Consider the following 112094-nt stretch of genomic DNA (forward strand, 5'->3'; position numbering starts at 1 on the left):
GTCGATCTGCACCACTTTCGTGAGGTTAACGATCGCTTCGGGATCCGGATTGCTGATCGCCTGCTGAGCCAGGTGGCCAAGCGACTACAGCAATTGGTTCCGCCGCGAACCTTGCTCTGCCGGGTGGCTGCCGATGACTTCTGTCTGTTACTCCCCGATTTCAACGAGCCGTTGCAGGAGTGGAACCAGCATCTGCAGCAGCAGTTGATGGAGTACTATCAGGTGGAAGAGCATCGTATCCAGATCCCGGTGTTTCTGGGGCTGGCTCAGGGTCGGGCAAGCGATGCCGAGCGGTTGCTCAGCCATGCTGAAGCGGCGCTGGCGCAGGGCAAGCGGCAGCAGCAGTACTGCACTCTGTTTGATCCGGCGCTGCACGCCCGGCTCAAGCGGCGTCAACTGATCGCCGCCCAGTTACCGCTCGCCATCAAGTCATCCCAGCTGGTTGCCGTCTACCAACCCATTATCAGCAGCACAACCCATCAGCTTTGTGGTGCAGAATTGCTTTGCCGCTGGCCGCATCCTGAACTTGGCATGATCTCGCCGGAAGAATTTATTCCACTGGCCGAAGAGATGGGGATCATCGGCCAACTTGGTCAACTGATGCTGGAGTTGGGGTGTGCTCAGTTGGCCCAGTGGCAAACCGATCAGCCGGATATGGTACTCTCCATCAACCTTTCGCCGTTGCAGTTTCGTGATCCGGCGCTCTGCAAGCAGGTGCAGGGCTGCATTGCCCGTCATGGTCTGAATGCAGGCCAGCTGGAGCTGGAGATCACTGAAGGAGTCTTGATGGAGAATGCCGATGAGATCGAGACCAACCTGGATAACCTGATCGCCGCCGGTTTTCAACTGGCCATCGATGATTTCGGTACCGGGTATTGCTCGCTGGCCTATCTGCCAAGGCTCAAGGTCGCCACGCTCAAGCTGGATCGCAGCTTCACCCAGGGGTTGGTCAGCAACAGTGCCACCACCGCCATCGTGAGATCGGTCATCGGACTTGGCCATGAGCTGGGGATCTGCATTACTGCAGAAGGGGTGGAAACCGTCGAGCAACAGTTGTGGCTGACCCAGGCGGGGTGTGATCGGCTACAGGGTTATCTGTTCAGCCCCCCGTTGCCGCCCGAGCAGTTTGCCGCCAGTTATTTGTGACAGTCTGCAATAACAGAGAGGCCACCCGCAGGTGGCCTCTCTGTTTGTGGCAGGGATCAATCCTGAAAGTAGGTGCCCCAGCCATCGTAGTCCACCCCGTATTTTTCCAGGATGGGCAGCATCTTTTCGATATCGGCAACGATGGCTTCGACATCCAGCTTGCACTCGATGGTGGCATCGAAGCAGAAGATGGTGGCGCCGTCATCCAGTTCCATCTCTTCGGCATCGGTCACTTCAAAACCGGCCTTGAACAGGTCAACCGCTGCTTTTTCCAGACGGTCGAAATCCTGGCAGGCGAAGTGGTGCTCGATGTCGTAATCCGCATCGGGATTGCTGCCATCGGCCAGCAGTTCGTTGACGATCTCGGTGGTCTCTTCACGCCACTCTTGCATATTCAGACTCATGTTGCCTCCAGGCGGTATCATTGCGGCAAAGCATACTCGCAGAGTGGATTCGGCTCAATGTGGCAAAGCTATAGAGGCCGTGATTTCCCGCAGTTTGGTGATCATTCATATATGAGACGGGTCACGGTTAGGCAGATTTCTGCTCCGAAACGGCTAATAACCGTTCATTGCGTTCAGTTGTTGAGCGAACGTGCTTTTTATCGTGCCATCATGGTTGACACCCTGCGCTGGAAAGGGTTTAATGCGCGCCGTTGCCCAGATAGCTCAGTCGGTAGAGCAGGGGATTGAAAATCCCCGTGTCGGCGGTTCGATTCCGTCTCTGGGCACCACAATTCCTCCTTAGTTCAGTCGGTAGAACGGCGGACTGTTAATCCGTATGTCACTGGTTCAAGTCCAGTAGGAGGAGCCAAATTCGAAAAGCCCGCTCAATCGAGCGGGCTTTTTCATTTCTAGTTGCTGTTGCATGCTGCCAAAAAGAGCGTTGCGCCACAGGTGGCACTGAACAGCAGCATTCCGGTCTGCAGCATGCTGCCAGGGCATGGCTTCTTCTCTCTTTTTCTGGCCCTGATCCACTTCGGTTTCATCACATTCCCTTATCTATTTTGTCGGCCTGAATGGCTGCACTCCTGTGCAGGCGAGCCATCTTTGTTGAATGGCGCCATGGCGTCAATCTCCCTCGCAAAACAATTAATTCAGCACCGTTGAAGAGCGGCTTGTCGGGTGATGTTTCGACCTTTAAGCCATTGTTAACATTTTGGAAAACCTGAGTGACCCTGTGGCCTGGCGGGGATATGATGGGATCAATGATGTTCCCATCCTGACGGAGAGATCCCAGATGAGCAGCCCCTTGAGCTATGTACTGGACGGCATTCATTGCGAGCCGCACTTTTTTACCGTTCCCCTCGATCATGATGAGCCGGATGGTGACAGCATTACCCTGTTTGCCCGTACCCTCTGCCGTAAAGACAAGCTCGATGAGAAGTTGCCCTGGCTGCTGTTTTTGCAAGGGGGGCCGGGATTCGGGGCGCCGCGCCCGACGGCTAACAGTGGTTGGCTCAAGCGGGCGTTGCAGGAGTTCAGAGTGCTGCTGCTGGATCAGCGTGGCACCGGGATGTCGAGCCCCATCCATGGGCATATTCTGGCCAAAATGACACCGACCGAGCAGGCGGAGTATCTCAGCCATTTTCGCGCCGACAGCATAGTGCAAGATGCTGAGTTCATCCGGCAGGAGCTCAGCCCCAAGCATCGCTGGAGCCTGCTGGGGCAAAGTTTTGGCGGTTTTTGCTGCCTGACCTATCTCTCGCTCTTCCCCGATAGCCTGCGGGAGGTCTATATCACCGGCGGTATCGCGCCGATCAGCCGCAGTGCCGAGGAGGTTTACCGTGCCACCTACCAGAGGGTGGCTGACAAGAACCGTGCCTTCTTCGCCCGCTTCCCCCACGCTCAGGGGATTTCCAACCGGCTGGCCAACCATCTGCACCATCACGATGTGCGGCTGCCCAACGGCCAGCGCCTGACGGTGGAGCAGTTCCAGCAGCAAGGGCTGGATCTCGGCGCTACGGGTGCTTTCGAGGAGCTTTATTACCTGCTGGAGGAGGCCTTTATCGGTGACAAGCTGAGCCCGGCCTTTCTCTATCAGGTGCAGAGCATGCAGCCATTCAATACCAACCCGCTGTTTGCCATTCTGCACGAGGCTATCTACGCCGAAGGGGAGGCGACTCGCTGGGCGGCGGATCGGGTCAGAGGGGAGTTTCCTGCGGTGAACTGGGCGCCCGGCAAGGATTTCGCCTTCACCGGCGAGATGGTTTACCCCTGGATGTTCGAGCAGTTTCGCGAGTTGCTGCCCCTGAAAGAGGCGGCTCATCTGCTGGCCAACAAGGCGGACTGGGGGGCGCTCTATGACCCGGCACAATTGGCCCGCAACAAGGTGCCGGTAGCCTGCGCCGTCTATGCCGAGGATATGTATGTGGAGTTTGACTACAGCCGCGAGACCCTGCGTGGCCTGGGCAACAGTCGTGCCTGGATCACCAATGAATATGAGCACAACGGTTTGCGTGCCGATGGTGAAGCGATTCTTGATCGTCTGATCGCGTTGAATCGCGACCGTTAATTGCCGTTATCGTCAACCATCGCGGGAGCCCGGACTCCCGCGATGGTTGTGATGGATGGTTGTTATGAAAGCGTGACTCCCTGAACCTTGCCCCGTATCCGCCAGACGATGAGTGGATAGCCGGCTGATTAATTTCCCCCTCTTTCACTGTCTCTGTCGATCCCTCACCATATACTTGCCAAACGACTCTGTATTGAGCCGCGGTCCAACCGATTGACCAACCCGTGCTCGTTACCATTAGAAAGTCGCTCTGATGTTCTGTATCCCGCGTATCAGATATACCATCTCTGCATGCCCCGCTATCCGGGGGAGGGGATGGTCGTGCTTTTCAATCAAGATAAGGATGTATGATGAGAAAGTCTCTGTTGGCCTGCTCCCTGTTGCTGTGCCCTGTCGTGTTTGCTGCCACCCCCCATTGGGAATATAGCGGTGAGGCGGGGCCTACCCACTGGGCCAAGCTGACCCCTGAGTTTGGCCAGTGTGCGGGTAGCAATCAGTCGCCGGTTGACCTGAACGGATTGGTCGAGGCCAAACTGGCCCCGCTGGTACTCCACTATCAGGCGGGTGGCAACACAGTGGTCAACAATGGTCATACCGTGCAGGTCGGTTATGCCCCGGGCAGCATTTTGCAACTCGATGGCACCAGGTTTGAGCTCAAGCAGTTCCACTTCCACGCCCCGAGTGAAAACCTCATCGAGGGCAAATCCTATCCGCTGGAAGGGCATCTGGTGCACGTCAGTGACAAGGAAGAGATCGCCGTGGTGGCGGTGATGTTCGAGGCTGGCAAGGCCAATCCTGCGCTGGCGGCAGCTTGGAGTGCATTACCTGCCAAGGTGGGGGAGATCCAGGCCCTCAAGGCGCCGCTCTCTGCTGAGCAACTGCTGCCGGAAAGCCATGACTACTATCGCTTCAGCGGTTCCCTTACAACGCCTCCCTGCTCGGAAGGGGTGCGCTGGCTGGTGATGAAGCAGCCGGTTGAGGTCAGTCAGGCCCAGATCGACGCCTTCAAGGCGGTGATGCACCACCCCAACAACCGACCGGTGCAGCCCCTCAATGGGCGCGTGGTACTGCAATAACACAGCGTTGCAATAGCGCTGCAGATAGCAAAAACAACAAAGAGGGCCGCGAGGCCCTCTTTTACATGGCGAGGTATCGGTGTGCAATTAAAGCGCGGCGGCGATGCGGGCGCCAAGCGCCGCGTTGTTCAGTACCAGCTGAATGTTGGCCGCCAGTGAGTTGCCGCCGGTCAGCTCGCAGACGCGGGCCAGCAGGAAGGGGGTTGACGCCTTGCCCTTGATCCCCTGCTCATCCGCTTCACGCAGCGCTTGGGCAATGGCTGCGTCGATATCAGCTTTCGGCATGGCGTGTGCGGTCGGGATGGGGTTGGCCACCACGGCGCCGCCCGCCAGTCCCAGCTCCCACTTGAGGCGCAGCGCCTCGGCGATGGCCGCCGGGGTATCGAGGCGATAATCGACCTTGAAGCCGCTCTCGCGGGTGTAGAAGGCTGGCAGCTCCTCGGTTTGATAGCCGATCACCGGTACGCCCTGGGTCTCCAGATACTCCAGGGTCAGCCCGATATCGAGTATCGACTTGGCTCCGGCGCAGACTACGGCCACCGGCGTTTGTGCCAGCTCCTGCAGGTCGGCTGAGATATCGAAGGTCTCCTGCGCACCGCGATGTACCCCGCCGATCCCGCCGGTGGCAAAGACCCGGATCCCCGCCATGGCGGCGATGATCATGGTGGAGGCGACCGTGGTGGCCCCCATCCCCTTGCGTGCCAGCACGAACGGAATGTCGCGGCGGCTGCACTTGGTAACCGCATGGCCAGCCCGACCGAGGGCCTCCAGCGCACCGGCATCCAGTCCCACCTTGAGGCGGCCATCGAGGATGGCGATGGTGGCCGGAATGGATCCGTTATCGCGCACCACCTGCTCCACCTGACGGGCCGTCTCCACGTTCTGCGGATAGGGCATGCCGTGGGAGATGATGGTGGATTCGAGGGCAACCACCGGTTTGCCAGCAGCTAGCGCGGCAGCCACTTCCGGTTGGATATCGAGGTAAGCGTTCAGCATGAGTACTCCTCCAGTATGCGGTCAACGGCGGTCTTGCTCAGACCGGAAAAAACGGTATCGGAACAATTGACGGTGAGGGCGGCGCAGCCCAAGGCAAAGCGGGTGGTTTGGGCAATGTCGAGCTCTTGCAGCCAGGCGTGGGCGAGGCCAGCCATAAAGGCATCCCCGCCGCCGGTGACGTTGAGCACCGGACTACCCAGCACAGGCAGGTGGCCCTGCTGCTCGCCATCGCTGTAAAAGATCCCCTGTTCACCCAGACTGAGGAACAGTCGCTTGACCCCGGCGCGGTGGAACCAGGCGGCCACCATGGGCCAGGTTTCGGGCCCGGCGATGGTCATGCCGCACAACTGCTCGGCTTCACTGCGATTGGGTTTGAGGGTGTGGATCTTGCCGAGCCAGGGGCGGATCTTCTCCACCTTGGCCACCGAAACGGTATCGACAAAGATGGCGTGCTCTCCCTGCCGCTCGAACAGCCAGTCGAGGGTGTGGATGGCCAGATTGGTGTCGAGCACCCAAAGCCGGGCACCGCCGAGAAAGCCACCGAGCGGGGTCAGGCGGGCAGGGGTGAGCTGCTCTATGATGGTCATGTCGTTGATGGCGCAGCTCATTTCGCCGCTGCCATCATGCAGGCTGAGGTAGCAAGAGGTAGTGTGGCCATCGAGCACCAGGGTCTGGCGCACATCGACGCCGGCCCGCTGGCTTACCTCCAGCAGATGATGACCATACTGGTCGTTGCCGACCGCTGTAAGCAGCCGGGTGTCGCTGCCGAGCCGCGCCAGATTCTCGGCGATATTGCGGCCAACACCACCTGCCGAGGTGCGCACCTTGCCCGGGTTGGAGTCGCCGAGCAGCAGGTTGTCATGGCTGGTGCCACAAATATCCATATTGGCACCGCCGATCACCACTACGTAGGGGCCTTCTCGCAGTACATAACCTCTGCCTTGCACATATCCCTGCCGGATCAGGCTGGAGATGTGGCTGGCCAGCGCGGAGCGGCTGATGCCGAGGCGATCGGCCAGATCCTGCTGGGCAATCATGGGATCCTGACGCAGCAGGGCTAGGATCTCTTGTTCACGCTCAGTCATAGACAAACATCCATTTACAAACGTTTGTCCATTATTGCTGGGAAACGTTTGCTGGCTATCGGCTTGTACAAAATTTGTCGGCTTGCGCACAAAAAATCGACATTCAAAGCTGGGTTGGCAAGCGGTTTAGCTGGGGAGGGGACTTTTAACGGGTCGGTGGCCCTGCAACGGCTTATAATGGCCGTCGCAAGATGAGGAGAGATGATGGAAAAGAGTGCATTCTGCTGCGTGGGGTTGGTCAATCCCAAGTCCCCGGAAAATGTCGGTTCCGTGATGCGGGCTGCGGGTTGTTACGGGGTGGACGAGGTCTACTACACCGGCAACCGCTTCGAGCTGGCGCGCCGCTTTGCCACTGATACCAAGCAGATGGTGGAGAAGATCCCGCTGCTCGGGGTGGATGATCTGATGGCGTTTATCCCGCAGGGATGCGTGCCCGTGGTGGTCGATCTGATCGACGGCGCTACACCGCTCCCCGACTATGTCCATCCGGAACGCGCTTTTTATATCTTCGGGCCGGAGGATGGTACGCTCGATCCTGCCCTCTATGGCGCGGTGAAAGATGTGGTTTATGTGCCGACCAGTGGCTGTATGAATCTGGCGGCCTCGGTCAATGTGATCCTCTACGACCGCTTGGCCAAGGGAATGAGGGGAGAGTAATTAGCGCAACGTTATCATTCAGTCTGCAGGACTGGCAGCCACTTTCTGTTCCAGTTCTTCGATAAAACCCTGATAGTAGTCATAGAGCTGATAGTGCTTATAGATCTCTGCCAGACCCCCGCTGCGGATCAACTCAACCATTCCCTTATCCCAGAGCTGTAACATCCGGTTGCCTTGCTGGGTATCGGCAAAAATGGGATAGGTCGGGATCCAGCGCAGGAAGACGCGATGCAGCTCGGGAGGGATAGCCTCATCCACATAGAGCACGCCGGCAGTGAGGTAATAGCGATATCGCTCTTTACCAAGCAGTTGCAGGGCCAGCTCATCGCTGTCAATTTCATGCCACTGCATGGTGACCGCAATGTACTTGTCGAATGCCCAGCCCCGCCGCCATATCACGGTTTGCCCTTCCAGACTTTTCTCCCCTTGCCACTGGGGTTGCCATTTCTTGAGCATGAACACGGTCAGGTCATCCGCTGATGCCGGATAGCGAGATTGCTGGACGCCGGAGACTTCATCGCGATATACCCCCATGGCGATATCTCCCCCTTTTTTTGCAATGACAGCGAGAGCGCGCTTATAGGGCACAATATGGGGGGTTACCTGATAGCCGTGAGGCTGGTAGATGGCTCGCACCAGATCCAGATAGAGGCCTTTGCCATCCTTTTGACAAAAACCGGGCCAATCATCGCAATAAACGTCAATAGACTCTGCCCGGCAATTCGCCGCAGTGAACAGACAACAGAGCAACAGACAGATGCGTAGCATGGTCAGAGCTGGCCTCGCTGGGGCAGAGGAAAAAACACTGATACCCTACTTTATACCATGGCATTGATGGCGACGGCGTACAGAAAAAATCCCTGATGTTCATTTTGCGACAGGGTCGAGAGTTATTTTCAATCTGATGGTTATGATGAACTCAAGATTCAATAGTACCCCAATCAGTAGAGGAGACTGCATTATGCCATCGATCAAAACTCTGCTTTGTCCTGTCGATTTTTCCCAAATGTCCCGGGCGGTACTCGACTATGCCGTATTCATGGCGCAGAGCCATGAGGCCCAGCTCAAGCTGATCCATGTCGTAGACCAACTGCACGGCTTTGACAGTTACAAAATTCTTCATATGACAGCCGTTGAGATCACTCACGAAATGGAGCGTCAGGCCAGAGCCCAACTCAAAGAGCTGATTGCCACCCTGCCTATTCCGGCAACGTTTGATATTCGCTTTGGTAGGGCAGCGGATGAAATCATTATCCAGGCCAAGGAAGACGAGGTTGAACTGATCGTTATGGGGAGTCACGGCCGCTCCGGCATCAGCCATCTGCTGGTAGGCAGCGTTGCCGAATCCGTGGTGCGTCATGCTCCGTGCCCGGTCCTGGTGGTGCGCCAATAACTCGTCCCGTTTAGTGTGAGAGCGTGACAAACAAGGCCAGCGATTGCTGGCCTTGTGTTTTATGGTGTTGTGCCCGCTAGCCGTGGGCGTAGATGACACTGCCCCCTTTTATGGTATCTATGATGGCCCTGGCTTGTTCCTTTGGCAGGGCGGGACAGCCCCAGCTGCGGCCCAGTTTGTCATATTTGCGCAGATGGTTTGGGCTGGCATAGGCGGCGCCATGCACCACGATGGCACGTTTGCGGGCATTGCAGTTTTTGCCGGGGCTGAGTCCATCCAGCCGCAGGGAGTAGCCATGCTTGCCCAAGTAGGTTTCTGCGGTACGATAGACGCCGAGGGAGCTTTGTCGGGAGTTGAGCTGGTTGGAAAAGCGCTCTGCGGCTAGTTCACCTGAGTTGCGGCCATGGCTTACCCAGGTGTGATAAAGCAGTTTGTGACGTTTCATGTCGATGACGAACAGCCTGCGCTGAGTCGAAGGCTTGCTGTAATCAATGATGGTCAGGATGGATTTTTGCTTGCTGCGTACGCTTTGATAGCTGACAAGGGCTTTTTGAAAGGTTTGTCTGTCGAGTTTGCCGGCCAGCCCAAGCTGCTGATAGAGGTTGCGCTCACTACTGGCGGCGCTATTCCCGCTCCAGCCGATGCTCACCAGCAACAGTAACACTGGCCACAGTGGCCCCCACCGTTTTCCGAGTAACTCTGTCATCCCTGCTCCCCTCTTTGCGCATCCTTGCTTGTCCAACGGGCTGAAATTACAGCTATCCGCTCGATAGTTATATGCAAGGTGCTGAAAACGCGCAATAAAAAACCGGCCGCAGAGCGGCCGGAAGAAATTCAAACAGTAGACATTGGTTTCACAGGGTATAACCGACAGTCAACCTTTTAGAAGTTGTACTGCAGGGCGACAGCAACAACGTCGTCGGTGTTCTTGCCCAGAGAGTTGGTGGACTTGCCATCAACAGAGTCAAGCAGGTTCAGCTTGTAGTCAACGTAGGCGTTGAAGTTCTCGGTAAAGTTGTACCAGGCACCGATGGATACGTACTCGGTGTAGGTGTCGTCAATGCCGTGGGCAGTATCTTTGACGTCAGTGCGCAGGTAAGCCAGAGAAGGCTTGAACTTGCCGATGGTGTACTGGGCAACGGCTTCGTAACCATCCATCTTCTCGGCGTAGCCGTTGTTGACGAACAGGTGGTTCTCACCGTGGGAATAGGTTGCCGCCAGATAGAGGTCGCCTGCAGCATATTTGGCACCGAAGCCCATCAGCTTGGCATCTTTCTCGCCGCCAAAGGCTGCGTAGCGGGCCTGTTCGGCAGTTTTGCCAGCCTGGTTGTATGCAGCGCCCAGGCTCAGACCCATATCGAAGTCATAGTTGGCAGAGAAGGCAAAGCCCTCTTTGGAACCAGTGCTGTTCCAGCTCTCACCGTTGTAGAGGTTACCGTTGAAGGACTCGGCAATGGCGCTGCGGCCAGCATTTTGCGGGTTATTGTTACCAGTGAACTGGGCACCCAGAGTCAGACCTTCGTAGTTGAAGATGTACTGAGCCAGACCGTTGGTACGGCCGGTACCGAATACTTCGGTATCTTTGCCCAGGCCATCACCACCCCATTCGGGCAGTACGTCGGTATAGTTGTTTACGGCCTTGGTGAACAGACCATCCTGACGGCCATAACTGAAGGCACCGAAGCGATCGTGCTGGATGCCGGCATAGGCGTAACGCAGTTCATCGTTGTCAGAACCGGAGGTCGGCAGGTTGTATTCGGCAAAGCCGAATGCCTTCATCTCGGGAGCGATCTTGGTCTCGCCAGCAACGTGCAGACGGAAGTAGCTCTGATCTCCTTCGGCGCTGTTGTTGTCAGTGCCGTAGTAGGCACCCTGGGCACGGCCACCGATATCCAGCTTGGTGTCGTTCTGGTTGTAAACGGTAGCAGCGTGGGCGCCACTGGCCAGCAGCAAGCTGGAGATGGCCATAGTCAGTGCAGACTTTTTCATATCCTTATTTCCTCTGATGTAAACACTTCCGAACCTGTGGTCGGTTCTATGGAAATCGGAAAGGGTCCGATAGCCACACGGTAGGCGCTTGAACCTTGACTGGGCCTGAATCTGTCGTCGTTTAATTTGGTGCTGAAGGGCGCTGTTGATACTGGATATGACGTTTTTTGACAGGTTAAAAAGAGATTAAATTCAATGAATTATTCTCTATTGGCTGTTTTGACATTAAAGCTGGCCTGACCAATAAGGTCGATGACTCAAGTTGTGAGGCGAATCACGAAGGGGGAGAAGAGTGGCGGGAGGAAAATGGGACAGGAGCACTTGCCGTGCTCCTGTCAGGCGGTCAGCTTGCTTTTTGCCACAGTGTCATCAGCAAATCCTGTTCCAGCTGTGCCGGACCTTGCTGGATAAAGGCATGGCGCTGTTCGCCGTTGGCGCGCCAGCCGAGACGGCTTGTCTCCAGAATAAAGGCGCGCATGGTCTGATCCATAGAGATAGGGAACTGGCAGCGCTCCTGGCTTACCAGCCGGAGACCGGCAAGCGAGGGCCAGCTTAAAGGGTGTTCCATACTCACCGGATTGAGGCTGACCCGCAGTTGCCACTGATGACGCGGGCCCGGCTGCAGATAGAGCAGATAGCCACCGGGGGCCAGCCAGCTGACCAGCTGTTCCGTCTTGACCTTGAGATCGTTGACCAGCAGCACCTGAGCAGAGCCCGGTTGCAACGGCGCGCGAGCGGGATCGGCAATGACAAACTGGCCGTCCGGCTGCGCTTTTTTGGCGGCAAAGATGGTGTTCTTGGCGATATCAACCCCAGCAAACTGCCAGCCGGGCAGGCGCTCTGCCAGCGCGCGGCAGTAGTAGCCTTCACCACATCCCAGATGAACCAGCTCTTGTGGGGCAAGGGGAGCGAGCAGGGAGGCCATGGCCTCGACCAGCGGCAGTTGGTGGCCGGCTTCCAGGAAATGGTGCTTGGCGCGCATCAGGGCACGGCTGTCGCTGTCTTTGGGGTTTTTCTTGCCGGGGATGAGATCCAGATAACCTTCCGGTGCCGGATCGAAGTGATGCTTGTTGTCGCAATAGCGCCCCTGGGAGGCTTCATGAAGATGGAGCGGACTGCGGCAACGGGGACATTGAAGGTGCATAGTAACTCTCTGGGCGAATGCCGGAACAGTGAAGGGCGTTCGGGATTATAGGGGAGAGGATCAAAAAAGGCTGCCGTAGCAGCCTTTTTTATCCCAAGGCCTCAGTCAGCCCTGCTGACGGGTCATCAGCGAGTGCCAAATACCACAATGGTCTTGCCGTGAGCAGAGATGAGCTCCTGCTCTTCCAGCATCTTGAGGATGCGGCCCACGGTTTCACGGGAGCAGCCGACGATCTGGCCGATCTCCTGACGGGTTATCTTGATCTGCATGCCATCCGGGTGGGTCATGGCATCTGGCTGCTTGGCCAGGTTGAGCAGAGTCTGGGCGATCCGGCCGGTCACATCCAGGAAGGCGAGGTTACCCACTTTCTGGCTGGTGTGCTGCAGGCGCTTGGCCATCTGGCCAGAGAGACGCATCAGAATGTCCGGGTTGACCTGGATCAGCTGGCGGAACTTCTTGTAAGAGATCTCGGCCACTTCGCAAGAGCCTTTGGCGCGAACCCAGGCGGAACGCTCGGGATTCTCGTTCTCCTCGAACATCCCCATCTCGCCCAGGAAGTCACCCTGGTTCAGATAGGAGAGGATCATCTCTTTGCCCTCATCGTCCTTGATCAAGACGGCCACAGTGCCCTTGACGATGTAGTAGAGGGTCTCCGCTTTTTCACCCGCATGGATCAGGGTGCTCTTCGCGGGATACTTATGAATGTGGCAGTGCGACAAGAACCATTCCAGGGTGGGATCGCTTTGCGGTTTGCCAATAACCATGAGAATTCCTCTGTAGTGTCTTTTTATGGACTTGTGCGTCCGGGCAAGCTGCCAATCTTGCCATTCCTTGTATTAGTCGCAGTAGGATAAGAGCCTTTGTCTGTGCTGACAAGGCTTTGCGCCCTTTTGCAAGAGCCCTTTGGGTAATGCCTGCTGCGCTGCTTCGGCCATTCTAGGGAAGATAGAGGTCGGAGATGTTGATTTTGATCTATTTCCATCCCAACTCCCCCTGTTCGGCAGAGATAAGCGACTGGGTTATGCTAGGGATCCATCATCACGATTAACAGGAGAGAGTGCGAGATGAAAGCCAAGGTCAGCTGGGTGGAAGGGATGAAGTTTGTGGGTGAGAGTGAATCCGGTCACAAGGTGATCCTGGATGGAGCCAACCCCGGTGAGGGGGCCAGCCCGATGGAGATGATCCTGCTGGCGGTCGGTGGCTGCAGCTCTATTGATGTGGTCTCCATCCTAGAAAAAGCGCGCCAGTCGGTGACCGCTTGTCATGTCGAGGTCAGTGGCGAACGGGTTGATAGCGTGCCCCGGGTTTTCGAGAAGATTAATCTGCACTTCGTGGTGACAGGCAAGGGATTGGCAGAGAAACAGGTGGCCAGAGCGGTCGATCTGTCGATGGAAAAATACTGTTCTGTTTCCCTGATGTTGGAAAAAGCGGTACAAATTACCCATAGTTATCAAATTGTTGAAGCTTGATAACTGACGATTGTTTCGTTGGTACCCTGGCATAAGGCCGTCACATGAGGCCTCTGCACAAGGCCATTACATAAGGCCATCACATAAGGAAAGTGCAATGAAAAAATTGATCGCTCTGCTTCCCCTGTTGGGTCTGGCGGCGTGCAGCAGCCCGCAACCTACCCAGTATCAATACAGCCAATACCAGTGTGGCGAAGAGATGCTGGCCATTACCTATGATGCCCAGGCTGACATGGTGCAGTTCCCCTATGCCGGGGTTTACCACAAACTGGCGCGTGTGGAGTCAGAGTCTGGCGCCAAATATTCTGACGGCCTGACCACCTTCTGGAATCAGGAGAAACAGGCGCTCCTCACCCAGAAAGGGGTTACGCTGCTGACCTGTACGCTCAAATAAGTGACCACAGATATCTGAAGGCGTGCAGCTTCGTGTCCCAGTCTGGCCAAGACCAGACTGGGACAAAACTGTGAGACAACTGTGAGACCACAAAAAACGGCTTGCCGGGAGGCAAGCCGTTTTTCTATCCATCCCTTTTCAATAAGCCAGCATTAACTGTTAATTGGTCGGGACGCTATGAAGCAGTTCGGCAGCGAGCTGCTGGCTGAGCGCCTGACGTTGGCTATCAGCAATGCTTACATCGCTGGTCAGCTGGATGATGCTGCTCCAGACTGCTTTCTGGGTTTTGCGATCGAGCAGCACTATGGCCAGCGAGCCTTTGCGCTGGTTGGCCGAGGCATAGACCCCGGGCGTCATGCCGAGGCGGGCGAAAATCTCGCCATCGCTCATATCCTTGCCGCCCGCGACGCCTATGGCGACCCACAGATCCGCCTCGTCGAGCGGCGCACTCTGCCACCCCTTGCCATTGAGCTCCCGGCTCACCGCCTGCTGCATCGGCTCCAGCCACCCTTCCGCCAGCTCACCGGCGAATTGATACTGCTCGGCCAGGGCGTAGCGCGGGGTTGCGCCATAGGTCCAGTTGCCAATCGGACGAACCAGCATGGTGCCGGACTCCAGCGTGGGGGCCGTCGGCCCGCTGCTGCAGCCGCCAAGCAGGGCGGCCAATACCACAGAGATAAACGCTAACCGCATTGTGAACTCCTTGGCTTAAGTGATCTTGCCGGTTTCAAGTAGTTGCTGGATGAGTGGCTTAAGGATCAACTCCATGGCAAACCCCATCTTGCCACCCGGCACGACGATGGTATTCATTCGTGACATGAATGAGCCGTCGATCATCGACAACAGATAGGGAAAATCGACCTGTTTTATGCCGCGAAACCGGATCACCAGCATACTCTCGTCCAGACTCGGGATCACCTTGGCACTGAAGGGATTGGAGGTGTCCACTGTCGGCACCCGTTGGAAGTTGATATGGGTGCGCGAGAACTGCGGGGTGATGAAGTTGATGTAATCATCCATGGAGCGGACTATGGAGTCGGTTACGGCCTCACGGGAGTGGCCGCGCTCCGAGGTATCGCGGATCAGCTTCTGGATCCACTCCAGGTTGACGATGGGCACCACGCCGATGAGAAAGTCCACGTGGCGGGCTACGTTGTGATCCTCAGTGACCACACCACCGTGCAGCCCTTCATAAAACAGCAGGTCAGTGTCGCTCGGCAGATGCTGCCAGGGGGTGAAGGTGCCGGGCATCTGGTTGAAGGGGACCGCCTCGTCAAAGCTGTGCAGATAGCGGCGATACTGGCCGGTGCCATCTTGGCCATAGCCCTGAAAAAAGCTCTCCAGCAAGCCGAAGTCATTGGCCTCGGGGCCAAAATAGCTGATGTGGCGTCCTTGTTCACGCGCCTTGCGGATTGCCACATCCATCTCGGGGCGGGTGTAGCGGTGAAAACTGTCACCTTCCACCACGGCTGCCTGATAACCCAATTGGTGGAACATGGATCGAAAGGCGATGGTGGAGGTAGAGGTACCGGCACCGGACGACCCGGTGACGGCGATAATGGGATGCTTGGCCGACATAGAATGCTCTCTTCCTTGGGAGTTTCGTTATACGGGCGTGAACCCGAGATGGTCAAGACGGCTCGTTGAAACGATCGCGTGGCACAATATTGACCGATTCATGCAACTCGCTATAGACGATCACGGCGATGCCTTGCTGTAATTGAGTCCTTACCATAGCGACTTTGGCTTCAAGCGAAACATCATGCTCGCCATATTCGGTGCCTTCTTGCAGCACAAACTGTTCGATCAGGTTGGTCAGGGTATCGGCATCCAACGCTTGCCAGGGGATTATCATGAAGGGATCTCGATGCAAAAGGGTATAACCGTCAGCTATTGTTGTGCGCAATAAAATGAGTGCAACCTCTTTTTACGCGTTTCGTGGAGTGTGAGACATGTTGTCTGAAGAGCAACGCCGGGCCCCCTCAACGATATCGGCTCACATGGATCTTGCTCGTCGCCAGGCCATCAGTCGCGGCATGGTCTGGTTCTGGTTGCTGAACTGGCTGGTTGTGCTGTTTCTGGCGATACGCTACCAGGTCTACAGCCAGGCAGGCCTGGCCAGTGACGGTACTCTGCCATGGCGCTTTCAGAGTGAGCTGGGCTTTGTCATGGTCGTGCTGCTGCTGCTGCCGGTTGCAGCCCTGCTCTGCAATCATCTGCAGGATCGAGTCTGGCTATGGTGCGCATTGGTCGTAATGCTGGTCTGGGGGGGCGTCTGGACGCTGCATATCTTCACCATTGGTGAAGTTGAGCTGCGAGGAGGGGCAAGTTATGCCAACGGGATCATGCGCCTCAATTTACTGGCTGCGCTGATCGCGTTTTATCCCGACCGACGCGTGTTGTATGCCTATCTCAGTGTACCGTTGCTATTTGGCGTTGCGCGTTTGTGGTGGCTGGAGGTGGATTTTCCGCAGCTTTATCTGCTTGAGGTGGTATGTACCATAATGGCGCTGGAGGTTGGTCGCCGGATGCTGCATCGCTGGTTTGAATTGGCCGTGATGCGTGAGCATGACAATCTGGCCCTGTTGCGGCGCCTCGATGCACTGGCCAAGCAGGATCCACTGACTGGTCTTGCCAATCGGCGCCACTTCAGTCAGGAGCTCGAACGCTGCAAAGCCCATAGTCAGTCGAGCGGCGCCCCGCTTGCCCTTATCCTCATCGATGTGGACTACTTCAAACGCTTTAACGATCACTATGGCCATCAGGCGGGGGATTTCTGCCTGCGGGAGGTGGCGCAGTTGATGATGCGTTCGGTGCGCAGTGAGGCGGATCTGGCCGCCCGTTATGGCGGCGAGGAGTTTGTGTTGCTACTGCCCGATGCCGACAGTCAGAGCGCCGCTGCGGTAGCGCGGCGGCTGCAGGATGGGCTGGCCGAATTGCAGCTTGAGCATCTGGCATCCGATGTTGCCAGTCGGGTGACCATCAGTCAGGGGATCGCGACACTGGAAGGCGGGGAGAGTGGTGAGCAGCTACTGGCGCGGGCCGACCAGGCCCTCTACATGGCCAAGGCTGGGGGGCGCAATCAGTTCTGCACCGCTCCCTGAGTCTGTTCGGCAATCCAGTGACTGATCCGCTCATCCAGCCAGAACTTTGGCCGCCAGGGCGTGCCATGCAGAAAACCGACATGGCCGCCGCGCTGGCTCAGCTCATAGCGCACCGTGGGCGAGAGTTGATCCGGCCGGGGAATGACCGCGTGTGACATAAAGGGATCGTCGGCGGCGTGCAGGATAAGGGTCGGGATGGGGATTTGAGCCAGCAGCGGTAGTCCCGAGCAGCTCTGGTAGTAGTGGCTGGCACTGTGAAAGCCGTGCAGCGGAGCGGTGACCAGTTCGTCAAAATCGCGCAGGGTGGCAATCTGCTCCACTTGCCGGGGCTGCCAGCGTTCACTCGCTTTCTGCTGTTGGCTGATCTTGCTGAGCAAATTGCGGCGCATGGTACGCAGCAGATAGTTCTGATAGACCTTTGAGAAACCCTGATTGACCCGTTCGGCACAGCTGGCCAGTTGCAGCGGGGCCGAGACTACCACTGCCGCTTTCAATGCCGCAGGACAGGCCCGTGCCAGCAAGTTGACCAGCATATTGCCACCCAGTGAAAAGCCGATGGCGATCAGCGGTTTGCCCGGGAAGCGTTGGCTCAGCTCGGCAATCAGCTCCTGCGCATCACCGATGGTGCCGGAGTGATAGGCATGCAGGTGGCGATTGGGCTCGCCGCTGCAGCCACGAAAGTGCATCAGCACGGCCTCTCTGCCCTCTTGCTGCAGATGGGTGAATAATCCCTTGGCATAGTGGGAGTGAATGCTCCCCTCCAGCCCGTGAAAGACCACCACCAGTGGTCGCGAATCTGTCGTGATCTCGCCGCTCCAGGCGAGATCGACAAAATCCCCGTCAGTCAGTTCGAAGCGCTCGGCCACAAATCGGGCCGGAGTCCGGCGCAGCCATTTGGGCAATATGGTCTGCAGATGAGGATTGCGGGCCCACCAGGGGGCGTGGAAGTGGCTTTCGGTCAGCATGGCGTCGTCGGTCTGGGTCGAAGATAGAGGGGCGAGAGGTGTTCAGCTCCCGCCAGTCATTGGCTTATTTCAGCAGGCGATCGTGATGTTCGGCACCGCGCAACATGGCCTGGATCAGCTCGTTGGCCTCGAACTTGGTCAGCGCCTCATGGGCGCCCACCTGATGGGCCCGCTCCACACTGATCTCGCTGGAGAGGGAGGTGTGCAGGATGATGTAGGCCCCCGCCAGTTTGCTGTCGCTCTGTACCTCGAAGGCCAGCTCGTAGCCATCGAGCCCAGGCATCTCGATATCGCTCACCAGAATATCGATGGGGGTCTGCTGGCTGGCACGTTGTTGCATCAGGGTCAGTGCGTCCTTGCCATTGGTACAGACCTCATAAGGGATATTGATGTAATCGAGGGCTGCCATCAGCTGGCGACGGGCGACCGAGGAGTCATCAACCAGCAGGATCCGCATCGGCTTGATCCGCTCCCGCTGCACATCGGTCAGCACCGGATAGAGGTGGCTCGGATCGTCCGGATAGACCCGGGAGAGGATCAGCTCCACATCCAGCAGCTGGATCAGCTGGTCATTGACCCGGGTGACACCAGTCACAAACACATTGTGGCCGAGGGCGGCGGGAGGTGACTCGATATCGCGCCAGTTGCACTCGGTGATCTTGTCGATGCCCCGTACCAGAAAACCCACCAGAGTGCGGCGGCAATCGGTAATGATGATGAAGCAGTGGGGCATCTCCTCCTTGCTGATGGGGCGATAGCCCACCGCCATCGCCATGTCGATCACCGGAATGGTGGAGCCGCGCATATTGGCGGCCCCCAACACGGTCGGGTGCGAGTGGGGCATTGCCGTCAGCTGGGTGTAGGGCACTATCTCCTTCACCTTGAGAGTGCCGATGGCAAAAGATTGCTTGGCAGAGAGATGAAACAGCAACATGCCCTGTGATTGATTGGCTTTGCTCGTCATGGCAGGTGTCCTGTTGGTCGAAACTGTGGCTGTCATTTCTGGCCTCTAGCATAAAGGATTGCGGGGGCGATGGCCCCTTTGTTAACGGCCATCTGGCAAAAAGCTGGACTCAATCAGCCAAGATTTTAGCTCATTGGCTTCGGACGGCCCTATTCCCCCTAATCTTGTACCACTCCCCAGCGTTGGCAGGCAGCTTGTAGTGTGGCCTCATCGGCATAACCCAGCTTGCTGGCCACCTGCGCGGGTTTGCTGCCGCCCTTGAGCAATCTGAGCGCCTGCAGCAGTTGCCACTGTTGTTGCAATTCACTCCCTTCCACCGGCACATCGGCTTGTTGTGCCCACAGTTGCAGAGACTCCGGCTGGCCATTGGCCAGCGCTTGCCAACAGGCTTGCAGCTTACCGTAACCCTGCTGGCTGATGGCGCACTGTTGCAGCTCATCCAGGATCACCTGCAGTCGCTGACCGTAGGCCCCTTGCCACTCTTTCGGACGTTGCCACTGGGCCAGAGAGTCGAGCAGGGCATCGAGCAGCGGAGTGGCTTGTAGCCAGCCTGCCTGCTGCGGCTGAGCCACGCGCAAAGAGACGCTCAGCTGATCGTACTCGCAACCGCTGAGGGGGCTGAAGGCCGCAAGGGCATCGGCGCAGAGCCAGAAGCTGCTGCCTGCCGGCAGCAACAGCTCATGTTGGCCCAGTCTCAGCAGCGCGGCGCCCCGGGTGATCCGCAACAGCTGCCCGACCGGAGTTCGTTTGCGGTTGCCGGCGTGCAGGCCCTGGCAGGAAAAATGGTGATACTCGATGGCGTGATGCATGTAAAAACCCTGATATGATGCTGCCTGGAGGTAACAAATATGGAAACCAGACGTAAAAAACGCTTCATTGCCGGTGCAGTCTGCCCGGCGTGCGGCAAGTTGGACAACATGATGCTGTATCTGGAGCATGGAGTCGAGAAGGTGACCTGCGTCGCCTGTGGCGATACCCAGGTACAAACGCCTGCCGAGGTCGACAAGCAGACTCGCGAGGCGGAAGAGGTGATCGGGGTGTTTCGCCCCTGATGTGGCAACGGCGGGTGGAGTGCGGGTCTCCTCGCTGACGCTGTTGCCGTTTTTTTCGTCACTCCGTGGCGCCGCACGGCATATGCGCGGCCCGCTTTTTAGGGTATTCTGAGCCCGTTTTTTTCTATCCGCAGGATCCTGACATGAAAGTAGCTCCTCTGAGCGTGGTTACGCTGGAATACACAGTCACCGACGAGCACGGTGAAGTCATCGACAGCACTGTCGGCAAAGAGCCGCTGGTCTATCTGCACGGCACCCGTTACCTGGTCTCTGGCCTGGAAGCCGAGCTGGAAGGTCGCGCGGTAGGTGAAGCCTTCGAAGTGACTCTGGCACCGAGCCAGGCCTACGGCGAATATGACGAGACACTGGTACAAGAAGTACCGGGCGAGCTGTTCGACGGCATGGAAGTCTCCGAAGGGGATACTTTTGTGGCTGAAACCGACGATGGTCACCGTCCGGTGACCGTGGTTGAAGTGTCCGAAGAGTTCGTCAAAGTGGATGGCAACCATCCGCTGGCAGGCGTAACCCTGGGCTTCAAGGTCGAGATCAAGGACGTGCGTGCCGCCACTGCCGAAGAGCTGGCCCACGGCCACGTTCACGGTGCCGGTGGTTGCGGTCACGATCACGGTCATGACCACGATCACGGCGGCTGCTGTGGTGGCCATGGTCACGACCACGATGAGGATCACGGCCACGGCGGTTGCTGCGGCGGTGCAGGCCACGGTCACGATCATGGCCACGACCACGGTGACGACCATGGTCACGGCGGCTGCTGCGGTGGCGGCGGTTGTGGTGGCAAGGGCCATCACCACTGATCACGGCCATGCCGATGATAAAAAAACCCGCGTGAACGCGGGTTTTTTTTATTGGCTGACAGCTATGCCAAGCCATGTTGCCTGACCAGAGATGGCACCGGATCAGTAGTGCGGCGGCGGGGTCTCTTCGGCCATGCTGGCAATCTGGCTGGGCTGTACGCTTTGCAGTTTGTCGATCAGCAGCTGGATCTGGTATTTGAGTCGATCGATTTCACGGCCCTGGGTGGTTACCTCGTCGTTGAGCTGCTCTATGGTGTACTCCGCATAGGCGAGACGGGTTTCCAGGGTTTCGATGCGATCGTTAAGTTGCTGACTCATGGGCCTTCGGGTCCTTACTTGATTGTCCAGATTTCGGCCAGACCACTGGAGCTGGCACTGACAAGGTGGCTATTGTCGCGCAAAGCGACGCCGTAGACTACTGCGCTGGGCGGTTTCACCTTGGGTTGCGGCGAGACGCGCCAGCTCTGCAGCAGGGCACCATCGCTCACTTGCCACAGGGAGAGCTGACGGGAAGGGGCGCCGGTGATGAGCCACTTGCCATCGTTGGCAAAGCGGGCGCTGGTGTAGACCTCGAAGCGGTGATCATATTGCAGTTGACTCACCTCCTTGCCGGTTTTCAGATCCCAGATGCTGGCCCGGCTGCTGTCGGCGGTGAAGGCGTAGCGGCCGCTCGGCTCCAGTCTGGCCATGATCACCCGGCCACCATGGTTGAACCGCCAGATCACCTGCCCGCTACGGGTATCCCACAGATAGGCGCTGTAGTCGTTGCCGCCGGTCAGGGCGTAGCGACCGTTGGCGGAGAGATCCACCGTATTGATCTGTTCGGTGTGCCCCAGAAACTGCAGGCGCCGCCCGCTTCGGGTATCGAGCCACTCTGCCTTGCCATCTTCCCGCCCGATCAGCACATTACGGCCATCCGCCGAGAGGGCAATATCCCTCAGCCTGGATTCAGGAAGCGAGTAGTAGCCTTGTGACTGCCCGTCCTGAAGCCGCCAGGTGGCAAAGGTGGTCGCCGTGGCGGTAACGGCGAAACCATCTCCTTGGGCAAAACGGACGATGGAGACTAGATCATCCGGTGAATCGGACTGTTTCCAGCGCCAGCGTTGACGGTTCTGTTCCAGATCCCAGACGATGATGCCCTGGCTGATGCTGGAGACGATGGCCTGCTTGCCATCACTGGAGAGATCTGCGGTCAGCAGACCCGTGCTGGCGAGGGTCATTTGCTGGTTGGGTTGGGAGCTCTGCTCGCAACCGGTGAGCATTAAACAGAGGCTCACCAGATAAATGGCACTTTTTATCATTTTTGCGGTCTCACGCTTTTGTTACCTGCGATCACGGCGTTAGTATAAGGCGCTTATCACGATAAACCTCTCATTTCACGATGGAACCGAGAGCGGTATTTGGAGTTTGGAGAAACTGATGAACAAATTTCTGAAGGTGTCCCTGTTGGCGGCGGCCGTTGCCGTCGGTCTGACTGCTTGCCAAAAAGACGAGAAGCCTGCTGCGGCCAATACCGCCGAAGTGAAGGCAGAAGCCAGCAAGCCGGCAGAGGCGACCAAGGCCGAAGCCAAGAGCTTTGAAGAGCAATCTGGCTACGCAATTGGCCTCTCCATGGGTCGTTACATCGCCAATACCCTGGAGCGTCAGCAGGAACTGGGCATCAAACTGGACAACGCCGTGATCCTGAAAGGGGTGACTGACGGTCTGGGCAAAGAAGCCAAGATGACTGATGAAGAGATCCAGAAGGTACTGCAGGATTACGACGCCAAGATCAACGAGCTGACCAAGGCCAAGGCCGAGAAAGACGCCGTTGAGAATCTGAAGAAGGGCGAAGAGTTCCTGGCTGCCAACGCCAAGAAAGAGGGTGTGAAGAGCACGGAATCCGGCCTGCAATACGTGGTCGAGAAGATGGGCTCTGGCGCCAAGCCGAAATCTACCGACATCGTCAAGGTTCACTACACCGGTACCCTGACCGACGGCACCAAGTTCGACAGCTCCGTCGATCGCGGCGAGCCGGCTACCTTCCCGCTCAACCAGGTTATCCCGGGTTGGACCGAAGGCGTTCAGCTGATGCCGGTTGGCTCCAAGTTCAAGTTCTTCCTGCCGTCCAAGCTGGCCTATGGCGAGCACGGTGCAGGCTCCATTCCGGCGAACGCCGTGTTGGTGTTTGACGTTGAGCTGCTGGCTATCGAGAAGCCGACTGCTGACGACGCCAAGAAGTAATCCCTTCTTGTAGTTAAAAACGGCTCCTTAAGGAGCCGTTTTTACTTGTGTATTCCCTGCAATCGCGGGATAACAGAGCTGTCTTGGCGTTGGGGTTGCGCGCGAAAATAAGGCAAAATAGATCGCAGAATCAAATACAAGGATGAGTCCAGTGGCTGAAAATAAATCGCGTGTCCTGCTGGTGGAAGATACCCGTAGTCTGGCGGTGGTCTATGAACAGTACCTGCGCCAGGAGGGGTATGAGGTGGTGCTGGCCGATTGTGGTCAGCAGGCGTTGGCGCAGTTGCTGGCAAGTCCTCCCCCCGTGGTGCTGCTGGATCTGGAGCTGCCGGATATGTCCGGTATGGATATTCTGCAAATGATCACCGAACAGCAACTGCCCTGCTCGGTGGTAGTGATCACCGCCCACGGCTCGGTGGATGTGGCGGTGGAGGCGATGCGCCTCGGTGCCTTCGATTTTCTGACCAAGCCGTTTGACAGCAAGCGGCTCTGTGCAACCGTTCGCAATGCCTTGAAACACCAGCAGTTGAGTTCGCTGGTTGCCCACTATCGGGAGAACTTCGAGCGCAGCTCTTTCTTCGGCTTTATCGGTGCCTCAATGTCGATGCAGGCGGTCTATCGCATCATCGAAAGTGCGGCGCCCAGCAAGGCGACCGTCTTTATCACTGGCGAGAGCGGCACCGGCAAAGAGGTGTGTGCCGAGGCGATTCACCAGTGCAGTCCCCGCAGCGAACAGCCCTTTATTGCCCTCAACTGCGCCGCCATTCCCCATGATTTGATGGAGAGCGAGATCTTCGGTCATGTGAAGGGCTCTTTTACCGGTGCGCAGGGGGATCGCAAGGGGGCGGCCAGTCTGGCCGATGGCGGTACCCTGTTTCTCGACGAGATCTGCGAGATGGACCTGGATCTGCAGAGCAAGCTGCTGCGCTTTATCCAGACCGGCACAGTGCAGCGAGTCGGCAGCGGCAAGCTCGAGACGGTGGATGTGCGCTTTATCTGCGCCACCAACCGGGATCCGCTGGTGGAGGTGAAAGCAGGCCGTTTTCGCGAGGATCTCTACTATCGGCTCCACGTCATTCCCCTCACCCTGCCGCCGCTGCGGGAGCGGGGCGAGGATATCCTGCTGCTGGCGCGTACCCTGTTGCAGAGCTACGCCAAGGAGGAGAACAAACGCTTTAAGGATTTCGATGTCGAGGCGGCGCGAGTGCTGCTCGACTACCCCTGGCCTGGCAACGTACGCGAGCTGCAAAATGTGGTGCGCAATATCGTGGTGCTCAACGACAAGGAGCTGGTGAGCCCGGATATTCTGCCTCCACCGCTCAATGGGGCGCGCCCCCAACTGCCGGCTGCGATTGCGGCAGCGGTGGCATCGGCTCCGGCCGCTACTGGCGTGGCCAACGGGCCGATTCGTCCGCTCTGGCTGGTGGAGAAAGAGGTGATCGAACAGGCCATCGCCAGTTGTGACGGCAATATTCCCAAGGCGGCGGCCCTGCTCGAGATCAGCCCCTCCACCATTTACCGTAAAAAGCAGGGGTGGGAGGAGTCCAATCGGGCCTGAACCATCTTGCCAGCAGAAAGGGCGGCTAGCGTGCCGCCCTTGCTATTTTGGGGATCAGAGTTTGGCGAGGCGCTTGAGGCGGGCCAGTCGCTCCCCCTCGTTGGCGCTGAACCAGCGGTCCTGCGATAGCAGAAACCAGGCACGGGAGAAGTATTCCGCGGCCAGCGGATCGTCCAGCACCAAGGCATTTTCCCCCAGCTCCTCGAACAGATAACCATCCTCAGGTTCGCCAGCCTCGGCCATATCGGCCTTGAGCTGGTGCAGCTCTGCCAGCGCCTGCTGGTGCTGACCCTGGGCCCGGGTCAGGCGAGCCAGACTCCAGCGGGCGATAAACGCCTTGGCCGACTGGTTATGTTGCAGATGCCAGGCCAGACACTTCTGTTGCTGGATTTTCGCCTCCTCAAAGCGGCCCAATTCGAACAGGGTCCAGCCCTGATTGTTGTAAAGGGGGCCTAGCCAGCCGCGCACCTTCTCGTCGCTGCTGCGTTCCGCCAGCTCCATCGCCAGTTGATGCCAGCGGCTCTGCTCTTCCAGTGGTGCGGCGATGGCGATCATGTGAGCGGCGTCGATGGCGAGATAGGTCTCCTTCTCCTTGAGCCCCCACTGCCAAGCTTGTTCAAACAGCGGTTTGGCACTAGCTTTGTCGCCCGCCGAGTTAAAGGTGCGGCCTCGCTCCAGCAGGGCCCGGATCCGCGCTCTGGGGGTTGTGTCGGTGAGGCGAGGCGCTATCTCATCGAGCTGCTGGTGGGCTTCGGCAAACTGGCGCTGCAGCGAATGGGTGCGGGCAATTTGGGTCAGCAACTCCAGTTCGAGTTGCAGGTCGGCGGCGGCGCGCGCTTCGGGAAGAAGGGTGTGAAAACGCAGGGCGCTGGCGGCGGGATCCTGATAATCCCACAGCGCCATGAAATCGGGCGGATTGTCCATTTGGCCTCCTTGCTGGTTATCCTGTCACCAAGATGCCTGCAGGCCATTGTTTGTACAAGGGGCTCCCGTCACAGAGCGCCCCTTGCATCATGCTAACGGCTGTGGCCGGTTGGTCAGTAGACCATGGCTAGGCTCATCAGCATCAGACCGAGGGCGGCAAAGGCCCCCTCCTTGATGGCGAGCCGTGGCACCAGCGCCTTGGGCAGGGCCGGAAACAGGCTCAGGGCAAAGCCAAGGCCCGGCATCAACCAGTGGAATGCCGGATCGCGCAGGGCGGGATCGGCGGCACCGTTGATGATGATCAGCAAAATAAACAGGGTGAAGGCGGGGAGGATAAACCAGCGTACCCCGCCGGCTGCGACCGCCCGCAGCGGCGAAATGCGATAGAGCAGCATGGTCACAAGGAACAGAACAAAAGGGGCCAGCAGATAGAGCGGAGCGGGGTTCATAACATCTTTCCTGAAAACTGATCGTCAAAAAACAGGGAGCTCGGTGCAAGAGGCGCGGGATTTAATCACTCTTCGTTGGTAATCACCAGCAGCTCGGGCCCGGGCTGTGAAGAGGATCCCGGATAAAGGTTTGCTAGCGCGTCTTAGTGCGACCAGAACCAAGCTGCTGCAAATCCCAGCCAGCTCAACACTAGCAAGATCCAGGGCAGGGGATGCTGATGGCTTACTTCAACCAGCTCCAGCTGATCGTCTTGTTCTTCGGTTTGTGGCGCGCCCTGTGGCTGCCTGGCTTTGGCCTGCATTTTTTTCTGGCGGCTCGCTTCGCGGGCCCGCGCCTTCATCTGTTTCTTGTATTCGTCGATGCCTTTCTGGATCCCTTGCGCGATAAGCTGGGTCTGTTCCTTGGTCTGCCCCGGCTTCTGGTTGGCACGGGCAATTTTCATCGCCTCCTGCTGGGTCTCGGGGGAAATCTTGTCGTACTTGGCCATCAAATCATCTCCTCGGGCATGGCTGGCTGGGGAGTATGCCATAAAGGCGCGTCCGGGTGGCGTCTCCTTGGTGCGGGAGGGGATCAAGTGAGTGACAGCTCAACAAAAAACCTGACAAATCAGCAGGAAGCCGGATGTTGGGCCGAAGATCACAATTAGCAGAATTTGTGAGTCATCGATGAAAAACGGTCATCTGTTGTTTGTTATATTGGCGCCCGACCCGCTGGACAGGGTTGATAAATAACAAAACAATCAAGGTGATATGGAAATGAATAATAACTTTATCAAAGGCGGCGTGGCACTGGCCGTGCTTGCTGCACTGACTGGCTGTAATACCTCGAGCAATGACACCGTTGCACCCTGCACCGAAAATGTCTGCAAACTGACCATCCTGCACACCAACGATACCCACGGCCGTTTCTGGCACAACGCTGAAAATGAGTATGGTATGGCTGCCCAGAAGACTCTGGTCGAGCAGCTGCGTAGCGAGGCCAAGGCTGCTGGCAGCGAGGTGTTGGTGCTATCTGGTGGTGACGTGAATACCGGGGTGCCGGAGTCCGATCTGCAGGATGCCGAGCCTGACTTCATGGCGATGAACAACATTCGCTACGATGCCATGGCAGTGGGCAACCATGAATTCGACAACCCCCTCAGCGTACTGGAGAAGCAGCGCAAGTGGGCCCAGTTCCCCATGCTCTCGGCCAACATCTATGACAAGGCCAGCGGTAAGCACTACTTTGACCCCTACAAGGTGTTCAAGCTGGAGAGCGGTCTCAAGGTCGCCGTACTGGGTCTGACCACTGAGGATACCGCCCAGCTGGTTGATCCCAACAACGTGCAGACCCTGGAGTTCCGCGATCCGACTACGGAAGCGGCCAAACTGGGCCAGCAGATCCGCAGCAACAAGGAGGCCAATCTGGTCTTCGCCATCACCCACATGGGCCATTACGAGAATGGTCAGCACGGCAGCAATGCGCCGGGCGATGTAGAGATGGCTCGTGCACTGCCGGCAGGGACTCTGGATGCCATCATTGGTGGCCACTCCCAGAATCCGGTCTGTATGGAACCGGGTACCACCAACAAGTACGCCAATTTCAAACCGGGTGATAACTGCCAGCCGGATCAGCAAAACGGCACCTGGATCATGCAGGCTCACGAGTGGGGCAAGTATGTGGGCCGTGCTCAGTTTGAGTACCAGAATGGCAAGTTGACCCTGACCAGCTATGACCTGATCCCGGTCAACCTGATCAAGCGCAACGCCAAGGGCGAGGCGATCGATGCCAACGGCACCGTGACCAAGGACCCGGCCAAGATGCAGTTCGTACAGGACGAGATCACCAAGGATCCCGAGCTGTATAACACCCTGCTGGGTTATCAGGAGAAAGGTCAGCAAGAGCTGAATGTCGTCATTGGCTCGGCAGATGGCTTGCTGGTTGGTGATCGCAACTCGGTTCGCAACAAGCAGACCAACCTGGGTCGCCTCATCACCACGGCGACCAGCAGCAAGCTGGGTGTCGACTTTGGTATCGTCAACTCTGGCGGCGTCCGTGACAGCATCCCGGCCGGTGATATCACTTACCGCAGCGTGCTGCTGGTGCACCCGTTTGGCAACACGGTCAACAAGGCTGTCATGAAGGGAAGCGATCTGGCGACCTATCTGGGCCAGGTGGCAAGCAAGACCCGCAATACCGGTGGTTATGCCCAGTTTGGCGGTATCAACATGGCGGTGGATTGCCAGGCCAAGAGCGTCAATATCACCAGCATCGGTGGCAAGGCGTTTGATCCGGCAGCAACCTACAGCTTCGCGATCCCGAGCTTCAGCGCCTCCGGTGGTGACGGCTATCCGAAGATCGATACCATCAACGCCGGGTTGGTGGATGCTGCTGTGCTGAAGGAGTACATCGAGATCAAGAAGACCATCAACGTGGCGGATTATCAGCCAGGCAATGAGGTGAGCTATCTGAACTCAACATCTGCCGAAGGGTGCAACTGATTCGTCAGCGGGGCGTTTAGCTCCAGATGTGATCCCCAAGGGCAGCCGGTGGCTGCCCTTTGTCGTTGTTTGGGTGGCGGTTACAACTCTTCAATCATCAATGACGATAGCAATCGCCTGTATGAGGTCAGGTGAGGGGATGAAATGAAAAGAGGCGGCCCGTTGGCCGCCTCTTGCGTAGTGACAATCTAAACCTTACAGCTGCTCGATACCGACGATATGCCAGGGGGCATTGTTCTTGGCCAGATCGCGCTCGAGGTGCCACACCTCTTTGATGTCTTCTTCGACCTGCTCCTGACGGTCCATGTAGCGGCCACTGAAGCGCACGCTCACCTGAGCCCAGTCGCTGCCGTAGTCGGCGCGTACCAGCTGGGTATCGACGTACATCACTTCGGTATGCTGGTCGCCAGTCAGTTCGGCGCGTTCGGCTTTGAGCTGCTCAAAGAGCTCGGGGCTGACGTACTCGCGCACCTTTTCCAGATCGTTCTTGTTCCACGCCTCTTGCAGGGTGCGATAGTGATCGCGGGCACCGGCCAGGAAGCTGTTCATGTCAAAGCCCGGCGGCAGGCGGAACGGCACATCGCTGTCGGCAAAGCCGGTGGCTTGCGGTGCGCTGTTGCTCTGCTCAAACTGCTGCGGGGCCGCGGATTGCGGTGGCTGATAGCCCGCATAGGCCGCCTGTTGTGGCTGTGGCGTCGCGACCTTGCCCTTGCGCAGGGTACGGATCAGGAAGACGGCACCCAGCGCCAGCAGGGCGATCAGCAGGAAGTCCATTCCTTGCAGACCTTCAAAGGCACCGCTGCCCAGCAGGTAGGCAAACAGGCCACCGGCCAGCAGGCCGCCCAGCAGGCCGCCCATCATGCCGCTCTTTTTCGGCGGAGTCTGGGCATTCAGTGTCGGATTCTTGTTGTCGACCGGTTTGGCCGCAGGCTGGGCCGGCGCAGTTTTGTAACTTTTACCAAAGGATTTGCCGCCGCCAAACTTCTTGGCTTCGGCGTGAGGTGCCCCCAGGCCAATGGCCAGGATCACGGCAAACAGGGTCAGCATCTTTTTCATTTTGACTCTTTTCACTCTCGTCTGTGGGTGGGGCATGCTCCGCTTTGGCAAGCTCAGCAAGGCGCATGGCAGGCTGCCTGTCCCTAATTGTGTCGCAGCTTGTATTCATCAATATCACCTCTGGCATGAATTATTCATGAACGAGGTTGTCGCGATGCGGCGTCAAACAAGAGGAGTAAACCGGATGAAAAGCAGAAGATTGAGTCGCAAGGAGCGCAAAATGCGAAGCAAAATCAAAATGGTCAAGGTAGAGCAGACTCTGGTTTGGCCCTTTATGATGGTATGAGCCGCCAGATAGGGCTCGCCGTAGTTGGCTTTCTTTTGTAAAATTCCCGTTCCCTTCCCGCTGCGGTTTTTATGTGTATGGCAGAGCAAGTGACGGCGAAAAAAGACGCCAAGACACAACAGCTGAAAGTTCCTCCCCACTCTTTTGAGGCCGAACAGTCCGTACTGGGCGGCCTGATGCTGGATAACGATGCCTGGGATCGGGTTGCCGAACGGGTGATCGATCAGGATTTCTACAGCCGTCCGCACCGGTTGATCTTCCAGGCCATGACCCGCCTCTCCAACGCGGGCAACCCCATCGACCTCATCACCCTGCAGGAGGAGCTGGAACGCTCCGAACAGCTGGAAGAGGCGGGCGGCTTCGCCTATCTGGTGGAGATCGCCAAGAACACCCCGAGTGCTGCCAACATCAACGCCTACGCCGAAATCGTGCGGGAGCGGGCGGTCGTACGGGAGATGATCTCGGTCGCCAACGAGATAGTCGAAGCAGGCTACGAGCCACAGGGCCGTACCTCTGGCGATCTGCTGGATCTTGCCGAGAGCAAGGTATTCAAGATTGCCGAGCAGCGCACCAGCGCCAACGAGGGGCCCCAGCCCCTGAAGCTCATCCTCGAGCAGACCGTCGACAAGATTGAAGAGCTGTTCAAGACGCCGCACAACGGGGTGACCGGGGTATCGAGCGGTTACAACGATCTCGACAAGATGACCGCCGGTTTGCAGCGTTCGGATTTGATCATCGTGGCGGCCCGTCCTTCCATGGGCAAGACCACCTTTGCCATGAACCTCTGTGAGCATGCGGCCCTCACGGCCGACAAGCCGGTGCTTATCTTCTCGCTGGAGATGCCCTCCGAGCAGATCATCATGCGTATGCTCGCCTCGGTCGGTCGTATCGACCAGACCAAGGTGCGTACCGGTCAGCTCGACGACGAGGATTGGGCACGCCTCTCCTCCACCATGGGATTGCTGCTGGAGAAGGGCAAGATGTATATCGATGACGCCTCCGGCCTCACTCCGACCGATGTACGTTCCCGTGCCCGTCGGGTGGCACGCGAGCACGGTGGCCTATCCATGATCATGGTGGACTACCTGCAGCTGATGCGGGTGCCGGCGCTCTCTGACAACCGTACCCTGGAGATCGGCGAGATCTCCCGCTCCCTCAAGGCCTTGGCGAAAGAGCTGCAGTGCCCGGTGGTGGCGCTCTCCCAGTTGAACCGAAGCCTGGAACAGCGGGCCGACAAGCGCCCGGTCAACTCGGACCTTCGTGAATCGGGTTCCATCGAGCAGGATGCGGATTTGATCATGTTTATCTATCGTGATGAGGTTTATCACGATGACAGCCCGGACAAGGGGATTGCCGAGATCATTATCGGCAAGCAGCGTAACGGCCCCATCGGCCGGGTGCGCCTCACCTTCCAGGGGCAGTTCTCCCGGTTTGACAACTACGCCGGTCCGGCGTTTGATGACGATTATTGATAAGTAATGGATAAGGCCGCCCGGATGGGGATTGCCAAGAGTGCCCTGAAAGATGCCGGATATCTCCGGCAAGCAGCGTAACGGTGCCAATGTCGGCCGGGTGCGCCTCACCTTCCAGGGTCAGTTCTCCCGGTTCGACAACTACGCCGGTCCGGCGTTTGACGACGATTATTGATAAGTAACAATCATGGCAATCCTGTGGTCAGGATTGCCACCACCGCTCTGACCCGCTTGCCATTCACTGCAAGGCAGCCCGTCAGAGCCTGTTTTCCCGGTTCGACAATTATGCCGGTCCGGCCTTCGACGACGATAAGTGAGTGGCGGTCTTCTGCCCGATGAGGGGGAGACCATTTGTGCCCTCGTAAGGGAAAACCATGAAAGCGGCTACTGCCCAAATCAACACTGCGGCCTTGCGCCACAACCTCGCCGTGGTCAAGCGCCACGCTCCCGCTTGCAAGATCATCGCTGTGGTCAAGGCCAACGCCTATGGCCACGGACTGCTGCCGGTCGCTCGCACCCTGGTGGATGCGGATGCCTATGCGGTGGCCCGTATCGAAGAGGCGCTGATGCTGCGCTCCTGCGCCGTGGTCAAACCCATCGTGCTGTTGGAGGGATTCTTCTCTGCCGACGATCTGCCGGTGCTGGCGGCCAACAACCTGCAGACGGCGGTTCACACCTGGGAGCAGCTCGAAGCGCTGGAGCAGGTTGAGCTGCCAGCGCCCGTGGTGGCCTGGCTCAAGCTCGACACCGGCATGCATCGCCTCGGGGTACGTGCCGACGAGATGCCCGCCTTTATCGAACGACTCGGCAAGTGCAAGAACGTGGTGCAGCCGTTCAACATCATGACCCACTTCAGCCGCTCCGATGAGCTGGAGCAGCCTACTACCCGCGAGCAGATCGACTTGTTCAGCAAGTTGACCGCACCGCTGGCGGGCGAGCGGGCCATGGCCAACTCGGCGGGCATTCTGGCCTGGCCAGACTCCCACTGCGACTGGGTTCGCCCCGGCGTCATCCTCTATGGCGTGTCGCCTTTCCCCAACACGGTGGCGGCCGATTACGACCTGCAGCCGGTGATGACCTTGAAGACCCAGCTGATTGCGGTGCGGGATCACAAGGCGGGCGAGCCGGTGGGCTATGGCGCCAACTGGGTGTCGGATCGCGATACCCGGCTCGGGGTGATCGCCATCGGCTACGGTGACGGTTATCCGCGCATGGCGCCCAATGGTACTTCCGTGCTGATCAACGGCCGCATCGTGCCGCTGGTGGGGCGTGTCTCCATGGATATGAGCACGGTAGATCTTGGGCCCGGCGCAACCGACAAGGCCGGTGACGAGGCGGTGCTGTGGGGCGAGGGGTTGCCGGTGGAGCGGGTGGCCGACGAGATTGGCACCATCCCCTACGAACTCATCACCAAACTCACCTCCCGCGTCTTTATGGAGTATGTCTGATGTGGCAGCAGTGCCTGCTGACGTTGAAGCCCCGTTCGCGGGGCTTTCATCTGGTGACTGACGAGCTGGTGGCCAAACTGCCGATGCTGGCGGATTACCGGCTCGGCATGGCCCACCTGCTACTGCAACATACTTCCGCCTCGCTCACCCTCAACGAGAATTGCGACCCCAGCGTGCGCAGCGATATGGAGGCTCATCTGCACCGGCTGGCGCCGGAGGATGCCCCCTACTATCGCCACACCTATGAGGGGGCGGATGACATGCCCGCTCACATCAAATCCTCCCTGCTCGGGGTGAGCCTGCTGCTGCCAGTTCGCGATGGTCAGTTGGCGCTCGGCACCTGGCAGGGGATCTGGCTTGGCGAACATCGCGTCGATGGTGGTGCCCGCAAGGTGCTGGTGACCCTGCAGGGTGAGTAATCAGGCTGCAACCAGCTGAAAGATGACGATAAAAAAGAGGGATGGCATTGAGCCATCCCTCTTTTGTTTTTACGGTTTCGCGAGCTATCTGCCTGCCAGTGGTGAAGAGCTCTTCGTGGCTCAGCCGACCTTGAAGGGGGTCAGCTCGGCCAACGGGGCGGCGTCCATAAAGGCTTGCGGCGCCTGACCGTGTTTGAAGATCTTGAAGTCCTGCTCGCGGGCGCTCCAGTACTCCAGACGCTCGCTGCCGTTTTCTCCGGTGATTTGCAGCAGACTCGCTTCGCGCAGGGCCACCACATATTCGCTCGGGTTGATGGCGCAGAACTCGGCCAGACGCTCGTCGCGGGTCTCGCCCATGTGGCCGCTGATGCTGGCGTCCAGATAGTGCGGGTTGATCTGCAGCGGGAACAGGCCCAGCGCGGGCAGCACGGCTGCGCTGCAGACCGGCATATCGTTGGTGGTACGGATGCTCGGGGTCGCCACGTTGCAACCTGCGCTCCAGCCCACATAGGGGACGCCCCGCTCACGCACGGCACGCTGGATCGGCACGATCAGGCCATTTTCATGCAGCAGCTGATTCAGGCGCCAGGTGTTGCCGCCGCTGATAAAGATGGCGTCGGCCTGATTGACGGCCGCGACCGGATCGTCGAAGTGGTGAATGCTGATGGTCTCGATCCCGAGGCTCTCGGTAAGTTCGTTGGCACGGGCATCCCAGTCGCTGCGGATCACCGCGTAGGGGATGAGCAGGATGCGTTTGACCTGTTTGCGGGCCAGCAGGCTTTGAACCCGATCGCGGGCCCAGCCGAGCAGACCTGGAAATTCGTTGGCTTTACCGTTGCTAAGCAGAAGCAGTTCCATCAAATCGTTCCTCAAAAAGTGAAAGCGGAGGAGGGAGGGCCACCGGATCTGCCGTGCGGCCGGATGGCAAGAGCGGGCATGCTACCACCATTGGCGCGGTGGTTCTGTGATCGGGGGGCCTATTCAACCGCTATGGATGAGTGATGCCATGCCAAGCGGTGGATTAACGAGCAGTGGTCAGCTCGCCGCCCATCGCCAATAAAAGACCCCGCCGCAGCGGGGTCATGGCAGAGTTAGTCGAGTTTGAGATCGACCCACACCATGCGGTGATCCGAACTGACTCCCTTGGCGATGCCGAGTTTTGCATCATAGACCAGGTGATAACCGGCCTCGAAGCTGGCAGGCCAGAAGACGCCGCTCTTGACCGCGTTGAGGTTGGCGGAGGGGATGACGTGATCCAGCTGCAGCACGCTGGAGTTGGTGATCCGTTCCGGGTTGGGGCGATTGAGGTTGCGTTTGCAGTCGGCCCCCTTGCGGACACACTCCGGGCCCCCTTCGCTGACCGGGATCAGGGTGCCATTGGTGATGGCCTGATTCATCAGCGGGTTGTTTAGCAGATCCTGAATGGCGGTCAGGTCGCCGTCACCGGTGAGCGGATCGGCGTTGAGATCGCCGGCGATGACAAACTTGGCGTTTTTGGCCAGCCCACCCTTGGTGCCCTTGTCATCGGTCATGTAGTTGAGACCCTTGACGTAGTCGTTCCAGAAGGCGATCTCGGCGCGGTTGTGTTTGACGGTGTGGCGCGCCGCGTTGGCAAAGATTGGCGGGGTCGGGTGGGAGATCAGGAAGTGGATCACCTCTTCCCCCTTCTCGGTCTTGATCCGTACCGGCACATCGGCATGGTTCTTGGAGGAGAGCGGGTACTGCTGCCAGGCTGCGTCTGAATACCAGGCATCGCCACACTGGCGGCTGGCCGGGATCTTGACCTTGGGATTGTTGCAGTCATCGATGATGGGATTCTGCTCGCCCGGCATATCCTTCCACTTGAAGTGCTGGAAGGTGCGGATCTGCTTGGTGTCGATGGGGTATTTGGACATCACCGCAAAGGCGTACTGGCCGTGGTAGTTGCCAAAGCCCCAGGCATCGTCGGGGCCGCTGTTGACCTTGCCATCCAGATTGAGGTCATAACCGCTCATCAGACCGGTGTTGGTGGCGAAATTCTGCATCACCGGATAGCTGATGGCCGTCACCTCTGCGTGCTGGGCGTGGGCCAGATAGTTGTCGTTGAAGGCTTTCAGGTCGGCGGTGCTCTCGCCTTTGCCGTCGTTGTCGAACTCGTTGAGCAGGAACACATCCGGGCGGGTGCGCTGGATGATCTCCGCCACGTTGCGGATCTGCTGCACGTTCTTGGCTTTGGTTTCAGTGGCGCCGCTCAGGCTCCCTTCGGCGAGGCGGGCCAGCAGGGCATCCTGCTCGGTGCGGGTCAAGGCCAGCTCACCGGTCAGCATACCGGCGGCAGTGCGGTCAAAAGAGAGGTTGAAGGTGGCAAAACGAACCATGGGATCAGCTGCCTTTGAGTCGTTGTCGCTGTTGCAGCCAGCCAGCATCCCGAGAGAGATGGCGGCAGCCAGTAGGGTCTTGTTGATATTTTTCATTGTAATTATTCCGTAGCATCAATGAGTTATGCCTTCTGTGAGGCGGCGCCATTATAAGTAGACGGTGATGCTGCGGGGGTTTTGCCTGAGTAAAGTGTGAGGATATTCACACCACATATCTGGCAATGATGAATGTTAGCAGGGCGATATGGGGTGTGAAAAACCGGTTTATACGCTGCAGTTTCCGGGATGAATGGCGCACTTCCTGCCGTTACCGCACTCTGAATTTGTCACACCACCATCGGCAGGCCGCTCTCGGGGTGGTGGAGCACCTGTGCCGGATAGTCATAGAGACGGGCGATGAGCTCAGGGGTCAGCACCTCGGCAGGCGTGCCATCGGCCATCAGCTTGCCCCGCTCCAGCATCACCAGCCGATCGGCATAGCGCGCCGCCAGATTGAGGTCGTGCAGCACCACCAGTACTGCTGTATTGCGGCTTGCCAGGGCGCGCGCCATGGTGAGCAGCTGATGCTGGTATTTCAGATCCAGCGCCGAGGTGGGTTCGTCGAGCAGCAGCAGGCGGGGTTGCTCGGCCTGCTCGGTCGGAGAGGGGGCCTGCCAGATCTGCGCCAGCACCCGGGCAAACTGCACCCGCTGCCGCTCGCCGCCGGAGAGCCCGGGATAGAGCCGCTTGGCCAGATGCTCGACCCCGGCATGGGTCATGGCCGCAGCCACAATTTCGTCACGCCGCGCCGTCGGTTCACTGTGGGGCAAGCGCCCCATGGCGACCACTTCCTCGCAGAGAAAGGGGAAGTTGAGGGAGGAGCTTTGCGGCAATACCCCGAGCCGGTGGGCCAGCTGGCTGCTGTCCCACTGCTGGCGAGCCGCGCCAAACAGGGTGATGGAACCCTCATATTCCAGCTCGCCGGTCAGGCACTTGAGCAGCGAGCTCTTGCCCGCCCCGTTGGGGCCGAGCAGCGCGGTGAGGGTACCGCTCTCGAGACTAAGATCGAGCCCATCCAGGATCTGGCGCTGGCCACGGCGCAGGCTGAGTCGGCTGCAGCTCAACAGGGGGGCGGAGAGTGAGGATAAGAGTGGTTGCATAACAGTCCGTATCACAGGGCGCGGCGGCCTTTTACCAGCAGCCAGATGAAGAAGGGGGCGCCGAGCAGAGCGGTGATGATGCCCACCGGCAGCTCGGCCGGGGCCAGCAGGGTGCGTGCCAGCATATCGGCTGCCAGCAGCAGGGCAGCGCCAAGCAGGGCCGAGAGCGGCAGCAACCTGACATGGTTGGGACCCGCCAGCAGGCGCACCAGATGAGGCACCACCAGCCCGACGAAGCCGATCATCCCCGATACCGCTACCGCCACCCCGACGCCCGCCGCGGTGAGCAGAATCAGGCGACGTTTGAGGGATTGCACATTGACCCCCAGATGACGGGCCTCCCCTTCACCCAGCAGCAGGGCGTTGAGGGGATTGGCATCGCGCATAAAGAGCCACAGCAGGGCCGCCAGGGTGAGCAGGGCCAGCGCTACATCGGCCGGTTTGCCTGCCGCCAGCGTTCCCATCTGCCACAGGCTCAGGTTGCGCAGCATCTGATCGTCCGCCAGATAGGTGAGCAGGCCGATCACCGCACCGGAGAGCGCCGTGATGGCGACCCCGGCCAGCAGCATGACAGTGACCGAGGTGCCGCCCTCACGGGTGCCGAGCAGATAGACCAGGGTGGTGGTGAGCGCGCCGCCGAGAAAGGCGAGCAGCGGTAGCAGGCCAATCCCAATGGTGGTTTGCAGCTGCTGGCCGAGGGGGGCTAGCAGCACGATGGCGAGCGCCGCCCCAAGCGCCGCACCGCCGGAGACACCTATGATGCCGGGGTCAGCCAGAGGGTTGCGAAACAGCCCCTGCATCACGGCGCCACAGAGCCCGAGAATCCCCCCCACTGCGATGCAGAGCAGGGTTCTCGGCAGGCGAATTTCTTGCACGATCAGCAGCTTGTGTGACTCTATCCCGCTCTCCTGCCCGGCAAACAGCGCCCGCAGACTCTCGCCAAGGGTGAGGGTCATGGGGCCGGTTGCCAGCGAACCGAGCAGCAACAGCGCCAGTGCGGCCGTGGTGAAGGCCAGCAGCCAGGAGAGGGGTAACCGCATCATGACCCCTGCTTGATCCACTGGGCGATCTGGTTCGCCTGTTGCAGGGAGTTGAGGCTCAGGCCCCCTTGCAGGGCGTGGCCGTCGATGGCGTGAATGGCGTTACGCTTGCCAGCCGGGGTAGCGGCCAGTGCGGGCACTTCGGCCAGCACCTTGGCCGGATCGGCATACTGCTGCCAGTCACGACCGCTAACCAGCACCAGATCGGGCTGCATCTCGATGAGGGCTTCGGCGGATACCGGCTTGTAGTTGCGCAACTCGGTGACCGGATTGATGCCGCCTGCCAGAGAAATCAGCGCGCTGGCGGTGGTGTCCCCCCCGGCGATGCTGGTGGGTTGCCCCTTGTGCAGCAGCAGGAAGGCGACCTTGAGCGGTTTGTTCTGTTTGGCTTGCGCCGCCAGCTGATCGGTCTGAGCCTGGATCTCTGCCTTCAGGCGATCGCCAGCGGCTTTATCGCCCAGCAGGTTGGCGAGGGTGTCGATACGCTGATTGAGGTTGGCGAGGGTCGGCGCGGTATCCAGCACCTCCACCTTGACCCCGGCACGACGCAGCTGATCCAGGGTCGGGGCCGGGCCCATCTCGTCGCTGCCCACCAGTCGGGTGGGGGAGAGGCTCAGGATCCCTTCGGCGGCCAGCGCCCGGTGATAACCCACCTTGGGCAACCCTTTTGGCAAGGGGCTGCTGACATCGGTGGCGATCAGGCTCGATTCACCGCCAAGGGCCAGAATGAGTTCTGTGGTGGCCGGGCCGATACTGACGATACGCTCTTTCTGTCCGTCGGCGGCAACGGCAGAGAAGGGAGAGAGTGAACTGCAGAGCAGGGTGATGGCGAGGGCAAGACGACGGCCCATGCTAACCTCCGAAGGGGTGAATGAAACGGGTGTGCCGCCGAGAATATCAAGGCTTTGGAAAAAATGCACTGATAATGATAGCAATTATCAATTGCATTGGTTTCGGTGCTTTATTAGAGTAGCCGCCATGATAAACAGCGGGACAACATGGTCCCGCAGAGGGAGAAAACATGAGCATTGCACAACGCATTCACGCGCTGCTGGAGCAGGATCCCGGCGCTCATCCGTCCACCCTGGCGGCCCAGCTTGCCATCAGCGAATGGGAGGTGGTTCGCCATCTGCCCGCCGAGCTGGTGACCCTGCTGCCCGCCGATCGCGCACAAGGTCTGCTGGAAGATCTGGCCGACTGGGGCCCGGTGACCACCATCGTCGAATCAGAAGGTTCCATCTTCGAGGTCAAAGCCCCCTTCCCGAAAGGCAAGGACGCACGCGGCTACTACAACCTGATGGGCCGCGACGGTGAGCTGCATGGTCACCTCAAACTCGACAACGTGGCGGGGATTGCGCTGGTCAGCAAGCTGTTCATGGGCAAGGAGGGGCACTCCTTCCAGTTCTTCGGTCACTCCGGCCGCTGTATTTTCAAGGTCTATCTGGGTCGCGACGAGAAACGCCAGCTGCTGGCCGATCAGGTCACCCGTTTCATGGCGCTGCGCCACAACTCTCAAGAGGAAGTCAAAGCATGAGTGAACGTCAGGAGCGTCTGCAGAACCGCCTGCAACCGGAGATCCGCGAGTTTCGCGACAGCTGCCGTACCCTGCAGCTCGCCACCGTCGACAGCGAAGGCAATCCCAACGCCAGTTATGCGCCGTTCGTGCTGCAGGAAGATGGCTATTATGTGCTGATCTCCGAGATCGCCCGTCATGCCCGCAATCTGCAACAGGTGCCCCGGGTATCCCTGATGCTGATCGAGGATGAGAGTGGTGCCCGCGAGCTGTTTGCCCGCAAGCGTCTGACCTTTGATGCTGTGGCCGAAGTGGTTGCCCGTGACGACGCTCGCTGGAGCAAGGCCGTGGCGGCGCTGGAGGGACGTTTTGGCGAGATCATCAAGGGGCTCTCCAACCTCAAGGACTTCAAACTGTTCCGTCTCAAGCCGGAGCAGGGGCTGTTCGTCAAGGGCTTCGGCCAGGCGTTTGCGGTCTCCGGTGACGAGCTGGTGGACTTCGTCCATCTGGTGGAAGGGCACAAGCGCATCGACAACGGTGCCGAGCTCACCAGCCCGGCCGATGCGCCGGTTTGATAATCCCTGTCGACCACGACAGCCGTCATAACAAAACGGGCAGCCACTGGGCTGCCCGTTTTTATTGCGTTATCTCATCCGGCCTGTTCAATCCTGCCAGCTGGCCTTGTTGGGAAAAGCGCGACGATCAGCGTCGGTGGCCGTTTCGTTACACTCCCCCCGTACCTTCCAGGAGGTCTGGCTCAGTACGATGTAGCCCTGGCGGCAATACTGCTTGGTCGTCAGGATCTCGGTCAGCAGGTTCTCCTGTAACGCCTCTCGCTGTTCCAGCAGCCGCTGGCTCTGGGCCGCCGAGAGGCCGCGCGGCAAGGTGTCGTTGGGCGCGGCTTCAAAGGTGAACCGCTTGCTCCCCTCCTCGTTGATGTGGGTCAGAAACAGAGGTTCCGGCCCGTCATACTTCTGTCCGGGCAAGCTGGAGCAGGCCGACAGCAGGGGAACAATCAACAACAGGGTGGCAGACAACTGGCGCACGACAGACTCCAGTGAGAAACGAGGCGAGGCTCGCAGATTAGCACGGCTGCAGGGCGGGTGTTACTGCCAGCAGCTCGTCGGTGGTGAGCAGGGTCACACTGCGCCCCTCCGGCAGGCTGAGGTGGCGCCACATCCAGTGATGGTGCTCGGTGATCTGGGCCGCGCTCAGGTGGGGGCGATCGGCGGTGGTGTGACCATCGCTCAACACCAGCACCTCGTACCCATGGGAGGCCGCACTGCGCACCGTGGTATCGACGCAAAAATCGGTGGCGCAGCCACAGAGGATCAGTCGATCGACCGGCTGCTCGGCCAGCAGGAAGGCAAGCTCGGTATCGAGAAAGCTGTCACATGCTGTCTTGCGCACCCGGCTATCTCCTTTGGCCGGTTGCAGCGCACTGTGCAACTGCCAACCCGGGGTGCCCGGTTCCAGTTCGGTACCGGGGGGCGAGTCATGCTGGATATAGATGACCCGTCCCTGTTGCTGCCTGACATGGGCCGCAGCCCGATTGATATTGGCCAGCACCTGCTCCTGGCGGTAACGGGGCTCGTTGAACAAGCCTTGCTGCACATCGATGATCAGTAACACATCCATTTTCTTACCCGCCGTTTCCTTGAAAATTAGGGTTGCAGCCACTGGCTGCAGTCACGACTGCGGGATTGATGCAGCGCGCCCATATCTTGCTTCATCTCGTCACTGTTTTGCCAGCGCTTAGGCAGCGGCATGATGGTTACCTGCACATCGGCTGCGGGATCTGCAACAGAGGTCTCATCTGTACGGGGGACGACCAGCGCTACCTTGAGGGCCGGATTGCGGCTGGCGATGCGACTGGCGAGCCCAAGCCCCCCCTCGACGTGGAAATTGCCGGCGATATGCATGATCTGCTGGCCCGGGTGCTTGACGAGATAATTCACCATGCTCTCGGCCATGGTGTCATCCCAGCTGGTCTGGGCGGCGAAGCGGCGGGCGTTGCTGTCGGCATCGCCGTGGTGCATGGAGGCCATAAATTTCTGGCGATAGGGGTCATCCCCCAGCGTCAGCTGGCGGGCCAGCTGGCTGCGACGTGTGGCGGGCAGTTTGTCGAGCCACTCAGCCCCCTCCTGACCGACACAGCTCACCAGGGGCTTGGGGGCGTTGGCGGCGATCACCGGCATCTGGTGCGTTTTGGCAAACTCCACCAGCGGGCGGTAGTCGCTCGGATAGTTGGGCCAGGCGTTGCCTTCGCGGATCAAGGCCGCTTCACCAATCTGGTTCGCCAGATAGGCATCCAGCGTCTTCTGATCGGCGCGGCTGAACTGCTCCATGGAGAGGGCCAATGGCCGCCCGTGCTGCTGGCCAGCGGTGTAGAGCCCGCTCAGCAGGCGCGATTGCAACAGATGCACGGCGGGATGGCTGTGCAGCTCACCCACCAGAATGATGTCGGCGTCGGCAATGCGCGCGATCGCCTGCTCCAGCGTCAGGTCTGCATCTCCCTCGCTACTTAGCCGGTAGTCATAGAGCGTCTGCAACTGTGATGACACGTTTGGCTGGGTTGGGGTGGCACAGGCTGCCAGTAGCAGCGGCAGGGCGAGCAGGGGAAGTCGTCTAATCATGGGATCTCACGGCTGATATGCCCGGATGCCGGTGCATCTCGGGGGGCTAATAGAGAATAAGGGCAACACAGGGCGACAGTGTAAAACCAATTTGGTTCAAAACAAATGAGAATGATTTCGTTTCTTGTTGATCTTTGTCGGGAGCCGGGTAATATGCGGCCTGTTTGATAACAGTTCTCAATAAGGATTCGCTGTGACCCATCATAACGCACTCTCTCTGGTTGCCCTCGCCGTGGCGGCCGGTCTCTCCTCCCAGGTCTTTGCTGCCACCCAGAAGGCGGATGAAGTCGTGGTCGTCAGCGGCTCACGGATGGAGCAAAAACTGGAAGATGTCTCCGGCCCCATCTCGGTGATCACCGCCAAGCAGATTGAAGAGCAGGTCGTCACCAACGTCGCCGACCTGTTCCGCTACGAACCCGGTGTGACTGTGCTCGGCGGTCAGGGTGATGCGCAGACCTTTATCATCCGCGGCATGGGTGAAAACCGGGTCAAGGTGGTGCGTGACGGTGTACGCCAGAACGATGCCTATAGCAAGGGCGGGGTTGGCCAGAGCTACTTCGATACCGACATGATTAAGCAGGTAGAAGTGGCCAAGGGGCCGGCGTCTGCCGCCTACGGCTCCGATGCGCTGGGTGGCGTAATTGCCATCACCACCAAGGATGCCAGCGATTTCCTCAAGGGCAAGGATAGTTATCTGGACGTGACCAGCGGTTACGCCTCCAGCAGCCACCAGAAGATGGCGGGCTTTACCGGCGCCCTGCGCACTGGTGAAGTGGAGAACCTGCTGCGCTACACCTGGCGCGATGGCGGTGTGACCCAGAATTTCGACTCCACCAAGAACGACTTCGATATCGGTACCCACGCCCTGCTGCTCAAGAGCAAGTGGAACCTCTCCGATGAGCAGTTCCTCAAGCTGACCGTTGACTACCTGACCGATGGCGAGGAGCCGGATGCGGTCAAGCTCAACAAGGTCGGTACCGGCACTGCCCGTGTCTTTGATCAGCCCATCACCGACAAGCAGACCGACAACCTCTCAGTGGTGCTGGATCACGGCATCGCGCTGAATCAAGGCTGGGCCGATCGGATGGATAGCAAGGTTTACTTCGCCCGCACCAAGCAGACGCTGGATCAGTACGCCTCATCCAAGTATCCGGTCAGCCCCGGCAACCCCTATGTGACCAAAAACTCGCTGGATCACAACGTGTTCGATCAGAAGAACATCGGCGCCCAGCTGCAGTTCCACAAGGCGGTCGCCAACCATCGCCTGGCCTGGGGGGCTGAATACGAGCACACCGACAACGAACGTACCCGTTACAAGGGGCCGACGACACCCGGTGATTTTGTCGGCTACAACGAGCTGAGCTTCCCGGCTACCACCAGCGAGCGCAGCGCCCTGTGGGCCTTTGACGAGATCAAGTTTGGCGAGCGCTGGGTACTGACCCCGGGTGCCCGTTATGACTACTACCGGATGACCCCGGACAACGATCCGGCCTACACAGGCGACAAGCTGCACAAGTTCTCCGAAGGGGAGTTGTCACCCAAGCTGGGTCTGGTGTTCAAGGCCCACGAGGCGGCCAACCTGTTCGCCCAGTACAGCCACGGCTTCAAGGCCCCCATGTATGACAGCGCCTTCTCCACCCTGAACCATCAGGCGTACGGCTATCGCATCGAGCCCAACCCGAACCTCAATCCGGAGAGCAGCGACGGCATCGATCTTGGCGTACGTGGCAGCAGCAACGGTTTCAGCTATGAAGTAGCCAGCTTCTACAACAAGTTTGAAGACTTCATCGAGATGGTGGAAGTGGGCAAAGAGGGGAGAACCGCCGTCTACCAGTACCAGAACCTGAGCAAGGCGACCACCAAAGGGGTCGAAGCCAAGGCGGATTACTGGCTCAACGACATCGTCAATGTATGGGGCAACCTCGCCTACATCGAAGGCAAGGATGGGGATGGCAACTACATCAACAGCCTGAGCCCGCTCAACGGCTCCGTCGGTGTGCGTCTGGAACAGTCCCAATGGAACTTCAACACCGCGCTGCGCTTTGCTGACGACATGGACAAAGTCCGTAAAGACAGCAAAGGCAAGGATTACGTGAAGAGCGCCGGTTGGGGTGTGGTGGATATGTACGCCCAGTTCAACCCGATGACCGACCTGCAGCTCAACGTCGGGGTCTTCAACCTGTTTGACAAGGAGTACACCAGCTACGAGCGCATCGCCGGTCGTGCCGAGGGCTCCGATAACAGCATGATGACTGAACCGGGCCGCAACCTGAGTGCACGGGTCAAATACGTATTCTAAAGAGCAAACAACAGACGCAGATGATCAAAGGGGCTTCGGCCCCTTTTTTGTCGCCGCCATGTTGTGACGATGGCGCAGAGCAGATGTTTGCCTAAAAAAGAAACCCGCCATGGGCGGGTGGAAGGATTGCAACACTAACCAGGAGGAGGTGTTACCAGGTAGACCCCACCTCTTCGGTAATAGTTCAATTTTATTGAATTTTTTTCGATTTCTGCGCAGGGTTTCCATCGGGATCTGCGGGGGAGGATGGGTTATCATTCTGCTCCCGTCATCCGGTTGCAGAGGATCTATGCCCGCGTTTTCCTGGTTAGCGCTCTTTTTCGGCGCCTTCTATTTTGTCTACGGTGCTTACTTGCCGTTCTGGTCGCTCTGGCTGGAGGGGGTGGGCGTCAGCGCCGAGATGATTGGTCTGCTGCTGGGGGCGGGGATGGCGATCCGCTTTGCCGGCAACCTGATGGTAATGGGGCAGATCAAGGGGGCGGGCCATCTGCTGCCGGTTACCCGGTTGCTCTCTCTGCTCAGTCTGCTGGCGTTTCTCGGCTTCTATCTCAGTCATAACCTCTGGTGGTTGGTGGGCTTGACTCTGCTGGCGAACTTTATCTATCCGACCCTGATGCCGGTGGGGGAGGCGCTGGCGACCCGCATGGTGGTGCAGGCGCACCTCGATTACGGCAAGGTGCGGCTGTGCGGCTCCTTTGCCTTTATTGTCGCCTCGACCTTGGTGGGGGCGCTGGTGGGCAACTTCGGTAGTGACTGGATTTTGCACACCATGGTGGCGGGGCTGGTGCTGATGCTGCTGCTCAGCTGGCTGCCGCTCTATCCGGCGCCACAGGATAGTCAGGGCGAGCGCGCCAAGGCGTCCTTGCTGGCAACCCTGCGCAGCGCACCGGTGCGCCGTTTCCTGCTGCTGACAGCTTTGCTGCAGGGGAGCCACGCCGCTTATTACGGTTTCAGCGCAATCTACTGGAAGGCGCAAGGATATAGCGGCACCATCATCGGCTATCTCTGGGCGCTCGGGGTAGTGGCGGAGATTTGCATGTTCGCCGCCGACAAGCGTTTCCTGCAACGCTTTGGCGCCCAGAGTCTCTTTATCGCCGGTGCCATCGGTTGTGTGGTGCGTTGGGTATTGCTGGGGGCCTCGACCGAGTTGTGGGTACTGGTGCTGGGGCAGTTGCTCCACTCGGTCACCTTTGGCATGAGTCATCTCGGGGCTGTGCGTTTCATGACTCGCCAGCTGCCCGCCGAGCAGTTGATCCCGACTCAGGCGCTCTATGCGGCCCTTGGCCTCGGCATGACGGTGGCGGCCCTGATGGCGCTCTGCGGCGTGCTGTTCGAGCCTCTCGGCGGTGGCATCTTCTTCCTGATGGTGCTGGTGGTCTTGCCGGTCTTCTTCCTGCGGCTGCGCCCCTTTGCGCCGTCTGCGCAGGAGAGTGCTCCAGCCTGATATTTGTCTATTTCACCTAACAAAAGGGAGAGCCACGGCTCTCCCTTTTTCGTTAGTGCGGTTTGTGGCGCTACTGCTGCTCGCCAAGATAGAGGCGGCTGAGACGGCGCCAGGTATCCGAGCCGATGGTGCCGGCAAGCAGCTCATTGGATGCAGCATCAAAGCGGCCATCCGGCAGCCAGCCCAGTTGGGGCAGCAGTTGCGCCAGCGTCACGTCATTGTGTTGCAACTCCCGCTCCAGCGCTTCCCAGAAGGCGCTCCCCTTGACGTAAAAGAGCGGGTAGTAGGAGCGATCGCCCGCCAGCACCTCGCGAGCTGCCCGATAGAGGCCGCTCTCGCTATGGGGTAGCAGTTTGCCCCGCTCGGCCAGCTCGTTGACCGCCGTGACTTGATGCAGCCGAAAGCGGCGTAGCGCCTTGATGGCGAGGTACTCGGCGAGGCTCTCGTTGACCCAGGTGGGTTGTGGAGTAGAGTGGCGAGCGCTCAGGATATGCACCGCCTCGTGGGCCGAGGTGCGCAGCAGGCGCAAGGGGGCCTGTGGCGTCGGTTTGCCAGCCTCGGTGGGGTAGTTGGCGACAAACACCTGATCTCCGGCGGTGCCGCCGAGAGAGCGGGTCGCCACATCCCGCCCCAGCCACACCAGTTGCCACGGGTGAGTGGGTGGATCCACATCGAGCTGGAAGGCCAGATAGTCGATGATCTCATTCAGTTGCTGCTGCAAGGCCGGCAGATCGAGCTGATTGGCGGTCTCGTCATGGCTCAGCACCAGCCGCGGATCCGGCTTGGTGACGGGCACAGTTTGCAGACCAAATGGCAAGATCAGCGGTGGCTGGTTGACATCCGGTAACGGTTGGCAGCTGCCATCAGGCAGACATACCTTCCCTTGGCGGCTCCCCTGCTGGCGCACAAAGTTACCCCATTCGGTCAATAGCCACTGGTTGGGAGCGAACAGAAGCGACTGTTGGGCCGAGGCATCCGCACCCACTGTCGGAGCCGGTGTGAGCGTGATCTGCCAGCCAACCTCTTTGCAGGAGAAGGGCTGGTTGAGGGCAACCGGCTGGTTGTCTGCAAGGCAGACCAGCGCGGGGGAAACCGGCGTGGCACTGCCCGGCAACTGACGAGCGGGGAGCAGGGTAAAAGGGGGCTTGCCCTGCATGGTGAGGCGCACTTGCAGCACATTGGCGCTGGCGCCCCGCTCGATAAGATAGCGGGGGCCGCTCGCGTCATTGCCAGCGCAGGCCCACAGCGGCAGCAGCCACAGGGCAAACAGGGTGATATGACGACTCATAAGGGGTTAGTGCTCCTGCTCGTAGCCCAGCAGATCGCCGGGCTGGCAATTGAGTTCACGGCAGATGGCCTCCAGAGTGGAGAAGCGCACCGCCTTGGCGTGGCCATTCTTGAGGATCGAGAGATTGGCCTCGGTGATGTCGATGCGCTGGGCCAGCTCGCGGGCGGTCATTTTGCGCTCGGCCAGCAGGGCATCGAGGCGGATGATAATGGGCATATGTTCCTCACACCGTCAGTTGCTGTTCATCGGCCAGCAGTTTGGCCTCGCGCATGACCAGTGCCAGCGCTGAGACGATCAATCCGGCCAGCAGCAACTGAAAGTTTGAGGAGCTGATATTGATGGTGCCGTGCAGTTCAGGGCCTTGCAGAGTGAGCGCTATATCCAGCAGTGGCGTGGTGATGATCTCGGCGATGAAACTGGCACACAGCAGCAGTCCGATCATTTTGTAACGACGGATCTGGTCGAAGGTGAACAGCATGGCGCATCGATAGCCACGAAACAGCTGGAGCAGTTGCCACAGGATGAGCATGAAAACTACATCAGGCAGCAGCATGACCAAGGTCGCCAGCAGGCGGGTACCCACATTGAGGGGGTAGTCGGCAATCGAGGGGGCCGTAGTGGTCACTACTGGTGAGGGCATGTTCAGTGGGACATTACTGAGTGTGGAACCGTCATTCACTGCCAGGGCATCGACCAGCTCCTGATGCAGATAGTCGTTGCCACCCAACAGGTGTGACCAGGCTCCCATGACGGTCATAAGTGGGGTGGCCACCAGTGCAAATAGCAGAACCCACTCGATCAGGCCGCTCATTCGTTCGAGCTTGTTGTGTTTCATCGTTTATCTCCAGATGGAATGTGACAGAAAGATAAGGGCCATGAACGGTGCTGTCAGCAGGGTCAGCAGCAGGCACCATTCGATCAGGTCGCTGATGTGTCCGAGCGTATGGTGTTTCATCGTTTCACCTCTTGCTTGAAAGAGAAAAAAGATGGAGCGTGCGCGCATGAAATTATTGTTTATCAATAAACAGATGCTAGTGTTTATCGTTTTGCGATATAGAGTCAAGGCTAAACTTATTGAAAAACGATAATTTCAATCCGTTCGAAGGGGATGACTTTTGGCTGCTGCCTCTCTAGACTGGCGAGGTTGTATACAAAAACTCAACATGGACAAGGAGTTATCGATGCACCAGGGATGGCTGCTGATCGGATTGTCGCTCACCTATCTGGGGCTGCTGTTTCTGATCGCCTTCGTGGCAGACAAGCACAAACGGCACCGTCTCAAGGGGCAACCGCTGCTCTACAGCCTGTCGCTGGCGGTCTACTGCACCTCCTGGACCTTCTTCGGCACCGTGGGGCAGGCGAGTGAATCCCCCTGGTCGCCGGTGCCCATCTACCTTGGCCCCATGCTGGTCTTTCTGTTTGGCTGGCGGCTGCTGGCCCGCCTTATTCTGGTGGCCAAGCGCGAGCACATCACCTCCATCGCAGACTTTATCGCCGCCCGTTACGGCAAATCCCAGCGGCTCGCCATGGTGATCGCCCTCATCGCCATCATGGGGATCCTCCCCTATCTGGTGTTGCAGCTTAAAGCCATCGTCACCGGGCTGGATCTGCTGATGGTCAACAGCGGCGGCATCAGCCCGACCAGCAATACCAGCGAGTTGGCGCTCGGGGTTACTCTGCTGCTGGCGCTGTTCAGCATCCTGTTCGGCACCCGCCATCTCGATGCCACCGAGCACCACAGGGGGATGGTGGTGGCCATCGCTTTCGAGTCGGTGGTCAAATTGCTGGCCTTTATCGCGGTGGGGGGCTTCGCCCTCTGGCTGATCCTGAGCAAACCGGGCGAGGCTCACGAGCAGGTGACCCGCGACTTCTTTGCGCAGGTGGTGGCGGTGAGCCCCGGCAACCTGCTGGAGCTTGCCATCTATACAGTGTTGGCGATGTGCGCCGTCATCTGCCTGCCGCGCCAGTTTCATGTGACTGTGGTGGAGAACAATCAGGGGCAGGATCTGCACTGGGCGCGCTGGATCTTCCCGCTCTACCTGTTCGTGATGGGGCTCTTTATCTGGCCGCTGGCACTGGCGGGCAAACAGTGGGTGGGGGCTGACATGGCCTCCGACACCTATGTGATCAGTCTGCCGATGGCCCTCGGTTTCGATGGCATGGCGATGCTGGCGTTTCTCGGCGGCACCTCTGCGGCCACCGGCATGGTGATCGTCTGCACCATCGCGCTGGCGATCATGGTGAGCAACGATCTGGTGCTGCCGGTGCTGCTGCGCCGCTTCTGGCGGCAGGGGCGCGACGAGCGGCTGGTGCGTCTGCTGTTGCAGGTGCGCCGTGGCGCCATCCTGCTGATCTTGCTGGCGGCCTGGGGGCTCTACCTATGGCTCGGCGATCTCACCAGCTTGTCGCGCATCGGTTACCTCTCCTTTGGCGCGGTGGCCCAGTTTGCGCCGGCTCTGCTGCTCGGTCTCTACTGGCGCCACGGCAATCGCAAGGGGGTCTATCTTGGGTTGAGCCTCGGAGTGAGCCTCTGGTTCGTGACTCTGCTGGTGGAGAGTGGCTTGCTGGCGGGCTCGCCCTTGGCCGAGCTGCTGGCGCCGCCGGACTGGCCCGCGTTTCGCGAGCTGAGTCTCGGGGCCTGGTGCATCTTCCTGAGCCTGCTCTTCAACCTGCTCGGCTATGTGGCAGGCTCGCTTCTGTCGCGCCCTGCGGTGAGCGAGCGGCTGCAGGCGGCCAACTTTGTCGGCAAGCCGAGCCGCGATACCGCCGCCCTCTATCAGGCGCGGGTCTCGGTCAAGGAGCTGGAGATGCTGGCGGCTCGTTTTGTCGGCTCAAGCCGGGTCAAGCGCGCTTTTGGTCGCTTCGCCGGTGAGCGGGGCGGCACCCTTGCTCCGCAGATGCAGGCCTCGGCCGAGCTGATTGCCCACACCGAACGGCTGCTGGCGGGGGTGTTTGGCACCTCGTCGGCACGGCTGGTGCTTGCCTCTGCCCTGCAGGGGCGCAACATGCAGCTCGAGGAGATCGCCACCATAGTCGATGAGGCCTCCGACGTGTTTCGCTTCAACCGAGGCTTGTTGCAGGGGGCGATCGAGCATATCGGGCAGGGGATCTCGGTGGTGGATAGGGAGCTTCGGCTGGTGGCCTGGAACCGCCGCTACATCGAGCTGTTCCACTATCCGCCGGGGCTTATTCAGGCTGGGCGCCCCATTGAAGAGATCATCCGCTACAACGCGCAGCAGGGGCTTTGCGGCCCCGGCGATATCGAGGATCACGTGGCGCGGCGCGTCGCCTTTATGAAACGCGGCAGCGCCCATATCTCGGCGCGGGAGCGCCCGGACGGGCGGGTGATCGAGATGCAGGGCAACCCCATGCCCGCCGGTGGTTTCGTCATGACCTTTACCGACATCACCCCGTTTCGCGATGCGGAGCGGGTGCTGCGCGAAGCGAACGAACATCTGGAGGCACGGGTGGCCGAGCGCACCCGTGAGCTCTCCGAACTCAACCGCCAGCTGCTGCTGGTGAACCAGCAGGTGGAGCGGGCCAATCAATCCAAGAGCCGTTTTCTGGCGGCGGTCAGCCACGATCTGACCCAGCCCCTCAATGCTGCCAAGCTGTTTACCTCCTCCCTGCTGGAGATGTTGCCAGATGCTGGCGAGCAGGCCCGCATCGCCCGCCATATCGACGATGCGCTGGGGGCGACCGAGGATCTCATCACCGATCTGCTCGATATCTCGCGGCTCGAAGCGGGCAAGTTCAAGGCCAAGAAGCTCGACTTTGCCCTGCGCGATCTGCTCGACAACCTCAAGGCGGAGTTTGGCGTGCTGGCGCAGGCGGGGGGGATCCACTTCTCGGTGGTGGAGAGCAAGCATGCGGTACACAGCGATGTGCGGCTGCTGCGTCGGGTGCTGCAGAACTTCCTCACCAATGCGTTTCGCTACAACCCGGGTGGCCGGGTGCTGCTCGGTTGTCGCCGGATGGGGGAGAAGATCCGCATCGAGGTATGGGACAACGGCCCCGGCATCCCGCAGGACAAGCAGGAGGCTATTTTTGACGAGTTCTCCCGCCTCGATCACTCCCGCACCGCCAAGGAGCAGGGGCTGGGTCTGGGGCTCGCCATCGCCCGTGGCATCTCGCAGGTGCTCGGTCATCAGCTCACATTGCAGAGCTGGCCGGGCAAGGGATCGGTCTTTGCGGTGACCCTCAATCTGGCGACCCGGCCGGTCACGGCCCATCAGCTGGCGGCGCCGGTGGCGCGCGACAGCCAGCTGGAGGGGGTGGCCGTGCTCTGCATCGACAACGAGCGGGACATTCTGACCGCCATGAGCACCCTGCTTTGCCGTTGGGGCTGCGAGGTGCGCTGCGCCGTCGATCTGGCCGAAGCCGAGGCGCTGGTGACAGAAGGGTTTGTGCCGCGGCTGGTGCTCTCTGACTACCACCTCGACGACGGCAAGACCGGGTTGGAGGCGCTCGCTGCCCTGCAGCGGGTGTGTGGCGACGAGCTGGGAGGCATCATCATCAGCGCTGATCGCAAGAGCGAGTTGCAGGCGCAGATCCGCGAGCGGGGGTATGGCTACATCAGCAAACCGGTCAAACCACTCAAACTGCGGGCCCTGATGAACAGCCTGCTGCTGAGTTAAACAGGGGGAGATGTTTCTTATGGCTCCATAAGGGGCTCAATAAAACCGGCTACCTTGTCGCGGATCTTGGGCTGGGCCGCAGGGGTGGGATGAATACCATCGTTCATCATAAGTTCAGGGCGCAGCGCAATATCATCCATGAAGAAGGGCAGCAGGGGCAGATCGTTAGCCTGGGCCAACTCGGGAAAGATCTGTTCGAACTGGCGCAGATAGCGGGCACCGTAGTTGCGGGGCAGCTGGATTTGGGTCAACACCACACGGGTCTGCTGCTCCTTGGCGAGCGCGATCATGCTGGCCAGATTCTGGCGGGTAATGGTCGGCGCGAAGCCACGCAGGCCATCGTTGCCCCCCAGTTCGATCAGAAGCCAGTCTGGCTTGTGCTCCTTCAGCAGCGCAGGCAGACGGGCCAGCGCCCCTTGTGTCGTTTCACCGCTGATGCTGGCATTGAGCAGGGTGTGTTTGCCCCCCTCCTCCTGCCATTTCTGGTTGAGCAGGGCAGGCCAGCTCTGCTCAGCCTGCATTTGATAGCCGGCGCTCAGACTGTCACCCAGCACCAGCAGGGTCTGGGCCTGAGCCGACGAGAGCAGGCTGCCGAGGCCAACCAAAAAGGCAAACAGAATACGCACCATCAATTCAACTCCCGCTATGGATTGTCATCAAGGGATTGGAACAAAGGATACAGAGCATGAGTTCAACCCCCATTATTGTCGTCAAGGGCCTCGGCAAATCGGTTCGCCTCGGCCAGGAAAGCCTCACCATCCTTGAAGGGATCGATCTGCAAGTCAATAGCGGCGAGACGGTGGCCCTGGTCGGCGCCTCCGGCTCCGGCAAGTCCACCCTGCTGGGATTGCTGGCAGGACTCGATCTGCCAAGTCAGGGGGATATAGAAATCCTCGGCAAATCCCTTGGCGAGCTGGATGAAGAGGGGCGGGCCCGATTGCGCGCCGAACAGATCGGTTTTGTGTTCCAGTCGTTTCTGCTGCTCCCGACCATGACTGCGCTGGAGAATGTGATGCTGCCTGCCGAGCTGCGTGGCGAGCGCCACTGCGAGCCGAGGGCCCGCGAGCTGTTGGCGGCTGTCGGGCTTGGCGAGCGGTTGCACCATCTGCCGCCACGGCTCTCTGGCGGCGAGCAGCAGCGAGTGGCCATCGCTCGCGCCTTTATGACCCGTCCCAGCCTGCTGCTGGCAGACGAGCCGACCGGCAACCTCGACAGCAAGACCGGCGAGAAGGTGATCGAGCTGCTGTTTGAACTCAATCGCAAGCACGGCACCACGCTAGTGGTAGTGACCCATGATCATCAGCTGGCCGAGCGTTGCCAGCGGCAACTGGTCATGACGGCGGGCAGACTGGATCTCGAGGTGGCCCATGATGTGGTGTAACGGGGTGAGCTGCGGGTCAGGCGGGAGATGCAAGGGATGATGCCGTGGCGATTGGGATGGCGACTGCTGCGCCGGGAAGGTTTCAGCGGCGAGCTGCGCTGGTTTGTGCTGGCGCTTGCGCTTAGCGTGGCGTGTGTCTTGAGTGTGGCATTGGTGGCGGATCGGCTCGATGCCGGACTCAAGGCGTCTGGCCGCGACTTTATCGGAGCGGATCGGGTGCTGCGCACCGCCGCCGCCCTGCCGGATGGTTGGCTGGAACGAGCGAAACAGGATGGCTTGGCGGTGCAGATCACCGTCAGCTTCAACAGCATGCTGTTTCATGGCGATGCGTTGCAGCTCGCCTCCATTCGGGCGGTGCCCGATGGTTTTCCCTTCTATGGCAAGCTCACTCTGGAACCTGCCCGCGCCCCGGCTCCCGGCGAGATTTGGCTCTCCGCCCGGGTGATGCAGCTGCTTAAGGCGAAAACGGGGGATGAGCTGGAGGTGGGCAATACGGTGCTCAAGGTGGCAGGCCTGCTTGGTGAGGAGCCGGATCAGGGCTTCAGCCCCTTCCTGCTGGCGCCGCGGGCGCTGATCCACAGTGCCGATATCGAGGCGACCGGTGCCCTGCTACCCGGCAGCCGCCAGCAGTGGCGCTATCTGTTCAAGGGGCCGCGAGAGTCGCTGGCCCGTTACGAGCAATGGTTGTTGCCGCAATTGCAGGCCGGACAGAAGTGGATCAAACCGGATGACAGCGAATCCCAAGTGGGCCGATCGCTGGCCAATGCCGAGCGTTTCTTCCGGCTTGCCTCGCTAAGCGGGGTGTTGCTGGGGGCGTTGGCGATGGGGATTGCGGTGCGCCACTTTGCCGAGCGCCAGACCAATATGGTGGCGCTGCTCAAGACGCTGGGGGCATCACGTCGCTCGCTCTGGCAACTGATGGGAACCCTGCTGCTGTCGCTGACGCTGATCGGTGCGCTGCTGGGTCTGGTAGCGGGCACCGTCATGCAGTGGATCACCTTGCAACTGCTGGGGGACCTGCTGCCGCCGGATCTGCCCCCCCCCTCCTGGCGCCCCTTTGCGCTGGGGGTGGCGGTGGCGCTCTTTATCACCCTGCTGCTCGCTTTTGTGCCCTTCTTGCGGCTGCTGAAGGTGCCGCCGCTGCGGGTATTGCGCCGGGAGCTGGAGGCGGGGATTCCCCCCTGGCTGGCCCTGCCGGTCGGCCTGTTCGGGCTGTTTGCGCTGGTCTGGGGCTTTACCGCCGATGTGCGGCTGGCGCTGGGGCTGGTGGGGGGCATGGGTTTGCTGATGGGGCTGTTGGCCCTGCTGGCGGCGCTGATGTTGCGGCTGGGGACGAAAGTGAGCGGGCCTCATGCCTTGCGGCTGGCGCTGGCCCACCTGTCGCGCGAGCGCAGCAGCGGCCTATTTCAGCTGGCGGGTTTTGCGCTGGCGCTGATGCTGTTTGGCTTGCTCTGGGCGGCCCGGGTCGATCTGCTGGATGAGTTTTCAGCCCGTCTCCCGGTTGATGCGCCCAACCGTTTTCTGGTCAATGTGGCGGAGAACGAGCGGGAGGGGATCCTGAGCGAACTGGCGGCGGCTGGGGCCACCACCTCCGATTTCTATCCCATGGTGCGCGGCAGGCTGACCCATATTGCCGGTGAGGCGGTGGGCGAGGGGGCCAGCAGTGGCCGCGAGGGGGTAGATCGGGAGCTCAACTTCACCACCACGGCTACCCTGCCAACCGACAACAAGCTGGTGGCCGGGAAGTGGCTTGCCGGGTCCGGCGAGGTGTCGGTGGATAGCGAGTTGGCCAAGCGGCTCGATATCAAGCTGGGGGACATGCTCGCCTTTACCATCGAGGGGCGCAGCTTCGGCGCCAGGGTCACCAGTCTGCGCAGCATCAAGTGGGACAATATGCGCCCCAACTTCTACATGATCTTCTCCGAGGATCTGCTGGCACCCTTCTCCCGTACCTGGCTTGGCAGCTACCGGCTGCCCGAGGCGGGGCGCACTGCCGAGGTGGAGTTGATCCGCCGCCACCCCACGGTGAGTCTTATCGATGTGGATGACCTGATTGCGCGGCTCACTCAGGTATCGGAGCAGGTGAGCCGTGCACTGGCGCTGATGCTGGGGCTGGTGACAGTGGCCGCGCTGCTGGTGCTGCTGACCCAGACCCAAGCCAGCATGGCTCAGCGTCGGCGCGAACTGCTGCTGATGCGCACCCTGGGTGCCAGCAGCGAACTGCTGAAAAAGATGCTGCGTTGGGAGCTGGTGGCCAGTGGTGCGCTGGCGGGGCTCTGCGCCGCCATGGTGGTGGAGCTCTGCTCCTTTGGCCTGCAGTGGTGGTGGTTCGAGGGGGTGTGGCAGTTCCACTGGGCCATCTGGCTTGGCCTGCCGACTCTGGGGGCGCTGTTGGTGACGCTGGCGGGGCAGGGGATGCAGCGCCAGCTGCTGGCTGGCACCCTGAGCGATCGGCTGCGGGGGCTGGGTCAGGGACTGTTGTAATCCGGCCAGCGCGAGCCGATACACACAAGGTGCAATAGCGCAGCCGCAATAAGCAAGCAGCCCGGCCTTGGTCGGGCTGCTTGCTATGCGAGGTGCTGACGAGTGGACGCAGCGAACAGGTGTGAGTTAGCGGGGCTCGCGCAGCAGATTGGCGAGGGCACTCGGCAGCTCGGGATAGCTGAAGTGGAAACCGGCCTGTTGTAGCCGAACTGGTATCACCTTTTGTCCGGTCAGCAGCAGATCTGCCGCCTCCCCCATCACCAGTTGCAACAGCGGCGCCGGGACGAAGAAGAGGTGTGGACGGTGCAGCGTGGTGGCAAGGGTCTGGCTGAACTCCCGGTTGCTGACCGGATGGGGCGCAGTGCCGTTGAAGATGCCGCTGCACTCTTCGTGCTCCAGTATGAACAGGATGGCGCGCACCAGATCCTGCACATGGATCCAGCTCATCATCTGGCTGCCCGACCCCATGGGGCCGCCGAGTCCGAGTCGGTATGGGGGGAGCATTTTGGGTAGCGCTCCCCCATCCATGCCGAGCACCAGCCCGATCCGCACGATACAGACCCGGGTCTGCTTGCTTTGTGCTTCCAGTGCCAGGGTCTCCCACTGTTGGCAGAGTTGGTGGGTGAACTCGTCGTTGGGAGAGCGGCACTGCTCGTCGAGGGTTTCGGTGCCCTGTCTGCCATACCAGCCGATGGCGGAGGCGTTGATCAGCACCTTGGGCGGCGTTGTGGAGAGCTTGATGAGATCAACCAGCTGCTCGGTCAGCAGCCAGCGGCTGTCGCAGAGCAGCTGTTTACGCGATTCGCTCCAGCGTCCGGCGGCGATGGGTTCACCCGCCAGATTGATCACCGCATCCACGTCATTGAGGTCATCGAGCCGGTCAAGGTTATCCAATACCTTGATATCGTGACCGAGCAGGGAGTAGGCGCGGCTCCCCTGCCTGCTCAATACCACGACCTCGTGATTGACCTTGAGATGGGCAACCAGCTTGCGGCCGATAAAGCCGGTTCCTCCGGTAATCAGAATCTTCATCGTTGCACGCTCCTGCTGCCGTTTGCTCTACTCTAATGGCGTCGTCCTCCTTCAACAAGTGGACGAGTTTGACACGTTTTGTTCATTCGACTGATGTTAACTCTATCCTCTTCTTGCGACATATTGTTGAACAATAGTTTGAATTGATTGATTTTTGTCGGGTGGACATTTGTTGTTCAATCGCTATTATGGCGACCCTTTCGCCTGTCCACCGGGGCTGTCACCCACCATCCGAGCATCAAAGAGGCCGCCATGCCATTTCGTCGTTTGAAACTTCGCCAGCTTTACTCGAGGATTCTGGTGGCACTACTGATGGGGGGCGGGATCCTGCTGCTGGGGGTTGTTGCCGTTATCTGGCAGACAGTGACCGAGATAGAGCATGATTCCGATTCACGCTTGCAGCATGCCCGGATGATGTTTGATCGCTCCATCGGCCATGCCCGGCAAGCGGCCATCAATGTGGAGGGGATGCTTGGTCACCCCTGCAAGGAGGCGGCACAACTGCTGCGCGAACAGGTGGCCACTGTGCCTGATGTCCGCTCTGCCAATCTGGCTATAGGAAATCGTATCTATTGCACCTCGCTCTATGGTGACTACGATGGCCCCTTCAACCCTGACAGTTATGTGGATGGCAGGCTGCAACTGCTGCCAGGCAATGAGGTCACACCGGATCGCCCCCTGATCGTGCTGCGCCACGAAACGGACAAGGGGAGTGTGCTGATCGGTGTGGATGGCTACTACCTGCGCAATACCCTGGAGATCTCCAGCAAGAACTCCCCGATGGCTCTGGTGGTGGGGCAGAGGGCACTGTTTGGCTCAGGTCAGTTCGGGGCGGCGCCCTCTCCGGCAGAAGAGGGTTATATTGCCCTCGCTTCGGCCGATTTCCCCTATCAGGTCGTCACCCGGATCACGGTGCATGATTACTTGAGCCACGCATGGCGCTACTCCAGAGATACCTTGATCCTCTCTCCACTGCTGGCGCTGCTGATTGGATTCGGCACCTTCAGGCTGATGGGGCGTAGCAGCTCACCAGCGGAGGAGCTCAAGCGGGCGTTGATCGAGGAGGAGTTTATCCCCTACCTGCAGCCGGTGGTCTCCGGTGAGGATGAGCAGTGGCGTGGCTGTGAGGTGCTGATGCGCTGGCAGCATCCCAAGCAGGGGATGATCTCGCCGGATCGCTTTATCCCGCTGGCGGAAGATAGCGGCCTGATCGTGCCCATGACCAGCCTGTTGATGGCCGAGGTGCGTGACCACTTCTCCCCTTATGCCCGCAAGCTGCCGGCAAAGTTTCATTTTTGCTTCAATATCAGCGCCAAGCACTTCCAGGATCTCGACCTGTTGGCTGACTGCAAGGCCTTTCTCGACGCGTTTAAGGACAATCCCGTTGATTTGGGGTTGGAGCTGACGGAGCGGGAGCTGCTGGTGGCTGATGAGACAACCGCCCGGATGTTTGCCGAGTTGCGCAAACTGGGCGTGTTGATCGCTATCGATGACTTTGGCACCGGTCACTCCAGTCTGACCTATCTGCAGCAGTTTCAGGTCGATGCAATCAAGATTGACCGTAGCTTTGTAGAGATGATCGGTACGGATGCACTCTCCAGCCATATCGTTGAAAACGTGATTGATCTGGCGAAGCGACTTGAATTGATCCTGATCGCGGAGGGGGTCGAGAAGCAGTCGCAGGCGGACTACCTGCGGGCTCGCCACGTTGACTATCTGCAAGGATATCGCTACGGCCGCCCCATTCCGATGAAGCAGTTTTGCAAGACCCTGTTTGGCTGAACGGGTGAATGGGGAGCATAAAAAAAACCAGCGAGCGCTCGCTGGTTTTTTGTTAATACGGTTTGGCTTGGGCGTTCAGAGCATCCGCTGGAGGGAGCGGGCCAGCCGCTTGACCCCCTCCTCGATGGTCGCCTCATCGACGCAGGAGAAGCTCAGGCGCAGGGTGTTCTTGATTTCGGGGCGTACATAGAAGGGGGCGCCGGGCACGAAGGCTACCTTCTCCTTGATCGCCTCATCAAACAGGGCCATGGCGCTGATGTGGGCTGGCAGAGTCAGCCAGAGGAACATGCCCCCTTCCGGTCTGGTGTAGCTGACGCCGGGCGGGCAGTGACGGGCCAGTGCAGCCTCCATGGCAGCACGCTGGCGACCATAGACCTCCTTGATCTTCTCCAGATGGGCATCCAGTGAATTGTCGGTCAGGAAGCGGTGCAGCACCTGCTGGCTGAAGGCGTTGCTGTGCAGATCGGTGGCCTGCTTGGCGATGGTCACCTTCTTGCGCAGCCACTCCGGCACCAGCATCCAGCCCAGACGGAAGGCGGGCACCACGGTTTTGGAAAACGAGCCGAGCAGCACGGTATTGTTTGGCGCCAGCTTGGCAATGGGGGGCAGATGCTCCCCTTCGAAGCGCAGCTCGCCGTAGGGATCATCTTCCACCATCAACAGCTCGTGGCGCACCAGTCGCTCGGCCAGTGCCTCGCGGTTGGCACGGTTGTAGGAGACACCGCTCGGGTTCTGGAAGTTGGGCACGCCGTAGAGCAGCTTGGCATTGGATCCGCTTGCCAGCAGCGCATCCAGCGCCGCCAGATCCAGACCCTCTTCTTCAAGGGTGATCGGCTTGAAGGTGGGTTGATAGACAGAGAAAGCCTGAATGGCGCCAAGGTAACCCGGCTCTTCGATGATGAGATCCTGACCCTCGTCGATCAGCACCTTGCCCAGCAGATCCAGCGCCTGCTGGGAGCCGCTGGTGATGAGGATGTTGTCCGGATTGACCTGCATGCCGTGGCGGGTCAGATAGCGGTCGGCAATATATTGGCGCAGCGGGGCGAAGCCTTCGGTCGCCGCATATTGCAGGGCGGCAGCCCCTTGCTCGCGCAGCACATCCTGACAGGCCTGATCGATCGCCTTGACCGGAAACAGGTGGGGATTGGGCAGGCCACCAGCGAAGGAGATGATCTCCGGATTGGCGGCAACTTTGAGGATTTCACGGATAAAGGAAGGTTCAACCTTCTCGAAGCGCTGGGCAAAAAACGGCTGCATAGACAATTCTCTCGGCATGTGGGCGGTCGCTCCATTCGACCGCCAGGTTATCCGTTTGTATCAGATTTCAGAAATGAGGCAATGATTGTCACAAAAATCGCCAAAAAAGGCAGGTTTGGCACCTGCCCGAATTTTACCTGCCCGTGTGGCTCCCATGAATTGAAATGAGTTAGGGCGATCTTGTTTTGTGGACAAGCAACTGACCTTACAAACCCGGTTCCTTGAGGAAGCGGATCATCAGGTCGGTGTTGGCGCCAAGTTGGCTTTCTACTCTGCCTGGGAATAGTTCCGCCATCTTGTCGAGGCGGTCGTACTGGGTGTGCCAGATTTTTCCCCACTGGGTTTCGCTGTCACGATCGCAGGCGCTCTTGGTGGTGGCGTCATAGCAGTCCCACAGCGCTGGATTGGTGCTTTGGGAGTAGCCGTCATAGCCATCAGCGCCGTTGATGGTGAAGTTGGTCGCTTCAACGTAGGCGATCGGCACCCCCAGGCAGGCAAAGGGAGCGTGATCTGACCAGCTGCCAGTCTCCCCTTCCGGATAACCGCTGTAGCTGGGATGAATGGCAAACGGGGTCGCAGTCTGTTTGGAGAGGGTAAGCAGGCGATCCCGCACCTTGGGATCGAAGCTGTAGCGGCTCGGATCTGTGCAGTTGTATTCGGCGACGTCCGAGTGGGCTGAGTGGACGTAGACGATGTCGCCCCCGGCGATGGTGTCGTAGTTCACCATCGCCAGCAGCTTGGCGACGGCGGTGCTGTCGAGGCTGGCGGCATAGGCTTTGGAGCCGTTGAGACCGTTCTCCTCCGCCCCGAAGAATGCAAAGCGAACCGTGTATGGCAAGGTTTGTCCTTTAAGCGCCTCAGCCACTGCCAGTAGGGCTGCGACGCCAGCGCCGTTGTCGGTGGCTCCTTCAGAACCTTTCTTGTCGCCCGTACTGTCGTAGTGGGCGCCGATCAGGATCACCTTGTCACTTGTGCCCTTGAGCTCAGCGATCAGGTTTTGGGAGTTTTTACTGGCGCCGCTTTTGGTGTAGGTGAAGGGTTGGCGTTGCACATCGTAGCCCCAACCGGTCAGATGGTCCTGGATCCATGCCGCGGCACGAGTTTCTGCCTCTGTCCCCGTGGGGCGCGCGCCAATCCCTTCTGCGGTTGAGCTCAACTGCACCAGATACTCATAGGCCTGCTCGGCGGCAGCAGGGGTTTGTGAGTTATTTGTTGATGTGTCGCATCCCGCAAGCAAAGTGGTGATGGCAAACGCCAATGCTCTGTATTTCATACTGCAATCCTTTGTTGTGTATGGTTTTATTTGCGCAGGCAGCATGTACTCGACGCGTGACCGATTCTGTGAACGGGTCGGCATTTGTCAACTGTTGTCAATGAAATGGAGAGAGATGAGGGATTTGTTTCGCGAAACACTTGCGCCTTGGGCCTATCTTGGGATAATTCGCTCCCCTGTTTTCGCGGGTCGATGAAATGCCGAGCCGCGAGCGGTCCCGCTAGGGATCGGACACAAGATGTATTACCCGGATTGATGAAATAACGAGACCATTATGCCTGTGACCCAAGATGTATTTAACGAAGACGGCAAGTTCATGCGCAAGATCCGCAGCTTTGTCCGTCGCGAAGGCCGCCTGACCAAAGGGCAGGAGAAGGCCCTGGAAGAGCTCTGGCCGGTCATGGGCATCGATTTCGAGCCAAAGCAGCTCGATCTGGTCGCACTGTTTGGCCGTGAAGCACCTGTGGTGCTGGAGATCGGCTTTGGCATGGGCGCCTCTCTGGTGGAGATGGCCAAGAATGCCCCCGAGAAAAACTTCATCGGCATTGAAGTGCACTCCCCGGGCGTGGGCGCCTGTCTGGGTACCGCTCAGGAAGCGGGCGTCACCAATCTGAAGGTGATCTGCCACGATGCGGTCGAGGTGCTGGAGCACATGATCCCGAACGGCTCACTCTCCTGCCTGCAGCTCTTCTTCCCGGATCCCTGGCACAAGAGCCGTCACCACAAGCGTCGCATTGTACAGCCTGCGTTTGCCCAGGATATTCGCCAGAAGCTGGCCATCGGTGGCATGTTCCACATGGCGACCGACTGGGAAAACTATGCCGAGCACATGCTGGAAGTGATGAGCGCCGCCGAGGGTTACGAGAACACCTCTGCCACCGGCAACTGGGTGCCTCGTCCGGACTGGCGTCCGCTGACCAAATTTGAACAACGTGGCCACCGTCTCGGCCACGGGGTTTGGGATCTGATTTTCAAGCGTGTCAGCTAAGCTGGCACGTCAACACACCTAGCGTATCAACTAACTTGAGGAGCTATCATGGCCAATCGTAGCCGCCGCCTGCGCAAGAAACTGCGCGTCGATGAATTCCAGGAAATGGGTTTCGACATCAGTTTCAACTTCCCGGTCGGCACTGCCGAAGAGACCATCGATGCGGTAGTCGATGCGATGATCGATGAGGTTGTTGAACCCCGTAAACTGGCTTTTGCCGGCTCCGGTCACCTGGCCTGGGAAGGGATGATCTGCACCCAGCAACTGGGCAAGTGTACCGAAGAAGACCGCGCTGCCGTCAAATCCTGGCTGGAAGGCAAGGGGATGGAAGCCGTGGTCGTTACCGAGCTGTTCGACCTCTGGTACGGTGAACCGGCCTGATACAAGGCTGCCGCATCTGGCGCCTTGTTGTGGGTAACTGAAAAATCCCGCCGCTGGCGGGATTTTTGTCAGTGGGGATGGGATCTCCACCGCTGTTTTAGTCATGGAATCGCTTATTGCTTATGGTGTTGTCATCCGAATTACTGGCCAGCATCCTTGAAGAGGTGCGCCCGTTGCTGGGACAAGGCAAGGTGGCCGACTACATTCCGGCACTGGCTCAGGTACCGGCCGATCGGCTTGGTATCGCAGTCTGTACCGTCGAGGGGGAGCTGTTCACCGCCGGTGACGCTTTTGAACCCTTCTCCATCCAGAGTATCTCCAAGGCCCTGAGCCTGACCCTGGCACTCACCCTCTATCAGGAGGAGGAGATTTGGGCCCGGGTTGGCAAGGAGCCCTCCGGCCAGCCCTTCAACTCGCTGGTTCAGCTCGAGTTCGAGCAGGGGATCCCCCGCAACCCCTTTATCAATGCCGGGGCGCTGGTAGTGAGCGATCTGCTGGAGACCCGCCTCACTGCGCCCCGTCAGCGTACCCTCGAGCTGGTGCGCCGTCTTTCCGGCAATCCGGCCATCATGGCGGATCAGGTGGTCGCCCGCTCCGAATATCAGCACTCTGCCCGCAACGCCGCCATCGCCTATCTGATGAAGGCCTATGGCAACTTCGAAAACGAAGTGGACAAGGTGCTGCAAAGCTACTTCAATGCCTGTGCCATTCGCATGAGCTGCGTCGATCTGGCGCGGGCATTCATCTATCTGGCCAACCGTGGTGTGCCACTGGGCGAGAGCGTGCCACTGTTGCCAGCCCGCACCACCAAGCAGGTCAACGCCCTGCTCGCCACCTGCGGCCTTTATGACGAGGCGGGCGATTTTGCCTATCGGGTCGGCATGCCGGGCAAATCGGGTGTCGGCGGCGGTATCATCGCCCTGATCCCGGGCGAGCTCTGCGTCTGTGTCTGGTCGCCGGAGCTCAACAAAGCCGGCAACTCGCTGGCGGGCACGGCGGCGCTGGAGCTGCTGGCCGAGCGGCTGGGTCGCTCCATTTTTTAACCTTGTTCACTATGAATCGAGAAATCACCATGAAACGACATCTTCGCTTCCTGCAGGCCGCGCTGGCGACCTTACTGCTCTGGTGTGCCCTGCCCGCCGTGGCAGGGGAGTTGCCACCGCTCTCGCTGGCCGATGCCAAGGCCAAACAGGCGGTCATTCTGGATACCCGCGCCAGCTACTTCTATCAGGGGTGGCCGATGGAAGGGGAGAAGCAGGGAGGTCATGTGGCGGGCGCCGAGAACCTCTCTGCCGAGTGGAAATACAGCGATGAAGAGTGGCCAAAGGCGCTCGAGATCAAGGGGCTGAAGGCCGATCGTCCGGTTGCCCTCTACGGTGCGTCCCGCGAAGTGGCCGAGGTGGCCCGTCTGCTGCGCAAGCAGGGGATCAAGCAGCTGTTCGAGCTGCAAGGGTGGCAAGCCGCACCGCGCGAGTCGCTGGCACGCTGGCAGCAGCTGGTCTATCCGCGCTGGTTGGCGGATCTGCAAGAGGGCAAGCCGGTTGCCGCTGCGCCCAAGGGTGACTGGAAGCTGTTTGAAGTGGATTGGGGTTCACCCAAGGCCTACCTCATCAGCCACATCCCGGGGGCCGGATATATCGATACCAACAGCCTCGAAGAGGAGCCGCTGTGGAACAAGGTCTCTGACGAAGCGCTCAAGAAGCTGCTGCTGGATAACGGCATCCGTCACGACACCACCGTCATCCTCTATGGTCGCAACACCATGGCGGCTGCCCGTGCCGCGCACCTGATGATGTATGCGGGGGTGAAAGATGTACGCCTGCTGGACGGTGGTCTGGATGCCTGGTTTATCCAGCACCTGCGTACCGAAACGGGTTTGCCCAACAAATATGAGCCGGTGAAGGAGTTTGGCGTGGCCATTCCCGCTCACCCTGAGTACTACACCACGTTAAGTCAGGCGAAAGAGTTGCTCAAGCAGCCCGATAGCGCACTGGTCAGCGTGCGTACCTGGGACGAGTTTGTCGGCAACACCTCAGGTTACAGCTACATCAAGCCAAAGGGCGATATCCCGGGGGCCAAGTGGGGTCACGGCGGGGTGGATGCCAACAGCATGAGCGATTTCCACAACCCGGACGGCACCATGAAGCCGGCCCGCGAGATCCTCGCCATGTGGGAGCAGTGGAATATCGAGCCAACTCAGCAGGCTGCGTTCTACTGCGGTACCGGCTGGCGCGCCTCCGAGGCCTTCTTCTACGCGTGGCTGATGGACTGGAAACAGATCAGCGTCTACGACGGCGGTTGGTACGAGTGGAGTTCCGATCCCAAGAACCCGACCGTGACCGGTGAGCGTCAGCCTGCCAAGTCATGATTGCGCTCTTGCGCTGAAAAGAAGAGGCCGGACAGATGTCCGGCCTTTTTGTATCCGCTCGTGCCTGCGCCAGCCTGCCACTACACTTTGCTGGTGGCTATCAGGTCGATGGAAGGAGTGACTGATGAGACGGATATGGACAGGCCTGCTGGTGGCAGGCGTACTGGCACAGGGGGTAATGGCTGCCGAACGGGCTCGTTATCTGGTGCAACTCAAGCCGGGGGCGGAGGCCGCTGTGCTGGCCCAAAGCAAGAGGATGGGGGGCGAGCTGGCCCTGCAACTGCCCGAGCAGCATGCGCTGGCGCTCTGGTTGCCAGCTGCTGCAGCGACAGCGCTGGCGCGCAACCCCAACGTGCTGTGGGTGGAGCCGGATGCCAAGCGTTATGCCAGTGCCGAGACCCTGCCTTATGGCATTCCCATGGTACAGGCGCCACTGCTCAGTGACGCGGCGGCGGGAGAGGTGCTGGTGTGTATCATCGACTCGGGCTACAGCGGCAATCACCCGGATCTGCCCCATGGAGCCCAGGTGCAAGGCAGTGACAATGTCGGCACGGGCAGTTGGAGCAGTGACGAAAACGGTCACGGCACCCACGTAGCAGGCACCATAGCCGCCGTTGGGGGGAACGACATGGGGGTGGTCGGCGTATTGCCGGCTCAGAACGTTCCGCTGCATATCATCAAGGTGTTTGGTGCCAACGGCTGGGCCTATACCTCCAACCTGGTGGGGGCTCTCAATGCCTGCAAGCAGGGGATGAGCAGTCGTGGCTTTACTCGCATGGTCATCAACATGAGCCTAGGGGGCAATGTGCCCAGCAAGACGGAAGAGCAGGCGTTCAATCAGGCTTACAGCCAGAATGTGTTGAGTGTGGCGGCGGCGGGCAATGCGGGCAACACCAGCAAGTCCTATCCCGCCTCTTACAGCAGTGTGGTGAGCGTGGCTGCTATCGATGGCAGCAAGCAGTTGGCTTATTTCTCGCAACGCAACGATCAGGTGGAGCTGGCGGCCCCCGGTGTTGCTGTGCTGTCGACCGTGCCGAGTGGTTACGCCAGCTACAGCGGTACCTCGATGGCGACCCCTCATGTGGTCGGGGTCGCCACCCTGGCCTGGTCACAGCGGCTGGAGTGCAGCAATGATCAACTGCGCCAGACCCTGCGCAGCAGCGCCCAGGATCTGGGGGCTGTCGGACGGGACAACAGCTATGGCTATGGTCTGGTGCAGGCCAGAGCCGCGGCAGATCGGCTGGCACTTGGCTGTGGTTCCGGTACCGGTAGCAGTGGCAAACCGGGTGGTCGCAAGTAACTGATTTTTGATGGTGATCTCACTTTATTGTGCAAGTTTCCGACTGCCTGCCGGATTGGAGTAGGCTGGATATGACACCCTCGTGGTGAGGGTGAAAGGAGAAGAGTGCGCCTATGAAAAAACTGATGATGATCCTGGTGTGCGCCCTGGGGCTGGTAGCATGCAGCTCCCAATACATCATGAGCACCAAGGATGGCAAGATGATCACCACAGAGAGCAAGCCCAAGCTGGACGAGAGTACCGGTATGTATCGCTATTACGATCATGAAGGGCGTGAGGTGATGATCAATAAAGAAGATGTGACCCAGATCATGGAGCGTTGAGCGCTCATATGCAGTCAGGGCCGCAATATGCGGCCCTTCACATTTTTACCGGCAAATTCCTCCATTTTCTCAGGCAATCGCCCCTCTTTCGCCGCAAATGCGCGTTCGGGTACAGCTTCCGTTATGGTTCGGTCCGTATTATTGCACTCCGTTTTTTATTGGAGGTGTTATGTCCCTGATGTCTATCTGGAATTCCCGTTTTTCCGCGCGCACCCTGCTGGGTGGTGTCTTGCTGGTGGTGGCGTCAGCCAGCCATGCTGGCGATGATCAGTTCACGCTGGGGCGGACTATTTTGCTGGGGGCCGGTGATCATGGTGCGACAATTCCTTTGGTGATTTGCCGTCAGACCAAATATATCAAGGTGAAGGCAGAACGTGATTTGACCCTGGATCGGGTGGTGGTGACCTATGGTGGTGATCGTACCAAAACCATTCGCTTCGATCGGGAGATGAGCAGTGATAAAGAGACCGAGTGGAAATCACTGGGTTCGCGTCGTTGTGTGAAAAAGATCGAAGTGTACGGTAATTCAGAGCGCAGCAAAGCGGGCGTAAAAGTATTCGGCCGTAAATAATCGATGCATTTTGTCTGCACGAACAGATGAGCTAAAAATAATGGCGAGCCGTGGCTCGCCATTATTTTTTATGGTCGGCTTTGCTATTTTTTCGGCCGAAATGGCTTGATGACAGTTTCATCGCACTCAAGATACGGCCCTTCCATCAAATCGATGCAGTAGGGGATGGCGGGGAATACTGCATCCAGACACTCGCGGATCGATTTGGGCTTGCCCGGCAGATTGACGATCAGGGTATCGTCGCGCAGCCCGGCAGTCTGGCGCGACAGAATGGCGGTCGGCACAAACTTGAGGGATTCGGCCCGCATCAGCTCGCCAAAGCCCGGCATCATGCGATCACACACCGCTTCGGTCGCTTCCGGCGTGACATCCCGCTTGGCCGGGCCGGTGCCGCCTGTGGTGACGATGAGACAACACTGCTCTTCATCCGCCAGCCGGATCAGGGTCGCTTCAATCTGATCCTGTTCATCGGGGATCACCTGATAGACAGGTTCCCACTCCGAGGTCAGATAGGCGTTCAGGGTGTCGATGATGGCCTTGCCGGAGAGGTCTTCATAGATGCCCGCGCTGGCGCGATCGCTGACGGTGACGATACCGATTTTTGCCTTGCTCATGGTCTGCTCTTGAATGTCCGATAAAAGTGGCAATTAAAATAGCATAATCAGTGAGATATGTTAAATCGTCGGAAGGAGCTACTGGTCATTTTATGGATGATAAAGAGTCGAATGAAGCAAAATTAATTTATCCCGACTTTTATTGGAAATAAAAAACATAAAAAAGCAGCCTAAAATGTCTAAGTGTTTTGCATGCTCTTTCTTTTTTAAGCAAATGTTTGTTTCTGCATGTTATTTCAATGGATGATTTTCATCATGGTTGCCATTTTAATAACGATTACCTGAGTGGTGTGGTGAGCTCTTTGCCGCTCGGTCGTATATAAAGTTTTATATGGCTGGTTCCTCAAGTTGTAGAGCCAGCAATAGTCGCCAAGGAGGGCATATGGAGTTGCCTGATTTTGACACCCTGAAGGAGTTGGCTGCGAGTGAGCCTTCCCGGCTGGATGCGATCCTGAGGCAGCAGATAGACCAGTTGATGGCCCGGGCTAGCCCGGATCAGCAGCGCCGTCTGCGCGGATTGCAGTTCAAGATTGATGGTCAGCGTCGGCTGGCTAAAAACAATCTAGACAGCTGTATCCGGATTGCCAACATGATGCGGGAATCCTTTTATCTGATGCGCAGCGAAATGATCCAGTTCAGAGAAGAGGGAGAGCCTCCGCCTGAAAACGATGGCAGTGGTAAAATAATCCGTCTGGCGGACTATCGACGTCGTAAATAATCTGCAAGAAACTCCTTGGTTGATATTTCAGCCAAATCGGTGAGGTCATAATAAAGGGAATTGCTGACGACCTGATTGTTATGGTTTTTAATGTTAGTCGTAATGTATTTGTGATGTAATCTCTTTTCTCCTTCTTGTAATAAATTATTAGTCAGGTTGTGATTGAGGTGGATGAATAACGGTAAAAGTTAGGCTAATATGGCCGAAATTTTTATTGCTACGACTCGAAGGGATTATGAGAAGTATCACACCAAGACGGGTGTTGTCGCGGGAGCAACAGACAGAGATCACCCGCATTATCGTCAAGGTGGGTCAGTTGTTGGCCCAGTTCGGGGCGGAGAGCCGGATCATCGAACAGACCACGGTGCGACTGGGGATGGCGCTGGGGTTGGAGAGTGTCGAAATGGCTATCTCGTCGAGCGCCATTGTGCTCACCAGTCTCTATCAGGGCAGCTGTGTCACCACTACCCGGCGGGTGCGTGAACATGGCATCAACATGCAGGTGGTGTGCGAAATCCAGCGGATCTGCATCATGGCGGAGAAAGAGCTGATCGGCGCACGGGAAGTGCGCCAGCGACTCGAGGCCATTGTCCCCTTCCATTATCACCCCTGGCTGGTGGTGCCCATGGTAGGGCTCTCCTGTGGAGCCTTTAGTCTGCTGTTTGGTGGTGATTGGCCCATCTTCCTGGTGACCTGCTTCTCGTCTGCCGTCGCGATGCGGGTGCGCCAGCTGATGGCCCGCCATCATCACAGTCCGCTCATCAACTTTGCTGTAACCGGCTTTATCGCCACCTTGCTCTCCTCCAGCGCCACCTTCTTCAACTGGGGTGACCAGCCCTATCTCGCCATGGCGGCCAGCGTGCTGTTGCTGGTGCCGGGCTTTCCGCTGATCAATGCGGTCTCCGACATGGTGAAGGGCTACTTCAACATGGGCTTGGCCCGCTGGGGGACTGCGACCCTGCTGACCATCAGTGCCGCCATAGGTATCATTTTGGCCATGTCGGTCACCGGGATCTGGGGGTGGAAAGTATGATGGATTTGCTCTGGCTACTGGCCAAGGATGCCTTCTGGTCCTCCATCCCGGCGGTGGGGTTTGCCATGCTGTTCAACGTGCCACCGCGAATGCTGAAGTATTGCGCCATGGGCGGCGCGCTGGCCCACAGCCTGCGTACCCTGCTGATCCACTATGGTATGCCCATCGAGTGGGCGACGCTGGCGGCAGCGACCACGGTCGGCTTTGTCTGCGTCTATTGGTCGCGCCGTCTGCTGGCGCCGCGTCCGGTGTTCAGCGTTGCCTCCATTATTCCGATGATCCCGGGCAGCTATGCGTTCAAGACCATGATTGCGGTAGTGGAGCTCAACATCAATGGCGTGACCATGGAGTTGATCCAGAGTGCGGTGGAGAACGGCCTCAAGGCGCTCTTTATCGTCGGTGCCCTCAGTTTCGGTTTGGCGATCCCCTCTCTGGTCGTGTACCGTAACCGCCCCATAATCTGACAGACGGTGAGAGGCCCCATGAAGATTTCCATGATTGCCGCCATGGCCCACGACAGGGTGATCGGCAAGGACAACCAGATGCCCTGGCATCTGCCTGCCGATCTGGCTCAATTCAAGCGTGTCACCCTCGGTAAACCGGTATTGATGGGGCGCAAAACCTTCGAATCCATCGGTCGACCGCTACCCGGACGGCGCAATCTGGTGATCAGCCGCAACCCCGACTACCGGGCCGACGGCGTGGAGGTGATCGACTCGGTGGACGCGGCGCTGGCGCTGCTGGCCGGCAGTGACGTGGCCGAGCTGATGGTGATCGGAGGCGGTCATCTCTACGGCCAGCTGCTGCCACGGGCCGACAGGCTCTATCTGACCCGCATCGATCTGGCGGTGGAGGGTGATACCCGCTTTCCGGCCTTCGACGAGGGCGACTGGTCGTGCATCGAGCGCGAGTCACATCAGCCTGACGAGAAGAATCCCCACTTCTACTGTTTCGAAACCTGGCAGCGGCGTTGACGGGCGGCGTTACCGCTCTGGCTGATAGCCCCTTGTGTTGCACAAGGGGCTTTTTTCGCACGGGCTATTTGCCAGAAGCTCCGTGTCAGCAGGCCGATTGTCCAGAGGTGGCAGGGCGATCTCATCGCGGCGTGTGAACGCACCTTCATCCTCTGCTCTGCCCCTCCTCTGCTCCTTTTCTTGTCCCCCAATCTGTCCTCATTGTGACCAATAAATGGTTAGATATGTAATTATTTGGTCGCTGTTGATTATCTGGATGGCGCGTCACACAGTTACCGTCATTAACCTGCATTTTCTTGCGCTTTTTTGATTGTTTTTGAATGATTTTTCCCAGTGCATCTTCGTTTTATATGGAAGATTTTATGGATAAGACCAGGCTTTGTTCGGTTTTTATTGATAAAAATAACTTTTTAAAATCAATTGTTTATTTTGTGGTTTGCTTTTGGGGACTCTATTGGTTCTTTTGTTTTGGGTGTTTATTGCTTAGTGTAAAAAGCAGTTGGCTCGCGTTCGGCAGGTTAATCACCAAGATGTCGACCATGAAAAAAGGACAGTATGACAGTCAAACTCGAGGTTAAATCACTCTACAAAATCTTCGGCGATCAGCCGGAAAAAGCGTTCAAATTGCTGGCGAAAGGGCATGACCGCGCCAGCATCCTGCAAAAAACCGGGCAGACCCTGGGGGTCCAGGATGTCAATCTGGCCATCGACGAAGGGGAGATCTTCGTGGTGATGGGCCTCTCCGGCTCGGGCAAATCCACCCTGGTGCGTCTCTTCAACCGGCTGATCGAGCCGACCCGCGGCCAGGTACTGATCGATGGCGAGGACATCGCCGCCATCTCCGACGGCGAGCTGCGTCAGGTGCGGCGCAAGAAGATCAGCATGGTATTCCAGTCCTTCGCCCTGATGCCGCACCTGAGCGTGCTGGAAAACACCGCCTTCGGGCTGGAGCTGGCCGGTGTGCCGCTGGCGGAGCGCCAGCAGAGCGCCCGCCAGGCGCTCCATCAGGTGGGGTTGGGTCAGTGGATCGATGCCTTCCCCGATGCCCTCTCCGGCGGCATGAAGCAGCGGGTCGGCCTGGCCCGCGCACTCGCCAACGACCCTGACATCCTGCTGATGGACGAGGCTTTTTCGGCGCTGGATCCGCTGATCCGCACCGAGATGCAGGACGAGCTGCTCAAGCTGCAGGCCAGCCAGCAGCGCACCATCGTCTTCATCTCTCACGATCTGGACGAGGCGATGCGTATCGGCGATCGCATCGCCATCATGCAGGACGGCCAGCTGGTGCAGGTCGGCACCCCGGACGAGATCCTCAACCAGCCCGCCAATGACTATGTGCGCGCCTTCTTTCGCGGGGTGGATCTGGCCAACGTGTTCAGCGCCCGCGACGTGGCCAGCCGCAAGCAGATGCCGCTCATCAAGAAGCACACCACCGACGGGCCGGGCAACGCCCTGCGCCAGCTCAAGGAGCAGGAGCGGGAGTTCGGTTACGTGGTGGATCGCCGGCGTCGCTTCATCGGGGTCGTCTCGGTGGAGTCGCTCGGTCATGCAGTCAGGGCCAAAGGCAGCCTGGAGCAGGCGCTGCTGGCGGACATCCGGCCCATTATGGCGGACACCGCCCTCAACGAACTGATCAGCCAGGTGGCGGCCGCCCCCTGTCAGGTGCCCGTGGTCGAGGAGGATGGCACTTATCTGGGCCTCATCTCCAAGGCCAACCTGCTGAACACCCTGGACAGGAGTACCCCGGCATGAAGCTGATGAATCCCAATTTTTTACTGAGCGGGCTGCTGGCCCTGGTGCTGCTGGCGAGCCCCGCCCTGCGTGCCGATGAGGTGGCGGCCGACCCTTGGGGCGCCACGGCTTCTAGTGCCACCGAGGTGGCCGATCCCTGGAGTGATACCGCCACCGCCGCCACCGACTGGCAGAACCAGATCGAGACGGTGGATACCACAGCTGCTGTCGACTGGCTGGATCCCTTCCAGCAGGCGTTGGTGCCACTGGACAGCTGGGTCGAGGATGGCATCGGCTGGCTGGTGGACAACCTGCGTCCCGTGTTTCAGCTGATCCGTGCACCGGTGGAGCTGGCGCTGGGCGGCATGACCCATCTGCTGCAGACGGTACCTTCCACCCTGATGATCGGTCTGCTGACCCTGATCGCCTGGCAACTGGTGAACGCTCGCATGGCGCTGGGAACCCTGTTCTCACTGGTGGTGGTGGGCCTTATCGGCGCCTGGTCCGATGCCATGGTGACCCTGTCGCTGGTGCTGACCTCGCTGTTCTTCTGCGTGCTGATCGGGCTGCCGGTCGGCATCCTGCTGGCGAGGAGCGAGCGACTGTCGCGCTGGACCCGGCCGCTGCTGGATGCGATGCAGACTACCCCGGCCTTCGTCTACCTCATCCCCATCGTCATGCTGTTCGGTATCGGCAACGTGCCCGGGGTGGTGGTGACCGTCATCTTCGCGCTGCCGCCGATGATCCGGCTGACCATGCTGGGCATTCGCCAGGTGCCTGCGGATCTGGTTGAGGCGGCCCACTCGTTCGGTGCCAGCCCCTCTCAGCTGCTGTTCAAGGTACAACTGCCGCTCGCCATGCCCACCATCATGGCCGGGGTCAACCAGACCCTGATGCTGGCACTCTCCATGGTGGTGATCGCCTCCATGATTGCGGTGGGGGGCCTCGGCCAGATGGTGCTGCGCGGCATCGGCCGGCTCGACATGGGGCTTGCCTCCATCGGCGGCCTCGGCATCGTATTGCTGGCCATCGTGCTCGACCGCCTGACCCAGGCGATGGGACAGCCGGATCGCAGTCGTACCGGCCGCTGGTATCAGCGCGGCCCCGCCGCCCTGCTGCTGCGCCTGCTCGGCCGTGACAAGTCTATCGATTACAAAGGAGTAAATGCATGAGGCTCATTACCAAGACGCTGACCCTGGGTTCCCTGCTGTTGAGCTCCCAACTGCTCGGCCCGCTCGCCATGGCCAGCACCGAGCTGCCGGGGGAGGGAGTGCGCGTCCAGCCCCTGCAGAGCTCGTTGCCGGAGGAGAGTTTTCAGACCCTGTTGGTCAGCAAGCTGATGGCGCGCCTCGGCTATGACGTCCAGCTGGCCCAGGAGGTGGATTACAACGTGGCCTACGCCTCGGTGGCGCAGGGGGATGGCACCTTCCTCGCCTTCAACTGGATACCGCTGCAAAACAACAAGTATGAGCAGGCTGGCGGCGACAAGGTGTTCTTCCGTGAGGGCACCTATGTGGCCGGGGCCGCCCAGGGCTATCTCATCGACAAGCAGACCGCGACTCGCTACGGCATCACCAATCTGGGTCAGCTCAAGGATCCCAAGCTGGCGGCGCTGTTTGACGGCGATGGCGACGGCAAGGCCGACCTGGTGGGTTGCAATCCGGGCTGGGGCTGCGAAGAGGCGATCAACCGTCATCTGGCCGGGTTTGGCCTGACCCCGACCGTCACTCACAAGCAGGGCAACTACGCGGCGCTGATCGCCGATACCCGTGCCCGTTACCAGGCCGGCAAGCCGGTGCTCTACTACACTTGGACCCCCTACTGGCTCAGCAGCGAGCTGGTGCCGGGCAAGGACGTGGTGTGGCTGGAGGTGCCCGCCGACGGCCCTGATGCGGCCAAGACCCGGCTGCTGAACGGCAAGAACTATGGCTTCCCGGTCAACACCATGCATATAGTGGCCAACAAGCAGTTCGCCGAGGCCAACCCGGCAGCCGCCAGGCTGTTCTCCATCGTCAAGCTTCCGCTCAATGACATCAACGTGCAGAACGGCCTGATGAACAAGGGGCAGAACAAGCCGGCGGATGTGGAGCGTCACGCCGACGCCTGGCTCAAGGGCCACGAGGTGCTGGTGAACGACTGGCTGACCCAGGCGCGCGCCGCCAAGTAATGAGGGGTGGAATGCCACCCTTTTGCGCAAATTAAAACGCCCGGCTGTTGCCGGGCGTTTTTTTATGAAAGCCGTGCGGGTGGACAGCCTGGCTCAGATGCCTGAGCCGTCGTTCTCGCCATTTTCCTCGTGCAAACCGCACTCGCGCTTGAGGCCGAAGAAGCGGGTCTGCTCCTCGCTCATGCCGGGCTCCCACTTGGCGGTGGTGTGGACATCGCCCACCGAGAGATAACCCTGCTCCCACAGCGGGTGGTAGGGGAGGTCGAACTCCTTGAAGTAGTAGAAGACATCCTTGTTGCTCCAGTCGATCACCGGTAGGAACTTGAAGCGGCCGCGCTGGATGCCCAGCACCGGCAGCTTGCCACGGCTGCCGGACTGCTCCCGGCGCAGGCCGGAGAACCAGGTCTGGGCCCCCAGTTCACGCAGGGCGCGGTCCATCGGCTCCACCTTGTTGAGCTGGTTGTAGCGGGTGATCCCCTCCACCCCCTGCTCCCACAGGAGACCGAAGCGCGCCTCCTGCCAGGCAGGGCTGAGCTCGGCCCGGTAGATCTTCAAGTTGAGCGCGAGGCGCTCGGTCAACTCGTCGATGAAACGGTAGGTCTCCGGGAACAGATAACCGGTATCGGTCAGCACTACCGGCACGTCGGCCCGCTCGCGGCTTACCAGATGGAGCATCAGCGCCGCCTGAATGCCGAAGCTGGATGAGAGCACATGCTCCCCCGGCAGATTGGCCAGGGCCCAGCGCACGCGCTCGGGGGCGCTCATGGTATCCAGCTCCCGGTTGAGGGGCGCCAGTGCCTCGACTTGCTCCTCACGGCCGAGGGCTAGCAGCGCCTGCAGGTCAAGGCGGCCATCTTCAGTGACATTAAGCGGCAGATTAAGCGGCATAGAAGTCCCTCGCAGAATCGACAACGGGGGCAATTACCCCAACCCGGATCACGAAGTCGCCGAAGCACTCATCCTGATTTCGCTCGGTGGCCCAGCGGCCGATCAACGCGTCCAGTTCGGCCAAAATCTGCTGCTCGGTGATGTTCTCGAGGTGCAGGCGCGGAATGCGGGTGCCCTCCAGGTTGCCCCCCAGATGGAGGTTGTAGCGGCCGGGCGCCTTGCCCACCAGACCTACTTCCGCCAGCATGGCGCGGCCGCAGCCGTTGGGGCAACCGGTGACCCGGAAGATGATGGCGTCATCCGCCAGCCCATGTTTGGTTAGCAAGCCCTCGATGTCGGTGACAAATGCTGGCAGCATGCGCTCCGCTTCAGCCATCGCCAGCGGGCAGGTAGGCAGTGCCACACAAGCCATGGACTGCTTGCGCTGCTCGCTTACGCCGTCATCCAGCAGGCCGTATTGGCGTGCCAGCCCTTCGATGCGGGCCTTCTCGCTGGCAGGCACCCCGGCGATGATCAGGTTCTGGTTGGCGGTCAGGCGAAAATCCCCCTGATGCACCTTGGCGATCTCCAGCATGCCGGTTTTGAGCGGCTTGCCCGGGAAGTCCAGCAGGCGGCCATTCTCGATAAACAGGGTGAGGTGGTGCTTGCCGTCGATCCCCTCGACCCAACCAAAGCGATCGCCACGGCTGGTGAACTCATAGGGGCGAACCGGCCCGAACTGGATGCCAGCGCGGCTCTCCACCTCGGCCTTGAAGGCTTCGACGCCAACCCGTTCAAGGGTGTACTTGGTCTTGGCGTTCTTGCGGTTGACCCGGTTGCCCCAGTCGCGCTGGGTGCTGACCACGGCGGCCGCCACCTCCAGTACGTGGGAGAGCGGAATAAAGCCAAAGTCGCTCGCCTTGCGCGGGTAGGTGCTGGTGTCGCCGTGGGTCATGGCGAGGCCCCCGCCCACCAGCACGTTGAAGCCAACCAGCTTGCCACCTTCGGCAATCGCCACGAAGTTGAGATCGTTGGCGTGGATATCCACGTCGTTGTGAGGCGGGATCACCACGGTCGTCTTGAATTTGCGCGGCAGGTAGTTGGACCCCAGGATCGGCTCCTCATCCTGCCCCAGTTTTTCACCGTCCAGCCAGATTTCCACGTAGGCGCGGGTCTTGGGCAGCAAGTGTTCGGATATCTTCTTGGCCCACTCGTAGGCCTCCTGATGCAGCTCGGACTCCACCGGGTTGCTGGTGCAGAGCACGTTGCGGTTCACATCGCCGGCGGTGGCGATGGAATCGATGCCGGTGCTGTTGAGGGTCTGGTGCATCAGCTTGATGTCGCGCTTCAATACCCCGTGGAACTGGAAGGTCTGACGGGTGGTCAGGCGGATGCTGCCGTAGAGGCTGTGCTCTTCGGCGAACTTGTCGATGATCTGCCACTGGGCCGGGGTGATGATCCCACCCGGCAGGCGGGCACGCAGCATGACGTTGTGCAGCGGCTCCAGCTTCTGGGCGGCGCGCTCCGGGCGGATGTCGCGGTCATCCTGCTGGTACATGCCGTGAAAGCGGATCAGCTGGAAGTTGTCGCCGTTAAAGCCGCCGGTGAGCGGGTCCTGCAGATCTTGCTCTATGGTGCCGCGCAGGAAGTTGCTCTCGCGCTTGAGGCGCTCGTTGTCGGCCAGCGGCCCTTCGACCGGTCCCGCTTTTGGGTGAGAAAGAGGTTGTTTGCTCATCAATAGACATCCCTTTGATAACGTTTGGCACGACGCAATTCGCTCAAATACTCTTCTGCTTCCTCACGGCTCTTGTGGCCGTGTTCGGCAATTACATCCAGCAGGGCCTCCTGCACATCCTTGGCCATTTTGTTGGCGTCGCCACACACATAGAAGTGAGCGCCTGCTTCCAGCCACTGGTAGAGCTCAAGCCCTGCCTCGCGCAGGCGGTCCTGCACATAAATCTTGTTGGCCTGATCCCGGCTGAAGGCTAGCGAGATCTTCGACAGCAGCCCCGATTTCACATAACGCTGCCACTCCACCTGATAGAGGAAATCCTGGGTAAAGTGGGGGTTGCCGAAGAAGAGCCAGTTCTTGCCTTCCGCGCCCTGAGCTTCCCGCTCCTGCATAAAGGCGCGGAACGGGGCGATGCCGGTGCCCGGGCCCACCATGATGACGGGGGTATCTGGGTTGGCAGGCAGGCGGAAGTTGTCGTTGTGCTCGACAAACACCCGCACCTCGCCATCCTCAATCAGCCGATCCGCCAGATAGGAGGAGGCGGCGCCAGAGCGCACAGTGCCATCTTCCTGCGGGTAACGCACCACGCCGACGGTCAGGTGCACCTCCTCTTCCACTTCGCTCTGGGCGGAGGCGATGGAGTAGAGGCGCGGGGTGAGGGGTCGCAGCAGGCCAACCAGCTGCTCGGCCGTGAGCGCGGTCGGGAAGCGTTTCAGCACATCCACCACTTGGGCAGAGGCGACCAGTGCATTGACCTGGGCCTGGTCACCGGCCAAGTCTTTCAGCGCCGCGTTGTCCGATATGTCAGCGAGCCCTGTGATAAAGCCGCCGTGCAGCCGGGTCAGTTCGAAGTGACCGGTCAGTGCGGCGTGCAAGGTGCCGTGAGCCGTGGCTTCATCGCCAGAGAGGCCGGTCAGGGCCAGCACTTCGCCCACCAGTTCGGCGTCATTGTCGAACCAGACACCGAGGGCATCCCCCGGCTGATAGGTGAGGCCGGAGTCGGCCAGATTGATTTCGATATGGCGGATATCCTTGGTGGAATCCCGGCCTGTGATCTTCTGATTGACCGACAGGCGGGCAGGGAAGGGGTTCTCCTTGCTGTACTGGCTGTGGCCAACCGCCTGCTGCACCGCGCTGGCTACGCTGTTGCTGGCAGCACCGGTAGAGAGGGTCGTGGCAATGGCGTTGAGCGCTTGTTCGCCCCACGACTTGGCTGCATCCTGATAATCCACATCGAGGCTGGCGAGCTCATAAATGCGCTCGGCTCCAGCGGTGGCGAGGAAGTTGTCAAAATCTTTGCCGGTCTGGCAGAAAAATTCGTAGGAGCTGTCACCCAGCCCCAGCACCGCGAACTTGAGGCCGTCCAGCTTGCCGATCTTGCCTTTTTTAAGCTGCTCGAACAGATCGACTGCGCTCTCCGGCGGTTCACCCTCCCCGTAAGTGCTCACTACCACCAGCAGATGGCTTTCTTTCTTGAGCTGCTTGGGTTTGTAGTCGGCCATCGACGCTAGGGTGGCCGGTAGACCACGGGCTTCGGCCTGCGCCTTGATGGCAGTAGCGACGCCTTTGGCGTTGCCGGTCTGGGAGCCGTAGAGAATGGTCAGGCTGCCGCTGGGCGCAGCCACGGCGGCGCTGGCAGCAACGTTCTGGTGACCACTCTGGGAGAGGCCGTAGAGATATCCGCTCACCCAGGCCAGTTGCTGGGTATTGAGGGTCGAGAGTACCTGGCCCAGCTGACGTTGCTGCTCGTCAGAGAGGGGGGAGAGGTTGAATGGGGAATCCTTCAATTGCATCACACGCGTCTTCCATGGTCTGATTTTTGGCCAGATTAAAGGGCGTGTTGGATAACAACAAAGAATAAAAATGTCTTCTTTATTCTATTAATGCATTAAAGGGGCAGAGGTACGCCTGTTCCCGCAGCAAAAGAGGGGCGTGGTATAAAGAGCGTTAAATGAGAGCCACTTGATAACACAGGAAGTGCCATGTCGAATATCCGATTGTTTCATGTCAATGCGTTCAGTCAGCAGCCCCTTGGTGGCAATCCCGCGGTGGTCGTATTGGGAGCAGCCCTGCCTGATGCCAGCCAGTTGGCGATGGCGGCCGAGTTCAATCTCTCCGAGACGGCCTTTCTGGTGCAACTTGGCAGGGCCCATTACCAGTTACGCTGGTTCACGCCGAAAGTCGAGGTTGATCTCTGCGGTCATGGCACCTTGGCGGCTGCTCATGTGTTGTGGCAGACAGGAGCGGTCGCTGCACACGAGACTATCCGCTTCGAGACCCGTAGTGGTGAGCTGCTGGCCCGGCGCGAAGGGGAGTGGATTTGGCTCGATTTTCCACGTATCGCGTTGACGCCACTGACGCTGGATCCCGCCTATGCTGCCGCGCTTGGTTGCCAGCCACGACAGACCTTGGCGGTCGGGGCCAAGTTCTTGCTGGAGCTGGCAAGTGAAGAGGAGATCCGCGCTATTTCGCCTGATTTCCATGCCCTGCGCGCCCTGCCGGGACGGGGGGTGATAGTGACGGCGCCCTCAAACGACTCGAACCATGACTTTGTCTCCCGATATTTCGCCCCTTGGGTGGGCGTCGATGAGGATCCGGTTACTGGTTCCAACCACTGCGCTCTGGTGTCCTTTTGGGCTGAACGGTTTGGTAAACGGCAACTGCGGGCCCGTCAGATTTCGGCCCGTGGTGGTGAGTTGCGGCTTGAACTGCAGGAGGATCGGGTACTGATTGCCGGTCAGGCCGTCACATTGTGGCAGGGGGAGTGGCTGCTGCCACCGGCCTGACAAGTGGCAAGTCGGCGGCGTATTAAAGGTTCGCCACTGGTTTGTGTCCGCCATAAAAAACGCCCCGTGGTTGCGGGGCGTTTTGACTGTCATGGACGGCAGCTGTGCTGCTGTGGCCCTGTTTCTGCGGCTCTTACTTTTGCGGACGCAGGGCCGGGAACAGAATGACGTCGCGGATGGTGTGGCTGTTGGTGAACAGCATGACCAGACGGTCGATACCGATACCCTGACCGGCAGTCGGCGGCAGGCCGTGTTCCAGTGCGGTGACGAAGTCGGCGTCGTAGAACATGGCTTCGTCGTCGCCTGCTTCTTTCTGATCAACCTGATCCTGGAAGCGCTTGGCCTGATCTTCTGCATCGTTCAGCTCGGAGAAGCCGTTGGCCAGCTCGCGGCCACCGATGAAGAACTCGAAGCGGTCGGTTACGTCCGGGTTCACGTCGTTGCGGCGGGCCAGCGGAGAAACGGCAGCCGGGTACTCGGTGATGAAGGTCGGTTGCAGCAGCATGTGCTCCACGGTCTCTTCGAAGATCGCGGTGATCACGTGGCCCAGTTCCCATCCCTTCATCAGATCGATGTGCAGACGCTTGGCAACGGCCTTGGCGCTCTCGAGGGTAGCCAGATCGTCCAGGGTTACATCCGGGTTGAACTTCAGGATGGACTCGACCATGGTGAGGCGCTGGAACGGCTGACCGAAATCGATGGTCAGACCCTCTTCGCCCTCTTTGGCGTAACGGATCTTGGTGTCGCCCAGAATGTCCTGCGCCAGGGTACGCAGCAGCTCTTCGGTCAGGTCCATCAGATCGATGTAGTCGGCGTAGGCCATGTAGAACTCGATCATGGTGAACTCGGGGTTGTGACGAACCGAGATACCTTCGTTACGGAAGTTGCGGTTGATCTCGTAGACACGCTCGAAACCACCGACCACCAGACGCTTCAGGTAGAGCTCCGGAGCGATACGCAGGTACATGTCGATGTCCAGCGCATTGTGGTGAGTGACGAACGGACGCGCGGAGGCACCACCCGGGATGACTTGCATCATCGGGGTTTCCACTTCCATGAAGCGCTTTTCATTGAAGAATTTACGGATACCGGCAACCACCTGGGTGCGGATCATGAAGGTCTTGCGGGACTCTTCGTTGGCGATCAGATCCAGGTAGCGCTGGCGGCAGCGAGCTTCCTGGTCGGTCAGGCCTTTGTGCTTCTCGGGCAGCGGACGCAGCGCCTTGGTCAGCAGGCGGATATCGGAAACGTGAACGGAGAGCTCACCGGTCTGGGTCTTGAACAGGGTACCTTCGACACCCACGATGTCGCCCAGATCCCACTTCTTGAACTGCTCGTTGTAGAAACCTTCCGGCAGGTCGTCACGGGTGACGTAGACCTGGATCTTGCCGGCCATGTCCTGCAGGGTGGCGAAAGAAGCCTTGCCCATGATCCGGCGGGTCATGATGCGACCGGCAATCTTCACCCGTTTACCCAGGCTCGTCAGCTCCTCGGCGCTTTTGTCGTCGAACTCTGCGTGCAGATCGCCAGAGAGGCTGTCGCGACGGAAGTCGTTGGGGAAAGGATTACCCTGGGCGCGCAGGGCGGCCAGCTTGGAACGACGCTCGGTCATCTCGTTGTTGAGTTCGAGAGTTTGGTCGACTTCCGGAGTGATGGTTTGTTCAGACATGGTGATTCCTGCTTGTTTACAGACCTGATTTCAGGCTGGCTTCGATAAACTTGTCCAAGTCACCGTCGAGCACCGATTGGGTATTACGGGTTTCGACGCCGGTGCGCAGATCCTTGATACGGGAGTCATCCAGCACATAGGAACGGATCTGGCTGCCCCAACCGATATCAGACTTGGTCTCTTCCAGGGCTTGTTTCTCAGCGTTCTGCTTCTGAATTTCCAGCTCGTAGAGCTTGGCTTTCAGCTGCTTCATACACTGGTCTTTGTTTTTGTGCTGGGAACGGTCGTTCTGGCACTGTACCACGACACCGGTCGGAACGTGGGTAATACGTACCGCGGATTCGGTTCGGTTAACGTGCTGACCACCGGCACCGGAGGCACGGTAGACGTCGATCCGCAGATCCGCCGGGTTGATCTCGATATCGATATCGTCGTCGATCTCGGGGTAGACGAACACAGAACAGAAGGAGGTGTGACGGCGGCCACCGGAATCGAACGGAGACTTGCGAACCAGACGGTGTACGCCGGTTTCGGTACGCAGCCAGCCGAATGCATATTCGCCGGTGAACTTGATGGTGGCGGATTTGATACCAGCCACGTCGCCTTCGGAGCATTCAATCAGCTCGGGCTTGTAGCCGTGGGCATCGCCCCAGCGCAGGTACATGCGCAGCACCATGTTGGCCCAATCCTGCGCTTCGGTACCACCGGAGCCGGATTGAATATCGATATAGCAGTCGGAGCCGTCGTGCTGGCCGGAGAACATGCGGCGGAACTCGAGGTCCACCAGCTTGGCTTCCAGTTGCTCGGATTCGGCGATAGCTTCGTTGAAGGTCTCTTCGTCTTCTCCTTCCACGGCCAGGCTCACCAGCATCTCGACGTCATCCACGCCCTGGGTCAGGGTGTCGATGGTGCCGACCACGTTTTCCAGCGCGACGCGCTCTTTGCCCAGCGCCTGTGCGCGCTCGGGTTCATTCCATACGTCCGGCTGTTCCAGCTCGGCGTTGACCTCTTCTAGACGCTCTTTCTTGGCGTCATAGTCAAAGGTACCCCCTAAGAAGCTCGGTCCGCTCAGACAGCTCCTTAAGTTTATTTAATACGGGATTAACTTCGAACATCGTGAAAACTCTCAGGGTCGATGTGATTTAAAAACGGGATATTCTAGCCAATTGTGGAAGGAATAAACAGGGTTGCCTTGGCTTGTGCGGCTCATGCCGTCAATTTCTGGTGCACTTTTCTCCACCTCGGTAGAAAATATCGCCCGCCGACCCATTTTCAGGTTCAGTTTTGGCCATTCGGGTCGCTAATGACTACGTGTAGTGTTGTGCAATTTAGGGAAAAACCCGCTCCTCACCTCAATAAGAAGAACACATGATGAAAAACCTGTCACTCAAGCAGAAGATACTGTTGTCAGTGGTGATCGCCCTTTCGCTGGTGATCTCGTTGCTCTCCTGGCAGAGCTATAGCAGCCAGAAGAGTCTGTTGCTGCAAGGCAGCCAGGAGCAGTTGCAGCGGTTGGGCACCCAGCAGGCCGAGCGTGTCAGCGACTGGCTCGCCGCCCGTCGCGACGTCATTCAGGCGCTTGGCAACAAGGCCGGTGTCGACCCCCTCAATGCCTTGCAACAGGCACAAGTTTCCGGCCGTTTCCAGCTCACCTATTTCGGTGAGAGCAGCGGCAAGATGAATGACTCCGATCCCTCCATCAACCGCGATGGCTACGACCCGCGCTCCCGTGGCTGGTATCAGGAAGCAATGGGCAAGGGCGGCCTGATTGTCACCAAGCCCTATCTCGACGTGGCTTACAACATCATGGTGGTGACCCTGGCCCAGCCGGTTTCTGGCGGGGTAGTCGGTGGTGACCTCTCCATCGCCTCGCTGGTGGAGGACGTCACCAAGATGAAGCTGCCGGCCGATGGTTTTGCCATCATGATGCACAAAGACGGCACCATCATCGCCTACAAGGATGCCGCCAAGGCGATGAAACCGGCCACCGAGATCGACAACGATCTGACCAATGCGCTGATCGAGCAGAGCAAGGCCAGCAACGGTCTGGTGGCGGCCTACTTCGACAACGAAGGACGTGACAAGCTGCTGTGGGCGGTCGATATCCCCGACACCGACTGGGAACTCGTGTTGGTGCTGGACAAGGCCGCGCTGGAAGCGCCGCTCTCCTCCCTGCTGATGACCCAGCTGGGCATGGCGCTGCTGGTGCTGGTGGGCAGTATCCTCGCTATCTCCTGGCTGGTCAGCATGCTGCTGGGCCCGCTCAGCAAGGTCTCCCAGGCACTGGCACGCATTGCCGATGGTAACGGCGATCTGACCCAGCGCATCAAGATCGATGCCAACGATGAAGTGGGTCAGCTGGCGAACAGCTTCAACCGCTTCGTCGGCAGCCAGCACCAGCTGATCGGTAATATCCGCCAGCTGGCCAACGAGCTGAACGCCGATGCCGAGCGCAGTCTGGTGACCAACCAGGCCGCGGTGGACGAGCTGCAGCGTCAGCAGCAGGAGGTGACCATGGTCGCCACTGCGGTCACCGAGATGGCGAGCGCCACCATGGAGATCGCCGGCAACGCCGAGAACACCGCCGCCGCTGCCCAGCAATCTGCCCAGAGCAGTGAGCAGGGCAAGATGCTGGTGAACAAGACCCGCCAGTCCATCAATGGTCTGGCTGAAGAGGTGGGGCAGGCGACCGAGGTGATCGGCGAGCTGAGCCGTCACGCGCAGGCCATCACCAGCATCCTCTCCACCATTCAGGGGATTGCCGAGCAGACCAACCTGCTGGCGTTGAACGCGGCCATTGAAGCGGCCCGCGCCGGTGAGCAGGGTCGTGGTTTTGCGGTGGTGGCTGACGAGGTGCGGGTACTGTCTCGCCGTACTCAGGACTCCACCCAGCAGATCCAGTCCACCATCGAGACCCTGCAACAGACCACCGCCCGCGCGGTGAGCCTGATGCAGACCAGTCAGGGGCTGGCGGACAACAGCGTGCAGGATGCGGATCAGGCGGTGCGCGCACTGGAAGAGATCACCAGTGCCATCTCCCTCATCTCCGACATGGCGGGCCAGATCGCCACTGCCGCTGAGGAGCAGACCCAGGTGACCGGCGAGATCACCCAGAACACCACCGCCATCAAGGATGTGAGTGACGAGATCACCGCCGCCGCCATGCGCGATCTGGATCAGGCCCAGAGTCTCAAGGGACGGGCAGCTGACCTTAACCAGCAGGTGTCGACCTTTATCCTGTAAGGTGCAACTCTCGGCCTGTTCCGGCTGAGATAAAAAAGCCCCGCCCTCTGTCGAGTGCGGGGCTTTTTGTTGTTCGGGGAAGTGCGGGATATAGGGATTCCGGGTTGCTCGCGGGTCACCCTGGTGGCGGATACGAGCCCCGGCTCTGCCTGCGTCACCTGGCGAGTCGATAACAAACAAAGAGCCCACCGAAAGGTGGGCTCTGATCATATACGTCTGACGGAAAGGGAATTACAGGAATGGCATCGCCATAAACAGCTTGATCACCATGGCGTTGATGATGTCGATAAAGAAGGCGCCCACCATGGGCACCACCAGAAACGCCAGGTGGGAGGGTCCGAAGCGCTGGGTGATGGCCTGCATGTTGGCGATGGCGGTCGGGGTGGCCCCGAGGCCAAAGCCGCAGTGACCTGCCGCCAGCACGGCTGCATCATAGTTGCTGCCCATGACCCGGAAGGTGACGAAGATGGCGTAGAGCGCCATTGCCACGGTCTGGGCGGCCAGCAGAATGAAGATGGGCAGGGCCAGGCTGGCCAGATCCCACAATTTCAGGCTCATCAGTGCCATGGCGAGGAACAGCGACAGGCTGACGTTGCCCAGCAGGGAGACCTCGCGATCGCTCACCTCATGCCAGTTCAGCAGGGTCAGGACGTTGCGCAGCAGCACGCCGACAAACAGCACGCAGACAAAGATCGGCAGCTCGAAGGCGCCCCCTTTGAGAGAGGCCGAGAGCAGCTCGCCACCCTTGAGGCTGATGGCTATCAATGCCAGCGTTTCGATAACGCTGAAAGTGGTGAGGGGGCGCTCCATATCTGGCATTTCGAAGCCCTGGGGGGCCTCATCCTGATTGTGCTCCTCACCGGGCACCTGCACTTTCTTCACCAGATAGCGAGCCACCGGGCCGCCGATCAGGCCGCCCAGCACCAGACCGAAGGTGGCGCAGGCGATGGCGAGTTCGGCAGCGGATTGCACGCCGTATTTCTCGGAGAAGGTGGCACTCCAGGCCGCCCCGGTGCCGTGGCCGCCGGAGAGAGTGATGGAGCCGGCCAGCAGCCCCATATGGGGATCCAGACCGAGCAGGGTCGCCAGACCGACACCCAGACTGTTCTGCACCAGCAGCAGGCCGGTGACCACCATCAGGAAGGTAACCACCGCCTTGCCGCCGCGTTTCAGGCTGGCGAGATCGGCGGAGAGACCGATGGAGGCGAAGAAGGCCAGCATCAGCGGGGTTTGCAGGCTGGTATCAAATTGCAGCTCCATCTGCAGGGTGGAGCGCAGCAGCAGCAGTACCAGCGCGACCACCAGGCCGCCGGCTACCGGTTTGGGGATGTTGAAGGTACGCAGCAGCCCGACTCGGGTAACCAACACCCGGCCAAGCAGCAATACCAGAGTGGCAGCGACCAGCGTTGCGTAGGAATCAAGTTGTAACATTCAGTACTCCCATGTTGATTGGCTGTGTCTTTCATAGCAAAAGACTTACAGATTCAGCCGGGATGAAAACAGTGTGGCTCATGCGCCAACAAAGAAGGGGAAACATCTCCCCGCCCCAGGAAAGATGGGGCTTGTGCGGGCCTGAAATGCTCAGGCATCCAGATGAGATTTTAGTAAAATCCGGCGGATTGTAGCAAAAAGCATCGTTTAATTCCATCTTTGTCGTATTAATGCTCGTTTTAGTGGTTTATTGTGACATTTAGCACTATGTAGGTAGAGGGCAGAAAAGCCGAAAAGGGTGCATGGAACGGCTGTCATTTGGGGCGCCAGTCTCTATAATTCGCCGGTTTCCGCTGCACGCAGAGGCGCTGGCGGGCGTTGACATTGTGGTTCACCCCGACATGGTTCATGTTCCGGCGGTGTTCACTTCATCAAGAGGAGAGGGTGTGAAGAAGTCTATCTACATTGCCTACACAGGCGGCACCATTGGGATGCAGCGTTCCGATCACGGCTACGTGCCGATGGCGGGCTTTATGGAAGACTGTCTGGCGCGGATGCCCGAGTTCCACCGCCCCGAGATGCCGGATTACCATATCCACGAATATGCGCCCCTCATCGACTCCTCCGACATGACCCCGGCGGATTGGCAGCGCATCGCCGAGGATATTCGCGACAACTACGAGAAATACGATGGTTTCGTGATCCTGCACGGCACCGACACCATGTCGTTCACCGCCTCGGCGCTCTCCTTCATGCTGGAAGATCTGCACAAGCCGGTCATCATCACCGGCTCCCAGATCCCGTTGGCCGAGTTGCGCTCCGACGGTCAGCAGAATCTGCTCAACGCCCTCTATATCGCGGCCAACTACCCGATCCACGAGGTGACGCTGTTCTTCAACAACCAGCTCTATCGCGGCAACCGCAGCAAGAAGGTGCATGCAGACGGCTTCCACGCCTTCGACTCCCCCAACTATCCGCCGCTGCTCAATGCCGGGATCGCCATCTCGCTGGAGGCGGGCGAGCTGGGCGTGCCCTCCGCGCGGCCGCTGGTGCTGCACGACATCACCCCCCAGCCCATCGGCGTGGTGACCCTCTATCCGGGGATCTCCAGCGAGGTGATCGCCAACATCCTGCAACAGCCGGTGAAGGCGCTGATCCTGCTGTCGTTCGGGGTCGGCAATGCGCCGCAAAACCCGGCCATGCTGGCGCTGCTCTCCGAGGCTTCGGCCCGCGGCGTCATCATCGTCAACCTGAGCCAGTGCCTGCACGGCAAGGTCAATATGGGGGGCTATGCCACCGGCAACGCCCTGTCGCGGGCCGGGGTGATCTCGGGCTTTGATATGACCGCCGAAGCGGCGCTCACCAAGCTGCACTTCCTGCTGAGCCAGGACTTGCCCTCCCACCGCATTCGCGAGTTGATGCAACAATCCCTGCGTGGTGAGCTTACCCCCTGAGAAACTGTCCATGACCTTACTGCGAAGCCGTGATCAAGGCTCATGTGCTGCTCGGAATCCTCATGTATGCGTATACACTCCGGTTCCTGCGCTGCTCTTCACCTTGCTGACGCCTTCTCGCGACAGGTCGTGAACAGCTTCTGACCTCCCTACCATGGGGGAGAGGGGATAGATCGAGGTGGCGAGGTTTGCCATGAAGATCGCCGGCAGGTGGCCCGTTCACTGTTCGCAGGTGCGAGCCTGCTCCCTTCTCCCCCTGGCGGGAGAAGGGCTGGGGATGAGGGGGATGAGTCATCCTGCATAGATAGGAAAAGAGGGGAGCCATCATGGCTCCCCTCTCTGTTGTGGCCGCCGCGAGCGGCCTGCCGGGTCAGGTTCAGTGGTTGAGGTCGACCCGCACTATCTCTTCCTCGTCGCGATACTGACGCTTGAGCTCGCTCTTGCTCTTCATCACGATCTCGCCGTCACGACCTATGTTCATGTGCTCGGGATTGTCGATGTGCATCGCCTGCCAGGCCATCACGGCTTGCAGGGAGGTGGCCTTCTGCTCGTCGGTGAGGGGCTTGCCATCGGGCCACTTGCCCAGCTCGACTGCGGTCTTGAGCCGCTCGTACACCTCTGCGGGCATCTGCCTGATTGCTTGCAAAAACTCACCCTGTTGAAACGACATTCGACCTCTCCTTGAACTATTGAGCCATAAACTGCGGGGTCAGCCCGGCAGATCCTGGCGGGCTGTGCAGGTAAACCCTATCGGGGTCTATGCAGGTAGATCCTGGCGGACTACGCCAGCCATCTGCTCCATCACCCTCACTACCTGACAACTGTACCCGAACTCGTTGTCATACCATACGTAGAGCACGCAGTGATCCCCCTCGGCGATGGTCGCCTGGGAGTCGACGATGCCCGCATAACGGGAACCTACCATGTCGGAGGAGACCAGCTCGGTGCTGGCGCTGAAGTCGATCTGGCGATGGAGGGCCGAGCTTAGCGCCATCTGCTGCAGATAGGCGTTGAGGCTCTCCCGATCGGTGGCCTGCTCCAGCGACAGATTGATAATCGCCAGCGAGACGTTGGGGGTCGGTACCCGGATGGCGTTGCCGGTCAGCTTGCCCTTGAGCTCGGGCAGCGCCTTGGCCACCGCCTTGGCGGCGCCGGTGCTGGTCATCACCATATTGAGGGCCGCGCTGCGACCGCGGCGCTCGCCTTTGTGGTAGTTGTCGATGAGGTTCTGATCGTTGGTGTAGGAGTGGACCGTCTCCACGTGGCCGTGGCGGATGCCGAACCGCTCCTGCATTACCTTGAGCACCGGGGTGATGGCGTTGGTGGTACAGGAGGCGGCGGAGATGATCCTGTCATCCGGGCCTATCACCTCATGGTTGACCCCGAACACCACGTTCTTCATCTCCCCCTTGCCGGGGGCGGTCAGCAGCACCTTGCCAGCACCGCGCGCTTTCAGGTGCTCGGAGAGGCCAGCCTCATCGCGCCAGACCCCGGTGTTGTCGACGATCAGCGCATCGTGAATGCCGTAAGCTGTGTAGTCGATGTCAGCCGGGCTATTGGCGTAGATCACCTGAATGAAGGTGCCGTTGGCGATGATGGCGCTGCGCTCCACATCCACCTCGATGGAGCCGTTGAAGGGGCCGTGTACCGAGTCGCGGCGCAGCAGGCTGGCGCGTTTTTCCAGATCCCCGTCGCGACCACCGCGTACCACGATGGCGCGCAGGCGCAGCGGATTGGCGGCGCCGGTACGCTCGATCAGCAGGCGGGCCAGCAGGCGGCCGATACGGCCAAAGCCGTAGAGCACCACGTCGGTCGGCTGCGGCATCTGGTTGCGGCCAAGGGCCGGTGCCAGTCGCGCTTGCAGATAGTCCTCGATCCCCGCCTCATCCTGATGATCCTGCCAGTAGCCGACTGCCAGCTTGCCAAGGTCTACCTCGGCAGCGGTGGGTTTGAGGGCAACGATGGCCTGAAGCAGGGGGAAGCTTTGCTGGATGGGGAGGGGAGCGCCCTGGTGGCGGCGGACGACCCGGTGGGCCTTGAGGATATCGATGGTGGAGGCGTTTTGCAGTGGGCGGCCGTAGAGGGTGATCTCGACCCCTTGTTGTCGGTAGAGGCGACCAATCAAGGGTTGCATGGCTTCGGCGAGCTCCTGGCTCTCCTGCCACGCTTGCAAGTAGTGCTCGTGGGTCATTGACCAGATCCTTTCTTTCACGTTGTTGGTGTAAATAGAAAATTCGTCGAATGCAGATCAGTGTAGGGGTCTATATTTCGTTATATTATTCTGCAATCGCGGCCTTATATGGCGCGCGCATTGTAATGGATATGTAACCGGTTTGCTAGCCGGTGGTGGCCGACAGAGGCTTCAGTTGTTACCAACCCGCGTTACCAACAAGATGTGAATCATGGCCAATTTCCTCCTGCGACAGACCTTCATCATGCTTTCAGTCGGCCTTGCCGTAGCTGGCTGCAATGACGATCGGATCCACAATATCTGCAGCAACCATGCCGAGCTCTGTCAGGATCTGGTGGACGATGGCTGGTGTCGCTACGAGCGTACCGATGTGATCCGCAGCCGCTTCTATCTCAAGGAGGAGAGAACGGATCGGCGCAAGTACGAGCTGATGCGCAACCTTGAGCGCTATCTTAAGTGTGCCGAGCGCTCTACCAACATCGAGTATAAGAATGCCCGCGAGCAGAAGAGCCCACGGGTGGAGGGGATGCTGGCGGCTGGCGAACAGCTGGCCCAGCTCGATGTGGCCACCCGCAACTCGCAGGATCCCTACTTGCTGCTCTGGCACTGGACCAACAACACCAACGAGCTGGCCCGTCAGCAGTTTATGGCGCTGGAAGGTAACAAGGTGCTCGACGAACCGGAACTTCAGCTGGCCCTAGGCGGAGCCTACGCCAAGAGCGACCCCGAGAAAGCTATTTCCATCATGCATCACGGTCTCTCCCTCTATCGGGAAGGTGACAAGATAAACAGCCGCCTGCTCACCTCCCTCAGCACCCTCTATATGGGCCAGAAGCAGTACGGGCTGGCCTATCTGTGGGGCAAGGTGAGTGAGTCTTTTCAGGATGCGCCAGAGGTCTCTGCCAGGCGTTTTGGTATTTATCACACCCTGAGCAAAACAGATCAGGATGCCTACGACGTGCGAGCGGCTGAAATAGTCGATCAACTGAAACATGGCAGCTATCGGCACTGAGGCTCTGATGATTGCACTATCCCCGGCCAGCTGCTGGCCCGCACCTTTTTCCCTCTCGTTTGTTCATGGCGAGGTGATCACCGATGGCCATACCCTGGAACGCCTTACGGTACGTGCCGTAGTACTCCGTGGCGACGAGTTGCTGCTGGTTCACTCCCGGGTCAACGGTGATCTGATGTTTCCTGGCGGCGGCGTTGAAGCGGGGGAAAACCACCATGTGGCGCTGGCCCGCGAGCTGAAGGAGGAGTGTGGTGCCGAGTTGCTGGAAGTAGGGACCCTGCTTGGCGAGACCCGGGAATACCGCGCCGCCCGCGAGCCGGGGTTCGATGCCTACTGCATCCGCTCGCTCTACTACTTGTGCCGGATTGGTGATCAACTGGTGGAGCCACAGCCACAGCCCTACGAGATCCGCCTTGGCTTCGTGCCCGGCTGGTTTGCCCTCGACGAAGCGCTGCAGACCAACAAGACCCAGCTGGCGGGGCCCTGTCCCCAGTGGACGGCGCGAGAGACCCGGGTGCTGGCCCAGTTGCAACGCTGGCATCAGCAGGGGGTCTTCGACCACGGCTGATGAGTAGATCAAGCTGCAACGGTCAGTGACACCAACAGAAAGAGCGCCAATAGGCGCTCTTTCTCATTGCGAGGGTGGCGGTTACTGGCCGCTCTATCGTGCGAGGTTACTTGACCTCTTCGCCCTTGGCTTGCAGATCCGCGTGATAGGAGGAGCGCACGAAAGGACCGCAGGCGGCGTGGGTAAAGCCCAGCTCCATGGCGACATCTTTCAGCTCGTCAAACTCTGCTGGCGGCACGTAGCGCTTGACCGGCAGGTGGTGGCGGCTTGGCTGCAGATACTGACCCAGGGTCAGCATGTTGACGCCGTGAGCGCGTAGATCCTTGAGCACCTCGACGATCTCTTCGTTGGTCTCGCCAAGGCCCATCATCAGACCGGACTTGGTCGGTACATGGGGGTGCATCTCCTTGATACGGCGCAGCAGCTCCAGCGACCACTTGTAGTCGGCACCCGGGCGAGCGACGCGATACATGCGCGGCGCAGTTTCCAGGTTGTGGTTGAAGACGTCCGGCGGCGTTTCGCGGAACACCTCAAGGGCCTGCTCCATCCGGCCACGGAAGTCCGGGGTCAGGATCTCGATGCGGGTCTGCGGGCTGTGCTCGCGGATCTCGCGGATGCAGTCGGCGAAGTGCTGGGCACCGCCGTCGCGCAGATCGTCGCGGTCCACCGAGGTGATCACCACATACTTGAGGTTCATCTCCTTGATGGTCAGCGCCAGCTTCTTCGGTTCTTCCGGATCGAGTGCCAGCGGGCGGCCGTGGGCCACGTCGCAGAAGGGGCAGCGACGGGTGCAGATCGCGCCCATGATCATGAAGGTGGCCGTGCCGTGGTTGAAACACTCCGCCAGGTTGGGGCAGGAAGCCTCTTCACAGACCGAGTGCAGCTTGTTCTTGCGCAAGGTGCTCTTGATGTGTTCGATCTTCTGGCTGGAAGGGGGGAGTTTGATCCGCATCCAGTCCGGCTTGCGAAGGATTTCTTCGTTGGGATCCGGCATGAATTTCACCGGGATCAGGGCCATCTTGTCGCCATCGCGCAGCTTGACGCCCGGCTCCATACGAACGGGTTTGCTCATGATTCACTCTCGGTGTTTGTTATTGTCTGATAGCCAATCAGGCTGGCCAGTTCGGCCACCAGAATGGATTGCGCCTCGGCCACGCTCTGCGGGCCGCCCAGGGCGCTGGTCTGGGTCATGGCCATGCCCGCATAGCCGCACGGATTGATGTGCAGGAAGGGGGTCATGTCCATGTTGATGTTGAGGGCCAGCCCGTGGAACGAGCAACCCTTGCGGATGCGCAGTCCCAGCGAGGCCAGTTTGGCCTCCATGCCAAGGTCATTTTTCACATAGACCCCGGGGGCATCTGCCTTGGCATAGGCCTGGATATTGCTTTTGGCCAGGGTGTTGATGATGGCTGTTTCCAGCGCGGTCACCAGCTCGCGCACCGAGAATTTGCAGCGGCGGACATCCACCAGGACGTAGAGCACCAGCTGGCCCGGGCCGTGATAGGTCACCTGACCGCCGCGATCGCTCTGCACCACCGGGATATTGCCCGGATTGAGCAGGTGTTCGGCCTTGCCGGCCTGGCCCTGGGTGTAGACGGGGTCATGTTCGACCACCCAGAACTCGTCCGGGGTGTCGCTGGTGCGGTTGTCGGTGAAGGCTTTCATGGCGTCCCATACCGGCTGGTAGGGGCGGCGACCCAGCTGCCTGACTATCAGGCTGTGCTGAGCGGGGATCTGGGATGACATGGTGTCCTCGTGGCGTGCTGCGGCCAAAAACAGTCGCCCCGCAGAACGGGGCGAGAGAGAAATTACAGTACGTATTTCACCAGCTCGATCTTGCCAAGCGCAGTGTACATCGCTTCGATGTGCTCTTTGCTCTGGGCAGTCACGGTCACGCGAACCGAGTGATAGTTGCCCTTGGAGCTGGGCTGGACGGTCGGGCTGTAGGTGCCCGGAGCATGCTGCTGCAGCACTTCAACCACCATATCCGGCAACGCAGGATCCGCGATGCCGAGTACCTTGAACGGGAATTTGCAGGGAAACTCCAGCAGTTCATCAAACTTGGTATTCATTTACTCACCTTTTTCGTCATCAGCATGATGACTTCATCTTGGATGGCTAGTGGCCGATGGCCCGTGGAGGCCGCCATTTCAAGTCTGTATGGGTGCGGCTAAACCCTATATGGGCGCCGTACACTCCGGGATCAAGGCCGGGAGCGGTCAGACAAGGATGGAAGTGCTGCTTTTTACCACAAATCAGGGTAAGGCGGAACCTGCAGTTTACAGGGTTATTCACTGCCTTTGCCCGGCGCAGACAGCAGCGGCGCCTGTTGGCGCCGCTGTTCGGTGAGGATTGTGCGTCGGATTACTTGAACCAGCTGGTGACCAGCAGTACCAGGTAGTCCCACAGACGGCTCATCAAGCCACCTTCTTGCACCTCTTCCAGGGCGACCAGTGGTACCTGCTTGATCTCTTTGTCACCCTGCTTCAGGAACACGGTACCAACGCGCTGACCCTTGGCCAACGGGGCTTTCAGCTCGCTGTCGAGCTGGAAGTCTGCCTTGAGGTTGTTGCCCTGACCGCGAGTGACCAGCACGGAGACATCTTTGTCGACGCCCAGTTTCACTTCAGACTTGTCGCCCATCCAGATCTTCTGGGTGACCAGCTCGGTGCCTGCCTTGTATGGAGTCAGGCTTTGGAAGAAGCGGAAGCCGTAGGTGAGCAGTTTCTTGCTCTCGGCGGCGCGGGAGGCTTCGCTGCTGGCGCCCAGTACCACGGCGATCAGGCGCATGCCTTCGTTGTTGGTGGCAGAGGAGACCAGGTTATAGCCGACCTGGCTGACGTGGCCGGTCTTGATGCCATCCACTTGCAGGGATTGATCCCACAGCAGGCGGTTGCGGTTGTGCTGGGTGATACCGTTGAAGACGAAGGATTTCTGGGAGTAGATCTTGTACTCCTCCGGCTGATCATGGATCAGTGCCTGACCCAGGCGGGCCATATCACGGGCTGTACTGTAGTGACCCTCTTCATCCAGACCGTGGGGGTTCTTGAACTGGGTGTCCTTCATGCCGAGCTTGGCGGCCCAGGCATTCATCAGGCTGGCGAAGGAGTCGGTACTGCCGGCCAGATGTTCGGCCATGGCGACGCAGGCATCGTTGCCGGACTGGATGATGATGCCCTTGTTCAGGTCATCGACAGAGACCTGCTTGCCCACCTCGATAAACATCTTGGAGGAGTCTGAGTAGTTCTTGGACCAGGCGTTCTGGCTGATGGTCACCATGTCGGTGCCCTTGATGTTCCCCTTGTGCAGCTCGTCGCCAACGATGTAGGAGGTCATCATCTTGGTCAGGCTGGCAGGGGGCAGACGCTCGTCGGCGTTCTGCTCGGCCAGCACCTGACCGGAGTAGTAGTCGATCAGGATATGGGCCTTGGCGGAGATCTCCGGCGCGGCGGGAACCACCACTGGGTTGGCGTTCGGCGTGGGTGTCGGCACCGGCGTATTGGCCTGAGCGGTTACGCTGATCAGTGAGGCCAGAAGAACTGAACGGGCAAATTTGGACATCTTGAAATTCCTGCGAGCCAGATGGGGATAAAATGCGGGCCTAACTATACCAGATGCGCCCGCAGGTTATAGTCCGACATGGCGATCATGACTGGTTTTTTATCCATCAATCCCTGCCATCACGCCATAAAGCGACGTGATGGCGGGGCCGGGAGATTGGTCACCGCCGCTGTCAGAGGAGGGATCAGGGCACGATAAAGGCCTGTTCCAGTCCCCCTTGCCGTACTTTTTCCAGCAGTGCGGCTTGTTTATCCGCCTCCACCGGGCCGATCAAGACCCGGAAGATGGCGCCATGGGCTTCAATCCGGTAGGGCACACCATGGCGCTGGGTCATCACCTTGCCCATCGCCTCGGCCCGATCCCGGGAGCCGCTGGCCAGTACTTGGATCATCTTGCCATCACCGCTGCTGGCGGGCGCTGCAGCCTTGGCCGGAGCTGGCTTGACAGGTGCCGCTTTGGCAGGCTTGGCCGCTGGCGCCTTGACGGGAGCAGGGGCAGCAGCGGGAGTGGCCATCGCCAGTGCGGTCGGTTCACCCAGGAAGCCATCTTGCGCCACTGTGTTGGATGCCGTTGCTGGCGGGGTGGTCGGGGTCATCTCGATGGGCTTCATCGGTTCCATGATCACCATCTGGTCCGGGGTGTCGTTGATCAGCTCCAGTCGAACGCGAGCTGTGCCGCTATCGACCATCTCCAGCTGCTTGGCCGCCGCATAGGAGAGGTCGATCAGGTGAGGGCTGTTGAAAGGGCCGCGATCGTTGACTCGTACTATGGTCTCCAGCCCGTTGTCCAGATTGGTGACCCGCACATAGCTCGGGATGGGCAGGTTGCGATGGGCGGCGCTGAACAGCTTGCTGTCCAGCACATCGCCGTTGGCGGTCTTCTGGCCATCCAGATCCGGTGACAGCCAGCTGGCTGTGCCCTCTTCGCTATAGTGCTTGATATCGCGCCACACCTCGTTTTTCTGTTTGCCAATCCAGTAGTCCCGGTTGCCGCTCGCGCTCAGGGGCTCCGGGCGTGGGATGGCGCCGGTGGCTTGCGGGATCTCGATAACGGGTGGCTTGCTGACCGGTGCTTGCGGCTCTACGGGGGCGCTCTGTTCCGGCTGGCTGCTACAGGCGGCCAGCAACAAGCTCAGGCTGAGCGGGAGGAGTTTGTGACGAAGATGCATACGCTTCCTGAATGGCTTGGCTAAGTTGATACACCGCCATCGCATAGAGTGGGCTGCGATTGTAGCGGGTGATCACGTAAAAGTTATGCCGTGCGACCCAGTATTCCGGTCCATCGGCTTGGGCAAGCGCCAGCAACTTGACCGGCGTCTGCGGGGCCAGCGGCGTGGCGAGCTCAATCCCTGCCGCCGCCAGTTCTGACCACTGTTGTGTGAGCTCGGGCTCAGATCTCAGCAAAGGTTCGACCGCCATTAGCCCGATCTGGGCTGGTTCCACCACGGATTCGCCCCAGCGCCACTGGTGGCTGGCAAAATAGTTGGCCACGCTGCCGATGGCATCGACCGGGTTGGCAAACAGATCCCGCTTGCCATCCCCGTCAAAATCGACGGCATAGTGGCGGTAGCTGGAGGGCATGAACTGCCCCATCCCCATGGCGCCGGCATAGGAGCCCTTGAGGGCATCGAGTTGCCACCCTTCCTCTTTGGCCAGCACCACCAGCTGGGCAAACTCCTTGGCAAAGAAGTCGCTGCGCTCCGGGTAGTGGAACCCCAGGGTGTAGAGGCTATCGAGCACCGGATGACGGCCCATCTGGCGACCGTAGAAGGTCTCGACCCCTATGATGGCCACGATGAGCGAGGCGGGCACCCGATAGGTCTGCTCCGCGCGGGTCAGTGTCTCGGCATGTTGCTGCCAGAACTGCTGGCCGTCACGGATGCGATCTGGGGTAACAAACAGCGGCCGGTAGCGATGCCAGGGTTTGGCCTCCCACGGCTTGCTGATGGTGTCTAGTACCTCCTGCCGCAACTGGGCGCGGGCCACTGCCGCCTGCAACTCCGCCAGCGGCACCTGCTGCTGTTCGGCGAGCAGGGCCAACCGATCCGGCGCCACGGCGGCGGTTGCCATCGTGGTGGCGAGAGAGAGCAGCAATCCGACCCGTTTCATCAGGCCAGCAGCCTTCTATGAGTCTGGATGGACATCAGTATGCCAAAGCCGGCCATCAGGGTCACCATGGAGGTGCCGCCATAGCTCACCAGCGGCAGGGGAACCCCCACCACCGGCAGGATGCCGCTCACCATGCCCATGTTGACGAACACATAGACGAAGAAGGTGAGAGTGATGGCGCCGCCCAGCAGTCGCTCGAAGCTGTTCTGGGCCTGCATCGAGATAAACAGACAGCGGCTGATGACGTAGAGGTAGAGCACCAGCAGCAGGGCAACCCCCACCAGACCAAACTCCTCGCTAAATACCGCGAAGATGAAGTCGGTGTGGCGCTCGGGCAAGAACTCCAGCTGGGACTGGGTCCCTTGCAGCCACCCCTTGCCGAAGACGCCACCGGAGCCGATGGCAATCTTGGACTGGATGATGTGGTAGCCGCGGCCGAGCGGGTCTTTCTCCGGGTCGAGCAGCATCAGCACCCGCTGGCGCTGGTAGTCGTGCATCAGGAAGAACCAGAGCACCGGCATAAAGGCCAGCATCAGTAGAACCGCCAAGCCGATCAGCCACCAGCTGAGCCCCGCCAGAAAGATCACGAAGAAGCCGGAGGCGGCCACCAGAATGGAGGTGCCAAGGTCCGGCTGGGCGGCGATCAGCAGGGTGGGCAGCAGCACCATGATGAGGGCGATCACCACATGGCTGAACTTGGGTGGCAGCGAGTGGCGACTGAGCCAGGCCGCCACCATGATGGGCATGGAGAGCTTCATCACTTCGGAGGGCTGGAACTTCATAAAGCCCAGATCGAGCCAGCGCTGGGCCCCCTTGCCGATGTGGCCGAACACGTCCACCGCAATCAGCATCAGCACCACCACGGCGAACAGCGGCACCGACCAGCGGGCGTAGAGGGAGGGGGGCAGCTGGGCCAGGCCGATCATCAGGGCAAAGGCGAGACCGCCGCGCACCAGCTGGCGCACGATGGAGTCCATATCCTGACCGGAGGCGGAGTAGAGCACCACCATGGAGAGGGTCATCACGGCCAACAGACCGAGCAGCAGGGGCAGGTCGATATGCAGCTTGTACCAGATACTCTGCTGGCGGGCTGAATTACTCATGGGGGGCGACCTCACTCGGTTGGGACGGCTTTTCCGGTGCCGGTGGCAGTTGCGGATCTGGGGGCAGCAGATAGGCATCCAGCATCTGGCGTGCAATGGGCGATGCAGCCCGGCCACCACCACCACCAATGGAGTTTTCCAGCACCAGTGCGACGACCGCTTTGGGCGCCTCAAAGGGGGCATAGGCAACGAACAGGGCGTTATCGCGATGTTCCGCCTTGACGGTCTTGATGTTGTAGACCTGATTTTCCTTCAAACCGACTACCTGCGCAGTGCCTGATTTACCACCTGACGAGTAGGGGGCCTTTGCAAATGCATGACGGCCACTGCCTTCACTGCCATGGTTGACGCGCCACATGCCGTCCTGGGCTACTTTCCAGTAGCTGTCGCTCTTGAGCTTGAGGGCGATGTTGGGGTTGACCGGGGCATCGACCACCCCCGCCTGCGAAGCGGTGCTCTTGAGCAAGTGCGGCGTCACGTCGTGGCCGTTTTGGGTCAGGATGCTGATCGCCTTGGCCAGTTGGAGCGGGGTGGCGCTCCAGTAGCCCTGACCGATACCGACAGAGATGGTGTCACCCTGATACCAGGGCTGGCGCCAGCGGGCCATCTTCCAGTCACGAGACGGCATGACACCCTTGGTCTCTTCATAGAGATCGACCCCGGTGTACTGACCGAAGCCGAACTTGGTCATATAGCTGTGGATCTTGTCGATGCCGACCCGATAGGCGAGATCGTAGAAGTAGGTATCTGCCGAGACCTCGATGGCGCGATAGACGTCGAGCCAGCCATGACCCCAGCGGCGCCAGTCGCGAAACTTCTTGGTGGTACCGGGAATGGAGAAGCTCGGGCCGCCGAAATAGCGGTAGCCCGGGGTGATGGCCCCCTCGTTGAGACCCATGATGGACATCATGGGCTTGACGGTGGAGGCAGGGGCATAAATGCCCTGAGTGGTGCGGTTCACCAGCGGCCGTGCCGGATCGTTGAGCAGTGCCGAGTAGTTGGCGCTGGATATGCCTGTCACGAACAGGTTGGGGTCATAACTCGGGCTCGACTCCAGCGCCAGGATGGCACCGGTTTTCGGGTTCATCATCACGATGGCACCACGCTGGCCGGCCAGCAGTTGCTGGGCCTTGAGCTGCATCCGGACGTCGATATTGAGGTAGATATCCTTGCCCGGAACCGGAGGCTGGAACTTGAGGGTGCGGACAATCCGGCCGCGGTTGTTGACCTCGACCTCCTGATAACCCGCCACCCCGTGCAGCTCATCCTCGTAATACTTCTCCACCCCCTGCTTGCCGATATCCTTGGTGGCGGCATAGTTGGCGAGTTTGTCCTCTTTTTCGAGACGCTCCACGTCGCGGGTGTTGATCTTGGCCACATAACCCAGCGCATGGGTCAGGGTGTCGCCAAACGGGTAGTAGCGCTTGAGGTAAGCCTCGATACTGGCTCCCGGATAGTTGTGCTGGTTGACCGAGAAGAGTGCCACCTGATATTCGGTCAGCTTTTCGTAGAGAGGGACCGGCTTGAAGCGACGTTGGCGTTTCACCTCGGTCAGAAACTTCTCTTTGGTGCCTTCCGGCAGCCCCAGCAGGGCGATCAGCTGGTCAGCGGTTTTTTCAAGATCCCTAGTCTCTTCCGGGACGATTTCCAGACTGTAGACAGGGCGGTTCTCCGCCAGCAGCACGCCGTTGGTGTCGTAGATGAGACCCCGGGGTGGCGCCACCGGCACTACCCGGATGCGGTTGGAGTTGGAACGCGTCTGGTAGGTGTCGTAGGACTCGACCTGCAGATAATAGAGATTGCCCAGCAGCACCAGCATCAGCACGACGATGCCGATGTAGGCTACCAGGGTGCGCCGGAAGAACAGATTGCCCTCGGCACTGTGATCGCGCATTTCGATGCGTTGTTTCAGCATGCCTTTACCTCAAGACCCTTGGGGGCAATAAGAGCAGGAACTGCATTGTTCACTCTCTGTGATAGGGGTGAATATGAGAGGTGAGACTCCAGAGACGCATGGCTCACTCTCTATGATACGGATGATTGGTCGTTATGCTCCAGGCACGGTAGAGGCTCTCGGCCACCAGTACCCGTACCAGCGGATGGGGCAGGGTGAGCGGTGACAGGGACCAGCTCTGTTCGGCAGCAGCCTTGCACTCGGGGGACAAGCCTTCCGGTCCGCCGACCAGCAGGGCCACATCGCGGCCATCGAGTTTCCACGCCTCCAGCTGGGTGGCCAGCTGCTCCGTGGTCCAGGGCTTGCCCGGAATGTCGAGGGTAACGATGCGCGAGCGCCCCGCAGCCGCCAGCATGGCTTCCCCTTCCTTCTGCAGGATGCGGGGAATGTCGGCATTTTTGCCCCGTTTGCCAGCGCCGATCTCGACGAGTTCAAACGGCATGTCTTTGGGGAAGCGGCGACGATACTCTTCGAAGCCATGCTCTACCCAGGCGGGCATCTTGGTGCCCACCGCAATCAACTGGATCTTCATGGTCGTTACACTTGTGCTCTTATTGCGTATTCATTTGAGCGGCACCGCTCCACAGCTTTTCCAGTTGGTAGAAGTCACGGTGTTCATCCTGCATCACATGCACGATCACCGAGCCCATATCTACCAGCACCCATTCACCGCTCAGTTGCCCTTCCACGCTCAGCAGATCCAGACCCGCGTGGCGGGCCTCGCTGGCCAGATGGTGGGCAATGGCGCTGACGTGACGACTGGAGTTGCCGGAACAGATGATCATGGTGTCAGTAATGCTGGATTTGCCGCGTACATCGAGGGTGATGATGTCGCGGCCTTTCATGTCATCGATCTTGTCGATGATAAAGGCATGCAATTCTTGGCCTTGCAATGAGTCTCTCCTGTATTCCGGCGCGCAGCGTTTGCGTCAGGGCGGCGGATTATATCATGGTCACTCCCGTTTCCCATCGGGTGGGGCGGGATAACGACAGGGGCTAGCGGCGGTTGGCGCGGTAGAGCCCCTGTTGATCAATATAGTGCGCAACCGACTCGGGCAAGAGGTAGCGGGTGTCTTGTCCCGCATCCAGCAAGGCTCGCAGTCGGGTGGCTGACAGTTCGATGGGCTGGTTGTCCGCCAGCCAGATATGACCGGCCAGACGCTGATGCAGCGCGTTGGCATCCGCGGTGTGATGGCGCGCCAGCAGCTGTGCCACCCCGGCCGGATAATCCGGTTGCCAGCCCGGCCGCACGCTCACCACCAGATGGGCATAGTCGAGCAGCTCCTGCCAGCGGTGCCAGCTTGGCAGGCTCAGCAGGGAATCCATCCCCATCAGAAAACAGAGCGGCGTATCGGGCAGTTCATGACGCAGCTCGATCAGGGTATCGATGGTGTAAGAGGGCTTGTCCCGTCTCAGCTCCCGCTCATCCACCACAAAGTGGTGGTTCTCTGCCGCCGCCAGTTTGACCATGGCGAGACGCTGTTCGCTGGAGCAGAACGGATTGGCGCGGTGGGGCGGGATATGGTTCGGGATCAGCCGCATTTCGGCCAGCCCGAGAGCATCGCGCGCCTCGATCGCCGGGCGAAGATGACCGATATGGATGGGGTCGAAGGTGCCGCCAAGCAAACCGACAGGCGCCTTCAGCACGGGCTGCTCTCCATCACCAGCGGCAGCGGGGTGCCATCACGAAAGCCGAGGGCAATGGTCTGCAGCATCAGCCACGCCTGTTCGGTATCAAAGCGGCGCTGGGCGCCATCCAGTTGCGCCATCAGCTGCCATAGTTGTTGCAACTTGGCGAAGGGGAGACGAGTCAGCGCTTGCTGAATGAGCTGCTGGCGGCTCTGCCAGATGCGCAGGCGGCTGAAGTGCTCCCCCAGCGGCTGGCCGTTTCGCATCGCCAGCGACAGCTCGGTCAGCTGCTCCAGCTCGCGGCAGAGGGTCCAGGCCAACATCCCCGGCTCGGTGCCTTCGGCCCGCAGGGCGGCCAGAATGCGCTGGGCCCGGTTCACCTTGCCCTCCAGCAGGGTATCGACCAGCTGGAACGGGGTGAAGTGGGCGTGGCGGATAATGGTCTCTTGCAGATAGGTGACGCTGATGGGCTGGGGCGGCGAGAGCAGGGTCAGCTTCTCGATCTCCTGGCTGGCGGCCAGCAGGTTGCCCTCGTAGGAGTGGCACATGAAGTTGATGGCATCGGGCAGCGCCTTGAGGCCGAAACGCGCAAAACGGGCGCTCATCCAGCGCGGGAAGAACTTGGGCTCCGGATGGTTGACCGGCACATAGGTGCCAATCTGGTAGAGCTTGTCGAACCAGGCTGCTTTCATCTGGGTCTGGTTGAGGCGACCGCCACTCAGCACCAGCAGCAGGTCGGGATGAAGCTGCTTGCCAATTTCGCTGATACGGGCGGCCAGATCCTTGTCCACCTTGGCGGGCAGCTCCAGTTCGATGATCTGACGGGCGGAGAAGAGGCTCATGGCCTGACAGGCATCGTAGACCTGATTCCAGTCCAGCCCCTGTTCCACCACGAAGGTGTGGCGCTCATCGAAACCCTGCTTGCGGGCGATCTGACGGATGGCGTCGATGGCCTCCAGTCGCAGCAGGGGCTCGTCGCCAAAAACGAGATAGCAGGGCCGAAGCCCTGCTTTGAGGTGGTCACCAAATTGTTCCGGGTAAATCCGCATCAGAAGCTGACCTGACTCAACTGCCGGATCACCTGATTGGCCGCCTGCTCCTGCATCTCGCGGTTGAGCTGCTCCTGCTCACGGGAGGAGGCGAGCGCTGCATCCGGCTTGTTGAGGAAGCTGCGGTTGAAGTTGATGGGGAAGACCTGGGTCGGCTTGCCCGGTACCGAGATGGTGAACTGGGTACCAAAGCCCAGCACATATTCGGTGTCCGTCCCCAGCGCGTTGACCGAGGCGACCTGACTGGTGCTGCCTACGCCGCCCAGAGTGAGCACCGGAATGCCCTCCTTGTCGGCCAGGGTCACGCCAGAGGCCTTCAGACGGGTGGTAACCATCCGGTAGAAGTCGCTCTTGTTGTCGCCCACGACCTTCATGGTCATCAGCTCGCTCGGAATGCCGTTGCCGCGCATGTGAAAGCCGCAGCCTTGCAGCAGCAGACCAGCCAGCACGATGGCCATCCAGCGGGTGAAGATGGTGCCCATAGAAAATCCTCTTTGCATTAAGGGAAAGCGGCGGGCGCAGGGCCCGCCGTTATCATCCGTTTGCTGTCACAGATTGGCAATGATCAGTTGGTAACCAATCAGTTGGCAGCCAATTAGTTAGCGACAATATTGAGCAGCTTGCCAGGTACATAGATCACCTTGCGCACGGTCAGCCCGTCGGTGAACTTCTGCACGGAGGCATCGGCCATCGCCAGCTTCTCGACGTCGGCCTGGCTGATCTCGGCCGGCACGGTCAGTTTGCCGCGCATCTTGCCGTTGATCTGTACCACCACCAGCTTCTCGGTCTCGACCATGGCCGCTTCATCGGCCACCGGCCAGGCTGCGTGATCGATGTCGTCGCCCTTGCCCAGCATCTTCCACAGCTCGAAGCCGATGTGCGGGGTGATGGGGTAGAGCATGACTACCACAGCTTCCAGCGCTTCCTGCATCAGGGCGCGGTCCTGCTCGTCGTTGCCCAGCTTGGCCAGATTGTTCATCAGCTCCATGATGGCGGCGATGGCGGTGTTGAAGGTCTGACGGCGACCCACGTCATCGCTCACCTTGGCGATGGTCTTGTGCAGTTCACGGCGTACCGCTTTCTGCTCGTTGGTGAGAGCCGCTACATCCAGTGCGGCAACGGCACCACCGGAAACGTGTTCGAAGGTGACGCGCCACAGGCGACGCAGGAAGCGCTGGGCCCCCTCTACGCCGGAGTCGGACCACTCCAGTGTCATCTCGGCCGGAGAGGCGAACATCATGAACAGACGGACGGTATCGGCGCCGTAACGCTCGACCATCAGCTGCGGGTCGATGCCGTTGTTCTTGGACTTGGACATCTTGGTCATGCCGGAGTGCATTACCTCACGGCCTTCGTTGTCGATGGCCTTGGTGATGCGCCCCTTCTCGTCACGCTCTACCTTGACGTCGGTCGGGCTGACCCAGACGTTGCCGCCCTTCTCGTCTTTGTAGTAGAAGGCGTCGGCCAGCACCATGCCCTGACAGAGCAGGCGCTTGAACGGCTCGTCGCTGTTGACCAGACCCGCGTCACGCAGCAGCTTGTGGAAGAAGCGGGCGTAGAGCAGGTGCATACAGGCGTGCTCGATACCGCCGATGTACTGATCCACCGGCAGCCAGTGGTTGGCAGCCGCCGGGTCAAGCATGCCCTTGTCGTAGTCCGGGGAGCAGTAGCGCGCGTAGTACCAGGAGGACTCCATAAAGGTGTCGAAGGTATCGGTCTCGCGGAACGCTTCCTGACCGTTGTAAGTGGTCTTGGCCCACTCGGCGTCGGCCTTGATCGGGCTCTGGATACCATCCATCACCACGTCTTCCGGCAGCAGTACCGGCAGCTGGTCTTCCGGCGTCGGCACCACGGAGCCGTCAGCCAGGGTCAGCATCGGGATGGGGGCACCCCAGTAACGCTGACGGGAGACACCCCAGTCACGCAGACGGTAGTTGACGGTGCGCTTGCCCTTGCCGAGCCCTTCCAGCTTGCTGGCGATGGCATCGAAGGCGCCCTGGAAGTCGAGACCGTCAAACTCGCCGGAGTTGAACAGCACGCCCTTCTCGGTGTAAGCGGCTTCGCTCACGTCGACGTCGCCATCAACCGGCTTGATCACCGCCTTGATGTCGAGTCCATATTTGGTGGCGAATTCGAAGTCACGCTGATCGTGGGCCGGAACCGCCATTACGGCGCCGGTGCCGTAGTTCATCAGCACGAAGTTGGCGACCCAGACCGGTACCTTGCGGCCATCCAGCGGGTGAATGGCATAGAGACCGGTGGCCATGCCCTTCTTCTCCATGGTGGCCAGTTCTGCTTCGGCTACCTTGGTGTTCTTGCACTCTTCGATAAAGGCGGCCAGCTCCGGATTGTTCTGGGCTGCTTGCAGCGCCAGCGGGTGACCGGCAGCGATACCGACATAGGTGACGCCCATGAAGGTGTCCGGACGGGTGGTGTAGACCTCCAGCTGATCAGCCTGACCCTCGATGGCAAAGCTGATGTTGACCCCTTCGGAGCGGCCAATCCAGTTGCGCTGCATGGTCTTGACCATTTCCGGCCAGCCTTCCAGATTGTCGATGTCGTTGAGCAGCTCTTCGGCGTAGTCGGTGATCTTGATGAACCACTGGGGGATCTCTTTCTGTTCCACCGGGGTGTCACAGCGCCAGCAGCAGTTGTCGACCACCTGCTCGTTGGCCAGCACTGTCATGTCGTTCGGGCACCAGTTGACGGAGGAGGTCTTCTTGTAGACCAGACCCTTCTCGTAGAGCTTGGTGAAGAACCACTGCTCCCAGCGGTAGTAATCCGGTTTGCAGGTGGCGATTTCACGATCCCAGTCATAACCCAGACCCAGCATCTTCAGCTGGTTCTTCATGTATTCGATGTTTTCGTAGGTCCAGGGCGCCGGCGCGGTATTGTTTTTGATCGCGGCGTTCTCGGCCGGCAGACCGAATGCATCCCAACCTATGGGTTGCAGCACGTTCTTGCCATTGAGGCGTTGATAACGGGAGATCACATCACCTATGGTGTAGTTACGAACGTGCCCCATGTGTAGTCGACCAGACGGATAGGGGAACATGGACAGGCAGTAGAACTTCTCCTTGTCTACCTTCTCCACGGCCTTGAAGGTTTTCTTGGCATCCCAGTGCTTTTGCACTGCTGGTTCGATTGATTGGGGAACGTATTGCTCTTGCATTGGTGACATCCGGATCTGTGAAATGAATAGATAAATCAGCTGGGAAATCGCAATAGAATACCCATATCCTGCGGCGGCAACAACCGCCAGCGTCCCTTGGGCCTTAAGCCGGGCCAGATCAGGGTTTAGTAGAGGAGTTAGAGCCATGGACAAACGTCAAAAAGGGTACGAAGCCTTCATTGCCGAGCTGCAAAAACAGTGGCAAGAGACTGAAGAGTTCCAGGGGGAGCGCCTCAACCGGATGATTGCCAAGGTGCAGGCCTATCTGGAGGCAGCAAGTGACCTCACTCAGGACGAACTGGCGCTCATCGCCGAGTACGTGAAGCGGGATCTGGGCAACTATGACGAGGGGCGCCATGACGATAGTGCGCAGGTGGAAGAGTCTGCCTTTATGTTGGCCTTGAAAGACACCGCCTGGTCCTGGCTGGCGGATGTGACCGACCGCGCCCAGGTGGAGTGGCGGGAGCTGGCCGACGAGCTGGAGCACAAGGGGGTCTATGAGGCGGGCGACTGGGTGGGGCTCGGGGTCATGGTGTGCGACCAGTGTGGCTGGCGCCATACCGTGCTGCATCCCCAGCAGCTCGATACCTGCCCCGAATGCGGCTGCGCCGAGTATCATCGCGAGCCGCTCTCGCCCTGAGTCATGCCATCAAGGCGGACGAGATAACGAGTAAAAAGGCGCCATCAGGCGCCTTTTTCTTGCTTGCAGGTTTCGTCGGGGCGTTTACTTGCCTGCGACGGAGAGGCCACCAAAACGGATAAGCGGGGAGTAGAAGCCTTTGCTGTCGTTGTGGTGCAGGGTATCGCCGACCGCTTCCAGCTCGCCCAGCAGGCGGTAGAAGTTGCCTGCTACCGTGATGCCGCGCACCGGCTGCAGTCGCACCCCATCGCGGCAGAGGAAGCCCGACGCGCCAAAGGAGAAGTCACCGCTCACCGCATCGGCACCCGAATGCAGACCGTCCAGCTTGACCAGCTCCAGATAGTCGCCGCTCTGCACCTCCGCTTCACAGTGAGGGCCCGCGCCAAACACCAGATGGCGAGCGGTCACATCGAGGGCGCTGCGGGCACCGCGGGCGGCCGAGCCGTTGCTGGCCACACCAAAGTGGCGGGCGGTGGCGCTGTTATGGAGCAGGGTCTTCAGCTCCCCTTCGCCAATCAGCAGCAGATCCGAGCTGGCCGCCCCCTCGCCATCAAACGCCTTGATGTTCATGCCGCCCGGCATATAGACCCTGCTCTCCAGAGTGAGCCAGCGTGACGCCACGCTCTGGCCGACCTTGCTGCGCCAGGGGTTGATCCCCTGCTGGGCCCACTTGCCCGACAGCACGCCCTGAAAGCAGCCAAACAGGCTGGCAAAGCAGTTGGTGCTGAAGATGACGCTGTAGCGACCGCTCGGCACCGCTTCACCGGGCAGCAGTCCATCGGCGATGGCGTAGATCTGCTCGATGAGTCGCTGGCTATCCAGCTCGTCGAAGCGACGGCCATACTGCCCCTGCGAGTGCATCGACTGGCGGCCATCCCGTTCCACCAGCGCCGAGGTGTAGCAGCCGACGCTAAACTCGCCGTGCTGGCAGAGGGTGCCCTGACTGTTGGCGAGCCAGAGCTGGCTCTCCCCTTCAAAGAAGCTGTTGTAGGGGGCGCCGCTCACATCGGGCATGGCCAGCATGTCAGATTCGAGGCGCAGGGCCAGGGCGATCTTCTCCTCAACCGGCGTGGTATCGGGCTGGTTGATTTCGGCGCAATCTGTGGTGATCCGGCTATTGGCCACCGAGATGCGCTGATCCGGATCCACCTTGGCAAAGCGGCTGGCATCGAGCGCATCTTGCAGCATTGCATCCAGCGCCAGCTCATCGAGGGATTCCGAGTAGGCGATGCCGACCCGACCCTCTTTGATCAGGCGAATGCCGAGCTGCTGGCTGCTGGTGACCTTGTATTCACCCAGCTCGCCCTTGTCTGCCTTGAGGGAGAAGGCCTTCTCCTGATTGGCGATGATGTCTGCCTCGGCGTTGAGGTCGGCCACCTTGTCGAGCAGGCGGGTGAGCAGTTGGTTCATGTCGAGCTGGCTCATCAGGCGTTCCCTCCCACCAGAATATTGTCCACTTTCAGCGCCGGCTGGCCCACCGAGGTGGGCACCGAGCCCGAGACCGAGCCGCACATACCGGCGGCCAGTGCCAGGTTGCGGCCCACCATGGAGATCTCTTTCAGCACCTGCGGGCCGGTGCCGATCAGGGTGGCAGACTTGAGCGGCTTGGTGATTTTGCCGTGCTCGATGAGGTAGGCCTCCTGCACATTGAAGTTGAACTCGCCGGTGCCGGGCTGTACCGAGCCGCCCCCCATCTTCTTGGCGTAGATGCCGTGCTCTACCGTGGCCAACATGTCGTCGAGGCTGTGGTGGCCCGGCTCGATATAGGTGTTGCGCATGCGCGAGGTGGGGGCGTACTTGTAGGATTCGCGCCGCCCGGAGCCGGTGCGTGCGTAGCCTGTTTTGAGGGCACCCATTCTGTCCACCAGAAAGCCGGTCAGTACCCCGTCCTTGATGAGCTGGGTATGCTGGGTAGCCATCCCCTCGTCATCGACGTTGATGGAGCCCCAGGCGTTGCTCTGCAAGCCTTCATCCACCGCATTGACCACCGGATTGGCGATAAGCTGGCCCATCTTGTCGTGGAACACCGATGCCTTCTTGGCCACTGAGGTGGTCTCCAGCAGATGACCGCACGCCTCGTGGAAGATGACGCCGCCAAATCCGTTCTCCATGATGACCGGCAGGGTGCCGCTCGGGCAGGGAGCCGCGCCCAGTTTCACCAGTGCCTGACGGGTGGCGGTGAGCGCCAGCTCGCGCGGATCGATGCGATCGGCATGCTCCCACCCCATCAGGGCGCCGGGGGCCTCGTAACCGACGCTCTGCTCGCTCCCTTCCATGGCGATGGTCTGGGCCATGATGCGGTTGTAGTGGCGGCGATCGGCTACTTGCACTCCTTCGCTGTTGAAGATTTCCACCTCCTGCTCCCAGCCCAGCACGTTGCCGGAGAACTGGCTCACCTTGTCGCTCTCGGAGCGGGCCGCTGCATCCATGGCGTGCAGATAGGCGATCTTCTGCTCCAGCAGCTTGTCTGCCGACAGGGGCAGCGCCACCGGGTTGCGATCGCTCAGGCGGGTGAAATCGAAGGCGGTGGCGGTCACCACGGGGTCGCGGCGGTCTTTGGCCGCCAGCAGGGTGACAATGCGCAGCAGCTCGTCGCGGCTGGCCAGATTGGTGTAGCCGTAGAGCACCTTGTGGCCGTAACAGAGGCGCACGCCGATACCGAAATCGAGGCCGCCGCTGATGTTCTCTATCTGGCTGGAGAGCAGGCTGAGCTGGCTGCGGCGCTTGCGCTCCACAAACAGCTCGGCAAAATCGGCACCCAGCGCCAGCGCGTGATCGAGCACGTCACGGGCGATGGCGGGGGCCAACAGGGAGAATGGAGTCATAGAATATCCTTTTCTGGTCTGTCCGTTTGCTTCCGACATCCGGCTCTGATTGTTATGGGATGTCGAGTCCATTGTTGCAGACCAGCACAAAAAAGTCGCTATAGCGTCATGCGATGATACCGATTGAGAAAATCGGTGCGATAACTGCGCCCGGCGGCCAGGGCCAGGCGCTCAGGGTCGTTTTGCCAAAACGTGGGAAAGGTCAGAGCAGGGCGTGGATTTCGCTCAGGATCTGCTCGACCCACTGCTCGATGCGCGGATCGGTCTGGTCATATTGGTTGGCATCGTCCAGCGCCAGCCCGACGAAGTGACGGCCATCGTCGATCAGTGCCTTGGAGGCATCGAATTCGTACCCTTCGTTGGGCCAGTAGCCCACCAGCTTGACCCCTTTTGGCACCAGCTGATCGTGCAGCATGCCGAGGGCGTCCTGGAACCATTCGCCATAACCGAGCTGATCGCCGAGGCCAAACAGGGCCACGATGCGTCCCTCCAGATGGAGATCGGCGATATCTTCCCAGCGGGACTCCCAGTCCTCCTGCAGTTCGCCAAAATCCCAAGTGGATATGCCGAGGATCAGGATCTCGTAATCCTCCATCCGGCGCAGGGAGACATCCTTGATATTGTGAATATCCACCAGCTCGGGGCCGATGAGGGCGCGGATCTTCTCGGCAGCCATCTCGGTGTAGCAGGTGGTGGAACCGTAAAACAGACCAATCTTCATCGCTCTACTCTCTGTTGGCGCTTTCTCGCTTGCTTTTGGCGCGTTCTCGCATGCTCGTGTGGGCTGCGCCATGTTGGCAACACGATGGGTAACGTAAGGGGAGGGCGCCAGTCTAGCAGATTGCCATTCGACCTTCACCGCCCGGCAAGGTGCGTGGCAAACGTGCCTTATCTTTCCAATGAAAGTGCCTTGTCTTTCCAAGGAGTTGGCGCGTTACAATGGGCCATCGATCCCCTGATTGCAGCGCACCATGAGCAAACCCGACCCCCATCCCCTGATTGAACCCTTTCTCGACGCCCTCTGGCTGGAGCGGGGATTGTCTGACAACACGGTCAGCTCCTATCGCAGCGATCTGGAGAAGTTCTCCCTCTGGCTCGACGAGCAGGGGAGCTCGCTGCTGCTGGCGGGGATGGACGAGATCCAGCACTACCTCGCCTGGCGGGTCGATCACCAGTTTGCGGCCAGCAGCACCGCCCGCTTCCTGTCGGCCCTGCGCCGTTTCTATCAGTATCTCAACCGTGAGAAGCTGCGCAGCGATGATCCGACCGTGCTGCTGGAGGGGCCCAAGCTGCCGAAAAAACTCCCCTCAGATTTAAGCGAAACGGAGGTGGATGCGTTGCTGAGTGCGCCGCTGGTGGATGACCCGCTGGAGTTGCGGGACAAGGCAATGCTGGAGCTGCTCTACGCCACCGGGCTGCGGGTTTCCGAGCTGGTGGGGCTCACCGCCGAGCATATCAGCCTGCGGCAGGGCTTGGTGCGGGTTATTGGCAAGGGTAACAAGGAGCGGTTGGTGCCGATGGGCGAGGAGGCGATGCACTGGCTGGAGCGTTACTACCGCGAGGCCCGCACCCTGCTGCTGGGGGGCACCAGCTCGGATGTGGTGTTTCCCTCCAAGCAGGCCCGTATGATGACCCGCCAGACCTTCTGGCATCGCATCAAACTCTATTCCCTGCGGGCCGGGATTAATGGCGAGCTCTCCCCCCATACCTTGCGCCACGCCTTTGCCACCCATCTGCTCAACCACGGCGCCGACCTGCGAGTGGTACAGATGCTGCTGGGCCATGCGGATCTCTCCACTACCCAGATCTACACCCATGTGGCCAACGAGCGACTCAAGGCGCTGCACGGGGAGCATCACCCCAGAGCTTGAGTGGCTGTCCTCCCAAAAACAAAAAACCGCCAGCAGGCGGTTTTTTTATCTCTACACGACAGGAGATGGCGCTTATTTCCCTTGCTGGGATTTCAGCAGATCACGGATCTCGGTCAGCAGCTCCTGATCCTTGGTCGGGCCTGCCGGAGCGGCGGCTTCTTCTTCCTGCTTTTTCTTGAGGGTGTTGATGGCCTTCAGTCCCATAAAGATGGCAAAAGAGATGATCAGAAAGTCGATGATGGTCTGAATGAACTTGCCATAGGCGATGACCACGGCGGGTGTTGCACCTTCAGCGGCCTTCAGGGTGACCGCCAGGTCGCTGAAGTCCACGCCGCCCAGGATCAGGCCGATGGGCGGCATGATCACGTCACCGACAAAAGAGGAGACAATTTTGCCGAAGGCGGCACCAATGATGATACCGACCGCCATATCGATGACGTTGCCGCGGGCGGCAAAGGCTTTGAACTCTTGAATCAGACTCATTATTTCCTCCGAAATTAAACAAGATAGCGCGTTGATTACCCTTGCCAAAGGGCGAACTCTTGTCAGGAAAAACAGAGGCTAAGCCGCGTTGTTCCTGTCGTCCTGACTAGCTTGCGGGCGTTATGAGTCCTTGGCAATCGGGGGGAACCTTTTTTTTGGTACAAAGTGATATTAATTTTTTGATAAGTAGCTGATTGAATGATGAGCTGTGCTGCTGTAGTTTGCTGGGTCGATTCATTCATACCGCGTGAGTAAACAAGTGAAGTATTTACTACTGGGAATGATGCTTTTGTGCACATTTGCTGCCAGAGCGGGGATGGATACCCAAACCTTGAAACAGACCATTACCGCCCGGTTAGGGGTCTCTGTTTATCTGGTGGAACAGACCCCCATTCCCGGGCTCTATATGCTGGGCACTTCGCAAGGGGTGCTCTACAGCGATGCCAAGGGGAACTATGTGGTGCAGGGGGTCATGCTGGATATGACTCATAACATGAAGAACCTCACCATCTCGGGCATGCGCGAGCAGCGTCGACTGGGCTTGTCCCAGGTGACCCATACACCGGTCGTTCTCCAGGCCAGTAATGAGCGTCATCGGGTTGCGCTCTTTTTCGGTGAGCAGGATGCCGCTCGTCGCCAGCTGTCCGGCACGCTGCAACATCTGCAGGCGTCCGGGGTCAGTGTCGAGCTCTACCCCGTGATTGAACATGCAGGACAGGCTTCCCACTGGTGCAAGGATCCCCTGCTACAGAATGATCCCTTCAAAGCCTATTTGCCTCAAAAGGAATGTAGTGAGACCCTTATCGAGAATATTGGCCTGAGCCAGTGGTTGGGGGTCAAGGTACTGCCTGCCTGGGTCTCCTCTGATGGAGATCTGGTAAGGGGCTACCAGAGCCCGGAACAACTGCTCAAGATACTGGATCACATTGATGCCCCT

The 112094-nt window shown here is 59.6% G+C and carries 110 protein-coding genes and 2 tRNA genes (3 of these 112 only partly in view); 50 read left to right on the plus strand and 62 right to left on the minus strand.

From position 1 onward, the window contains the following. Nucleotides 1-1146: the 3' portion of an EAL domain-containing protein gene (locus I6L44_RS00530; RefSeq protein ID WP_216952968.1), read on the plus strand. The gene continues 816 nt to the left of window position 1, outside the view; 1146 of the gene's 1962 nt are visible here — the last part of the coding sequence; its start codon lies off the left edge, out of view; its stop codon occupies nucleotides 1144-1146. A 56-nt stretch (nucleotides 1147-1202) separates the two neighbouring features. On the opposite strand, the gene rraB is transcribed toward I6L44_RS00530, so the two are convergent. Beyond that, nucleotides 1203-1538 carry a ribonuclease E inhibitor RraB gene (gene rraB / locus I6L44_RS00535; RefSeq protein ID WP_216954308.1) on the minus strand — a complete coding sequence of 112 codons (336 nt, stop codon included), beginning with the start codon at nucleotides 1536-1538 and terminating at the stop codon, nucleotides 1203-1205. A 265-nt stretch (nucleotides 1539-1803) separates the two neighbouring features. Between rraB and I6L44_RS00540 the strand changes: the two genes are divergently transcribed. The 4 genes from I6L44_RS00540 (at nucleotide 1804) to I6L44_RS00555 (ending at nucleotide 4736) form a co-directional block, all read left to right on the plus strand. Then, a tRNA-Phe gene (locus I6L44_RS00540) sits at nucleotides 1804-1879 on the plus strand. A 4-nt stretch (nucleotides 1880-1883) separates the two neighbouring features. After that, nucleotides 1884-1959, plus strand: a tRNA-Asn gene (locus I6L44_RS00545). A gap of 426 nt (nucleotides 1960-2385) precedes the next feature. Then, a complete protein-coding gene (locus tag I6L44_RS00550; protein WP_216952969.1) occupies nucleotides 2386-3660 on the plus strand; it encodes an alpha/beta hydrolase in 1275 nt (424 codons plus the stop codon). 350 nt (nucleotides 3661-4010) lie between these two features. Then, complete coding sequence (locus tag I6L44_RS00555) at nucleotides 4011-4736, plus strand: carbonic anhydrase (protein ID WP_216954309.1); 726 nt, start codon at nucleotides 4011-4013, stop codon at nucleotides 4734-4736. A gap of 87 nt (nucleotides 4737-4823) precedes the next feature. Here I6L44_RS00555 and I6L44_RS00560 read toward each other — a convergent pair whose 3' ends face one another. After that, a complete protein-coding gene (locus tag I6L44_RS00560; RefSeq protein ID WP_216952970.1) occupies nucleotides 4824-5732 on the minus strand; it encodes a pseudouridine-5'-phosphate glycosidase in 909 nt (302 codons plus the stop codon). Further along, the gene (locus I6L44_RS00565; protein WP_216952971.1) at nucleotides 5726-6817 is read right to left on the minus strand and encodes a PfkB family carbohydrate kinase; all 1092 of its coding nucleotides are present in this window, start codon (nucleotides 6815-6817) and stop codon (nucleotides 5726-5728) included. The genes I6L44_RS00560 and I6L44_RS00565 overlap by 7 nt, the downstream gene beginning before the upstream one ends. A 204-nt stretch (nucleotides 6818-7021) precedes the next feature. On the opposite strand from I6L44_RS00565, the gene I6L44_RS00570 reads away from it, so the two are divergent. Then, complete coding sequence (locus I6L44_RS00570) at nucleotides 7022-7474, plus strand: RNA methyltransferase (protein ID WP_216954310.1); 453 nt, start codon at nucleotides 7022-7024, stop codon at nucleotides 7472-7474. 18 nt (nucleotides 7475-7492) lie between these two features. On the opposite strand, the gene I6L44_RS00575 is transcribed toward I6L44_RS00570, so the two are convergent. Next, entirely contained in the window at nucleotides 7493-8242 is a 750-nt protein-coding gene (locus tag I6L44_RS00575; protein WP_216952972.1) for an ABC transporter substrate-binding protein, read from the minus strand. A gap of 193 nt (nucleotides 8243-8435) precedes the next feature. On the opposite strand from I6L44_RS00575, the gene I6L44_RS00580 reads away from it, so the two are divergent. Beyond that, nucleotides 8436-8867 carry a universal stress protein gene (locus tag I6L44_RS00580; protein ID WP_216952973.1) on the plus strand — a complete coding sequence of 144 codons (432 nt, stop codon included), beginning with the start codon at nucleotides 8436-8438 and terminating at the stop codon, nucleotides 8865-8867. Nucleotides 8868-8943: 76 nt separating this feature from the next. Here I6L44_RS00580 and I6L44_RS00585 read toward each other — a convergent pair whose 3' ends face one another. The 4 genes from I6L44_RS00585 to crp all read right to left on the minus strand — a co-directional run bounded on the left by I6L44_RS00585 (nucleotide 8944) and on the right by crp (nucleotide 12764). Then, on the minus strand, nucleotides 8944-9573 hold the full coding sequence (locus I6L44_RS00585; RefSeq protein WP_216952974.1) for a murein L,D-transpeptidase catalytic domain family protein: 630 nt from the start codon (nucleotides 9571-9573) through the stop codon (nucleotides 8944-8946). Between the two features lie 176 nt (nucleotides 9574-9749). Next, nucleotides 9750-10856 (minus strand): porin, encoded by a 1107-nt coding sequence (locus I6L44_RS00590; protein WP_216952975.1) that lies wholly within the window; start codon nucleotides 10854-10856, stop codon nucleotides 9750-9752. Nucleotides 10857-11199: 343 nt separating this feature from the next. Next, nucleotides 11200-12000, minus strand: coding sequence for a putative RNA methyltransferase (locus I6L44_RS00595; protein WP_216952976.1), 801 nt, complete (start codon nucleotides 11998-12000; stop codon nucleotides 11200-11202). Between the two features lie 125 nt (nucleotides 12001-12125). Next, a complete protein-coding gene (gene crp / locus I6L44_RS00600; RefSeq protein ID WP_005335304.1) occupies nucleotides 12126-12764 on the minus strand; it encodes a cAMP-activated global transcriptional regulator CRP in 639 nt (212 codons plus the stop codon). Between the two features lie 300 nt (nucleotides 12765-13064). Here crp and I6L44_RS00605 point away from each other — a divergent pair, with 300 nt between their 5' ends. Both I6L44_RS00605 and I6L44_RS00610 read left to right on the plus strand, forming a co-directional pair. Beyond that, a complete protein-coding gene (locus I6L44_RS00605; protein WP_216952977.1) occupies nucleotides 13065-13469 on the plus strand; it encodes an OsmC family protein in 405 nt (134 codons plus the stop codon). Nucleotides 13470-13566: 97 nt separating this feature from the next. After that, complete coding sequence (locus I6L44_RS00610) at nucleotides 13567-13863, plus strand: MliC family protein (RefSeq protein WP_216952978.1); 297 nt, start codon at nucleotides 13567-13569, stop codon at nucleotides 13861-13863. Between the two features lie 159 nt (nucleotides 13864-14022). On the opposite strand, the gene I6L44_RS00615 is transcribed toward I6L44_RS00610, so the two are convergent. From I6L44_RS00615 to I6L44_RS00625, 3 genes are read right to left on the minus strand one after another with little or no spacing between them, the layout of a single operon-like run. Further along, nucleotides 14023-14556, minus strand: coding sequence for a DUF4136 domain-containing protein (locus I6L44_RS00615; RefSeq protein WP_216952979.1), 534 nt, complete (start codon nucleotides 14554-14556; stop codon nucleotides 14023-14025). Between the two features lie 15 nt (nucleotides 14557-14571). Beyond that, nucleotides 14572-15441, minus strand: a complete 870-nt coding sequence (locus tag I6L44_RS00620; protein ID WP_157162054.1) for a phosphoribulokinase — start codon at nucleotides 15439-15441, stop codon at nucleotides 14572-14574. A 52-nt stretch (nucleotides 15442-15493) separates the two neighbouring features. Continuing rightward, a complete protein-coding gene (locus I6L44_RS00625; RefSeq protein ID WP_216952980.1) occupies nucleotides 15494-15718 on the minus strand; it encodes a YheU family protein in 225 nt (74 codons plus the stop codon). A 145-nt stretch (nucleotides 15719-15863) separates the two neighbouring features. Here I6L44_RS00625 and I6L44_RS00630 point away from each other — a divergent pair, with 145 nt between their 5' ends. Then, nucleotides 15864-16967 (plus strand): diguanylate cyclase, encoded by a 1104-nt coding sequence (locus I6L44_RS00630; RefSeq protein ID WP_254204247.1) that lies wholly within the window; start codon nucleotides 15864-15866, stop codon nucleotides 16965-16967. Here I6L44_RS00630 and I6L44_RS00635 read toward each other — a convergent pair. The 3 genes from I6L44_RS00635 to I6L44_RS00645 all read right to left on the minus strand — a co-directional run bounded on the left by I6L44_RS00635 (nucleotide 16946) and on the right by I6L44_RS00645 (nucleotide 19705). Then, on the minus strand, nucleotides 16946-17932 hold the full coding sequence (locus I6L44_RS00635) for a hydrolase (protein WP_216952982.1): 987 nt from the start codon (nucleotides 17930-17932) through the stop codon (nucleotides 16946-16948). The two genes, I6L44_RS00630 and I6L44_RS00635, sit on opposite strands and share 22 nt — an antisense overlap. A gap of 64 nt (nucleotides 17933-17996) precedes the next feature. After that, nucleotides 17997-18896: a chemotaxis protein gene (locus I6L44_RS00640; protein ID WP_216952983.1), complete on the minus strand. Its 900-nt coding sequence runs from the start codon at nucleotides 18894-18896 to the stop codon at nucleotides 17997-17999. 158 nt (nucleotides 18897-19054) lie between these two features. Beyond that, nucleotides 19055-19705 (minus strand): hypothetical protein, encoded by a 651-nt coding sequence (locus I6L44_RS00645; RefSeq protein WP_216952984.1) that lies wholly within the window; start codon nucleotides 19703-19705, stop codon nucleotides 19055-19057. A gap of 39 nt (nucleotides 19706-19744) precedes the next feature. Between I6L44_RS00645 and I6L44_RS00650 the strand changes: the two genes are divergently transcribed. Together I6L44_RS00650 and slyD are read left to right on the plus strand one after the other, a co-directional pair. Beyond that, complete coding sequence (locus I6L44_RS00650; RefSeq protein WP_005335287.1) at nucleotides 19745-19948, plus strand: YheV family putative zinc ribbon protein; 204 nt, start codon at nucleotides 19745-19747, stop codon at nucleotides 19946-19948. 143 nt (nucleotides 19949-20091) lie between these two features. Next, nucleotides 20092-20763: a peptidylprolyl isomerase gene (gene slyD, locus I6L44_RS00655; RefSeq protein WP_100645229.1), complete on the plus strand. Its 672-nt coding sequence runs from the start codon at nucleotides 20092-20094 to the stop codon at nucleotides 20761-20763. A 102-nt stretch (nucleotides 20764-20865) separates the two neighbouring features. Here the strand turns inward: slyD and I6L44_RS00660 are convergent, their stop codons facing one another. Together I6L44_RS00660 and I6L44_RS00665 are read right to left on the minus strand one after the other, a co-directional pair. Further along, a complete protein-coding gene (locus I6L44_RS00660) occupies nucleotides 20866-21081 on the minus strand; it encodes a SlyX family protein (protein ID WP_216952985.1) in 216 nt (71 codons plus the stop codon). 14 nt (nucleotides 21082-21095) lie between these two features. Then, nucleotides 21096-22064 (minus strand): hypothetical protein, encoded by a 969-nt coding sequence (locus I6L44_RS00665; protein WP_216952986.1) that lies wholly within the window; start codon nucleotides 22062-22064, stop codon nucleotides 21096-21098. A 118-nt stretch (nucleotides 22065-22182) separates the two neighbouring features. On the opposite strand from I6L44_RS00665, the gene fkpA reads away from it, so the two are divergent. Continuing rightward, nucleotides 22183-22986 (plus strand): FKBP-type peptidyl-prolyl cis-trans isomerase, encoded by an 804-nt coding sequence (gene fkpA, locus I6L44_RS00670; RefSeq protein ID WP_216952987.1) that lies wholly within the window; start codon nucleotides 22183-22185, stop codon nucleotides 22984-22986. Nucleotides 22987-23137: 151 nt separating this feature from the next. Then, nucleotides 23138-24544, plus strand: a complete 1407-nt coding sequence (locus tag I6L44_RS00675) for a sigma-54 dependent transcriptional regulator (RefSeq protein WP_216952988.1) — start codon at nucleotides 23138-23140, stop codon at nucleotides 24542-24544. Nucleotides 24545-24598: 54 nt separating this feature from the next. Here I6L44_RS00675 and I6L44_RS00680 read toward each other — a convergent pair whose 3' ends face one another. The 3 genes from I6L44_RS00680 to I6L44_RS00690 form a co-directional block, all read right to left on the minus strand. Further along, on the minus strand, nucleotides 24599-25468 hold the full coding sequence (locus I6L44_RS00680; RefSeq protein WP_216952989.1) for a hypothetical protein: 870 nt from the start codon (nucleotides 25466-25468) through the stop codon (nucleotides 24599-24601). Between the two features lie 113 nt (nucleotides 25469-25581). Next, nucleotides 25582-25917 (minus strand): hypothetical protein, encoded by a 336-nt coding sequence (locus I6L44_RS00685; RefSeq protein WP_005358483.1) that lies wholly within the window; start codon nucleotides 25915-25917, stop codon nucleotides 25582-25584. Between the two features lie 143 nt (nucleotides 25918-26060). Further along, complete coding sequence (locus tag I6L44_RS00690) at nucleotides 26061-26405, minus strand: DUF2956 domain-containing protein (protein WP_206877835.1); 345 nt, start codon at nucleotides 26403-26405, stop codon at nucleotides 26061-26063. 268 nt (nucleotides 26406-26673) lie between these two features. Between I6L44_RS00690 and ushA the strand changes: the two genes are divergently transcribed. Continuing rightward, complete coding sequence (gene ushA / locus I6L44_RS00695) at nucleotides 26674-28398, plus strand: bifunctional UDP-sugar hydrolase/5'-nucleotidase UshA (protein ID WP_216952990.1); 1725 nt, start codon at nucleotides 26674-26676, stop codon at nucleotides 28396-28398. A gap of 195 nt (nucleotides 28399-28593) precedes the next feature. On the opposite strand, the gene I6L44_RS00700 is transcribed toward ushA, so the two are convergent. After that, complete coding sequence (locus tag I6L44_RS00700; protein WP_005335275.1) at nucleotides 28594-29454, minus strand: Tim44 domain-containing protein; 861 nt, start codon at nucleotides 29452-29454, stop codon at nucleotides 28594-28596. Between the two features lie 363 nt (nucleotides 29455-29817). Here I6L44_RS00700 and dnaB point away from each other — a divergent pair, with 363 nt between their 5' ends. The 4 genes from dnaB to I6L44_RS00715 all read left to right on the plus strand — a co-directional run bounded on the left by dnaB (nucleotide 29818) and on the right by I6L44_RS00715 (nucleotide 33079). After that, nucleotides 29818-31212, plus strand: a complete 1395-nt coding sequence (gene dnaB, locus I6L44_RS00705; RefSeq protein WP_026035132.1) for a replicative DNA helicase — start codon at nucleotides 29818-29820, stop codon at nucleotides 31210-31212. A gap of 52 nt (nucleotides 31213-31264) precedes the next feature. Then, complete coding sequence (locus I6L44_RS20550; RefSeq protein WP_265344268.1) at nucleotides 31265-31387, plus strand: hypothetical protein; 123 nt, start codon at nucleotides 31265-31267, stop codon at nucleotides 31385-31387. Between the two features lie 199 nt (nucleotides 31388-31586). Then, nucleotides 31587-32660, plus strand: coding sequence for an alanine racemase (gene alr, locus I6L44_RS00710; protein ID WP_021230808.1), 1074 nt, complete (start codon nucleotides 31587-31589; stop codon nucleotides 32658-32660). Further along, a complete protein-coding gene (locus I6L44_RS00715; RefSeq protein WP_040067976.1) occupies nucleotides 32660-33079 on the plus strand; it encodes a secondary thiamine-phosphate synthase enzyme YjbQ in 420 nt (139 codons plus the stop codon). The genes alr and I6L44_RS00715 overlap by 1 nt, the downstream gene beginning before the upstream one ends. A gap of 120 nt (nucleotides 33080-33199) precedes the next feature. On the opposite strand, the gene pepE is transcribed toward I6L44_RS00715, so the two are convergent. The 5 genes from pepE to I6L44_RS00740 form a co-directional block, all read right to left on the minus strand. Further along, complete coding sequence (pepE, locus tag I6L44_RS00720) at nucleotides 33200-33937, minus strand: dipeptidase PepE (RefSeq protein WP_216952991.1); 738 nt, start codon at nucleotides 33935-33937, stop codon at nucleotides 33200-33202. Nucleotides 33938-34170: 233 nt separating this feature from the next. Next, on the minus strand, nucleotides 34171-35532 hold the full coding sequence (locus I6L44_RS00725; RefSeq protein ID WP_216952992.1) for an endonuclease/exonuclease/phosphatase family protein: 1362 nt from the start codon (nucleotides 35530-35532) through the stop codon (nucleotides 34171-34173). A gap of 230 nt (nucleotides 35533-35762) precedes the next feature. Beyond that, on the minus strand, nucleotides 35763-36575 hold the full coding sequence (locus I6L44_RS00730) for a heme ABC transporter ATP-binding protein (protein WP_069555932.1): 813 nt from the start codon (nucleotides 36573-36575) through the stop codon (nucleotides 35763-35765). A gap of 11 nt (nucleotides 36576-36586) precedes the next feature. Then, entirely contained in the window at nucleotides 36587-37618 is a 1032-nt protein-coding gene (locus I6L44_RS00735; RefSeq protein WP_042060930.1) for an iron ABC transporter permease, read from the minus strand. Then, complete coding sequence (locus I6L44_RS00740; protein WP_167573395.1) at nucleotides 37615-38466, minus strand: hemin ABC transporter substrate-binding protein; 852 nt, start codon at nucleotides 38464-38466, stop codon at nucleotides 37615-37617. The genes I6L44_RS00735 and I6L44_RS00740 overlap by 4 nt, the downstream gene beginning before the upstream one ends. Before the next feature lie 170 nt (nucleotides 38467-38636). On the opposite strand from I6L44_RS00740, the gene hutX reads away from it, so the two are divergent. Further along, nucleotides 38637-39149, plus strand: coding sequence for a heme utilization cystosolic carrier protein HutX (gene hutX / locus I6L44_RS00745; protein WP_005362516.1), 513 nt, complete (start codon nucleotides 38637-38639; stop codon nucleotides 39147-39149). Further along, nucleotides 39146-39703: a heme utilization protein HutZ gene (hutZ, locus tag I6L44_RS00750; protein ID WP_033114634.1), complete on the plus strand. Its 558-nt coding sequence runs from the start codon at nucleotides 39146-39148 to the stop codon at nucleotides 39701-39703. Before hutX ends, hutZ begins: the two co-directional genes overlap by 4 nt. Before the next feature lie 87 nt (nucleotides 39704-39790). Here the strand turns inward: hutZ and I6L44_RS00755 are convergent, their stop codons facing one another. Genes I6L44_RS00755 through I6L44_RS00765 form a run of 3 tightly spaced genes read right to left on the minus strand, consistent with a single transcriptional unit; the run spans nucleotide 39791 to nucleotide 41764 of the window. Continuing rightward, nucleotides 39791-40174, minus strand: a complete 384-nt coding sequence (locus tag I6L44_RS00755; RefSeq protein ID WP_216952993.1) for a hypothetical protein — start codon at nucleotides 40172-40174, stop codon at nucleotides 39791-39793. A 37-nt stretch (nucleotides 40175-40211) separates the two neighbouring features. Then, a complete protein-coding gene (locus tag I6L44_RS00760) occupies nucleotides 40212-40766 on the minus strand; it encodes a cysteine hydrolase family protein (RefSeq protein ID WP_005335255.1) in 555 nt (184 codons plus the stop codon). Nucleotides 40767-40792: 26 nt separating this feature from the next. Then, nucleotides 40793-41764: a ChaN family lipoprotein gene (locus tag I6L44_RS00765; RefSeq protein ID WP_216952994.1), complete on the minus strand. Its 972-nt coding sequence runs from the start codon at nucleotides 41762-41764 to the stop codon at nucleotides 40793-40795. A 193-nt stretch (nucleotides 41765-41957) separates the two neighbouring features. On the opposite strand from I6L44_RS00765, the gene I6L44_RS00770 reads away from it, so the two are divergent. Then, nucleotides 41958-44063 (plus strand): TonB-dependent hemoglobin/transferrin/lactoferrin family receptor, encoded by a 2106-nt coding sequence (locus I6L44_RS00770; protein WP_216952995.1) that lies wholly within the window; start codon nucleotides 41958-41960, stop codon nucleotides 44061-44063. 289 nt (nucleotides 44064-44352) lie between these two features. Further along, on the plus strand, nucleotides 44353-45507 hold the full coding sequence (locus I6L44_RS00775; protein WP_005362507.1) for a 3-phenylpropionate MFS transporter: 1155 nt from the start codon (nucleotides 44353-44355) through the stop codon (nucleotides 45505-45507). A gap of 70 nt (nucleotides 45508-45577) precedes the next feature. Here I6L44_RS00775 and I6L44_RS00780 read toward each other — a convergent pair whose 3' ends face one another. From I6L44_RS00780 to I6L44_RS00790, 3 genes are read right to left on the minus strand one after another with little or no spacing between them, the layout of a single operon-like run. Then, a complete protein-coding gene (locus I6L44_RS00780; protein WP_201949609.1) occupies nucleotides 45578-46795 on the minus strand; it encodes a hypothetical protein in 1218 nt (405 codons plus the stop codon). Between the two features lie 6 nt (nucleotides 46796-46801). After that, complete coding sequence (locus tag I6L44_RS00785) at nucleotides 46802-47011, minus strand: helix-turn-helix transcriptional regulator (protein WP_201949611.1); 210 nt, start codon at nucleotides 47009-47011, stop codon at nucleotides 46802-46804. A 7-nt stretch (nucleotides 47012-47018) separates the two neighbouring features. Then, nucleotides 47019-47630: a DUF2975 domain-containing protein gene (locus I6L44_RS00790; protein WP_201949613.1), complete on the minus strand. Its 612-nt coding sequence runs from the start codon at nucleotides 47628-47630 to the stop codon at nucleotides 47019-47021. Nucleotides 47631-47976: 346 nt separating this feature from the next. Between I6L44_RS00790 and I6L44_RS00795 the strand changes: the two genes are divergently transcribed. Continuing rightward, a complete protein-coding gene (locus tag I6L44_RS00795) occupies nucleotides 47977-51432 on the plus strand; it encodes a PAS domain-containing hybrid sensor histidine kinase/response regulator (protein ID WP_216952996.1) in 3456 nt (1151 codons plus the stop codon). A gap of 17 nt (nucleotides 51433-51449) precedes the next feature. Here the strand turns inward: I6L44_RS00795 and I6L44_RS00800 are convergent, their stop codons facing one another. Beyond that, entirely contained in the window at nucleotides 51450-52061 is a 612-nt protein-coding gene (locus I6L44_RS00800) for an arylesterase (RefSeq protein WP_216952997.1), read from the minus strand. Between the two features lie 56 nt (nucleotides 52062-52117). On the opposite strand from I6L44_RS00800, the gene I6L44_RS00805 reads away from it, so the two are divergent. Next, the gene (locus I6L44_RS00805) at nucleotides 52118-52813 is read left to right on the plus strand and encodes an ABC transporter ATP-binding protein (RefSeq protein WP_216952998.1); all 696 of its coding nucleotides are present in this window, start codon (nucleotides 52118-52120) and stop codon (nucleotides 52811-52813) included. Between the two features lie 36 nt (nucleotides 52814-52849). Beyond that, the gene (locus I6L44_RS00810) at nucleotides 52850-55297 is read left to right on the plus strand and encodes an ABC transporter permease (RefSeq protein WP_216952999.1); all 2448 of its coding nucleotides are present in this window, start codon (nucleotides 52850-52852) and stop codon (nucleotides 55295-55297) included. Between the two features lie 126 nt (nucleotides 55298-55423). Here the strand turns inward: I6L44_RS00810 and I6L44_RS00815 are convergent, their stop codons facing one another. Further along, nucleotides 55424-56329 (minus strand): TIGR01777 family oxidoreductase, encoded by a 906-nt coding sequence (locus I6L44_RS00815; RefSeq protein WP_216953000.1) that lies wholly within the window; start codon nucleotides 56327-56329, stop codon nucleotides 55424-55426. A gap of 252 nt (nucleotides 56330-56581) precedes the next feature. Between I6L44_RS00815 and I6L44_RS00820 the strand changes: the two genes are divergently transcribed. Beyond that, nucleotides 56582-58111 carry a cyclic diguanylate phosphodiesterase gene (locus tag I6L44_RS00820; protein WP_201946350.1) on the plus strand — a complete coding sequence of 510 codons (1530 nt, stop codon included), beginning with the start codon at nucleotides 56582-56584 and terminating at the stop codon, nucleotides 58109-58111. A 75-nt stretch (nucleotides 58112-58186) separates the two neighbouring features. Here I6L44_RS00820 and I6L44_RS00825 read toward each other — a convergent pair whose 3' ends face one another. Further along, entirely contained in the window at nucleotides 58187-59368 is a 1182-nt protein-coding gene (locus tag I6L44_RS00825) for a PLP-dependent aminotransferase family protein (protein WP_201946349.1), read from the minus strand. 205 nt (nucleotides 59369-59573) lie between these two features. Beyond that, a complete protein-coding gene (locus tag I6L44_RS00830) occupies nucleotides 59574-60641 on the minus strand; it encodes a M28 family metallopeptidase (protein WP_216953001.1) in 1068 nt (355 codons plus the stop codon). Between the two features lie 274 nt (nucleotides 60642-60915). On the opposite strand from I6L44_RS00830, the gene trmB reads away from it, so the two are divergent. The 7 genes from trmB (at nucleotide 60916) to I6L44_RS00865 (ending at nucleotide 66572) form a co-directional block, all read left to right on the plus strand. After that, nucleotides 60916-61629 (plus strand): tRNA (guanosine(46)-N7)-methyltransferase TrmB, encoded by a 714-nt coding sequence (gene trmB / locus I6L44_RS00835; RefSeq protein WP_144714313.1) that lies wholly within the window; start codon nucleotides 60916-60918, stop codon nucleotides 61627-61629. Between the two features lie 48 nt (nucleotides 61630-61677). Continuing rightward, nucleotides 61678-62010 carry a YggL family protein gene (locus I6L44_RS00840; protein ID WP_005348158.1) on the plus strand — a complete coding sequence of 111 codons (333 nt, stop codon included), beginning with the start codon at nucleotides 61678-61680 and terminating at the stop codon, nucleotides 62008-62010. 122 nt (nucleotides 62011-62132) lie between these two features. Beyond that, entirely contained in the window at nucleotides 62133-63053 is a 921-nt protein-coding gene (gene glsB, locus I6L44_RS00845) for a glutaminase B (RefSeq protein ID WP_005348151.1), read from the plus strand. Nucleotides 63054-63082: 29 nt separating this feature from the next. After that, on the plus strand, nucleotides 63083-64378 hold the full coding sequence (locus I6L44_RS00850) for a sulfurtransferase (protein WP_005362453.1): 1296 nt from the start codon (nucleotides 63083-63085) through the stop codon (nucleotides 64376-64378). 124 nt (nucleotides 64379-64502) lie between these two features. Then, entirely contained in the window at nucleotides 64503-65678 is a 1176-nt protein-coding gene (locus I6L44_RS00855) for a S8 family peptidase (protein WP_216953002.1), read from the plus strand. Nucleotides 65679-65791: 113 nt separating this feature from the next. After that, on the plus strand, nucleotides 65792-66001 hold the full coding sequence (locus tag I6L44_RS00860) for a YgdI/YgdR family lipoprotein (RefSeq protein ID WP_129503426.1): 210 nt from the start codon (nucleotides 65792-65794) through the stop codon (nucleotides 65999-66001). 169 nt (nucleotides 66002-66170) lie between these two features. Beyond that, the gene (locus I6L44_RS00865; RefSeq protein ID WP_129503427.1) at nucleotides 66171-66572 is read left to right on the plus strand and encodes a DUF2541 family protein; all 402 of its coding nucleotides are present in this window, start codon (nucleotides 66171-66173) and stop codon (nucleotides 66570-66572) included. An 83-nt stretch (nucleotides 66573-66655) separates the two neighbouring features. Here I6L44_RS00865 and mog read toward each other — a convergent pair whose 3' ends face one another. Then, nucleotides 66656-67186, minus strand: coding sequence for a molybdopterin adenylyltransferase (gene mog, locus I6L44_RS00870; protein WP_005354170.1), 531 nt, complete (start codon nucleotides 67184-67186; stop codon nucleotides 66656-66658). Between the two features lie 382 nt (nucleotides 67187-67568). Between mog and I6L44_RS00875 the strand changes: the two genes are divergently transcribed. From I6L44_RS00875 to proX, 7 genes are all read left to right on the plus strand, one after another. Then, a complete protein-coding gene (locus I6L44_RS00875; protein ID WP_139410235.1) occupies nucleotides 67569-67904 on the plus strand; it encodes a DUF3135 domain-containing protein in 336 nt (111 codons plus the stop codon). A 235-nt stretch (nucleotides 67905-68139) separates the two neighbouring features. After that, nucleotides 68140-68937, plus strand: a complete 798-nt coding sequence (locus tag I6L44_RS00880; RefSeq protein ID WP_216953003.1) for a threonine/serine exporter family protein — start codon at nucleotides 68140-68142, stop codon at nucleotides 68935-68937. Beyond that, complete coding sequence (locus I6L44_RS00885) at nucleotides 68934-69401, plus strand: threonine/serine exporter family protein (RefSeq protein ID WP_026035076.1); 468 nt, start codon at nucleotides 68934-68936, stop codon at nucleotides 69399-69401. Before I6L44_RS00880 ends, I6L44_RS00885 begins: the two co-directional genes overlap by 4 nt. Nucleotides 69402-69419: 18 nt before the next feature. Beyond that, nucleotides 69420-69911, plus strand: coding sequence for a type 3 dihydrofolate reductase (gene folA / locus I6L44_RS00890; protein WP_216953004.1), 492 nt, complete (start codon nucleotides 69420-69422; stop codon nucleotides 69909-69911). 555 nt (nucleotides 69912-70466) lie between these two features. After that, a complete protein-coding gene (proV, locus tag I6L44_RS00895) occupies nucleotides 70467-71663 on the plus strand; it encodes a glycine betaine/L-proline ABC transporter ATP-binding protein ProV (protein ID WP_216953005.1) in 1197 nt (398 codons plus the stop codon). Next, nucleotides 71660-72814, plus strand: a complete 1155-nt coding sequence (gene proW, locus I6L44_RS00900; RefSeq protein WP_216953006.1) for a glycine betaine/L-proline ABC transporter permease ProW — start codon at nucleotides 71660-71662, stop codon at nucleotides 72812-72814. Before proV ends, proW begins: the two co-directional genes overlap by 4 nt. Beyond that, nucleotides 72811-73809: a glycine betaine/L-proline ABC transporter substrate-binding protein ProX gene (proX, locus tag I6L44_RS00905; protein ID WP_216953007.1), complete on the plus strand. Its 999-nt coding sequence runs from the start codon at nucleotides 72811-72813 to the stop codon at nucleotides 73807-73809. Before proW ends, proX begins: the two co-directional genes overlap by 4 nt. Before the next feature lie 93 nt (nucleotides 73810-73902). Here proX and I6L44_RS00910 read toward each other — a convergent pair whose 3' ends face one another. From I6L44_RS00910 to I6L44_RS00920, 3 genes are read right to left on the minus strand one after another with little or no spacing between them, the layout of a single operon-like run. Beyond that, nucleotides 73903-74697, minus strand: coding sequence for a phosphoadenylyl-sulfate reductase (locus I6L44_RS00910; RefSeq protein WP_005335204.1), 795 nt, complete (start codon nucleotides 74695-74697; stop codon nucleotides 73903-73905). Beyond that, on the minus strand, nucleotides 74687-76411 hold the full coding sequence (cysI, locus tag I6L44_RS00915; protein ID WP_216953008.1) for an assimilatory sulfite reductase (NADPH) hemoprotein subunit: 1725 nt from the start codon (nucleotides 76409-76411) through the stop codon (nucleotides 74687-74689). The genes I6L44_RS00910 and cysI overlap by 11 nt, the downstream gene beginning before the upstream one ends. After that, nucleotides 76411-78201, minus strand: coding sequence for an assimilatory sulfite reductase (NADPH) flavoprotein subunit (locus tag I6L44_RS00920; protein WP_216953009.1), 1791 nt, complete (start codon nucleotides 78199-78201; stop codon nucleotides 76411-76413). The genes cysI and I6L44_RS00920 overlap by 1 nt, the downstream gene beginning before the upstream one ends. Nucleotides 78202-78390: 189 nt before the next feature. Here I6L44_RS00920 and I6L44_RS00925 point away from each other — a divergent pair, with 189 nt between their 5' ends. Next, a complete protein-coding gene (locus I6L44_RS00925; RefSeq protein WP_216953010.1) occupies nucleotides 78391-79194 on the plus strand; it encodes a PhzF family phenazine biosynthesis protein in 804 nt (267 codons plus the stop codon). 133 nt (nucleotides 79195-79327) lie between these two features. Here the strand turns inward: I6L44_RS00925 and lysS are convergent, their stop codons facing one another. Further along, complete coding sequence (gene lysS, locus I6L44_RS00930) at nucleotides 79328-80806, minus strand: lysine--tRNA ligase (protein ID WP_227274387.1); 1479 nt, start codon at nucleotides 80804-80806, stop codon at nucleotides 79328-79330. Between the two features lie 73 nt (nucleotides 80807-80879). Then, nucleotides 80880-81978 (minus strand): peptide chain release factor 2 gene (gene prfB / locus I6L44_RS00935; protein WP_100645262.1). Its coding sequence is split into 2 segments (ribosomal slippage): nucleotides 80880-81902 and nucleotides 81904-81978, totalling 1098 coding nucleotides; the frame shifts between segments, so codons are not numbered across the junction. Nucleotides 81979-82234: 256 nt separating this feature from the next. Here prfB and I6L44_RS00940 point away from each other — a divergent pair. Continuing rightward, a complete protein-coding gene (locus I6L44_RS00940; protein WP_201946356.1) occupies nucleotides 82235-84106 on the plus strand; it encodes a methyl-accepting chemotaxis protein in 1872 nt (623 codons plus the stop codon). Between the two features lie 231 nt (nucleotides 84107-84337). Here the strand turns inward: I6L44_RS00940 and gltS are convergent, their stop codons facing one another. Then, nucleotides 84338-85537, minus strand: coding sequence for a sodium/glutamate symporter (gene gltS / locus I6L44_RS00945; RefSeq protein WP_108614086.1), 1200 nt, complete (start codon nucleotides 85535-85537; stop codon nucleotides 84338-84340). A gap of 446 nt (nucleotides 85538-85983) precedes the next feature. On the opposite strand from gltS, the gene ansA reads away from it, so the two are divergent. Further along, the gene (ansA, locus tag I6L44_RS00950; RefSeq protein WP_042054747.1) at nucleotides 85984-86991 is read left to right on the plus strand and encodes an asparaginase; all 1008 of its coding nucleotides are present in this window, start codon (nucleotides 85984-85986) and stop codon (nucleotides 86989-86991) included. A 376-nt stretch (nucleotides 86992-87367) separates the two neighbouring features. Here the strand turns inward: ansA and I6L44_RS00955 are convergent, their stop codons facing one another. After that, nucleotides 87368-87661 carry a YeaC family protein gene (locus tag I6L44_RS00955; protein WP_043822177.1) on the minus strand — a complete coding sequence of 98 codons (294 nt, stop codon included), beginning with the start codon at nucleotides 87659-87661 and terminating at the stop codon, nucleotides 87368-87370. 87 nt (nucleotides 87662-87748) lie between these two features. Continuing rightward, complete coding sequence (locus I6L44_RS00960; protein WP_005335193.1) at nucleotides 87749-89182, minus strand: glyceraldehyde-3-phosphate dehydrogenase; 1434 nt, start codon at nucleotides 89180-89182, stop codon at nucleotides 87749-87751. Between the two features lie 211 nt (nucleotides 89183-89393). On the opposite strand from I6L44_RS00960, the gene I6L44_RS00965 reads away from it, so the two are divergent. Further along, nucleotides 89394-90194 (plus strand): DUF2989 domain-containing protein, encoded by an 801-nt coding sequence (locus I6L44_RS00965; protein ID WP_216953011.1) that lies wholly within the window; start codon nucleotides 89394-89396, stop codon nucleotides 90192-90194. Between the two features lie 7 nt (nucleotides 90195-90201). Then, the gene (locus tag I6L44_RS00970) at nucleotides 90202-90762 is read left to right on the plus strand and encodes an NUDIX hydrolase (protein WP_216953012.1); all 561 of its coding nucleotides are present in this window, start codon (nucleotides 90202-90204) and stop codon (nucleotides 90760-90762) included. Between the two features lie 106 nt (nucleotides 90763-90868). On the opposite strand, the gene lipA is transcribed toward I6L44_RS00970, so the two are convergent. The 14 genes from lipA to leuS form a co-directional block, all read right to left on the minus strand. Beyond that, complete coding sequence (gene lipA / locus I6L44_RS00975) at nucleotides 90869-91834, minus strand: lipoyl synthase (protein WP_139740976.1); 966 nt, start codon at nucleotides 91832-91834, stop codon at nucleotides 90869-90871. Next, the gene (gene lipB / locus I6L44_RS00980) at nucleotides 91831-92508 is read right to left on the minus strand and encodes a lipoyl(octanoyl) transferase LipB (RefSeq protein ID WP_216953013.1); all 678 of its coding nucleotides are present in this window, start codon (nucleotides 92506-92508) and stop codon (nucleotides 91831-91833) included. The genes lipA and lipB overlap by 4 nt, the downstream gene beginning before the upstream one ends. 62 nt (nucleotides 92509-92570) lie before the next feature. Beyond that, nucleotides 92571-92834: a DUF493 family protein YbeD gene (gene ybeD / locus I6L44_RS00985; protein WP_005348100.1), complete on the minus strand. Its 264-nt coding sequence runs from the start codon at nucleotides 92832-92834 to the stop codon at nucleotides 92571-92573. A gap of 292 nt (nucleotides 92835-93126) precedes the next feature. After that, nucleotides 93127-94323 carry a D-alanyl-D-alanine carboxypeptidase family protein gene (locus I6L44_RS00990; protein ID WP_216953014.1) on the minus strand — a complete coding sequence of 399 codons (1197 nt, stop codon included), beginning with the start codon at nucleotides 94321-94323 and terminating at the stop codon, nucleotides 93127-93129. Between the two features lie 184 nt (nucleotides 94324-94507). Then, complete coding sequence (locus I6L44_RS00995; protein ID WP_216953015.1) at nucleotides 94508-95491, minus strand: septal ring lytic transglycosylase RlpA family protein; 984 nt, start codon at nucleotides 95489-95491, stop codon at nucleotides 94508-94510. After that, nucleotides 95433-96431, minus strand: coding sequence for a lytic murein transglycosylase B (mltB, locus tag I6L44_RS01000; RefSeq protein WP_216953016.1), 999 nt, complete (start codon nucleotides 96429-96431; stop codon nucleotides 95433-95435). The genes I6L44_RS00995 and mltB overlap by 59 nt, the downstream gene beginning before the upstream one ends. Continuing rightward, nucleotides 96431-97534, minus strand: a complete 1104-nt coding sequence (gene rodA, locus I6L44_RS01005) for a rod shape-determining protein RodA (RefSeq protein ID WP_005335170.1) — start codon at nucleotides 97532-97534, stop codon at nucleotides 96431-96433. Before rodA ends, mltB begins: the two co-directional genes overlap by 1 nt. Continuing rightward, a complete protein-coding gene (gene mrdA, locus I6L44_RS01010; RefSeq protein WP_216953017.1) occupies nucleotides 97527-99449 on the minus strand; it encodes a penicillin-binding protein 2 in 1923 nt (640 codons plus the stop codon). The genes rodA and mrdA overlap by 8 nt, the downstream gene beginning before the upstream one ends. 103 nt (nucleotides 99450-99552) lie before the next feature. Further along, a complete protein-coding gene (gene rlmH / locus I6L44_RS01015) occupies nucleotides 99553-100020 on the minus strand; it encodes a 23S rRNA (pseudouridine(1915)-N(3))-methyltransferase RlmH (RefSeq protein WP_005335166.1) in 468 nt (155 codons plus the stop codon). A gap of 19 nt (nucleotides 100021-100039) precedes the next feature. Next, nucleotides 100040-100381, minus strand: coding sequence for a ribosome silencing factor (rsfS, locus tag I6L44_RS01020; protein ID WP_005335165.1), 342 nt, complete (start codon nucleotides 100379-100381; stop codon nucleotides 100040-100042). 103 nt (nucleotides 100382-100484) lie between these two features. Beyond that, nucleotides 100485-101135 carry a nicotinate-nucleotide adenylyltransferase gene (gene nadD, locus I6L44_RS01025; RefSeq protein WP_216953018.1) on the minus strand — a complete coding sequence of 217 codons (651 nt, stop codon included), beginning with the start codon at nucleotides 101133-101135 and terminating at the stop codon, nucleotides 100485-100487. Next, nucleotides 101129-102166 (minus strand): DNA polymerase III subunit delta, encoded by a 1038-nt coding sequence (holA, locus tag I6L44_RS01030; RefSeq protein ID WP_216953019.1) that lies wholly within the window; start codon nucleotides 102164-102166, stop codon nucleotides 101129-101131. The genes nadD and holA overlap by 7 nt, the downstream gene beginning before the upstream one ends. Beyond that, entirely contained in the window at nucleotides 102166-102648 is a 483-nt protein-coding gene (gene lptE, locus I6L44_RS01035; RefSeq protein ID WP_005335160.1) for an LPS assembly lipoprotein LptE, read from the minus strand. Before lptE ends, holA begins: the two co-directional genes overlap by 1 nt. 113 nt (nucleotides 102649-102761) lie before the next feature. Continuing rightward, nucleotides 102762-105338: a leucine--tRNA ligase gene (gene leuS / locus I6L44_RS01040; RefSeq protein ID WP_216953020.1), complete on the minus strand. Its 2577-nt coding sequence runs from the start codon at nucleotides 105336-105338 to the stop codon at nucleotides 102762-102764. A 145-nt stretch (nucleotides 105339-105483) separates the two neighbouring features. Between leuS and I6L44_RS01045 the strand changes: the two genes are divergently transcribed. Continuing rightward, the gene (locus tag I6L44_RS01045) at nucleotides 105484-105978 is read left to right on the plus strand and encodes a zinc ribbon-containing protein (RefSeq protein WP_005335155.1); all 495 of its coding nucleotides are present in this window, start codon (nucleotides 105484-105486) and stop codon (nucleotides 105976-105978) included. Between the two features lie 84 nt (nucleotides 105979-106062). Here I6L44_RS01045 and I6L44_RS01050 read toward each other — a convergent pair whose 3' ends face one another. From I6L44_RS01050 to fldB, 3 genes are all read right to left on the minus strand, one after another. After that, nucleotides 106063-107403, minus strand: coding sequence for a TldD/PmbA family protein (locus tag I6L44_RS01050; RefSeq protein ID WP_216953021.1), 1341 nt, complete (start codon nucleotides 107401-107403; stop codon nucleotides 106063-106065). After that, nucleotides 107403-108803, minus strand: coding sequence for a TldD/PmbA family protein (locus I6L44_RS01055; RefSeq protein ID WP_216953022.1), 1401 nt, complete (start codon nucleotides 108801-108803; stop codon nucleotides 107403-107405). Before I6L44_RS01055 ends, I6L44_RS01050 begins: the two co-directional genes overlap by 1 nt. A gap of 202 nt (nucleotides 108804-109005) precedes the next feature. Next, nucleotides 109006-109524: a flavodoxin FldB gene (gene fldB / locus I6L44_RS01060; RefSeq protein ID WP_005335151.1), complete on the minus strand. Its 519-nt coding sequence runs from the start codon at nucleotides 109522-109524 to the stop codon at nucleotides 109006-109008. 250 nt (nucleotides 109525-109774) lie between these two features. Between fldB and xerD the strand changes: the two genes are divergently transcribed. Next, the gene (xerD, locus tag I6L44_RS01065; protein WP_216953023.1) at nucleotides 109775-110674 is read left to right on the plus strand and encodes a site-specific tyrosine recombinase XerD; all 900 of its coding nucleotides are present in this window, start codon (nucleotides 109775-109777) and stop codon (nucleotides 110672-110674) included. A gap of 72 nt (nucleotides 110675-110746) precedes the next feature. On the opposite strand, the gene mscL is transcribed toward xerD, so the two are convergent. Beyond that, complete coding sequence (mscL, locus tag I6L44_RS01070; RefSeq protein ID WP_047438040.1) at nucleotides 110747-111157, minus strand: large-conductance mechanosensitive channel protein MscL; 411 nt, start codon at nucleotides 111155-111157, stop codon at nucleotides 110747-110749. 316 nt (nucleotides 111158-111473) lie between these two features. Between mscL and I6L44_RS01075 the strand changes: the two genes are divergently transcribed. After that, on the plus strand, nucleotides 111474-112094 hold the 5' portion of the coding sequence (locus I6L44_RS01075; protein ID WP_216953024.1) for a disulfide isomerase DsbC N-terminal domain-containing protein. Its footprint extends 27 nt past the window's final position; the window shows 621 of its 648 coding nt (coding positions 1-621); the start codon lies at nucleotides 111474-111476; the stop codon falls past the right edge of the window. Beyond that, nucleotides 112087-112094, plus strand: partial view of a single-stranded-DNA-specific exonuclease RecJ gene (gene recJ, locus I6L44_RS01080; protein ID WP_216953025.1) — the 5' portion only. It continues 1723 nt past the right edge of the window; 8 of the gene's 1731 nt are visible here — the first part of the coding sequence; it begins with the start codon at nucleotides 112087-112089; the stop codon falls past the right edge of the window. The genes I6L44_RS01075 and recJ overlap by 35 nt, the downstream gene beginning before the upstream one ends.

This window comes from Aeromonas sp. FDAARGOS 1414 (assembly GCF_019047065.1).
Classification (GTDB): domain Bacteria; phylum Pseudomonadota; class Gammaproteobacteria; order Enterobacterales; family Aeromonadaceae; genus Aeromonas; species Aeromonas veronii_A.

Coding starts and splice junctions, on each gene's coding strand:
- gltS (WP_108614086.1), bottom strand. CDS start 85,537: ATGTTACAACTTGATTCCTACGCAACGCTGGTCGCTGCCACTCTGGTA.
- I6L44_RS00645 (WP_216952984.1), bottom strand. CDS start 19,705: ATGCATCACGCCATCGAGTATCACCATTTTTCCTGCCAGGGCCTGCAC.
- I6L44_RS00665 (WP_216952986.1), bottom strand. CDS start 22,064: ATGATAAAAAGTGCCATTTATCTGGTGAGCCTCTGTTTAATGCTCACC.
- I6L44_RS00785 (WP_201949611.1), bottom strand. CDS start 47,011: ATGCCCATTATCATCCGCCTCGATGCCCTGCTGGCCGAGCGCAAAATG.
- mrdA (WP_216953017.1), bottom strand. CDS start 99,449: ATGCTGAAACAACGCATCGAAATGCGCGATCACAGTGCCGAGGGCAAT.
- I6L44_RS00790 (WP_201949613.1), bottom strand. CDS start 47,630: ATGAAACACAACAAGCTCGAACGAATGAGCGGCCTGATCGAGTGGGTT.
- fldB (WP_005335151.1), bottom strand. CDS start 109,524: ATGAAGATTGGTCTGTTTTACGGTTCCACCACCTGCTACACCGAGATG.
- I6L44_RS00800 (WP_216952997.1), bottom strand. CDS start 52,061: ATGGTGCGTATTCTGTTTGCCTTTTTGGTTGGCCTCGGCAGCCTGCTC.
- lysS (WP_227274387.1), bottom strand. CDS start 80,806: ATGACCGAGCGTCGTTCCAAGCTGGCCGCCCTGCGCGCCCAGGGTAAT.
- I6L44_RS00805 (WP_216952998.1), top strand. CDS start 52,118: ATGAGTTCAACCCCCATTATTGTCGTCAAGGGCCTCGGCAAATCGGTT.
- dnaB (WP_026035132.1), top strand. CDS start 29,818: ATGGCAGAGCAAGTGACGGCGAAAAAAGACGCCAAGACACAACAGCTG.
- folA (WP_216953004.1), top strand. CDS start 69,420: ATGAAGATTTCCATGATTGCCGCCATGGCCCACGACAGGGTGATCGGC.
- I6L44_RS00595 (WP_216952976.1), bottom strand. CDS start 12,000: ATGCACCTTCAATGTCCCCGTTGCCGCAGTCCGCTCCATCTTCATGAA.
- I6L44_RS00760 (WP_005335255.1), bottom strand. CDS start 40,766: ATGGATGTGTTACTGATCATCGATGTGCAGCAAGGCTTGTTCAACGAG.
- I6L44_RS00690 (WP_206877835.1), bottom strand. CDS start 26,405: ATGGCCAAGTACGACAAGATTTCCCCCGAGACCCAGCAGGAGGCGATG.
- leuS (WP_216953020.1), bottom strand. CDS start 105,338: ATGCAAGAGCAATACGTTCCCCAATCAATCGAACCAGCAGTGCAAAAG.
- I6L44_RS00550 (WP_216952969.1), top strand. CDS start 2,386: ATGAGCAGCCCCTTGAGCTATGTACTGGACGGCATTCATTGCGAGCCG.
- I6L44_RS00855 (WP_216953002.1), top strand. CDS start 64,503: ATGAGACGGATATGGACAGGCCTGCTGGTGGCAGGCGTACTGGCACAG.
- I6L44_RS00615 (WP_216952979.1), bottom strand. CDS start 14,556: ATGCGGTTAGCGTTTATCTCTGTGGTATTGGCCGCCCTGCTTGGCGGC.
- pepE (WP_216952991.1), bottom strand. CDS start 33,937: ATGGAACTGCTTCTGCTTAGCAACGGTAAAGCCAACGAATTTCCAGGT.
- hutX (WP_005362516.1), top strand. CDS start 38,637: ATGAGCATTGCACAACGCATTCACGCGCTGCTGGAGCAGGATCCCGGC.
- holA (WP_216953019.1), bottom strand. CDS start 102,166: ATGCGGATTTACCCGGAACAATTTGGTGACCACCTCAAAGCAGGGCTT.
- I6L44_RS00635 (WP_216952982.1), bottom strand. CDS start 17,932: ATGCTGACCGAAAGCCACTTCCACGCCCCCTGGTGGGCCCGCAATCCT.
- I6L44_RS00840 (WP_005348158.1), top strand. CDS start 61,678: ATGGCCAATCGTAGCCGCCGCCTGCGCAAGAAACTGCGCGTCGATGAA.
- I6L44_RS00780 (WP_201949609.1), bottom strand. CDS start 46,795: ATGAGTCGTCATATCACCCTGTTTGCCCTGTGGCTGCTGCCGCTGTGG.
- I6L44_RS00660 (WP_216952985.1), bottom strand. CDS start 21,081: ATGAGTCAGCAACTTAACGATCGCATCGAAACCCTGGAAACCCGTCTC.
- I6L44_RS01050 (WP_216953021.1), bottom strand. CDS start 107,403: ATGAGCCAGCTCGACATGAACCAACTGCTCACCCGCCTGCTCGACAAG.
- mltB (WP_216953016.1), bottom strand. CDS start 96,431: ATGAAACGGGTCGGATTGCTGCTCTCTCTCGCCACCACGATGGCAACC.
- xerD (WP_216953023.1), top strand. CDS start 109,775: ATGAGCAAACCCGACCCCCATCCCCTGATTGAACCCTTTCTCGACGCC.
- I6L44_RS00735 (WP_042060930.1), bottom strand. CDS start 37,618: ATGATGCGGTTACCCCTCTCCTGGCTGCTGGCCTTCACCACGGCCGCA.
- I6L44_RS00565 (WP_216952971.1), bottom strand. CDS start 6,817: ATGACTGAGCGTGAACAAGAGATCCTAGCCCTGCTGCGTCAGGATCCC.
- I6L44_RS00580 (WP_216952973.1), top strand. CDS start 8,436: ATGCCATCGATCAAAACTCTGCTTTGTCCTGTCGATTTTTCCCAAATG.
- I6L44_RS00650 (WP_005335287.1), top strand. CDS start 19,745: ATGGAAACCAGACGTAAAAAACGCTTCATTGCCGGTGCAGTCTGCCCG.
- I6L44_RS00640 (WP_216952983.1), bottom strand. CDS start 18,896: ATGACGAGCAAAGCCAATCAATCACAGGGCATGTTGCTGTTTCATCTC.
- I6L44_RS00605 (WP_216952977.1), top strand. CDS start 13,065: ATGAAAGCCAAGGTCAGCTGGGTGGAAGGGATGAAGTTTGTGGGTGAG.
- proV (WP_216953005.1), top strand. CDS start 70,467: ATGACAGTCAAACTCGAGGTTAAATCACTCTACAAAATCTTCGGCGAT.
- I6L44_RS00850 (WP_005362453.1), top strand. CDS start 63,083: ATGAAACGACATCTTCGCTTCCTGCAGGCCGCGCTGGCGACCTTACTG.
- I6L44_RS00575 (WP_216952972.1), bottom strand. CDS start 8,242: ATGCTACGCATCTGTCTGTTGCTCTGTTGTCTGTTCACTGCGGCGAAT.
- I6L44_RS01045 (WP_005335155.1), top strand. CDS start 105,484: ATGGACAAACGTCAAAAAGGGTACGAAGCCTTCATTGCCGAGCTGCAA.
- I6L44_RS00875 (WP_139410235.1), top strand. CDS start 67,569: ATGGAGTTGCCTGATTTTGACACCCTGAAGGAGTTGGCTGCGAGTGAG.
- I6L44_RS00815 (WP_216953000.1), bottom strand. CDS start 56,329: ATGAAGATTCTGATTACCGGAGGAACCGGCTTTATCGGCCGCAAGCTG.
- I6L44_RS00880 (WP_216953003.1), top strand. CDS start 68,140: ATGAGAAGTATCACACCAAGACGGGTGTTGTCGCGGGAGCAACAGACA.
- I6L44_RS00955 (WP_043822177.1), bottom strand. CDS start 87,661: ATGTCGTTTCAACAGGGTGAGTTTTTGCAAGCAATCAGGCAGATGCCC.
- I6L44_RS00920 (WP_216953009.1), bottom strand. CDS start 78,201: ATGCAATTGAAGGATTCCCCATTCAACCTCTCCCCCCTCTCTGACGAG.
- I6L44_RS01055 (WP_216953022.1), bottom strand. CDS start 108,803: ATGACTCCATTCTCCCTGTTGGCCCCCGCCATCGCCCGTGACGTGCTC.
- lipA (WP_139740976.1), bottom strand. CDS start 91,834: ATGAGCAAACCCGTTCGTATGGAGCCGGGCGTCAAGCTGCGCGATGGC.
- I6L44_RS00990 (WP_216953014.1), bottom strand. CDS start 94,323: ATGTCCAAATTTGCCCGTTCAGTTCTTCTGGCCTCACTGATCAGCGTA.
- trmB (WP_144714313.1), top strand. CDS start 60,916: ATGCCTGTGACCCAAGATGTATTTAACGAAGACGGCAAGTTCATGCGC.
- I6L44_RS00810 (WP_216952999.1), top strand. CDS start 52,850: ATGATGCCGTGGCGATTGGGATGGCGACTGCTGCGCCGGGAAGGTTTC.
- I6L44_RS00860 (WP_129503426.1), top strand. CDS start 65,792: ATGAAAAAACTGATGATGATCCTGGTGTGCGCCCTGGGGCTGGTAGCA.
- I6L44_RS00965 (WP_216953011.1), top strand. CDS start 89,394: ATGGCCAATTTCCTCCTGCGACAGACCTTCATCATGCTTTCAGTCGGC.
- I6L44_RS00925 (WP_216953010.1), top strand. CDS start 78,391: ATGTCGAATATCCGATTGTTTCATGTCAATGCGTTCAGTCAGCAGCCC.
- I6L44_RS00610 (WP_216952978.1), top strand. CDS start 13,567: ATGAAAAAATTGATCGCTCTGCTTCCCCTGTTGGGTCTGGCGGCGTGC.
- I6L44_RS00590 (WP_216952975.1), bottom strand. CDS start 10,856: ATGAAAAAGTCTGCACTGACTATGGCCATCTCCAGCTTGCTGCTGGCC.
- I6L44_RS00775 (WP_005362507.1), top strand. CDS start 44,353: ATGCCCGCGTTTTCCTGGTTAGCGCTCTTTTTCGGCGCCTTCTATTTT.
- I6L44_RS00865 (WP_129503427.1), top strand. CDS start 66,171: ATGTCCCTGATGTCTATCTGGAATTCCCGTTTTTCCGCGCGCACCCTG.
- rodA (WP_005335170.1), bottom strand. CDS start 97,534: ATGAGTAATTCAGCCCGCCAGCAGAGTATCTGGTACAAGCTGCATATC.
- I6L44_RS00960 (WP_005335193.1), bottom strand. CDS start 89,182: ATGACCCACGAGCACTACTTGCAAGCGTGGCAGGAGAGCCAGGAGCTC.
- I6L44_RS00910 (WP_005335204.1), bottom strand. CDS start 74,697: ATGCCGCTTAATCTGCCGCTTAATGTCACTGAAGATGGCCGCCTTGAC.
- rlmH (WP_005335166.1), bottom strand. CDS start 100,020: ATGAAGATCCAGTTGATTGCGGTGGGCACCAAGATGCCCGCCTGGGTA.
- I6L44_RS00830 (WP_216953001.1), bottom strand. CDS start 60,641: ATGAAATACAGAGCATTGGCGTTTGCCATCACCACTTTGCTTGCGGGA.
- I6L44_RS00700 (WP_005335275.1), bottom strand. CDS start 29,454: ATGAAAAAGATGCTGACCCTGTTTGCCGTGATCCTGGCCATTGGCCTG.
- I6L44_RS00795 (WP_216952996.1), top strand. CDS start 47,977: ATGCACCAGGGATGGCTGCTGATCGGATTGTCGCTCACCTATCTGGGG.
- I6L44_RS00740 (WP_167573395.1), bottom strand. CDS start 38,466: ATGGGCCGTCGTCTTGCCCTCGCCATCACCCTGCTCTGCAGTTCACTC.
- I6L44_RS00620 (WP_157162054.1), bottom strand. CDS start 15,441: ATGTCGGCCAAGCATCCCATTATCGCCGTCACCGGGTCGTCCGGTGCC.
- I6L44_RS00885 (WP_026035076.1), top strand. CDS start 68,934: ATGATGGATTTGCTCTGGCTACTGGCCAAGGATGCCTTCTGGTCCTCC.
- I6L44_RS00825 (WP_201946349.1), bottom strand. CDS start 59,368: ATGCAGCCGTTTTTTGCCCAGCGCTTCGAGAAGGTTGAACCTTCCTTT.
- I6L44_RS00725 (WP_216952992.1), bottom strand. CDS start 35,532: ATGAAAAATATCAACAAGACCCTACTGGCTGCCGCCATCTCTCTCGGG.
- I6L44_RS00685 (WP_005358483.1), bottom strand. CDS start 25,917: ATGAACCCCGCTCCGCTCTATCTGCTGGCCCCTTTTGTTCTGTTCCTT.
- mog (WP_005354170.1), bottom strand. CDS start 67,186: ATGAGCAAGGCAAAAATCGGTATCGTCACCGTCAGCGATCGCGCCAGC.
- hutZ (WP_033114634.1), top strand. CDS start 39,146: ATGAGTGAACGTCAGGAGCGTCTGCAGAACCGCCTGCAACCGGAGATC.
- proW (WP_216953006.1), top strand. CDS start 71,660: ATGAAGCTGATGAATCCCAATTTTTTACTGAGCGGGCTGCTGGCCCTG.
- I6L44_RS00995 (WP_216953015.1), bottom strand. CDS start 95,491: ATGCATCTTCGTCACAAACTCCTCCCGCTCAGCCTGAGCTTGTTGCTG.
- I6L44_RS00585 (WP_216952974.1), bottom strand. CDS start 9,573: ATGACAGAGTTACTCGGAAAACGGTGGGGGCCACTGTGGCCAGTGTTA.
- I6L44_RS00730 (WP_069555932.1), bottom strand. CDS start 36,575: ATGCAACCACTCTTATCCTCACTCTCCGCCCCCCTGTTGAGCTGCAGC.
- I6L44_RS20550 (WP_265344268.1), top strand. CDS start 31,265: ATGCCGGATATCTCCGGCAAGCAGCGTAACGGTGCCAATGTCGGCCGG.
- crp (WP_005335304.1), bottom strand. CDS start 12,764: ATGGTTATTGGCAAACCGCAAAGCGATCCCACCCTGGAATGGTTCTTG.
- lipB (WP_216953013.1), bottom strand. CDS start 92,508: ATGTCATCCCAGATCCCCGCTCAGCACAGCCTGATAGTCAGGCAGCTG.
- ybeD (WP_005348100.1), bottom strand. CDS start 92,834: ATGAATACCAAGTTTGATGAACTGCTGGAGTTTCCCTGCAAATTCCCG.
- slyD (WP_100645229.1), top strand. CDS start 20,092: ATGAAAGTAGCTCCTCTGAGCGTGGTTACGCTGGAATACACAGTCACC.
- rraB (WP_216954308.1), bottom strand. CDS start 1,538: ATGCAAGAGTGGCGTGAAGAGACCACCGAGATCGTCAACGAACTGCTG.
- ushA (WP_216952990.1), top strand. CDS start 26,674: ATGAATAATAACTTTATCAAAGGCGGCGTGGCACTGGCCGTGCTTGCT.
- I6L44_RS00715 (WP_040067976.1), top strand. CDS start 32,660: ATGTGGCAGCAGTGCCTGCTGACGTTGAAGCCCCGTTCGCGGGGCTTT.
- alr (WP_021230808.1), top strand. CDS start 31,587: ATGAAAGCGGCTACTGCCCAAATCAACACTGCGGCCTTGCGCCACAAC.
- lptE (WP_005335160.1), bottom strand. CDS start 102,648: ATGGGCACCATCTTCACCCGCTGGATGGCCATCGTGCTGGCTGGTCTG.
- fkpA (WP_216952987.1), top strand. CDS start 22,183: ATGAACAAATTTCTGAAGGTGTCCCTGTTGGCGGCGGCCGTTGCCGTC.
- cysI (WP_216953008.1), bottom strand. CDS start 76,411: ATGAGCAAACAACCTCTTTCTCACCCAAAAGCGGGACCGGTCGAAGGG.
- I6L44_RS00555 (WP_216954309.1), top strand. CDS start 4,011: ATGAGAAAGTCTCTGTTGGCCTGCTCCCTGTTGCTGTGCCCTGTCGTG.
- I6L44_RS00820 (WP_201946350.1), top strand. CDS start 56,582: ATGCCATTTCGTCGTTTGAAACTTCGCCAGCTTTACTCGAGGATTCTG.
- mscL (WP_047438040.1), bottom strand. CDS start 111,157: ATGAGTCTGATTCAAGAGTTCAAAGCCTTTGCCGCCCGCGGCAACGTC.
- I6L44_RS00630 (WP_254204247.1), top strand. CDS start 15,864: ATGGATCTTGCTCGTCGCCAGGCCATCAGTCGCGGCATGGTCTGGTTC.
- I6L44_RS00625 (WP_216952980.1), bottom strand. CDS start 15,718: ATGATAATCCCCTGGCAAGCGTTGGATGCCGATACCCTGACCAACCTG.
- I6L44_RS00570 (WP_216954310.1), top strand. CDS start 7,022: ATGGAAAAGAGTGCATTCTGCTGCGTGGGGTTGGTCAATCCCAAGTCC.
- I6L44_RS00765 (WP_216952994.1), bottom strand. CDS start 41,764: ATGATTAGACGACTTCCCCTGCTCGCCCTGCCGCTGCTACTGGCAGCC.
- glsB (WP_005348151.1), top strand. CDS start 62,133: ATGGTGTTGTCATCCGAATTACTGGCCAGCATCCTTGAAGAGGTGCGC.
- I6L44_RS00560 (WP_216952970.1), bottom strand. CDS start 5,732: ATGCTGAACGCTTACCTCGATATCCAACCGGAAGTGGCTGCCGCGCTA.
- proX (WP_216953007.1), top strand. CDS start 72,811: ATGAGGCTCATTACCAAGACGCTGACCCTGGGTTCCCTGCTGTTGAGC.
- I6L44_RS00970 (WP_216953012.1), top strand. CDS start 90,202: ATGATTGCACTATCCCCGGCCAGCTGCTGGCCCGCACCTTTTTCCCTC.
- I6L44_RS00680 (WP_216952989.1), bottom strand. CDS start 25,468: ATGGACAATCCGCCCGATTTCATGGCGCTGTGGGATTATCAGGATCCC.
- I6L44_RS00940 (WP_201946356.1), top strand. CDS start 82,235: ATGAAAAACCTGTCACTCAAGCAGAAGATACTGTTGTCAGTGGTGATC.